General features: G+C 60.8%; 98 protein-coding genes, 4 tRNA genes and 1 pseudogene. 27 read left to right on the top strand and 76 right to left on the bottom strand.

The genetic code is table 11. The annotated features are described in order from the left end of the window. Nucleotides 1-124: 124 nt before the first annotated feature. Together L7A15_RS06165 and L7A15_RS06160 are read right to left on the bottom strand one after the other, a co-directional pair. Complete coding sequence (locus tag L7A15_RS06165; RefSeq protein ID WP_237212367.1) at nt 125-619, bottom strand: dehydrogenase; 495 nt, start codon at nt 617-619, stop codon at nt 125-127. 81 nt (nt 620-700) lie between these two features. After that, a complete protein-coding gene (locus L7A15_RS06160) occupies nt 701-1,693 on the bottom strand; it encodes an NAD(P)H-quinone oxidoreductase (protein WP_237201964.1) in 993 nt (330 codons plus the stop codon). A gap of 189 nt (nt 1,694-1,882) precedes the next feature. Here L7A15_RS06160 and L7A15_RS06155 point away from each other — a divergent pair. Next, nucleotides 1,883-1,973: transfer RNA gene (locus L7A15_RS06155), tRNA-Ser, on the top strand. Nucleotides 1,974-2,085: 112 nt separating this feature from the next. On the opposite strand, the gene L7A15_RS06150 is transcribed toward L7A15_RS06155, so the two are convergent. Then, nucleotides 2,086-2,472 (bottom strand): hypothetical protein, encoded by a 387-nt coding sequence (locus tag L7A15_RS06150; protein WP_237187721.1) that lies wholly within the window; start codon nt 2,470-2,472, stop codon nt 2,086-2,088. Between the two features lie 179 nt (nt 2,473-2,651). Between L7A15_RS06150 and L7A15_RS06145 the strand changes: the two genes are divergently transcribed. Next, nucleotides 2,652-2,743, top strand: a tRNA-Ser gene (locus tag L7A15_RS06145). Nucleotides 2,744-2,904: 161 nt separating this feature from the next. Here the strand turns inward: L7A15_RS06145 and L7A15_RS06140 are convergent. The 10 genes from L7A15_RS06140 to L7A15_RS06095 form a co-directional block, all read right to left on the bottom strand. Beyond that, nucleotides 2,905-3,432 (bottom strand): SixA phosphatase family protein, encoded by a 528-nt coding sequence (locus L7A15_RS06140; protein WP_237201965.1) that lies wholly within the window; start codon nt 3,430-3,432, stop codon nt 2,905-2,907. A gap of 87 nt (nt 3,433-3,519) precedes the next feature. Then, nucleotides 3,520-4,299, bottom strand: coding sequence for an alpha/beta fold hydrolase (locus L7A15_RS06135; protein ID WP_237201966.1), 780 nt, complete (start codon nt 4,297-4,299; stop codon nt 3,520-3,522). 90 nt (nt 4,300-4,389) lie between these two features. Then, nucleotides 4,390-5,166, bottom strand: a complete 777-nt coding sequence (locus L7A15_RS06130) for a winged helix-turn-helix domain-containing protein (protein ID WP_237187724.1) — start codon at nt 5,164-5,166, stop codon at nt 4,390-4,392. A gap of 448 nt (nt 5,167-5,614) precedes the next feature. Next, on the bottom strand, nt 5,615-6,253 hold the full coding sequence (gene upp, locus L7A15_RS06125) for a uracil phosphoribosyltransferase (protein WP_237187725.1): 639 nt from the start codon (nt 6,251-6,253) through the stop codon (nt 5,615-5,617). Between the two features lie 402 nt (nt 6,254-6,655). Further along, nucleotides 6,656-6,746: transfer RNA gene (locus L7A15_RS06120), tRNA-Ser, on the bottom strand. Nucleotides 6,747-6,892: 146 nt separating this feature from the next. Next, nucleotides 6,893-7,549 (bottom strand): TetR/AcrR family transcriptional regulator, encoded by a 657-nt coding sequence (locus L7A15_RS06115; RefSeq protein ID WP_237187726.1) that lies wholly within the window; start codon nt 7,547-7,549, stop codon nt 6,893-6,895. A gap of 107 nt (nt 7,550-7,656) precedes the next feature. Continuing rightward, nucleotides 7,657-8,142, bottom strand: coding sequence for a tRNA adenosine(34) deaminase TadA (gene tadA, locus L7A15_RS06110; protein WP_237201968.1), 486 nt, complete (start codon nt 8,140-8,142; stop codon nt 7,657-7,659). A gap of 27 nt (nt 8,143-8,169) precedes the next feature. Then, on the bottom strand, nt 8,170-10,338 hold the full coding sequence (locus tag L7A15_RS06105; protein ID WP_237208583.1) for a RecQ family ATP-dependent DNA helicase: 2,169 nt from the start codon (nt 10,336-10,338) through the stop codon (nt 8,170-8,172). 14 nt (nt 10,339-10,352) lie between these two features. Further along, a complete protein-coding gene (locus L7A15_RS06100) occupies nt 10,353-11,039 on the bottom strand; it encodes a hypothetical protein (RefSeq protein ID WP_237208584.1) in 687 nt (228 codons plus the stop codon). Between the two features lie 190 nt (nt 11,040-11,229). After that, entirely contained in the window at nt 11,230-11,736 is a 507-nt protein-coding gene (locus L7A15_RS06095; protein WP_237208585.1) for an asparaginase domain-containing protein, read from the bottom strand. A 145-nt stretch (nt 11,737-11,881) separates the two neighbouring features. Here L7A15_RS06095 and L7A15_RS06090 point away from each other — a divergent pair, with 145 nt between their 5' ends. Next, nucleotides 11,882-12,724, top strand: a complete 843-nt coding sequence (locus L7A15_RS06090) for a sulfurtransferase (protein ID WP_237208586.1) — start codon at nt 11,882-11,884, stop codon at nt 12,722-12,724. Between the two features lie 2 nt (nt 12,725-12,726). Here the strand turns inward: L7A15_RS06090 and L7A15_RS06085 are convergent, their stop codons facing one another. Continuing rightward, entirely contained in the window at nt 12,727-13,638 is a 912-nt protein-coding gene (locus L7A15_RS06085; RefSeq protein WP_237208587.1) for a 3-hydroxyacyl-CoA dehydrogenase NAD-binding domain-containing protein, read from the bottom strand. Nucleotides 13,639-14,176: 538 nt separating this feature from the next. Further along, nucleotides 14,177-14,249: transfer RNA gene (locus L7A15_RS06080), tRNA-Lys, on the bottom strand. Between the two features lie 106 nt (nt 14,250-14,355). Between L7A15_RS06080 and L7A15_RS06075 the strand changes: the two genes are divergently transcribed. Continuing rightward, a complete protein-coding gene (locus tag L7A15_RS06075) occupies nt 14,356-15,093 on the top strand; it encodes an ABC transporter permease (protein ID WP_237208588.1) in 738 nt (245 codons plus the stop codon). Between the two features lie 39 nt (nt 15,094-15,132). Then, nucleotides 15,133-15,843, top strand: coding sequence for a hypothetical protein (locus L7A15_RS06070; protein ID WP_237208589.1), 711 nt, complete (start codon nt 15,133-15,135; stop codon nt 15,841-15,843). Between the two features lie 120 nt (nt 15,844-15,963). Here L7A15_RS06070 and L7A15_RS06065 read toward each other — a convergent pair whose 3' ends face one another. Beyond that, nucleotides 15,964-19,860, bottom strand: coding sequence for a S8 family serine peptidase (locus L7A15_RS06065; protein ID WP_237208590.1), 3,897 nt, complete (start codon nt 19,858-19,860; stop codon nt 15,964-15,966). A gap of 541 nt (nt 19,861-20,401) precedes the next feature. Here L7A15_RS06065 and L7A15_RS06060 point away from each other — a divergent pair. The 4 genes from L7A15_RS06060 to L7A15_RS06045 all read left to right on the top strand — a co-directional run bounded on the left by L7A15_RS06060 (nt 20,402) and on the right by L7A15_RS06045 (nt 24,566). Continuing rightward, nucleotides 20,402-21,019, top strand: a complete 618-nt coding sequence (locus L7A15_RS06060) for a DUF47 domain-containing protein (protein ID WP_237201921.1) — start codon at nt 20,402-20,404, stop codon at nt 21,017-21,019. Between the two features lie 2 nt (nt 21,020-21,021). Continuing rightward, nucleotides 21,022-22,032, top strand: coding sequence for an inorganic phosphate transporter (locus L7A15_RS06055; RefSeq protein ID WP_237187740.1), 1,011 nt, complete (start codon nt 21,022-21,024; stop codon nt 22,030-22,032). A 69-nt stretch (nt 22,033-22,101) separates the two neighbouring features. Next, nucleotides 22,102-23,079: a glycosyltransferase family 2 protein gene (locus tag L7A15_RS06050; RefSeq protein WP_237187741.1), complete on the top strand. Its 978-nt coding sequence runs from the start codon at nt 22,102-22,104 to the stop codon at nt 23,077-23,079. Between the two features lie 2 nt (nt 23,080-23,081). Continuing rightward, a complete protein-coding gene (locus L7A15_RS06045) occupies nt 23,082-24,566 on the top strand; it encodes a polysaccharide pyruvyl transferase family protein (RefSeq protein WP_237187742.1) in 1,485 nt (494 codons plus the stop codon). A 224-nt stretch (nt 24,567-24,790) separates the two neighbouring features. On the opposite strand, the gene pstB is transcribed toward L7A15_RS06045, so the two are convergent. From pstB to L7A15_RS06025, 4 genes are all read right to left on the bottom strand, one after another. After that, complete coding sequence (gene pstB, locus L7A15_RS06040) at nt 24,791-25,570, bottom strand: phosphate ABC transporter ATP-binding protein PstB (RefSeq protein WP_237187743.1); 780 nt, start codon at nt 25,568-25,570, stop codon at nt 24,791-24,793. A 74-nt stretch (nt 25,571-25,644) separates the two neighbouring features. Next, complete coding sequence (pstA, locus tag L7A15_RS06035; RefSeq protein WP_237187745.1) at nt 25,645-26,742, bottom strand: phosphate ABC transporter permease PstA; 1,098 nt, start codon at nt 26,740-26,742, stop codon at nt 25,645-25,647. Then, complete coding sequence (pstC, locus tag L7A15_RS06030; RefSeq protein ID WP_237187746.1) at nt 26,742-27,710, bottom strand: phosphate ABC transporter permease subunit PstC; 969 nt, start codon at nt 27,708-27,710, stop codon at nt 26,742-26,744. The genes pstA and pstC overlap by 1 nt, the downstream gene beginning before the upstream one ends. Before the next feature lie 84 nt (nt 27,711-27,794). Then, the gene (locus L7A15_RS06025) at nt 27,795-28,904 is read right to left on the bottom strand and encodes a phosphate ABC transporter substrate-binding protein PstS (protein ID WP_237187747.1); all 1,110 of its coding nucleotides are present in this window, start codon (nt 28,902-28,904) and stop codon (nt 27,795-27,797) included. Between the two features lie 217 nt (nt 28,905-29,121). Between L7A15_RS06025 and L7A15_RS06020 the strand changes: the two genes are divergently transcribed. After that, nucleotides 29,122-30,591 carry an FUSC family protein gene (locus tag L7A15_RS06020; RefSeq protein WP_237208591.1) on the top strand — a complete coding sequence of 490 codons (1,470 nt, stop codon included), beginning with the start codon at nt 29,122-29,124 and terminating at the stop codon, nt 30,589-30,591. Here the strand turns inward: L7A15_RS06020 and radA are convergent. The 3 genes and pseudogenes from radA to L7A15_RS06005 all read right to left on the bottom strand — a co-directional run bounded on the left by radA (nt 30,588) and on the right by L7A15_RS06005 (nt 33,994). Further along, on the bottom strand, nt 30,588-31,994 hold the full coding sequence (gene radA, locus L7A15_RS06015; RefSeq protein WP_237208592.1) for a DNA repair protein RadA: 1,407 nt from the start codon (nt 31,992-31,994) through the stop codon (nt 30,588-30,590). The genes L7A15_RS06020 and radA overlap by 4 nt on opposite strands. Before the next feature lie 41 nt (nt 31,995-32,035). Next, a pseudogene (gene disA / locus L7A15_RS06010) lies at nt 32,036-33,111 on the bottom strand (DNA integrity scanning diadenylate cyclase DisA). A 79-nt stretch (nt 33,112-33,190) separates the two neighbouring features. Then, on the bottom strand, nt 33,191-33,994 hold the full coding sequence (locus L7A15_RS06005) for a hypothetical protein (RefSeq protein WP_237208594.1): 804 nt from the start codon (nt 33,992-33,994) through the stop codon (nt 33,191-33,193). Between the two features lie 88 nt (nt 33,995-34,082). On the opposite strand from L7A15_RS06005, the gene L7A15_RS06000 reads away from it, so the two are divergent. After that, the gene (locus L7A15_RS06000) at nt 34,083-35,048 is read left to right on the top strand and encodes an A/G-specific adenine glycosylase (protein ID WP_237208595.1); all 966 of its coding nucleotides are present in this window, start codon (nt 34,083-34,085) and stop codon (nt 35,046-35,048) included. On the opposite strand, the gene L7A15_RS05995 is transcribed toward L7A15_RS06000, so the two are convergent. From L7A15_RS05995 to ppa, 19 genes are all read right to left on the bottom strand, one after another. After that, nucleotides 35,045-35,551, bottom strand: a complete 507-nt coding sequence (locus L7A15_RS05995; protein ID WP_237208596.1) for an amino-acid N-acetyltransferase — start codon at nt 35,549-35,551, stop codon at nt 35,045-35,047. The two genes, L7A15_RS06000 and L7A15_RS05995, sit on opposite strands and share 4 nt — an antisense overlap. A gap of 554 nt (nt 35,552-36,105) precedes the next feature. Then, nucleotides 36,106-38,703 (bottom strand): ATP-dependent Clp protease ATP-binding subunit, encoded by a 2,598-nt coding sequence (locus L7A15_RS05990; protein WP_237201895.1) that lies wholly within the window; start codon nt 38,701-38,703, stop codon nt 36,106-36,108. 365 nt (nt 38,704-39,068) lie between these two features. After that, nucleotides 39,069-39,422: a histone-like nucleoid-structuring protein Lsr2 gene (locus L7A15_RS05985; RefSeq protein WP_237201894.1), complete on the bottom strand. Its 354-nt coding sequence runs from the start codon at nt 39,420-39,422 to the stop codon at nt 39,069-39,071. Between the two features lie 202 nt (nt 39,423-39,624). Further along, nucleotides 39,625-39,840, bottom strand: a complete 216-nt coding sequence (locus L7A15_RS05980) for a hypothetical protein (protein WP_237201892.1) — start codon at nt 39,838-39,840, stop codon at nt 39,625-39,627. A gap of 108 nt (nt 39,841-39,948) precedes the next feature. Further along, nucleotides 39,949-41,406 (bottom strand): lysine--tRNA ligase, encoded by a 1,458-nt coding sequence (gene lysS / locus L7A15_RS05975; RefSeq protein WP_237208639.1) that lies wholly within the window; start codon nt 41,404-41,406, stop codon nt 39,949-39,951. A gap of 81 nt (nt 41,407-41,487) precedes the next feature. Continuing rightward, the gene (panC, locus tag L7A15_RS05970) at nt 41,488-42,396 is read right to left on the bottom strand and encodes a pantoate--beta-alanine ligase (protein ID WP_237201890.1); all 909 of its coding nucleotides are present in this window, start codon (nt 42,394-42,396) and stop codon (nt 41,488-41,490) included. Between the two features lie 39 nt (nt 42,397-42,435). Next, nucleotides 42,436-43,341, bottom strand: coding sequence for a Rossmann-like and DUF2520 domain-containing protein (locus tag L7A15_RS05965; protein WP_237208597.1), 906 nt, complete (start codon nt 43,339-43,341; stop codon nt 42,436-42,438). Nucleotides 43,342-43,496: 155 nt separating this feature from the next. Next, nucleotides 43,497-45,179 carry a PH domain-containing protein gene (locus tag L7A15_RS05960; RefSeq protein ID WP_237201886.1) on the bottom strand — a complete coding sequence of 561 codons (1,683 nt, stop codon included), beginning with the start codon at nt 45,177-45,179 and terminating at the stop codon, nt 43,497-43,499. Further along, complete coding sequence (locus L7A15_RS05955) at nt 45,179-45,862, bottom strand: PH domain-containing protein (protein ID WP_237208598.1); 684 nt, start codon at nt 45,860-45,862, stop codon at nt 45,179-45,181. The genes L7A15_RS05960 and L7A15_RS05955 overlap by 1 nt, the downstream gene beginning before the upstream one ends. 108 nt (nt 45,863-45,970) lie before the next feature. Beyond that, nucleotides 45,971-46,492: a DUF3180 domain-containing protein gene (locus L7A15_RS05950; protein WP_237208599.1), complete on the bottom strand. Its 522-nt coding sequence runs from the start codon at nt 46,490-46,492 to the stop codon at nt 45,971-45,973. Continuing rightward, complete coding sequence (gene folK / locus L7A15_RS05945) at nt 46,489-46,995, bottom strand: 2-amino-4-hydroxy-6-hydroxymethyldihydropteridine diphosphokinase (RefSeq protein ID WP_237187769.1); 507 nt, start codon at nt 46,993-46,995, stop codon at nt 46,489-46,491. Before folK ends, L7A15_RS05950 begins: the two co-directional genes overlap by 4 nt. Continuing rightward, nucleotides 46,985-47,398 (bottom strand): dihydroneopterin aldolase, encoded by a 414-nt coding sequence (gene folB / locus L7A15_RS05940; protein WP_237187770.1) that lies wholly within the window; start codon nt 47,396-47,398, stop codon nt 46,985-46,987. Before folB ends, folK begins: the two co-directional genes overlap by 11 nt. A 220-nt stretch (nt 47,399-47,618) precedes the next feature. Beyond that, nucleotides 47,619-48,548, bottom strand: coding sequence for a dihydropteroate synthase (gene folP, locus L7A15_RS05935; protein WP_237208600.1), 930 nt, complete (start codon nt 48,546-48,548; stop codon nt 47,619-47,621). Between the two features lie 124 nt (nt 48,549-48,672). Further along, complete coding sequence (gene folE / locus L7A15_RS05930) at nt 48,673-49,239, bottom strand: GTP cyclohydrolase I FolE (RefSeq protein ID WP_237208601.1); 567 nt, start codon at nt 49,237-49,239, stop codon at nt 48,673-48,675. Next, nucleotides 49,239-51,350, bottom strand: coding sequence for an ATP-dependent zinc metalloprotease FtsH (ftsH, locus tag L7A15_RS05925; protein WP_237208602.1), 2,112 nt, complete (start codon nt 51,348-51,350; stop codon nt 49,239-49,241). The genes folE and ftsH overlap by 1 nt, the downstream gene beginning before the upstream one ends. 304 nt (nt 51,351-51,654) lie before the next feature. After that, on the bottom strand, nt 51,655-52,206 hold the full coding sequence (gene hpt, locus L7A15_RS05920) for a hypoxanthine phosphoribosyltransferase (RefSeq protein WP_237187774.1): 552 nt from the start codon (nt 52,204-52,206) through the stop codon (nt 51,655-51,657). An 83-nt stretch (nt 52,207-52,289) separates the two neighbouring features. After that, nucleotides 52,290-53,474, bottom strand: coding sequence for a tRNA lysidine(34) synthetase TilS (gene tilS / locus L7A15_RS05915; protein ID WP_237208603.1), 1,185 nt, complete (start codon nt 53,472-53,474; stop codon nt 52,290-52,292). Beyond that, nucleotides 53,474-54,619 (bottom strand): zinc-dependent metalloprotease, encoded by a 1,146-nt coding sequence (locus tag L7A15_RS05910; protein ID WP_237187776.1) that lies wholly within the window; start codon nt 54,617-54,619, stop codon nt 53,474-53,476. The genes tilS and L7A15_RS05910 overlap by 1 nt, the downstream gene beginning before the upstream one ends. 411 nt (nt 54,620-55,030) lie before the next feature. Continuing rightward, entirely contained in the window at nt 55,031-55,531 is a 501-nt protein-coding gene (gene ppa / locus L7A15_RS05905) for an inorganic diphosphatase (protein ID WP_272878640.1), read from the bottom strand. Between the two features lie 215 nt (nt 55,532-55,746). On the opposite strand from ppa, the gene L7A15_RS05900 reads away from it, so the two are divergent. Then, nucleotides 55,747-57,138, top strand: a complete 1,392-nt coding sequence (locus L7A15_RS05900; RefSeq protein WP_237201853.1) for a D-alanyl-D-alanine carboxypeptidase/D-alanyl-D-alanine-endopeptidase — start codon at nt 55,747-55,749, stop codon at nt 57,136-57,138. A gap of 113 nt (nt 57,139-57,251) precedes the next feature. On the opposite strand, the gene L7A15_RS05895 is transcribed toward L7A15_RS05900, so the two are convergent. Continuing rightward, nucleotides 57,252-58,367 carry a CAP domain-containing protein gene (locus tag L7A15_RS05895; RefSeq protein WP_237208604.1) on the bottom strand — a complete coding sequence of 372 codons (1,116 nt, stop codon included), beginning with the start codon at nt 58,365-58,367 and terminating at the stop codon, nt 57,252-57,254. A gap of 633 nt (nt 58,368-59,000) precedes the next feature. Here L7A15_RS05895 and L7A15_RS05890 point away from each other — a divergent pair. Genes L7A15_RS05890 through L7A15_RS05880 form a run of 3 tightly spaced genes read left to right on the top strand, consistent with a single transcriptional unit; the run spans nt 59,001 to nt 64,246 of the window. After that, nucleotides 59,001-62,858 (top strand): AAA domain-containing protein, encoded by a 3,858-nt coding sequence (locus L7A15_RS05890; protein WP_237208605.1) that lies wholly within the window; start codon nt 59,001-59,003, stop codon nt 62,856-62,858. A 2-nt stretch (nt 62,859-62,860) separates the two neighbouring features. Then, complete coding sequence (locus tag L7A15_RS05885; protein WP_237208606.1) at nt 62,861-63,592, top strand: hypothetical protein; 732 nt, start codon at nt 62,861-62,863, stop codon at nt 63,590-63,592. Nucleotides 63,593-63,631: 39 nt separating this feature from the next. Continuing rightward, nucleotides 63,632-64,246 carry a recombinase RecJ gene (locus L7A15_RS05880; protein ID WP_237208607.1) on the top strand — a complete coding sequence of 205 codons (615 nt, stop codon included), beginning with the start codon at nt 63,632-63,634 and terminating at the stop codon, nt 64,244-64,246. A 24-nt stretch (nt 64,247-64,270) separates the two neighbouring features. Here L7A15_RS05880 and L7A15_RS05875 read toward each other — a convergent pair whose 3' ends face one another. Both L7A15_RS05875 and L7A15_RS05870 read right to left on the bottom strand, forming a co-directional pair. Then, a complete protein-coding gene (locus L7A15_RS05875) occupies nt 64,271-64,639 on the bottom strand; it encodes a thiol-disulfide oxidoreductase DCC family protein (protein WP_237208608.1) in 369 nt (122 codons plus the stop codon). After that, entirely contained in the window at nt 64,640-65,500 is an 861-nt protein-coding gene (locus L7A15_RS05870) for an HAD family hydrolase (protein ID WP_237212366.1), read from the bottom strand. It lies immediately after the preceding gene. Nucleotides 65,501-65,716: 216 nt separating this feature from the next. On the opposite strand from L7A15_RS05870, the gene L7A15_RS05865 reads away from it, so the two are divergent. Continuing rightward, complete coding sequence (locus tag L7A15_RS05865; protein WP_237212365.1) at nt 65,717-66,400, top strand: metal-dependent transcriptional regulator; 684 nt, start codon at nt 65,717-65,719, stop codon at nt 66,398-66,400. Between the two features lie 86 nt (nt 66,401-66,486). Here L7A15_RS05865 and L7A15_RS05860 read toward each other — a convergent pair whose 3' ends face one another. The 4 genes from L7A15_RS05860 to serS form a co-directional block, all read right to left on the bottom strand. After that, nucleotides 66,487-67,302 (bottom strand): metal ABC transporter permease, encoded by an 816-nt coding sequence (locus L7A15_RS05860; protein WP_237187821.1) that lies wholly within the window; start codon nt 67,300-67,302, stop codon nt 66,487-66,489. 31 nt (nt 67,303-67,333) lie between these two features. Then, a complete protein-coding gene (locus tag L7A15_RS05855) occupies nt 67,334-68,077 on the bottom strand; it encodes a metal ABC transporter ATP-binding protein (protein WP_237187793.1) in 744 nt (247 codons plus the stop codon). A gap of 149 nt (nt 68,078-68,226) precedes the next feature. Continuing rightward, nucleotides 68,227-69,174: a metal ABC transporter substrate-binding protein gene (locus L7A15_RS05850; RefSeq protein ID WP_237201828.1), complete on the bottom strand. Its 948-nt coding sequence runs from the start codon at nt 69,172-69,174 to the stop codon at nt 68,227-68,229. Between the two features lie 220 nt (nt 69,175-69,394). Continuing rightward, the gene (serS, locus tag L7A15_RS05845; RefSeq protein WP_237212364.1) at nt 69,395-70,702 is read right to left on the bottom strand and encodes a serine--tRNA ligase; all 1,308 of its coding nucleotides are present in this window, start codon (nt 70,700-70,702) and stop codon (nt 69,395-69,397) included. A 232-nt stretch (nt 70,703-70,934) separates the two neighbouring features. Here serS and L7A15_RS05840 point away from each other — a divergent pair, with 232 nt between their 5' ends. Then, on the top strand, nt 70,935-72,026 hold the full coding sequence (locus L7A15_RS05840) for a diacylglycerol/lipid kinase family protein (RefSeq protein WP_237212363.1): 1,092 nt from the start codon (nt 70,935-70,937) through the stop codon (nt 72,024-72,026). Here the strand turns inward: L7A15_RS05840 and pheA are convergent. The 4 genes from pheA to L7A15_RS05820 form a co-directional block, all read right to left on the bottom strand. Next, nucleotides 72,023-72,976, bottom strand: coding sequence for a prephenate dehydratase (gene pheA, locus L7A15_RS05835; protein WP_237208612.1), 954 nt, complete (start codon nt 72,974-72,976; stop codon nt 72,023-72,025). The genes L7A15_RS05840 and pheA overlap by 4 nt on opposite strands. Before the next feature lie 608 nt (nt 72,977-73,584). Then, nucleotides 73,585-76,797, bottom strand: coding sequence for a DUF3427 domain-containing protein (locus L7A15_RS05830; protein WP_237208613.1), 3,213 nt, complete (start codon nt 76,795-76,797; stop codon nt 73,585-73,587). Between the two features lie 72 nt (nt 76,798-76,869). Beyond that, on the bottom strand, nt 76,870-77,205 hold the full coding sequence (locus L7A15_RS05825; RefSeq protein ID WP_237208614.1) for a hypothetical protein: 336 nt from the start codon (nt 77,203-77,205) through the stop codon (nt 76,870-76,872). A gap of 55 nt (nt 77,206-77,260) precedes the next feature. After that, entirely contained in the window at nt 77,261-78,310 is a 1,050-nt protein-coding gene (locus L7A15_RS05820) for an HNH endonuclease signature motif containing protein (protein WP_237208615.1), read from the bottom strand. Nucleotides 78,311-78,599: 289 nt separating this feature from the next. Between L7A15_RS05820 and L7A15_RS05815 the strand changes: the two genes are divergently transcribed. From L7A15_RS05815 to L7A15_RS05800, 4 genes are all read left to right on the top strand, one after another. Continuing rightward, nucleotides 78,600-79,256 (top strand): DUF6318 family protein, encoded by a 657-nt coding sequence (locus L7A15_RS05815; RefSeq protein ID WP_237208616.1) that lies wholly within the window; start codon nt 78,600-78,602, stop codon nt 79,254-79,256. 421 nt (nt 79,257-79,677) lie between these two features. Then, nucleotides 79,678-80,100 (top strand): hypothetical protein, encoded by a 423-nt coding sequence (locus tag L7A15_RS05810; protein WP_237208617.1) that lies wholly within the window; start codon nt 79,678-79,680, stop codon nt 80,098-80,100. Between the two features lie 66 nt (nt 80,101-80,166). Next, complete coding sequence (locus tag L7A15_RS05805) at nt 80,167-80,586, top strand: hypothetical protein (RefSeq protein WP_237208618.1); 420 nt, start codon at nt 80,167-80,169, stop codon at nt 80,584-80,586. Then, a complete protein-coding gene (locus L7A15_RS05800; protein WP_237208619.1) occupies nt 80,583-80,993 on the top strand; it encodes a hypothetical protein in 411 nt (136 codons plus the stop codon). The genes L7A15_RS05805 and L7A15_RS05800 overlap by 4 nt, the downstream gene beginning before the upstream one ends. A gap of 101 nt (nt 80,994-81,094) precedes the next feature. Here L7A15_RS05800 and ald read toward each other — a convergent pair whose 3' ends face one another. The 3 genes from ald to L7A15_RS05785 all read right to left on the bottom strand — a co-directional run bounded on the left by ald (nt 81,095) and on the right by L7A15_RS05785 (nt 83,927). Beyond that, nucleotides 81,095-82,183, bottom strand: a complete 1,089-nt coding sequence (gene ald / locus L7A15_RS05795; RefSeq protein ID WP_237208620.1) for an alanine dehydrogenase — start codon at nt 82,181-82,183, stop codon at nt 81,095-81,097. Between the two features lie 174 nt (nt 82,184-82,357). After that, entirely contained in the window at nt 82,358-83,329 is a 972-nt protein-coding gene (locus L7A15_RS05790) for an Abi family protein (protein ID WP_237208621.1), read from the bottom strand. A 181-nt stretch (nt 83,330-83,510) separates the two neighbouring features. After that, nucleotides 83,511-83,927 (bottom strand): DUF3151 domain-containing protein, encoded by a 417-nt coding sequence (locus L7A15_RS05785; protein ID WP_237208622.1) that lies wholly within the window; start codon nt 83,925-83,927, stop codon nt 83,511-83,513. 322 nt (nt 83,928-84,249) lie between these two features. Between L7A15_RS05785 and L7A15_RS05780 the strand changes: the two genes are divergently transcribed. Then, nucleotides 84,250-85,473, top strand: a complete 1,224-nt coding sequence (locus L7A15_RS05780; protein WP_237208623.1) for a sodium/glutamate symporter — start codon at nt 84,250-84,252, stop codon at nt 85,471-85,473. Nucleotides 85,474-85,657: 184 nt separating this feature from the next. Here the strand turns inward: L7A15_RS05780 and fbaA are convergent, their stop codons facing one another. The 6 genes from fbaA to L7A15_RS05750 all read right to left on the bottom strand — a co-directional run bounded on the left by fbaA (nt 85,658) and on the right by L7A15_RS05750 (nt 91,964). Next, on the bottom strand, nt 85,658-86,683 hold the full coding sequence (gene fbaA, locus L7A15_RS05775) for a class II fructose-bisphosphate aldolase (protein ID WP_237187810.1): 1,026 nt from the start codon (nt 86,681-86,683) through the stop codon (nt 85,658-85,660). Between the two features lie 298 nt (nt 86,684-86,981). Then, entirely contained in the window at nt 86,982-88,430 is a 1,449-nt protein-coding gene (locus tag L7A15_RS05770; protein ID WP_237208624.1) for an MFS transporter, read from the bottom strand. 242 nt (nt 88,431-88,672) lie between these two features. Next, on the bottom strand, nt 88,673-89,371 hold the full coding sequence (locus tag L7A15_RS05765; protein ID WP_237208625.1) for a TrmH family RNA methyltransferase: 699 nt from the start codon (nt 89,369-89,371) through the stop codon (nt 88,673-88,675). A 69-nt stretch (nt 89,372-89,440) separates the two neighbouring features. Beyond that, nucleotides 89,441-90,022, bottom strand: a complete 582-nt coding sequence (gene pyrE, locus L7A15_RS05760; RefSeq protein ID WP_237202007.1) for an orotate phosphoribosyltransferase — start codon at nt 90,020-90,022, stop codon at nt 89,441-89,443. Nucleotides 90,023-90,105: 83 nt separating this feature from the next. Further along, on the bottom strand, nt 90,106-91,527 hold the full coding sequence (locus tag L7A15_RS05755; RefSeq protein WP_237208626.1) for an anthranilate synthase component I family protein: 1,422 nt from the start codon (nt 91,525-91,527) through the stop codon (nt 90,106-90,108). A 107-nt stretch (nt 91,528-91,634) separates the two neighbouring features. Continuing rightward, complete coding sequence (locus L7A15_RS05750; protein WP_237208627.1) at nt 91,635-91,964, bottom strand: rhodanese-like domain-containing protein; 330 nt, start codon at nt 91,962-91,964, stop codon at nt 91,635-91,637. Between the two features lie 208 nt (nt 91,965-92,172). Here L7A15_RS05750 and pgm point away from each other — a divergent pair, with 208 nt between their 5' ends. Together pgm and L7A15_RS05740 are read left to right on the top strand one after the other, a co-directional pair. Next, a complete protein-coding gene (gene pgm, locus L7A15_RS05745; protein WP_237208628.1) occupies nt 92,173-93,810 on the top strand; it encodes a phosphoglucomutase (alpha-D-glucose-1,6-bisphosphate-dependent) in 1,638 nt (545 codons plus the stop codon). A 266-nt stretch (nt 93,811-94,076) separates the two neighbouring features. Further along, nucleotides 94,077-96,059, top strand: coding sequence for an OPT family oligopeptide transporter (locus L7A15_RS05740; RefSeq protein ID WP_237208629.1), 1,983 nt, complete (start codon nt 94,077-94,079; stop codon nt 96,057-96,059). Between the two features lie 127 nt (nt 96,060-96,186). Here the strand turns inward: L7A15_RS05740 and mnhG are convergent, their stop codons facing one another. The 6 genes from mnhG to L7A15_RS05710 are packed head-to-tail and all read right to left on the bottom strand — an operon-like array spanning nt 96,187 to nt 102,820. After that, nucleotides 96,187-96,543: a monovalent cation/H(+) antiporter subunit G gene (gene mnhG / locus L7A15_RS05735; RefSeq protein ID WP_237200640.1), complete on the bottom strand. Its 357-nt coding sequence runs from the start codon at nt 96,541-96,543 to the stop codon at nt 96,187-96,189. Next, nucleotides 96,544-96,966: a monovalent cation/H+ antiporter complex subunit F gene (locus tag L7A15_RS10725; RefSeq protein ID WP_336603486.1), complete on the bottom strand. Its 423-nt coding sequence runs from the start codon at nt 96,964-96,966 to the stop codon at nt 96,544-96,546. Then, complete coding sequence (locus L7A15_RS05725) at nt 96,963-97,565, bottom strand: Na+/H+ antiporter subunit E (RefSeq protein WP_237208630.1); 603 nt, start codon at nt 97,563-97,565, stop codon at nt 96,963-96,965. Before L7A15_RS05725 ends, L7A15_RS10725 begins: the two co-directional genes overlap by 4 nt. Beyond that, complete coding sequence (locus L7A15_RS05720; protein ID WP_237208631.1) at nt 97,565-99,181, bottom strand: Na+/H+ antiporter subunit D; 1,617 nt, start codon at nt 99,179-99,181, stop codon at nt 97,565-97,567. Before L7A15_RS05720 ends, L7A15_RS05725 begins: the two co-directional genes overlap by 1 nt. Before the next feature lie 3 nt (nt 99,182-99,184). Beyond that, nucleotides 99,185-99,697 carry a Na(+)/H(+) antiporter subunit C gene (locus L7A15_RS05715; RefSeq protein WP_237189529.1) on the bottom strand — a complete coding sequence of 171 codons (513 nt, stop codon included), beginning with the start codon at nt 99,695-99,697 and terminating at the stop codon, nt 99,185-99,187. Nucleotides 99,698-99,700: 3 nt separating this feature from the next. Beyond that, a complete protein-coding gene (locus tag L7A15_RS05710) occupies nt 99,701-102,820 on the bottom strand; it encodes a Na+/H+ antiporter subunit A (RefSeq protein WP_237208632.1) in 3,120 nt (1,039 codons plus the stop codon). 295 nt (nt 102,821-103,115) lie between these two features. Between L7A15_RS05710 and L7A15_RS05705 the strand changes: the two genes are divergently transcribed. After that, entirely contained in the window at nt 103,116-104,462 is a 1,347-nt protein-coding gene (locus L7A15_RS05705) for a uracil-xanthine permease family protein (RefSeq protein ID WP_237208633.1), read from the top strand. A gap of 77 nt (nt 104,463-104,539) precedes the next feature. On the opposite strand, the gene L7A15_RS05700 is transcribed toward L7A15_RS05705, so the two are convergent. The 4 genes from L7A15_RS05700 to L7A15_RS05685 all read right to left on the bottom strand — a co-directional run bounded on the left by L7A15_RS05700 (nt 104,540) and on the right by L7A15_RS05685 (nt 107,800). Further along, nucleotides 104,540-105,328, bottom strand: coding sequence for a glycerophosphodiester phosphodiesterase family protein (locus L7A15_RS05700; protein WP_237208634.1), 789 nt, complete (start codon nt 105,326-105,328; stop codon nt 104,540-104,542). A 35-nt stretch (nt 105,329-105,363) separates the two neighbouring features. Next, a complete protein-coding gene (locus tag L7A15_RS05695) occupies nt 105,364-106,188 on the bottom strand; it encodes an HAD-IIB family hydrolase (RefSeq protein WP_237189533.1) in 825 nt (274 codons plus the stop codon). Between the two features lie 10 nt (nt 106,189-106,198). Next, nucleotides 106,199-106,717, bottom strand: a complete 519-nt coding sequence (locus tag L7A15_RS05690) for a YbhB/YbcL family Raf kinase inhibitor-like protein (protein ID WP_237200647.1) — start codon at nt 106,715-106,717, stop codon at nt 106,199-106,201. A 138-nt stretch (nt 106,718-106,855) separates the two neighbouring features. Continuing rightward, a complete protein-coding gene (locus tag L7A15_RS05685; RefSeq protein WP_237200648.1) occupies nt 106,856-107,800 on the bottom strand; it encodes a carbohydrate kinase family protein in 945 nt (314 codons plus the stop codon). 226 nt (nt 107,801-108,026) lie between these two features. On the opposite strand from L7A15_RS05685, the gene L7A15_RS05680 reads away from it, so the two are divergent. Next, nucleotides 108,027-109,472: a glyceraldehyde-3-phosphate dehydrogenase gene (locus L7A15_RS05680; protein WP_237189536.1), complete on the top strand. Its 1,446-nt coding sequence runs from the start codon at nt 108,027-108,029 to the stop codon at nt 109,470-109,472. Nucleotides 109,473-109,749: 277 nt separating this feature from the next. On the opposite strand, the gene L7A15_RS05675 is transcribed toward L7A15_RS05680, so the two are convergent. The 4 genes from L7A15_RS05675 to L7A15_RS05660 are packed head-to-tail and all read right to left on the bottom strand — an operon-like array spanning nt 109,750 to nt 113,140. Beyond that, nucleotides 109,750-110,676: an ABC transporter substrate-binding protein gene (locus L7A15_RS05675; protein ID WP_237208635.1), complete on the bottom strand. Its 927-nt coding sequence runs from the start codon at nt 110,674-110,676 to the stop codon at nt 109,750-109,752. A 6-nt stretch (nt 110,677-110,682) separates the two neighbouring features. Then, nucleotides 110,683-111,339 (bottom strand): ABC transporter permease, encoded by a 657-nt coding sequence (locus L7A15_RS05670; protein ID WP_237208636.1) that lies wholly within the window; start codon nt 111,337-111,339, stop codon nt 110,683-110,685. Next, nucleotides 111,336-112,013 (bottom strand): ABC transporter permease, encoded by a 678-nt coding sequence (locus tag L7A15_RS05665; RefSeq protein WP_237208637.1) that lies wholly within the window; start codon nt 112,011-112,013, stop codon nt 111,336-111,338. Before L7A15_RS05665 ends, L7A15_RS05670 begins: the two co-directional genes overlap by 4 nt. Continuing rightward, nucleotides 112,010-113,140, bottom strand: coding sequence for an ABC transporter ATP-binding protein (locus tag L7A15_RS05660; protein ID WP_237208638.1), 1,131 nt, complete (start codon nt 113,138-113,140; stop codon nt 112,010-112,012). Before L7A15_RS05660 ends, L7A15_RS05665 begins: the two co-directional genes overlap by 4 nt. 179 nt (nt 113,141-113,319) lie before the next feature. On the opposite strand from L7A15_RS05660, the gene L7A15_RS05655 reads away from it, so the two are divergent. Further along, the gene (locus tag L7A15_RS05655) at nt 113,320-114,123 is read left to right on the top strand and encodes an exodeoxyribonuclease III (RefSeq protein WP_237189539.1); all 804 of its coding nucleotides are present in this window, start codon (nt 113,320-113,322) and stop codon (nt 114,121-114,123) included. Nucleotides 114,124-114,285: the final 162 nt, after the last annotated feature.

Genomic DNA, 114,285 nt, shown 5'->3' with positions numbered 1-114,285 from the left:
TAGGGTGCGAACGGGCACCCCACTACCTTACCTGCGCCCCCGGTCTAGCGGTAGGTACAGTTCTGGGGATAGGTAGGCGATATTGGTGACAGTTTTTCCAGGCAGGCCCCGCCGCCCTGGGAGCTTAGGCAGGGGCCCCAACCGCCCGGCGGTGCTCCTGCCGGGCTGCGTCCAGGCGGGCTTCGGCGTCCTCAATGTGCCCCCGGACGGTCTCAACCCGCCGGGCGATAGCCTCCGTGCGGGCGCAGGCGGTGGCGCAGTCCCCGGCGCAACGGGTCATAGCCAGGGCCTCAGCGCACAGGGCCAGGGCGTTCCCCGCCTTAGACAGGGCCCGGTGCAGGTCAGAGTAGACCCCGGTGGGTGAGGCAGGAATGTCCAGGCTCTCGCTGGGAGCTAGCTTCTGGGCTTCGGACGCCAGGTCCCGCACCCGCGGGAGCAGGTCAGCAAGCTCATTGGCTAGGGGCACAATGCTCTCAAAGGTTTGCCCCGGCGGGACCCGCTCAAGGATCTGGTGGAAGCGGTCCAGGCCCCGCACAAAACGGTCATGGGCCCGGCGCCACAGCCCCTTACCCAGCTCAGAATCATCGCGACGATTCTGCAGGAAGTCCTTGATACCCACGGGTCCTCCTTCTACTGGGCTGTCTGCGGAATATCTTACGGTTATTAGGTTACCCTAACTAAGCCCGCTTGGGGGTCGCTCCTACAGGGTCAGCAGGATTTTCCCGGTATTCTCCCCAGATTCCAGGCGGGCATGGGCCGCCCCGGCTTCTTCCAGGGGGAAGACAGCACTGGTGTGGACGCCCACCTGCCCGGACTCCACCAGGGGCCAGACCAGCCGCCCCACCGCGTCCACAATCTGCGCCTTCTCAGCAGCAGGGCGGGAGCGCAGGGAGGTGGCGTGGACGCTCAGTCGGCGGGGAATCATGTAGCCCAGGTTCAGCTCCCCCTTGGGTCCACCCTGCACCCCGATCACCGCCATAGAACCACCCACGGCCAGGGTCTTGATGTTCTCAGCCAGGTAGGGGCCGCCCACCATATCCAGCAGGTAGTCCACCCCGCGCCCGTCTGTGAGGTGCCGGGTAACCTCCCGGAAGTTCTCGGTGCGGTAGTTGATAGCGTGGGCCCCCAGGGAGCGAATCAGTTCGCACTTTTCATCACTCCCGGCGGTAGCAATCACCTGCAGCCCCAGGGCTCGCCCCAGCTCAATGGCATGGGTGCCGATCCCACCGGCTCCCCCGTGAACCAGGAGGCTCTTTCCCGCATTGGCCTGGGGTGACTCCGCAGCACCCAGGGTCAGCACCAGGTTGGAGTAGACGGTTGCCGCCACCTCAATCAGCCCGGCGGCATCCGTGAGGCCCACCCCGGCGGGAACGGGCAGGGTATGGGCCAGGTCAACTGCCACATACTCGGCATAGCCGCCCCCGGCCAAGAGGGCGACGCGCTCCTGCCCCAGGTAGGATTCGTCCAGGCCAGGCCCCAGGGCTTCCACCACCCCGGCCACCTCCAGCCCGTAAATGGAACTCGCCCCGGGCGGGGGCGGGTAGAAGCCCTGCCGCTGCACGCAGTCAGCCCGGTTCACCCCGGCAGCCACAACTTTCAGCAGCACCTGCCCCCAGGACGGGGTAGGCACCGGCTGGTCACTCACCGCTAGGACCTCCGGCCCTCCGTGCTCTTCTTCAAGGATCGCGCGCATAGAAACTCCTTACCTCACATCGACAGCCCCTCTCTGGGCAGCAGGCAGGCCCCGGGCCCACCTGCTTACCTAGCCTAGCCAGGGCAGCCCCTCCCCGGGGCGCAGACGGGGAGACTAAGGGCACAAAAGTTTCTATTTGGTATTAGTCCCCTTCACGGTGTAGAGTAGTACGAGTGCTATGCACAGTTTGGATGGTTGTCCGAGCGGCCGAAGGAGCTGGTCTTGAAAACCAGTAGGCGGCAACCCCGTCTCGTGGGTTCAAATCCCACACCATCCGCCACAGAAAACCCGCTTCCTCGACGAAGCGGGTTTTTTCATGCGCAGATTCAAAGACGAAAGCGGGGCCAGGCAGCAACCCATCCCCGCTCGTTCTACGCCAAAGACTTCTAGTGCTAGTAGGTAGAAGAAGTACCGGCGGTGCCGATCAAAACAATAACAAAGGCAATGTAGGCGATGATAATGAGCAGGGAGAGGATGCCCAGCACCAGACCAATCCAGCCGGTGACCTTACCGACGGTTGCTTCAGCTCCGTAGGATTCAGCCTTACGAGCCTGAGAAAGGGCAAGGGGACCAAAAACTACGCCGAGGCCCGCAATCACGATGGACAGAATGCCGAAAATCATGGCGTTCTGGGCGTGCTTCTGCCCCTCAGGGTTTACAGCAACCTGGCCGTAGGGCTGGTTGTAGTTCTGGGTGTAGGGCTGCTCGCTGGGCGCACTGTAGGAGCCGTAGTTCTGACCTGAATTCTGGGGATTCTGCTGGTTGTACGATTCTGACACGCCGTTTTCCTTACTATTGGGTACTGAGTGTTACTTGTGCCATTTTATCAAGTGGCCCACAGCAAGCTCCAGGGTTAGCGCCTGCATCTCACAGGGTTTTGACCGCCGCTACTTTTGTCGCTAGTATGGGTAGAGCTGTGTTGCTAGGCCAGGTTGACGGGCCGAACACACCAGCACCTGGAGACGTGCCAGAGCGGCCGAATGGACTTCACTGCTAATGAAGGGTCGGGGTTAAACTCGACCGGGGGTTCAAATCCCCCCGTCTCCGCCACAAAGAAAACCCCGTTTACCTAGTCTGACTAGAGTAAACGGGGTTTTTGCTTCTACTGGCTTCCTCCCTGGCCCGCCCCAAGCCCACCAGCTGCCCACGGCTACCCGCCGGCGCAGGCGTCGTGGCGCAGGCGTCGTGGCGCAGGCGTCGGGATCTCGTGCCTAGAAGGTCGCAAAGTGGGTCAGGCGGGCCTCCCCGTCGACCAGCTCGTCCCAGTCCCCAGGGACCTCAAAAACCGCCAGGGACGAGGGCGCATACCCGTAAGAGGCATCCATCAGGGCCTCGTAGTCAGAATCCGGGCTGGCCAGTTGCAGGGCCGCGTCCTGCACGCCAGGCAGGTGGGCAATCACCATCAGGGAGTGGACGCCCGCCGGGGTGCGGTTAATCGTCGTCATAAGCTGGGAGGCTGGGGCGTTATAGAGCCGCTCATCCAGGCTGGCAGTCGGTGCCTTCTCACCGAGCGCCTCAGACACCCAGGTTGTCGTCTGCCGGGTCCGCAGGGCCGCAGAGCTCACCATCATCTCAGGCACGAACCCGTGCTCTAGCAGCCAGGCCCCAGCCCGGGGGGCCTGCTCATGACCCCGGCGCGTCAGAGGCCGATTAAAGTCATCAAGCCCCCAGTCAGCCTCAGCATGGCGCATGATAATCAGGGTGCGGGTATCGTGGCGGGGCAGGGCAAAATCGGTCATGCCACCATCCTACCCGCCCCGGCACCGTCCAGCCCGGGGCCCACCCGTCCAGCCCACCCGTCCAGACCATCACCGCCCGGCCCGGGCCTAGGCAACCCCTATAAAACGCTTGAGGGCGTACACCGTTTCTTCCGGCTTCTCAGAGTGGACCCAGTGCCCAGCCCCCTTAATAACGACGCGACGCACCAGGGGGAAGAGCTCTTTCATGGGAGCCAGGTCCTCGTCGGTAATGTAGGGCGAGTTTCCCCCGGCAAGCCAGAGGACAGGGCCGTCATAGTGGCCCTCCGCCCCGGGCCAGCCCATAATGGCCGCCAGGTTCTCCCTCAGCATGGTTAGGTTGGGTTCCCAGGTGTTCCCCTGCTTGGTCATGGACAGGTTCTGTAGCAGGAAGGCCCGGGTGCCTGCCGCGGGCACGTTCACCGCAAGGTCGCGGTCGGCCTGGGAGCGGGTGGTGTAGGTGTCAATAGGCAGGTTCAGCATGGAATCCATCAGGATCTCAAAGCTGCCCTTGGAGTTACCGGGTGCTATATCTATCACCACGAGTTTTTCCACCAGGTGGGGGTGGCGCAGGGCCAGGAGCATAGCGATTTTTCCGCCCATAGAGTGGCCCATCAGGATAATTTTCTCCCCTGCAGCGTATTCTTCAACAGCTTCTGCGGCCAGGTCAGCCATGGTGCGGTAGTCGAAGCTGTCGGTCCAGTAGCTGGCCCCGTGGTTGGGTAGGTCAACTAATAGGGTTTGGACGTCACCACCCAGGGCCTTGGCGATTCGGGTGAAGTTCTTACCGCGCCCTAATAGGCCGTGCAGGAAGACGGTTTTGATGGGGCCAGATCCGACGAGGGAAGTCTTGAGGGCAGTAGAAGTCATGACTTCTACTTTACGGTGTCCCCTGCCCTGGGAAAGGCAAAGGCGCCGCCCCGGCGATGAAGCCGGTGGCGGCGCCTGGTGCCAGGAACCTTAGATGGAGTATTCGGGGGCTGCCCAGACGACAACCTCGGGGTGCTCGTAGAAGCGGTAGCCCTGGCCGCGGACGGTCCGCACAGTGTTGGAGAGGCGGCCCAGCTTGGAGCGTAGGCGGCGGATGTGGACGTCGATGGTGCGCTCGTTGGGCACTTCTTCGGCGTCGCGCCAGAGGCTGGTCAGGAGTTCTTCGCGGGCAACAGTGCGCTGGCCGTTCTCTACCAGGTAGTTGAGGAGCTCAAATTCCTTGTAGGTGAGGTTCAGCAGCTCGCCGTCCAGGAAAACTTCACGGCGGGAAAGATCAATCAGGACGCCGACGCTGTGGGTGGGCTTGGTGTCTTCGGCAGACACCTGGTGGGTGGCGGTCGGTACGGCCTCAGGCTGGTAGTGCACGGCGGTGGGATCGCCCAGGGCGTTGCGGACAACTTCAAGGTCGGTTCCCTGCGCGTCAGAGGGTGCGAGGGCGACCGCTGCGTAGGATTCAGCTCCGGGTACCTGGTTCTGGACGTAAGCGCGAGTGTCCTGAACAATTCGCACGAGGGAGGTTCCGTGGCTGGCGGCAGCTTCTTCGCTGAGGCCAACGTAAATCACGAAGCCACGGGCTTCATTTTCAGGAGCAATGGCGCGAGGGGGCTCTGGCTTATAAGTCATCGGGCGAAGATTAGTGGGTTGCTGCTTAGCGAGGCCACGGCCAAGACCTGCGGCGCCATGCTGGCGTTGTGCGGCAGAGCGATTGCGCTGTGAGATGTGTACGTATCCCGGTGCACCTGACATTTGTCTACCTTCTCCCTTATCTCTCAGTTACAAGATGTGTGGTTCCTGATAGGCAGCGTGTGTGATGAGGGTTGCTGTCTACTTTTAATCGTTGTCGCTTGGCGCGTATAAATCAAGTAACATTCGAAAAATTCTCCCAGGAATTTTTCTCTCCCCGGCGGTTCCCCCTCAGCCAGGGTGAAATTTTTTTCTAGATAAAGCATAAGTTTGCAGTTTATGCAGAGAAAATTCGGCAGATTTTAGGGGGAATCGTGCATATTTTTGCCCCCACCTACTCCTGGGCAAGCTAGAACGTGTTCTAGGTCATTTGTCAAGGGAGTGCATTTTCACCCTCGTCTCACCATGTAAAACCCGCGTAGCCCACCCGGCTTTTTCACGCCGTCCGCCCCCATAAAATCAGAGGGGCATCCAACCCGTCAGGCTGGATGCCCCGCTGATCGGAGGTCACTTATTCAGCGACGCCGTAGAGGCGGTCACCCGCGTCGCCCAGGCCGGGCACAATGTAGGACTTCTCATTCAGACGCTCGTCCTGGGCAGCCAGGAAGAGGTCAATGTTCTCTAGCCCCTCAACACCCTTTTCAAGGGCTGCGATGCCCTCGGGGGCACCCAGCACACAGATACAGGTGATGTGTTCAGCGCCGCGGGCACGCAGGAACTTAATAGCTTCGATCAGGGTGCCGCCGGTTGCCAGCATGGGGTCCAGGACGTACACCTGGCGGCCGGTTAGGTCTTCCGGCAGGCGCTCAGCATAGGTGACGATATCCAGGGTTTCTTCGTTGCGGGCCATACCCAAAAAGCCAACTTCAGCGGTGGGAATCAGGCGGGTCATGCCTTCCAGCATGCCTAGGCCAGCACGCAGAATCGGGACGATCAGCGGGCGGGGGTTGGCGATGTGGGAGCCAACCGTGGTTGCGACGGGGGTTTCCACTTCGCGGGGCTCAACGCGGATTTCGCGGGTCGCCTCGTAGGCCAGTAGGGTCACGAGCTCATCTACCAGCTGACGGAAGGTAGGGGACGGGGTGTTCTTGTCGCGAAGAACAGTGATTTTATGATCGACGAGGGGGTGGTCGAGAACTTTAATACGCATACCTTAAAGCTACCACTCCACCCACCCCGCCCCCTGACTGCCCAGCCCGCAACAGGGGTTAGACTGACACCAAGCGACTACCACCATAGAGGGGAACCGTTTGGACACCACACCCACCACCAGCACAGACCCGGAATTTAACGCCGCCTTAGAGGACGTGCTCGAACGTTTGGCTGGGGTAAACGCTATCCTTGCCGACCAGTAGAGCCACCTAGCCCAGTAAGCCCCGCCCGCCGCAGGGGCCCCCACAGCCCGCCGTGATACTGACTTGCTGGGCAGACGAGTATCACCGGAGTATCAGGGCTTAACATTTTTATGTCAGATTTACGTTGCGGGGCCGTTTTTGGGCATGAAAAAACCCGTTCCCCCTAGCTCTGACTAGGCGAAACGGGTTTTTATCGCTGGCGGTGACGGAGGGATTTGAACCCTCGGTACGGGGTTACCGTACACAACATTTCGAGTGTTGCACCTTCGGCCGCTCGGACACGTCACCAAACGTGAAAAGTCTACCCTAGTTACCTACCTGCCTCAACTTGCTGACCGGAGCTTGAGGGGTTTATTCTGCGCTGATTCACCTAGTATTCCAGGGGCAGGACGGGGGTGTCTGCCTGCTTGCCCCGGGTGATGCTGGGCGCGGTTTTAGGCTTCTGCGATGATGTAGCCGTCAATGGTGAGCATCGCTATGTCTGCCGCCTGGCTGTCAGTGCGGTGGGTGCCGTAGCGGGCCTCGTCGATCGAGAGCATGAAGACCGCACCAAAGATTATGATGGCCAGCTCCTCTGGCTTACACTCGTTTCGAACCGTGTAGAAGCGTGAGAGGCGCTCGATATGGCCGGTCAGAAAGGCAATAATCTCGGTTCGGATCTGGGCGGTGGTCGGCGACCACTCTTCACCGCTGTGCCATAGTTCTGACACCCACAGGCGGGCAAAACCGGGGTGGTTCTTGATATAGCGAATCGCCGCGCGGAGGGCCCCATGAATTGCCGCCCGGGGGTCTTCCTCCTGGCTGGCCAGGTTCATCTCTGCCAGAAGGAGCTTGGCCCCGTACTGGAGGAGCTGGTCAATCATGGTCTTTTTCGAACCAAAATTGTAGTAGACGGTACCCTTCGACACCCCAGCACGTTCGGCAATATCTTCGACGGTGGTAGCAAGGGGGCCGCCCTCGTTCATAATCCCCATGGCAGCTTCAAAAAGCTTGAGCTGGGTTTTGTTGGTGCGGCCAGGACGGCGGGTTGCGGCTGCGGCAACAGGTGTTTGGTGGGCGTAGACTACCTGCTCCATCTGCTGTCGGGTCACCCCTCTCCCCTTAGTTATTTGAAGAAATCACAGTGCTTTTTCAAAGATACATGATTCTGGTGAAGTCTGCTGGTACTTTCTGCCCGGTTCACTAGCTTGTTTTTCTGTTACCGCTGTTGCTCGAAGAAATCAGTGAGCAGTTCGGCGCATTCTGCCTGGCGCACACCGGGGTAAACCTCAACCCAGTGATTGACCTTGCGATCTCGTAGTACATCGTACACGCTTCCCACGGCCCCGGTTTTGGGTTCCCAGGCTCCCATGACCAGGGTGGGGATTCGGGCTAGGAGGATAGCCCCGGCGCACATGAGGCAGGGTTCGAGGGTGACGATCAGGGTGCAGCCGTCAAGCCGCCAGGTTCCTAGGTGCTCGGCCGCCTGCCGGATTGCCAGAACTTCTGCGTGGGCGGTGGGGTCGGCGTCGGCTTCGCGGCGGTTGTGGCCGCACCCAATGACTTGCCCGTCCGCGTCGATGATAACCGCCCCGATGGGTACGTCCTCGCTTGCCAGGGCCTTGCGGGCCTCGTCGAGGGCGAGGCCCATGAGTTCTTCGTGGTGGGGGTTGCGGGGGCGGTCGCTCAGGACGGGGCGGGGCATGGTTCCTTCACAGGTTGAGGGCAGGAGCTAGTTGGTGAGGGCCAGGGCGTAGGGTAGGACGGCCGTCGCCCCGTCCTGGCGCAGGGCACGGGCAGTAACCGTGCTTGACCAGCGGGAGTCAATGAGGTCTGTGACCAGTAGGACGGGGCCGGGGTGGTTGGCTAGGTAGTCCCTCGCCTGCGGTGGGAGCTGGTAGGCCCCCAGCACTCCGGCGCAGCGGAAGACGCTGTTTCCCCCAAAATGGGTTGGTTCCTTGATAACCTCCAGGTCGCCCAGGTCGACGAGCCGCCCGGCTGCCGCGATGCCCCGGGCCAGGGAGGAGGCCAGTTGCGGACGGACTGGCGAGGGTAGGCCGATGAGGGCAACCGGGCGTTCGTCCCAGCCCCATTCGGCGAGGACCTGCAGGCTGGCCCGTCCCAGGTCGGCGGGCACGGGGCCGTCAAGAACCTGACCCTGGGGGCCGGGGGCGAAAATCTCGCGCAGGCGGTTGCCCCACCCTAAGTCGGTGAGTCGGGCCAGGGCCCGGCCCTCGTCGGCTCGCTCATCTACCGCAATTTTGCCGCGCAGGGGTTTGCCGGTGCTCTCTTGGATAGCCCCCGGGGCCAGCCGGTCGAGACCGGTGGGCCACATGCCGCGGGGCTCAATAGCTACGCCCACACGCGCTAGGGTCTGGTTGGCCGTCTGTGTGGCTGAGGCGTCAAACCCGGTGGGGTACCAGGGCCCGGCGCAGACGTCACAGCGGCCGCAGGGGCTTGCGCCGGTATCGTCCAGTTCCCGGGCCAGGAAAACCATCCGGCAGGTGTCGGTGCGCTGGTAGGCCAGCATAGCCTCCTGCTCCCTCTCCCGGGCCTGTCGCACCCGGGCATACCGGGCGGCGTCGTACTGCCAGGGGTGCCCGGTAGCTACCCAGCCGCGAGCGCCCTTCTCCACGGCCCCCTCAACAGCCAGCACTTTCAGGAGCAGATCAAGGGAGGAGCGGCGGACGTCCACCCGGGCTTCCAGGGCCGGGACGCTCAGCTCCTGCCCCGACGCGGTTGCCTCTGCCAGCGCAGCCAGCACCGCCGCCGTATTCTCTTCAGTGGGCATAGAGGCGGTTGCGAAATAGTCCCAAATCTCCCGGTCTTCAGTGCCCGGGAGCAGGAGCACATCAGCCTGAATAGCCCCGCGCCCGGCGCGGCCAACCTGCTGGTAGTAGGCTACGGCGCTTGAGGGGGCACCCAGGTGGACCACAAACCCCAGATCCGGCTTATCAAAGCCCATGCCCAGGGCACTGGTAGCGACCAGGGCCTTCACCCGGTTTTCCTTCAGGGCCGCTTCAGCCTCCCGACGCTCGTCGGGGTCGGTCTTCCCGCTATAGGCCAGCACCTCGTAACCAGCGGCCCGCAGGGCCCGCGCCGTATCGTCAGCCGCCGAGACAGTCAGCGTATAGATAATGCCCGAACCCGGTAGGTTCCGCAGGTGGGTGGCCAGCCAGCCCAGCCGGTCGGCGGCAGTCGGTAGTTTCAGGACGCCCAGGCGCAAGGACTCTCGGGACAGGGGCCCGCGTAGCAGGAAAACCTCCCCGCCAGCCCCCTGGCCGCCCGTACCCAGCTGCTCGGCGACGTCCTGCACCACCCGCCCGTTAGCCGTAGCCGTCGTTGCCAGCACCGGAACGTCTGCAGGCAGGGCGGCGATCAGGTCACGGATCCGGCGGTAGTCGGGGCGGAAGTCATGGCCCCAGTCAGAAATACAGTGGGCCTCATCAATCACCAGCAACCCCAGGTTGCGAACGAGGTCGGGCAACCAGTCAGTTCGAAAAGCCGGGTTATTGAGCCGCTCAGGGCCCACCAGGAGCACATCCACCTCACCGGCAGCGAGCTGGGCCCGCACGGCCTCCCACTCGGTCACGTTCGACGAATTGACCATAGCCGCCCGCACCCCGGCGCGGGCAGCGGCCTCCACCTGGTCGCGCATCAGCGCCAGCAGGGGCGAAACAATTAGGGCAGGCCCGCTTCCGCGTCGGCGCAACAGCAAGGCAGACAGAAAGTAAACGGCAGACTTACCCCAGCCCGTCCGCTGAATCACCAGGGCCCGGCGCCGGTGCTCCACCAGGGCCTCAATAGCCTCAAACTGGCCGGGATGAAAATCAGCGGACGCAGCGCCGGTCAGCTGGGTAAGAAGCTGCCGGGCTTCACTTCTCAAGGGACTATCTGCCATCTACTAGGGCTTTCCTAGCGACCCATGTAGGACCGCTGCAGCTGCCACTGACGGTAGGCCACAGTGTTACGCATGTACTCGCTCACGGGGCGCTTCCACGCGAAAACCAAGAAGACAATAGCCAAGATAGCGTTGATGGGGCCAAACAGCATGACCCAGTGGAAGGCCACGAAGTAGCCGATAACATCTAGCAGGCTCAAGATGCTGAAACCCGCGAAGATAGTCAGCACAATACGGGCCCAGTTACGCCCCTTACCCATGAAAATAATGAACAGCAGCTGGATCGCTAACCACACCAGCGAGAAACCGATAGCAAAAGCCATGATGACAGCCATCGTACCCGAGGCATTCAGCAGCTCAGCCTGTGCCTCCTGGGCGTCAGCGCCAGGCATGGACGAGCTGCCGAGCAGCATCTCTGTCACACCGTTTTGCACGGCCAGGAGTTCCTTGACGAAAATAGCGTTCAAGACCGCTGCAAGCAGGCTAACCCCCAGCATGATGTACTGAATCATCATCGCAGTTTTAAGTTCCTGGGGCTTCGCAGGGGCGTCCATGTGGGCTGGCAGGCCCTGACCATAGGCCTGGGCGTAGGACTCGTAGGCCCCGCCCCCATAGGCCGGAGCAGGCTGCCCCCCGTAGGCCGGAGGCTGCGGCTGGTTGGGGTAGGGCTGGGGCTGGTAGTTACCGGTTGGCTCACTCATGGAATCGCTCCTAGTGGTGTGGGGGTGTACTGTTTTTCTCTCACATTAAGCCTAGCTGGCTGTGGCCAAGACCACCAGGGATTTCGCTGACCGCTAGGCCAACCCCGCCCCTCCTCCGGGACAGGCAACCCCGCGCCGGAGCAGGCTGCTCCCGCCCAGCCGGGGCCAGGCCGTCCTGAAAAATGCCGGGCTAGGCAACCTCAAAGATCCCGCGAGCGCGATCCTTCTTCACCGCAGAAGCCGGGAAGATTCGGCCACTCATAGAGATGTAGACACCCGGTTCTAGCAAGTTGAGGGCGGCGACGGCCGCGCCCAGGTTGAAGCTGGCGTCGGACTTACGCATGGAGGCAGGCTGCATGGCCCCGGTCAGCACAACGACCTTGTCGCCCAGGTCGGCGTGGGCCTCCAGGTAGCGGGCGGTTTCAGGCATGGTGTCGGTGCCGTGGGTGATAATCACGCGGTCATGGGTGACGGCGTTGAGGGCCTCGGTCAGCACGGCGCGGTCGGCATCAACCATATCGAGGCTATCGAGCTTGAGGACGCTACGGACCTCAAAGGTGGTGTCGGTCAGCACGAAGCTCAGCAGTTCAGGGACGGAAGGTTCACCGATCTCAAGTTCACCGGCAACGGAGTAGACCTTGTCGAAGGTTCCGCCGGTGGTCAGGATGGTGACATGGTCTGCGTTCTTGATAGGCATGGTTTCCTTGTGAAGACGGGCGTATGTGCGGGGTTTTCTAGGGTCTAAGTCTACTGGAGGGCAGCTGACCGATGCAGGAGCCTGCCAGCTGCTGAGAAGGGTCTGTAGCATGGGGGTGAACGTATTTTGATGAAAGGATCCCCTCATGACTGCCTCTACCAACCGTCTTGACCTACGTTTCCCCATTGTGGGTGCCCAGTGGCTTTCAGCCAATATCGCCGCCCCTAACCTGATTATTCTGGACGCTTCTGTGGGCAAGTTCGCCGGGGCCAGCACGGGTATTCCGGGGGCCCGCCGTTTTGATATTGACGGGGAGTTCAGCGCACCCGAGGGGGTACACACCATGCTGGGGGCTGAGGAGTTTGAGGCGAAGGTGCGGGCCCTGGGCATTGGGCAGGACGCCGCCATCGTGGTCTACGACCGCCAGGGCATGTTCTCAGCCGCCCGCGGCTGGTTCATGTTTGTGGCTATGGGGCACGATAACGTCGCCGTGCTCGACGGTGGCCTGCCCGCCTGGGAGGCAGCAGGTTTCAACCAGCTCCCCCTCAACGAAGGCCCCTTCACCCCCGGTTCCTTCGTGGCAGAAGACCGCGGCCTCTTCGTTGACGCGCTCACCACCAAGGCCTTTGCCGAGCGTCAGGACGCCGCCGTCATTGACGCCCGTAGCGCCGAACGCTTTGCTGGCACCGCCCCTGAGCCCCGTCCTGGCCTGCGGGCTGGCCACATTCCCGGCTCCGTCAACCTGCCCTTCACTTCCCTGCTGGATGAGCAGGGAAAGTTCCGGGCACCGGAGGAGGTCAAGGCCGCCGTGGACGCCGTCGCCGGGGACGCTGAAACCCTCATCTTCTCCTGTGGCTCCGGCGTGACCGCCTGCATTGACGCCCTAGCGGCCTATGTTTCTGGTTATAACGAGATCGCGGTGTACGACGGCTCCTGGGCCGAGTGGGGCGCAGAGGACCCGGCGGGCCTGCGCCCCGTTGAGCAGTAGCGCTACTGGTCGAAGTTTTCGGTCCAGTAGTCGTTGGCTCCGGTGATGTTGCCGTCCTCGTCGTAGAGGTAGAAGCCCTTGCGGTCGGCAACACCACTGAAGCCGTCTTCTAGAGCCTCCTTGAGTTTGGCGCCAAACTCGCGCACGGTGGCGTCCTCGCTGGCCGAGGCGATGTGGGAGGCGACGTTGAAACCCACGGTGTCATAGGCGGCGAAGGGGCCTGCCTTGGTACCGGTAGCGATGGTCCAGGCCTTATCGATTTCTTCAGGGGTGCCTACGCCATTGACGTAGAGCTTCGCGCCGGCATCGAGCCAGGGAATGAGCAGGGAGTTCAGCAGGTAGCCGGGCTGCTCCTTGCGGACGTAGACAGGGACCATGCCGGTTTCTTCGGCGTAGCGGATGGCGTCCTTGATGCTTTCTTCGTCGGTCTTGGCGGTGCCCATAATTTCGGCGGTGTTGCGTACCCAGACGAGGTTGGCGTAGTGGATGGCCAAGAAGCGGTCGGTGTGGCCGCTAGCATCTGCGAAGTTAGAGGGTAGCAGGGACGAGGTGTTGGTAGCGAGCAGGGTGCGTTCATCGACCAGCTCCCCCACCTTGGCCCAGGTTTCGCGCTTGAGGTCGAGGTTCTCAGGCACGGCCTCGATGACAATATCGACGTCGCTGACCGCTTCCTTGAGGTCGCTGGTGGGAACGATGCGGGCGATGGCTTCGTCGAACTTTTCGGGGGTGTAGTCGGGAAGGTCTTGTTCGTAGCCCTGACGGATCCAGGCCCAGCGGTCGGTTAGTTTTTCGAGGGCTTCGGGGAAGGGATCGTATGCAAATACCTTCTTGCCGTGCCAGGCTGCCTGCATGATGATTTGTGAGCCCAGGACGCCGGTACCGAGAACAGCTACGGTTTTGAATTCGCGTGACATGGTGGTCTTCTCCTTCGAAGAGTTCTTGTTCTGATACAGCCAACATTACTCCTCCCACCACCATTAATAAACTTTACATTGAAAGTATTACCAAATATTGCAGAACTGCACCCATGACCTTTTAAGAAGGTGCTCCGGTGAGCGTTACAGGTTTGAGCACTACTGACGCATATGAAGTTTTCTGGCACGCATACCCGAGGGCAGACAAAAATCCCGCCCCAGCCCACAGCTGAAACGGGATTTAGACGGTGCGCCCTGTGGGGCTCGAACCCACGACCCACGGATTAAAAGTTTTCGCCTTGGTTGCCTCCAGAAACCTGAACAAGGATTCACTGCGCATGCTGGTTACTTTGATAAAACAGTAACCCCGGCGATGTGCAAAGAGCAGGGATCGTTCCGGGGTTTTCACTCTTCAGTGTAATACTAGGAACCATGGGAGACGCTTTTCTGCCTATAACCCTGTCAAACGATGGCTTCAGGAAAAATAAAACCCCGCTAGTTCCTTGTAAACAAAGGGAACCAACGGGGCTATAAGATGTGCGCCCTGTGGGGCTCGAACCCACGACCCACGGATTAAAAGTCCGATGCTCTACCAACTGAGCTAAAGGCGCTCCACTGAGTAAACTCAGCGCCTTCCACTATACACCCCCGTGACGCAAAGCTCCAAAAACCCGGCCGCAACAGGCGTCCGCGCCGCTGCCGTGCTCTAATAGCTGTGTGACCGCCCTACACCAGTACCTCCTAGCCCTCGTCTTCTTCGTCGGCTGCACCACCGTCCTACTCGCAGCCGCCCGAATCAAACTCGCCTGGCAGCCCTACCTCACCATTCTCAGGGCCTGCCTGCAGCTCGCCATCATTGCCCTCCTGCTGCACGGTATTCTGGCAGCCCCCTGGGCCCTAGCCCTCTTCATCGCGCTCATGCTCACCACCGCCACCGTCACCTCGAGCAAACACAGCAGGCGCCTCCATCGGGGCGTCCCCGCCACTGCCCTAGCAATCACCGCAGGCTCCCTCGCCGCAGTAACCCTCATCTTCCTCCTCGGCCTCGTCCCCTACTCCACCCAAAACCTGGTAGCCGTTGCGGGCATCATCATCGGCGGCACCATGACCATCACAACCCTCACCGCCCGCAACTTCACCACCCTCGCCACCGCCCGACAGGGTGAAATCGAAGGCTGGCTAGCACTGGGAGCCTCCGCCCCCGTCGCCTATCGCGACATCACCAAAGCCGCTATCACCGAGGCCCTCACACCCGGCCTCGACCAGACCCGCGCCACCGGCCTCGTCACCCTGCCCGGCACCTTCGTCGGCGCCCTCATGGGAGGGGCCTCTCCCCTACTCGCCGCCCAGCTCCAAATCGCCGTCCTGGCAGGCCAAACCCTGGCAGGAACCATCGCAGCCCTGCTCCTCACCAGCATTATCACCCGCACCCGAGTTTTACCTCTCAGCGCATAGCCTTCCGCTGAGCACTCCGGCAGTTCTACACTGGTAGGCATGCCATCTGACGCCCGCTTTCACCGCCCCGTCCGCCTCTCCACCGAAAAATTTGAACGCTACCAGGGGGCAGGAAGCCCTGAAGACCTCGCCGCAGCAGCCCAAGCCTCTGCCCGGGCCATCCTCGCCCGTGGACGAGCCAACGAAGACCCCTCCGTCACCAAACGCCTGGTGCACTACACCGACGAATTCGGTATAGAAGCCGTCGCCGAGCTCTGGTCCCAGGCAGCCCCTGTCACAACCGCCGGTGCCCTCTGGCGTATCTACGCCCTGCGCGGCGTCATTCGCGCCAACGCCCAGCTCATGAGCCACTACTACGAACGCGGCATGCACTCGTCCCTGCTCTCCCAGGCCCTCGCCGGCGTCCCGACCCCACCGACCGCCGATGAAATCTCCGCTACCGTCGACGAAATCCTAGCCGGCGCCTACACCGGCGACTTCGACGTCGCCCTCAACCGTTTTGCCGCCTTCTGCCGGGTACTTGCCCTGGGGCAGGACGACATCGCCCTCGAACTGAGGCACGGCAGCACCCTTGACCCCCGCAATCACCACCAGGACGCCCCGGGCCGCCGCCACCTGCCCTCCCCTGAAGTACGCGACGAAGCAGCCACCCGGGCCGCCCGTCTCCGAGCAGCTGCCCGAAAGCTCACCGGCACAGCCCGCGAACTCGACACAGCAGCTGAACACTGGCGGGCCGGAAGACTCGACTAGTACGGGCCTAAAATCAAAAGCCCGGCCCCCCTTCCAGCTGGAAGAGGGGCCGGGCTTTACTCCGATGGGTCTTGCTAGAAACCTAGCTCCAAGACCCCCATGAAGTTTTCACCACCGGTCTTAGCGGGGAGAAACATTCTGGTCGAAACGGTAGAGGAAGGCAGCCATTGCATCACGAGCAATGGGGGTAACAGGACGGAAAGTGCCGTCAGCCCAACCGGTAGTTACGCCAGACTCAGCCAGCCAGGAGATTTCCTTGTAGAACTGAGAGTCAGGGGCAACGTCAGAGAACTTGCCGTCCTGGGGTGCTACATATTCAGGCTCACCTGCGTAACGGTAGAAGAAGGCAGCCATAGCGTCACGGTTGACAGGATCGTGGGGACGGAAGGTTCCGTCTGCCCAGCCGGTGCTGATACCGGAAGCGTGCATCCAGGCGATTTCCTTGTAGAACTGGTGGTCAGTAGCTACGTCCTTGAAGGGGGATTCGCTCGGGGCAGTGAACTGGGGGCTACCTGCCAGGCGGTAGAAGAAGGCGGCCATAGCGCCACGCTCTACGTTAGCCAGGGGCTTGAAGGTACCATCGGGGTAACCGGTGGTGATACCGCGTTCAGCCAGCCAAGCGATTTCCTTGTAGAACTGATCATCAGGAGTGACATCGTGGAAGCGGGGGTTCTGAATCTTTTCTTCCTGAACCAGTGATACGATTTCAGCCTTGCCGCCGTCTTCACCAGTCTTGGTGCCGCTCAGGTCACCGGTGCCATTGTGCATGTGCAGGAGCAGGGCCTTGGCGTCCCGGACGTTGACGTTGCCACGGTTGATCGTGATATCAGCATCGGGGGCGTCAACGAACAGGCCTGCTGCGTCAGATGCAGTGCCTTCGAACCACAGGTTGGGGTTGTGGGGGTTGAAGGAAACCCAGTCAGTTGAGTCAGTGTGGCCGTTCTCGTACCAGGAGTAGGTATCTACCATGTAGCGCAGGTCGCCTGCGTTATCAGCAGTAATACCCATCTTGGACAGCTGGACAGGTAGGGTGAGGACGTTGCTGTCGAAGGTGTTGGTGTCAACACTGCCGAAAGCTCCGTTGATGGGCTGGTGGTCCAGGGCAGTCAGCTGGCCGTTGACGTAACCAACCAGGGTTGCAACGGGGTAGTCTAGGCCGGCGACACGGTTGGTGTAGACGTAGTAGTCTGCCCGGTTATTACCGTCAACATCGAAGGCAACTTCAATGCTGGTGGGGTTGGTGAGGTTCTCCCAGTTGGACCAGGTAGAAACACCGATGCTCATCATGCCGTCCTTGGCAACGTCACCGCCAGCGGCCTGCAGGGCAGGGACGTTGGTAGAAGCACCGACGTACTGGAGGTCAACCCGCTGGCTGGTAGCAGCCCCCAGGCTGGAGGTCTTGAAACGGTCAGACACTGCACCGAGTTCGAAGGCGCCAACCAGGGACTTGTAGCCGCCCTGGTCAACGGCAGTGCCTTCAAGGTCAATGGTGTTCTTGAGGCTGTACTCACCGAATTCGATGGTGCTTGCGGCAGCCTTCATGTCTGATACCGGCTTGGGGGCAATCTGCAGGGGCAGACGCATCTCGCTGCCGTTTTCAGTCAGCAGCAGACGGCCGGATTCGATGCTCAGGAACTGGCGGTCATAGCCCAGTTGCTGGGCTGAGCTAGCTGCTTCTAGCTTCTTTTCCAGCTTGGAGGGATCAACAGTGACGGTAACGGCGAAGGTGGTCTTGCCACCGGCCTCAACGGTCACGGTCTCGGGGGCTGACACCTCAACACCGGGGATATCTGATGATGCCGCAAAAGATACCTTGTAGGTGTGGGCCTTATTGTCTGAATTATCAACAGTCAGGTTCCGGACATAGGTCTGAACGCCTGCATTAGGCAGGACTTCAACCACGCCAAAGCTTTCTGAAACCTGGTCGGGATGGTCAGCGCTGTAGGTTAGAACCTTCTGGTTGACAGCCTTCAGGGCGTCAACACGGCCGGCGCCAACGCGTTCTACGGAGTGAACTGCGCCGTCCTCAGTAGTCAGGTCATGAACAGCAGAGTTCATGATAGCTGCCTTGACCTGGGGAGCTGAGTAGCTCTGGTTGGCTTCGTAGACCAGGGCTGCAACACCTGCAACGTGGGGAGAAGCCATGGAGGTACCTGACATGACAGCCTTTTCGGAACCGCCAGCAACGGCAGCTGAACCGATACCGGTACCGGGGGCGGCGACGTCCGGCTTGGTGTAGCCGACGGTGCCGTGGACACCACGACCGGTTGATTCATTGACCTGGTCAAAGAGGCCATGCTCAACCAGAACGGAGGAAATCCATTCGTTCTTCAGCTCAATCTTGACTTCTTCACCGGCATCAAGAGCGGCGCGGACCTTTTCAGCGTCCTGAGCAACCAGACGGACGCCGGGGATGGTGCGGTTACCTGCAATACCGACGGTCTCGTAATTCAGGTTGGAGGCGAGGATTACGCCCTTACCGCCTGCCTTTTCAATGTTGTTGAATCGGACGGCTGAGCCACAGGGGAAGGTTTCAAAGTTATCGGTCCAGTCGATGAAGACCCACTTACCACCGAAGTCGGTGCCCTCGGGGTAGGCATCACAACCGAAGGGGTTCTCGGGGGTGCTCTTGACGACCTCGCCAATCAGCTGCTCAGGGGTAGCAGTTGAGTAGTCGAAGTTGACTGAGTAGTCACCGCTGAGGTCACCGGCAAGAGATGAAGGTGAATGAGCCTTAGCCTTGTCGATAGCGGCGGTAGAACCGATGGAGTTGGCAACGGCCAGGGCCGAGCGAGCATTAGCCGGGTTACCGGAGATGGAGTAGGTATCGCCGTTACCGTTAGCGGCGCGGGAGTTACCGGCAGCTGCAACAGAGAGGATACCCTGGCGGGTCAGGGCATCAACAATGACGTTTTCGGGGTCGTCGGTAGCACCGTAGTCAGAACCCAGGGACATGTTTACGACGTCAACTCGGTCGTCGTACTTACCGTCGTTGTTGGGGTCCAAGGAGCGGTCGAGGGCCTGGCCAGTGAGATCGGTGGACCCTTCACAGCCGAAGACACGGAAGTCAACAATCTGGGCGCCAGGAGCTGAACCAGCACCAATCTTCATGCCCTTCATCTCATCTTCGGTGATCTTGGTGTAATCACCCTTGAAGGTGCTGCCGTCAGCGTTGACGGCGTAGCCTGCTGCGGTACCTGCAACGTGGGTACCGTGACCAGCAAAGCGGCAGTCAAGCGGGTTGCCGTCAGGCTGGGGCAGGGCGTCTGCCGCATCGCTAGCTGAGTCGTAGTTATCGCCGGCCAGGTCATAACCGCCGAGGTACTTTTCAGGATCGTACAGACCTGAATCGGCAGCGGGCATCTCGGTCAGCTTAGAAGCCTTTTCGTAGGCTTCAGCGGTACCGGGGCCGCCAAATTGGGTGTGGGTGTAGTCAACGCCGGTGTCGATAATGGCGATTTTGACGCCCTTACCGGTGTAACCGGTCTGCTGCCAGCTGGTGATGGCCTGGGTATCTATGACGGTGCCGGTGTTGGACGGGGTCTTCGAGACGATGGGGGAAATCATGACAACATCGCTGCGAGAAGCCAGTTCACGAATCTTCTCAGCGTCACCGCGAATTGCTACACCGCGAAGGGAGTTGTGGGCTGTGTAAAGCACAGTTGCGCCTGTTTCTGCAGCCACTGCTCGCCCCTGCTTCTCAACAGCTGCAGCAATTGCCTGAACCTCAGCCTGGGCCTCAACGGGGGCCTGTTTACCCTGCAGGACGGCGGCGGGCTGGGTGCTCTCGTAGGCGCCCTTACCCTTGAACTGAACAAATACGCTGACGGTACCCTGAGCTGCCTTCATGGAAGGAGTGAGCACCTGTTCGCTCATGGCCTGAGTAGCACTATGGAACAGGTCAGCATCGGTCAGGGAATGAGCCGCGGGCAGACCCATGGAGAGGACCATACCGAGGCCAAGCAGGGAGGCTGCACCGCTGCGGGCTACCTTCTTGGGTGTGTATTTTTTCGTCATTGAAGGATTTCCTTTATCCAAGTGATCCATTGTGGTGTGTACCAATAAAACTACGAGTCCTACAACCATGGCCCATGTCACACAAGTTGGTCAATACCCAACCCGGGATTTACTCAAATTTTTACAGAAAATGTCACCATGTGAGACGTCACCCCATGTCATACGAGAGTCCACCAGCTAAATCCATCAGGTCAAAAATTTTCCATACCCGGGTTGACAACCACCCCCAACAGGAGAAAGATAGGAGGCAAGATGTCAGGCTGCTAATAGGTAGCCCCGGGCTCCAAATCTTTAGCCGCTTCGAGCGGCCTTCCGCCGAGAGGCGCTCCCAGCCTGGCATCCCTAAACTTCATACCGCAGACGCCGGGCACCTCCCTCCCTGACAAGGGAGAAGGCAAGCCCGGCGTCTTCGTCCTTAACAAACATCTCATTCCCCCTCCCCAAAAGCGCACGAGTTTACCTTGACGCGATACCATGGCCCCTAGCCTCACCAATGCCCGGCAGCTCCCCCATCACACGCAAAACCAAGGAGAAAACGGCCATGCTCCAGCGCATGTTCCCCCAAGAAAACACCTCCCTCGCCGCCCTCGCAGGGCTCTCAGAACAGGTGTCCGGGGCAGCAGCCCTACTCTCCGAAATGGTCGGATCCCCAGAAGACCGCTACGCCACCCTTCTCGAACGCATCCTCACGCACGAAGCTGAAACCCTAGACATGCTTCACACCACCATGACAGCCGTGCGCAGCTCCTTTTCAACCCCCATCCCCCGCGAAGACATCTACACCCTGGCGGTCTCCCTCGGCGGCGTCGTCGAAAAACTCACCTCAGCTGCCAACATTCTGTACCTCAACAACATCGTGCGTTTCTCCCCCCGCGCAGCAACCCTACTCGACCTCATCCAGCGCCAGGCCGTCCTCACCACCCAGACCATCCCCAAGCTCAGCGACCTCCGCGACCTCGACGACTACTGGATCACCATGCTCCGCATCACCAAACAGGCGGTACGTATCGCCGAAGAATACGATGCCGACATCCTCAGCCGCTACAAACAAACCCGCTATCTCCAAACCACCCGCTTCGTCCACAAACTCATAGAAGCCTCCGAAGCCATGCGCAGCCTAGCCACCGAAATCGGCCGAATCATCGTGCAGGAATCCTAAACGTGGCCCTCGTCCTCTTCATCCTCAGCTGCCTCGCCCTCATCGGGTTCACCTTCGTCACCGGATTCCACGACGCTGCCAACGCCACCGCAATCCCCGTCAAAACCCGGGCTCTCACCCCCCGCATAGCCCTCCGCACCAGCGCAATCTTCAACTTCCTCGGCATGGCCATCACCGGCCTCGCCCTAGGCTCCGTCACCACCCACTGGCTCACCGTCCCCCACAACACCATAGGCCTCAGCATGGTCCTCACCTCCCTGCTGGCCTGCTTCATCTGGGGCCTCCTCACCTGGTGGTACCGCATGCCCTCATCCTCAACCCACGCCCTCATCGGCGGCCTAGCCGGGGCAGCCTGGGCCGCACAAACCACAGACCTCGGCAGCTACAACCCCTTCTCCGAACCCCTCACCACCTTCATCATCGCCCCGCTGATTATCGCCCCCTTCCTCCTCTTCCTCTTGGCCTGGCTTGCTGTCACCCCCTTCTACCGGCTCCTCCTACGCTCCTACCCGGCAGTCGTCAACCACGCCTCCCGCAACATCCTCTCCATCGCAAACTCCCTCATCTCCTTCGTCCACGGTATCCAAACCGGCCAACGAGCCATCGTCATCTACGCCGTTCTCCTCCTCGCCGCCGGCGTCCACGTCAGCGCCAGCACCTACGTCATCTCCGCCATCTTCCTAGCCTTCATCCTCGGCCTCGGAACCGCCCGCGGCAGCGCCCGCATCGGCTACACCTTCGCCCACCAAATGGTCAAAGTCGACCCCTTCCGAGGCGCCATCGCCCAGAGCTCAACCGCCATGGCCCTCGTCCTCCTCCAGTTCTTCCTCAACACCCCGGTCTCCTCCTCCCACCTGGCCGCCTCAGCCGTCCTCGGTTCAGGCCTCAACCAGCGCTTCGCCTCCGTCCGCCACAAAATTGTGCTCCGGATCGTCCTCACCTGGCTTATCACCATGCCTGCCTGCTTCGCGCTCTCCGCCATTCTCTTCCTCGCCCTATCCCCCCTGCTCTAGCCCGCTACCCCTGCACATTCGCTATATTGGGTACAGACCCCTTGACCCCGGCCCCACCGAGAGAGCACCATGTCCACAGTCGCCATCATCGTTCGAACCAAAGACCGCCCCCTCTTCCTCGAACGGGCCCTACGCAACATCGCCGCCCAAACCTACACTGACTACACCGTCGTAGTCGTTAACGACGGCGGCCAGGCATCCACCGTCGATGCGACCCTTGCTGCAAGCACCGGCCTCACCCATGTGCAGGTCATCCACAACGAAACCTCCCACGGCATGGAGGCAGCCTCCAACCAGGGCATACGAGCCACCGACTCCACCTACATCGCCATCCACGACGATGACGATCTCTGGGAACCCACCTTCCTCGAAACCACCGTCAGCCACCTCGAAGAAACCCAAGGCCAGATGGTCACCGTCCGCACCGACGAATACTTCGAACGCATCACCGACGACGGAACCTTCGAGTTCATTGACTCCCGCCCCTTCTGGGGGTTCCTCAACGACATCACCCTCCAAGACCTCACCCGCATCAACCGCGCCGTCCCCATCTCAATCCTCCACCGCCGCACCCTCCACGACGAGCTCGGTTACTACAACGAAGACCTCCCTGTCGTCGGCGATTGGGAGTTCAACCTCCGGGTAGCCTCCCGGTACCCCATCGCTTTCATCGACCAAAACCTCGCCCACTGGTCCCAGCGCCCCGAACAAACCGAAGGAAGCAACGCTAACTCCGTTTACGCCGGGAAGATCCTGCACGGAATCTATGACGGCAAGGTCCGCGCACAAGCAATCCGTGACCACCTCGCAAACGGCGGAGCCCTTGGCCCCTACCTCTTCCAAGCCCACCTCACCAACCAGGTGGATGGCAGTGTGGGTCACAATATTGACCTAACCCACCGTGTTCTCGAAGAACTAGCCACGATCAATGCCAAACTAGACTTAATAGAAAAAACCACTCGCACCACCTCAGAGCGGCTCGAACGGATCGAGAAGGCGCTCTCGCTTAAATCGCGCCTCTCCCGCTTTGTGAAAGGAACCCGCTAAACATGCCTCGCATTCTTGTGCTTGCAGACCTTGGGCAGCCGGTCTACCACGTTGGCGACGAAGCCATGGGCATCGCAACCGCAACGGAACTCACCCGCCGCGGCTACGACGTCGTCATTGCTACCCGAAGCATTGCACATTCCCAGCAGTTCATCGGCACCGCCACCGGTTACCTCAAAACCCTAGAATTCCCCTGGCCCCCAGCCGAACGGGAAATCTACCTTGAAGAGGTCCGGGCCCACTTGGCCGGTGAAACCGCCCGCGACGAAATCACCGAGTTCGTCCGCGCTGTCGCTGACATGGACGGCATCGTCATCGCCGGTGGCGGCAACATGAACTCCACCTACGGCTGGCTCCTCTACGAACGTGCCGCCTACGCCTTGATCGCAAAGGCCCACGGCATCCCCCTCGTCATTTCCGGCCAGTCAGTTGGCCCTGTCCTCACCGAAGCTGACGCAGAAACCCTGCAGAATATGCTCTCTGCCGCCCAGCTCGTTGGTATGCGTGAAAAGTCCTCCTACGCCTGGGCTCAGAGCCGGGGTATCGAGGCCAACCACATCGTCGACGACGCCACCTTCTACATCCATCAGAAGCGTTCCCTGCCCGGCCGCCCCACCGTCGACCTGCCCGAGCACTACATCTGCGCCACCTTTGCCGGTCTAAACCCCGGCCAGGCCCGCACGGTAGGCCAGCTCCTGGACGACATGTACCGCGATTACGGTCTGCGTACCGTCTTCCTGCCGCACATGGGCGTCCCTCTGGAGGGCGGTCACGACGTCGACACCCACGCGGAAATCGCCTCCCACATGTTCTCCAACCCGGTGCAGTTACCTGTCGTCCACACTGACGATGCCGTTCAGGTCCACCGGGGAGCTTTCATTACCTTCTCAACCCGCTACCACCCCGGCGTTTTCTCGCTCTCAGCGGGCGTTCCCTTCGTAGCCCTGCTCCCTGATGCTTTCACCGATATGCGGGTGCGTGGCATGATGGAGCAGTACGGCGCAGAGAACTACGCCATTCCGCTGTCCCTGCTGAACTCCGATGCTCCCGCCGAGGCCCTGCATGAGGTGATTCAGCTCCGTAACGAGCTGTCTGCGACCCTGCTGGCCCGGGTGGAAGAGCTGCGGGCTTTCTCTGCTAGCTGGTGGGATACTGTCACCCAGGTCCTGCTGACCGGTAACGCCCAGGCCTCCCCTGCCGCGCTTGATCTTGATAATACCCCCACGATCTTCACCGGCGAATGGAATATCACCAACCTGCTGGTGCGCGATGATATCGCTGAGCTTTCTCTGGCCGCAGCGATGGCAAGCGCTGAAACCGACCGGGCCCTGTCCTGGGACTACCAGCGCCTGCTGCAACGTGACCAGGCCCAGGCCCGAGCCGCTGAGTTGGAGCGTAAGAATGCTGAGCTTGAGGATTCCCTCATTGAGGCAGAAGAAAATGCGACCTTCCGTGGCTGGATGCGCCGTAAGATGCGCGGCGAGTAGCCCCCTGTAGAGAGCTTAAAGACCTGCCCTCCCGGTGTTATAACCGGGAGGGCAGGTTTTTTGTGCCGGGAGCTTCTGCTGCGTCAGCTTCAGCAGGGGGCTCCGCTGGCACACACCTTCCCATGGTGTTCCCCTTGCCGGTCAGCTTATCGGCAAGGGGAGGTAGGTGGGGCCTCGTCGGGCGGTGGGGAAGATGGCTGGGGGCCGGGGCCAGAAGGCTGGGTTTAGCCGAAGCGGCCTGAGACGTAGTCTTCGGTGGCCTTCTGGCTGGGGTTGTTGAAGATTTCCTGGGTGGGGGCGTACTCGATGAGTTTGCCGGGCTTGCCGGTGCCTGCGATGTTGAAGAAGGCGGTTTTGTCTGAGACGCGGGCTGCCTGCTGCATATTGTGGGTCACGATGACGACGGTGAAGTTTTCTTTGAGCTCGTTGATGAGGTCTTCGACGGCCAGGGTTGAGATGGGGTCGAGGGCGGAGCAGGGCTCGTCCATGAGGATGACGTCGGGCTTGACGGCGATGGAGCGGGCGATGCAGAGGCGCTGTTGCTGGCCGCCGGAGAGGCCGGAGCCGGGCTTGTCGAGGCGGTCTTTGACTTCGTTCCAGAGGTTGGCGCCGCGCAGGGAGGATTCGACCAGCTCGTCTGCGTCGGTCTTGGAGATCTTGCGGTTGTTGAGCTTGACGCCCGCCAGCACGTTCTCGCGGATGGACATAGTGGGGAAGGGGTTGGGGCGCTGGAAGACCATACCGACCTGGGAGCGGACGACCACGGGGTCAACGCCCTTGCCGTAGAGGTTATCGCCGTCGAGTAGGACCTTACCTTCGACGCGGGCGCCGGGGATGACCTCGTGCATGCGGTTGAGGGTGCGGAGGAAGGTGGATTTGCCGCAGCCTGAGGGGCCGATGAAGGCGGTGACGGTGCGGGGTTCGATTTCCATGTTGACGTCTTCGACGGCGAGGAAGTCGCCGTAGTAGACGTTGAGGTTTTCTACATCGATGCGCTTTGACATGGGGTTTGTTTCTTTCTTACAAAGTGTGGTGCTCGGTCGGACGGGAGCGTGTAGGGCGGGTGCGGGGGCCGTCCTTAGCGTCCGGTCTTGGGGGCGAAGATCTTGGCGATGGCTCGGGCGATGAGGTTGAGGATCATCACGATGATGATCAGGATCAGGGCAGCGGCCCAGGCGCGGGTCTCTGAGACGGTGGCAGCGGTGGGGCTGGTGGGCGTCATGATCTGGTAGTAGATGTAGGTGGGCAGGGTTGCCATCCAGCCGCTGAAGGCGCTCCAGTTGATGGAGGTAACGAAGCCGGCAGTGACCAGGATGGGGGCGGTTTCGCCGATGACGCGGGCGATAGCCAGGGTCACGCCCGATGCGATGCCTGAGATAGCGGTGGGGATAACGACCTTCATGATGGTACGCCACTTACGGACGCCCAGGGCGTAGGAGGCTTCGCGCAGTTCGTTGGGCACGATACGCAGCATTTCTTCGGCGTTACGCACCACGGTGGGGATCATGAGGACGGACAGGGCGACGGCCGCGACCAGGCCCATGCGGTTCATGGGGTTGCCCGATACCAGGGCGAAGAAGGAGGCTGCGAAGAGACCCGCCACGATGGAGGGGATGCCGGTCATGACGTCCACGAAGAAGGTGATGGCCTTGGAGAGCCACTTGCCTTGGCCGTATTCCACGAGGTAGATGGCGGTGAGGAGGCCGATGGGGACCGAGATGAAGGTGGCGAGCAGGGTGATTTCGAGGGTGCCGATGATGGCGTGGTAGATACCGCCGAGGACGGCTCCTTCACCGGCTGCCGCAGCGTTGTCGTGGACGCCGGTAACGCCCTTCATGGAGGTCATGAGGAAGTTTCCCGAAAGGCCGGGAACACCCTTGACCAGCACTGTGTAGAGTACCGAGACGAGGGGGATGAGGGCTACCAGGAAGGTGCCGTAGACCAGGTAGCGGGCGAAGGCGTCCTGCCCCTTGCGTCGGCCCTCGTAGCTGCCTACGACAAGGGGGCCTGCAATGACGAAGATGAGTCCGCTGAAGAGGACGAAGGTGGCGATAGAGAAGCCGATGAGGGAGCTGGCGGCTGCGCCGAGGATGATGGCTCCTGCACCGATGGCGTAGGGGAGCCAGCGGGGGGCCTGGCGGCTGGCGAAGCGGGATGAGGTGGTAGCTACAGACATTAGTTAGCTCCTGAGAAGTCCTTGTAGCGGGCCACGATCATACGGGCCAGGACGTTGACGATGAGGGTGATGACGAAGAGCACCAGGCCTGCGGCGATAAGCTCTGACATGCGGATTCCGTAGGCTTCGGGGAAGTTGAGGGCGATTTCAGAGGCGAAGGTTTGGTTGCCGGAGGTGATGAGGGAAGCGGTCAGCGGGCCCGAGGCCAGGACGAGAGTCACTGCCATGGTTTCGCCAAGGGCTCGGCCCAGGGCCAGCATGACGGAAGAGATAATGCCGGTGCGGGCGAAGGGGAAGACCGTCATGCGAATCATCTCCCAGCGGGTGGCGCCCAGGCCCAGGGCCGCCTCTTGCTGCAGGACCGGGGTCTGGATGAAGATTTCGCGGCACATGGAGGTGATGATCGGCAAGATCATAATGCCCAGGACGATGCCCGCAGTCAGGATAGTTTTGCCGGTCTGGGAGGCGGGGCCCTCGAAGATGGGGAGGAAGCCTAGGTAGGTGGCCAGCCAGTCGTAGAAGGGCACGATTTTGGGGGCGAGGACGGAGGCGCCCCAGGCTCCGAAGATAACGGAGGGGATGGCTGCCAGCAGGTCAATCACGTAGCCGATTCCCTTGGCTAGTTTGCGGGGGGCGTAGTGGGAGATGAAGAGGGCTACGCCGATTCCGATGGGGGTTGCCAGCAGGAGGGCGATGGCTGCGGCGATGAGGGTGCCGATGGTCAGCGGGATGATGTACTGGACGAAGCTGCCGCTGGTGAGGTCGGCGGGGTCGGCGGTGAAGACCGGCATAGCCTGGGCGACCAAGAAGATGGCGACGGCCGCGAGGACGACCAGGATGATAACGCCAGCGCCGAGGGAGATTCCGGAGAAGATTTTGTCTGCTGCGGGGTTGCCGACGTCAGGGAGGTCTTTGGTTTTCACGCGGTCGCTGCTGGCGGTCGCTTGCGATACTGCTGATGCTGACATGGGAATGTGTTGGTACCTTTGTCGTGGTTGCTCACCACGGTGCAACCGGGGTGGGCCCGGTTGCACCGTGGGTGTGAGCGAGTGTTACTGGGTAACGGTGATGGATTCGATTGCCTTCTGGGCGTCAGCGGTGAGGGCGCTGGTCAGGGGGGCTGAGTGGGCAGCTGCGGCGGCGTCCTTCTGGCCCTGTTCTGAGACAACATAGTTCTCGTAGGCCTTGACCAGGGTGACGTCGTCTTCTGAGGAGTAGCCGGAGCAGACGATGTGGTAGGAGACTAGGACGACGGGGTAGGCGGTGGAGTCTTCAGGGGTGCGGTTGACCTTGATGGCCATGTCGTTTTCGTTCATGCCGCCGACACGCTCTGAGACTTCAACGGTCTTGGCTGCGGCTTCGGGGGAGAGTTCGACGTAGGCGTCGCCGACCTTGACGTTGACCTTGCCCAGGTCGCCGATGGCGGAGGCGTCAGCGTAGGTGATGGCGCCTTCAGTGGATGAGGTGGTGGAGACGACGCCGGAGGTGCCCTTGTTGGACTCAGCGGCGTACTGGGAGGGCCAGTTGCCGTCTGCTTCGACGTCCCAGGCGCCGTTGGAGGCAGCTTCCAGGTATTCGGTGAAGTTCTGGGTGGTGCCGGAGTCGTCGGAGCGGTGGACGACGGTGATCTTGGTGTCGGGCAGGGTGACGCCTTCGTTCTGGGAGGCGATGGCGGCGTCGTTCCAGGTGGTGATGTCACCCTTGAAAATCTTGGCGATGGTTTCGGCGTCCAGGTTCAGTGATGAGACGCCGGGCAGGTTGAAGGCGACCGCTACGGGGGAGATGTAGACGGGGATGTTGATGGCGCCACCGGTGCCGCAGACTTCCTTGGACTGTTCCCATTCCTCTGCCTTGAGGGCGCGGTCTGAACCGGCGAACTTGGCGCCGCCAGCAAGCAGGGCTTCGCGGCCTGCGCCGGAGCCGTCGGGTGAGTACTGGACGGTGCCGCCCAGGTTAGCGAAACCGGTTTCCCAGGCGGTGATAGCGGCCTGCTGGGATGAGGCACCAACGCCGGTGAGGGGTGCGCTGGGCAGGGAAGCTGCGCTGGAGCCGGCATCTGAGGAAGTGGCGGTGCCGGTTGCGTTGTCTGAACCGCAAGCGGTGAATGCGAGTGCGCCTACAGCTGCAAGTGAGCCCCAACGAGCAAGTGACTTAGCCTTCACAGGTGTATTCCTTTGAGTTTGTGTGCCCTACCCTGTCTCGTATGTGAACTGTGTGAGACGGTGAGTAGGAAGGGAACGGTGTCTAACGTGTTCGACTTTAGGGGCGTTAGGTAGCAGGTGGGCTAGCAGGGGGTGAACGGTGGGTGAACAGGGGGCGCACAGTTAGGGTTAAGGACGCCGACGATCGGGGTTTGGCTACAGGTTTAGAATGGGAGGCATGAGTTTTAAGCAGCAGGTAGATCGGCTTAAGGTACAGGCAGCGGAGCGGGGCCAGCAGGGTTGGCAGCGTATGAAGGACGGCTTTTTCCAGTCTCTTCAGATTGTGGTCTCGGGTATCGGGGCCTATCTTTTTGCGGAGAAGGTACTGGGGCATACCGAACCAATTTTTGCGGCAACCGCTGCCATTGTTTCTCTGGGTTACATCACCGGCGCTACCCATGCCCGCCGCATCCTAGAGGTGTCGTTTGGTGTGACCCTGGGTATCTTGATGGGCGACATGATGATGCTGGCCCTGGGTCGGGGCATCTGGCAGGCAGGGCTTGTGATGTTCCTGTCTATTATGCTGGCCCGTTTTTTGGATAACGGTATTATTTTCACGATTCAGATGGGTCTGCAGTCCTGCCTGGTGGTCTTGCTCCCGCCGAATGTTGACGGGCCTTTTGCCCGAAGCCTGGACGGTATCGTCGGCGGGCTCTGCGCTTTCTTGCTGATGTTCCTCTTCCCCAAGGATCCGCGTCTCACCCCCCGTAAGAATGCCCAGAAGATGATGGGGGCTTTTGCCCAGGTCTTCCGTGATGCTTCGATGGCCATGGAGCATTATGACAGCACTGAGGCCTGGCATGCCCTGTCGTCAGCCCGCCGTCTACAGCCCCTCTATGACACCTGCGAGAAAGGCATTATTACCGCGAAAGGCTTGGCCCAGCTTGCCTGGACGGGCCGCTCCTACAAGGGGGAGCTGGAGCGGTACAGCCGCGTCCTGCACAAGATTGATTACGCGATACGTAATACCCGGGTTCTTAACCGACGCTTGGCTTCCACCGTTGCGAACGTGCAGATTTCGCAGGAGGCTATCACCTCAATAGCGGAGGCTCTTCGGGGCATGGGGGACGCCATTGCACTCTTGGGTGAGGGTATGTCGTCGTCTGAGGCTGAGGAGCGGAAGGCGTCAATGGTGCGGGCCCGACGCAATTTGGCCCGCCTGGCTGGGGGCCTGGAGCCCCACCTGATGGGAGTACGGTCCTTGGAGGCCGAAGCCCTGGTCCTGATGATGAGGCCCCTGGTGGTAGACCTGCTGGAGGCCTCCGGCCTGACCCACGATGAGGCTGTGGACATGCTCGTCCCCCTCGGCGATTCGCTGACGGAGCACGCCCCATCAACCAGCATGCTCCCCGTCCAGGACGAGGCGGGGACGCCTGCGTCCGCCCAGGAACAAAAGCTACGGGACGATACCCGTAAGCTCACCACGGTGCTGAGGGCCAAGGACCGGGCCCCGAGCGTCAGTATCCAGGTCATGAAGGATGCCTCGGTGCGCGACCCCCGCAGTTTCCCTGCGGTGCAGGCCCCGCCCGCCCCGCCGACGACCAGCCAGCAGGAGGTGGTGGCCCGCGCCGAGAAGCAGCAGGTCCTCAACACCCAGCAGCTGCAGGTGATTGAGCGCCGAATGAGCGAGGACGAAACCAGTAACTAGGCCCCAGCCCCGGGGAAGAGCAGGGAGAGGGCCTCGCCCAGGGAGGCGACCTCGCGCACGGACACTCCGGCGGGCACCTCGCCCACACCGGCAGGTGAAGCAGGCACAATCACATGGGTAAAGCCCAGCCGCCCGACCTCAGCGATGCGCTGACGGATTCCAGGCACGGCTCGGACCTCACCGGCAAGACCGACCTCGCCAAAGACCGCCAGCTTACGGGGCAGGGGCTTGTCTTGGGCGGCAGAGGCCAGGGCAATGACGCAGGCGAGGTCAGCAGACGGCTCAGAAATCTTAGCCCCGCCCACGGTGGAAATATAGCAGTCCAGTTTGCCGACGTTGAACCCGGCCCGCTTCTGAAGCACAGCCAGGAGCATAGAGATACGGGCGGAGTCGAGGCCGCTAGTGGCCCGGCGCGGCTGCGGGGTGGCGCTAGTATCAAGCAGGGCCTGCACCTCAGCTAGGAGGGGGCGGCGTCCCTCCATGGTCACGGTGACGCAGGTACCTGCCACCGGGTGCGGGGTGCGGGAGACAAAGAGGCCGGAGGGGTCGGTGACGGGGGCGATACCGTCCTCGTGCATATCAAAACAGCCCACCTCGTCCGTGGGGCCAAAACGGTTTTTGACGGCCCGCAACATGCGGATCGGGGTGTGCTTATCACCCTCAAACTGGCAGACGACATCAACCAGGTGCTCTAGCAGGCGCGGCCCAGCAATAGTACCCTCCTTGGTCACATGGCCCACCAGCAGGGTACACATGTTACGGCTCTTAGCTGCCGCAATGATTGAGGCGGCAACCTCCCGCACCTGGGTGACGCCACCTGCGCTCCCCTCAACCTCAGATGAGGCCAGGGTCTGCACCGAGTCCACAATCAGGAGGTCGGGGTTGACCTGCTCAATATGGGCCAGGGCAGTACCGAGATCGGTTTCGCTGGTCAGGTAGAGGGTATCTGCCAGGGCCCCGATACGGTCTGCACGAAGCTTAACCTGGGCGGCAGATTCTTCACCCGTCACATAAAGGACGTTGTGGGGTTTGCCCGTCGACTGACCCCGAGCAAAAGTAGCCGCCACATCAAGGAGCAGGGTGGACTTGCCGACGCCCGGCTCCCCCGCCATCAGGATTACAGCCCCGGGCACAAGCCCCCCACCCAGAACCCGGTCGAACTCAGGGTTACAGGTGGAAAGGTACTGGGCGACGGTAGAATCAACGGCGCTGATAGGCAGGGCCGGGTTCTGGACGCTTGAGGCCACAGTGGTTTTAGCAGCTACGGGGCCGACGGCTTCTTCAACGGTGCCCCAGGACTGGCACTCTCCGCAGCGCCCCACCCATTTGGCGGTCGTCCAGCCGCACTCGGTGCAGCGGTAGGCGTTAGCAGATCGAGACTTAGAGGTTTTTCGGGTAGCCATACACCCAGCTTAGGGCCCCTGGCTGACACTTTAAGGGCTGATTACATAAATCTCTCTAGCAGGGAACTCTCAGCCATGCGGGACAGGGATTCACGGATAACACGGGCTCGTTGCTCACCGATACCGTCCACGGCCCGGAGGTCATCGAGGCTGGCCGCCATGAGGGATTGAAGGCCATCAAAATTATCAACCAGACGGTCAGCGACCGCCCCCGGCATAGATTTGATGCCAGCCAGGAGCCGGTGGCCGTGGGGGTGGAGGTGGGCTTCAAGATCTTCGCCCAGGCCACTGGTACGGGCAATGGTGGTGAGATCGACAATGTCCTTGTCGTCAAGGGCCTCCAGGGCGGTGACATAGTTCTGAAGCTGCTCGGGTGATGTGTCTCGCGGGAGGTAATCCCGGAGCACAACCCAGCTTTGAGGAAGGTTGTGGGTCGTCAATTCTTCAAGCTGGAGGGCCACCAGACGGCCGATGTCACCCAGCTCAACCACATAGTGGCCAGCCTCAACAGTGATACGGCGGACCATCTCCATCCGCTGGAGGGTGGCGGCAACATCACGGAGGGTGGCGCTAGCTTCAATTTCGAGGGACGAAAGCTGCTGCAGTACCTGTTCGAGGCGTTCAGTATAGCTATCAAGCGTGCGAATAGCCTGGTTAGCGCGTCCCATGAGAGATTGGGTGTCCTCGACGGTGTGACGGATACCTTCGGTGTAGACCGAGATGAGGGACATGGACGCACTCACCGCAATCACGGGGAAACCGGTTTGCTTAGCGACGCGCTCAGCGGTGCGGTGGCGGGTGCCGGATTCATTGGTTTCGATGCTGGGGTCAGGCAGGAGCTGAACTCCCGCAGCCAGCAGGGTAGAAGCGTCCTTGTCGCAGACAATGGCGCCGTCCATTTTGCCAGCTCCCGGACGCGGGTAGCTGAGAACTCGGTATTGATAGCGAATCCGCCAGAGGACATTTGGGTAACAACCCTATCGCTACCAAGGACGATGAGGGCACCGGTTCGCCCGCGGAGGATCCTTTCGAGGCCTTCGCGGAGTTCAGTTCCGGGAGCAATCTGGGCGAGGGTTTTCAGCAGGGATTCACTATAGACCTTGTGCACCCTCCTCATTTTAGTGCAGAAAACCCCGGCTTCGGTGAACTGGGGTGGTTCGCCGAAACCGGGGCTTTATGTCATCTGGCTGGGGTGATTAGCCGTTAACGATGAGGCGTACAGGCTGGGAGGAGACACCGTTGACGGTGGCAGTTGCCCAGAAATGGCCTGCGGGAATGGTCTTGGTAGTACCGCAACCAAGAACGTTCATGGTGCGGTCCCAGGTGATGGACGTAGTGTTTGCAACACCAACAGCCAGCTCTGCGTCCTGGCCTGCTACCGCGTGGCACTGGGCGTAGTTGTATACCTGGGCGGGGCCGGAGGTGATGTTGATGTCAACATTGTTGAGGCCGCCGGTGACGGTGCAGGGGTTGTTACCTGCGTTGGTGACGGTCACGGCCAGGGCAGGTAGCTGACCTGCAGCGTAGGAGGCGGCGTCTGCAGTGAGGTTCACCTTGATGTCAGCGGCTGAGCAGGCTGCTACGGTTGCCGGGGTTTCGCTGGGGGTGGGGGTTGCCTCAGGGGTTTCGCTGGGAGTCGCTTCAGGGGTCTGGCTAGGTGATGCCTCAGCTGTTTCGGTGGGGGTCGCTTCAGCTGATTCAGTGGGTTCAGCGGAGGCGGTTTCGCTAGCGTCTGCTGATGCGCTGGGGTCAGCGCTTTCTGAGGGCTTTGCTGATTCGGTGGCTCGTTCGCTGAAATCGCTGAAGGGCTCAGCACTGGTGGTAGTGCTGGTGGCGGTGCTACTTGCCTGGTTTGAATTATTGCCGCCACCGACGATCATACGGATAAGACCGATGATGACGAGCAGGACGATAACCAGGGCGAGCAGGGCGACGATGCGGCGACGACGGTACACCTCAGGGGGTACCTGGCCTTCGTAGGAATCAACAGTTTCAGACATACTTCTAGAGTACAGTTTTCTGCCGTCTTTGCGGAATTCTAAGTTCACTGCGTGGCGGGTTACGCAGGGCATGTTTTAGAGTAGTCGGATGACCTCTGCACTGCCTCTTTCTCAGCTCCATCCGTCTCAGCTTGATACTCTCCATGAGGCGGTGAATGGTTGGTATCTTGAGCACCGTCGTGATCTTCCCTGGCGGACGGGCCAGAATACCCCCTGGGAGGTTCTGGTCAGTGAGTTTATGCTGCAGCAAACCCCGGTGAAGAGGGTCTTGCCGGTGTGGGAGGCCTGGATGGATCGCTGGCCGACCCCTGCCGCTTTGGCGGCTGAGGATTCGTCGGAGGCAGTGAGGGCCTGGGGACGCTTGGGCTACCCGCGTCGGGCCCTGCGGCTTCACGCTGCGGCAGTAGCGATTACCGAACAGTTCAAGGGGGAGGTCCCGTCAACCTACGAGGAATTACTGGCCCTGCCCGGGGTCGGCTCCTATACGGCTGCTGCGGTTACAGTTTTTGCTTTTGGCAGGCGGGCAACTGTTATTGATACCAATATCCGACGGGTTCATGCCCGCCTCATTTCGGGGAAGGGTTTGCCGGGCAAGTCCCTCACGGCGGCTGAGACCAGGCTTGCTGACGAGCTCATGCCGGATGATCTTTCGACGTCCTGCCTATGGAATGTGTCCGTTATGGAACTCGGTGCTCTCATCTGCACCGCCAAATCGCCGGCCTGTGAGAGGTGCCCGGTGTTGTCGTCCTGCGCCTGGGTTCAGGCAGGACGCCCCGCCCCCGACTACGTCCCTCAGGGGCAGTCTTGGGCGGGTACAGACCGCCAGCTGAGGGGAGCCATGATGGGGGTCCTGCGGGCTGCCCAGGTGCCCCTGCCCCGGGGCGTCCTGCTGGGAACGGGCCCTGTGGACTTCGTCGCCCCCGCCGGGCTAGAGCCGTCCTTAGAAAAACTTCGGGGTCTCACGCCCCAGGAAGGGCAGGCTGAACGATGCTACGCAGGGTTGTTAGCCGACGGCCTCGCCCGCGAAACCGCCGACGGCCGGGTGAGCCTTTAAAGCTCCAGAATCATACGGGTGTTGCCCAGAGTATTTGGTTTGACCCGGGCCAAATCCAGGAACTCGGCGACGCCTTCGTCATGGGACCTCAGTAGCTCCATGTAGGTTTCGGGGTCGAGCTGCTCCTGGTTCTCCATAACGCGAAAGCCCTGACGGGTGAAGAAATCCACTTCAAAGGTCAGGCAGAAGATACTGTCGACCTCAAGGCGCCGGGCCTTGGCAATCAGCCCCTGCACCAGGGCATAGCCAACTCCCTTCCCTCGGGCCGCAGGTGCTGCTGCCAGGGTACGGATTTCGGCAATGCTCTCCCACATCACGTGCAGGGCACCGCACCCCACAAGCTGGCCGTCACCGTCTTCAACCACCAGGAACTCCTGGATAGCCTCGTAGTAGGCGACGCTTTCCTTATCCAACAGAATGCCCTCAAGGGCAAGCGGACGCACCAGGGCCTGAATGGCGGGTACGTCATGGACGGTTGCGGAGCGCACGGTCAGTTCGGTCATTCCTTTAGATTACTGGTCAGCAGGCCTAGAAACCTTCAACCCAGCCGATCTCCCCGGTGCGAGAACCGCCACCCCGCCCCAGCTTCACGGAAGCAGACCCGCCAGATAAAAAAGTCAGCCCCCAGCGTCTGGCTTGGGGGCTGACTTCCATCATTACACACACATACACACAAGAGTCATCTTGTCCTGAACAACTCAACACACAAGAGCTGTTAGCTTCAGGGGCTCTCTCGAACCGTATGACTCAAGTATTGCGCATTAGTCTTAGCTCTTAGCCTTAAGGAGCTGGGTGCTACCTGGGAGCTTGGTCAAGTTTTGATTACGTTGGATCCAAGGAGCTGGGTGAGGTCACGAATCTATGAAGACATAGAACAGGGCCTCTTCACCGATGTGGTCGCATCCGCCATCGGGATAAAGTTCTCTGTTCTGGCCTCCAGCCCCTCAACACAGGAATTATTCATGATCTGTGGACACAAAATTTTCGTGAACAAAAAGTCGCCTGGGAGATCCTAATGATCAGGACCTCCCAGGCGACTTTCTTTCAAAGAAGCGGTCTAGCCTTCGTCGGTTTCAGTACCCTGCTCGACGTTTTCAGGGGCTACCTCGGCTTCAGGAGCAAGGGGAAGTTCCTTTTCTTCCTCCCCAAACGCCTTGTCAAAGGCTTCAGCGTCGAGCTCCCCCATGGGGGCAGAGCTGAAGGTGAACTTGGCCAGGTCACCCTCGCCCTCAGCGTCCACAGTGATCTTCTCACCGGGCTTGATCTCGCCGAAGAGGATCTTCTCAGACAGCGGATCCTCCAGGTTGCGCTGCATTTCACGACGCAACGGGCGGGCACCCATGGAGGGATCGTAACCCTTAGTTGCCATGAGGATCTTAGCCTTGTCGGTCAGCTCGATGGACATGTCCTGCTCGGCCAGGCGCTTAGCCAGGCGGGCCACGAAGAGGTCAACAATCTGCAGAATCTCAGACTCAGAGAGCTGGGGGAAGACGATGATGTCGTCCACGCGGTTGAGGAACTCGGGACGGAAGTGCTCCTTGAGGGACTCCATCACGCGGCCCTGCATACGCTCGTAGGAGCCCTGGTCGTCGCCGACCTGCTGGAAGCCAACGGGAACACGGCGGGCCATTTCACGGGAGCCCAGGTTAGTGGTCATGATAATGACGGTGTTCTTGAAGTCCACTACGCGGCCCTGGGAGTCGGTCAGGCGGCCGTCCTCCAGAATCTGCAGCAGGGAGTTGAAGAGATCGGCGTGAGCCTTTTCAACCTCGTCAAAGAGCACAACGGAGAAGGGCTTGCGGCGGACCTTTTCGGTCAGCTGGCCGCCCTCCTCGTAGCCAACGTAGCCGGGAGGGGCACCGAAGAGACGGGAGACGGTGTGCTTCTCCTGGTACTCCGACATATCCAGGGTGATGAGGGCGTCCTCGTCGCCGAAGAGGAACTCAGCCAGGGCCTTAGCCAGCTCAGTCTTACCGACGCCGGTGGGGCCGGCGAAGATGAAGGAGCCGCCAGGACGCTTGGGGTCCTTAAGACCTGCACGGGTACGGCGGATTGAACGGGAGAGGGCCTTGATAGCGTTCTCCTGGCCAATGACGCGCTTGTGTAGCTCTTCTTCCATCTTGAGCAGGCGGCCGGACTCTTCCTCGGTGATCTTGTAGACCGGAACGCCGGTAGAGGCAGCCAGAACGTCAGCAATGATCTCGGGGGTGACCTCGCCAAAGGCGTCCCCGGCATTGCGCCATTCCTTTTCAGCCTCTTCCTTCTCGGCGGTCAGCTTCTGCTCCTTATCGCGCAGGTCAGCTGCCTTCTCGAACTCGTTGGCTGCAATAGCTTCTTCCTTCTCGCCCTTGAGCTTGGCGATACGCTCCTCCAGGAGCTTGATTTCCGGCGGGGCGGTCATGCGCTTGATACGCAGGCGGGCGCCGGCCTCGTCAATCAGGTCGACGGCCTTATCAGGCAGGAAGCGGTCAGAGATATAGCGGTGGGCCAGGTTGACGGCAGTTTCCAGGGCCTCGTCTGAGATGGTCACACGGTGGTGGGCCTCGTACTTATCGCGCAGGCCCTTGAGGATTTCGACAGCCAGTTCGGGGCTGGGCTCGTCCACCTGGATAGGCTGGAAGCGGCGCTCCAAAGCAGGGTCCTTCTCGATGTGCTTGCGGTACTCATCAAGGGTAGTTGCACCGATGGTCTGCAGCTCGCCGCGGGCCAGCATGGGCTTAAGAATAGAAGCGGCGTCGATAGCACCCTCAGCGGCACCGGCACCCACCAGGGTGTGGATTTCGTCGATGAAGAGGATGATGTCGCCACGGTTGCGGATTTCCTTCAGCACCTTCTTCATGCGCTCTTCGAAGTCACCACGGTAGCGGGAACCTGCCACCATGGACCCAAGGTCCAGGGTGTAAAGGTGCTTGTCCTTGAGGGTTTCAGGGACGTCCCCGTGGACTATAGCCTGGGCCAGGCCCTCGGCAACGGCAGTCTTACCGACGCCGGGCTCACCAATGAGGACGGGATTGTTCTTAGTACGGCGGGAGAGGACCTGCATGACGCGCTCCATCTCCTTGTAGCGGCCAATCACCGGGTCAAGCTTGCCCTCACGGGCCGCAGCAGTCAGGTTACGTCCGAACTGGTCAAGAATGGCAGAACCAGCCGGGGTGCCCTCACGGGAGTTACCCGCGCCCACACCGGCGGTTTCCTTGCCCTCCCCGTTATTGTTGCCAGGGTAGCCAGAAATTAGGTCCATGACGGTCTGACGGACCTTAGCAGGCTCAGCACCCAGCTTGGTCAGAATCTGGTTTCCTACACCCTCGTTAGCGCGAACCATACCCAGCAGGATGTGTTCGGTGCCAATGTAGCCGTGGTTCAGCTGGATTGCCTCCCGCATGGACAGCTCCAGCACCTTCTTAGCGCGAGGGGTAAAGGGAATATGACCGCTTGAGGCCTGGGGGCCAGAACCGATGATGTCCTGCACCTGATCACGCACAGCAGTGAGGTTAATACCGAGCGATTCCAGCGCACGGGCGGCAATGCCTTCACCCTCATGAATCAGACCGAGCAGAATGTGTTCGGTGCCGATGTAGTTGTGGTTCAGCATGCGTGCTTCTTCTTGGGCAAGCACGATAACGCGACGGGCGCGGTCGGTAAACCGTTCAAACATTGAACACTCCTTGGAAACTTACTATTACCCAAAAGATTACGCGCGTTTTTCACCGCGCGGGCCCCTGTTCGCCACGGAATGAATGGTGTTCGCCCACAAGAGAACAGGCCCTCTCCCCCACCCCTCATGCCCGGACGTCCGCCCCCTGCTGGTCAGGAACAGGCCCCCACAAAAACTATAAAAAGTACAGTGGATACCTTTATGTTGTTTCGCCCACTCTTGAGGCATAAGCCCGGCCCCCCTTTAAACAGCAAAGCCACCCTATTTACCCCGTCATGAGAACGTCCCCGATACAAAAGAAGGGTGGCAGGATTCCCAAAGAATCCTGCCACCCTTTCGCTATTAGCTGGAGCTAAAGAAAAACCTTATTTTCCTTCAGACTTAGCCTTGTAGTAGGCGTCCTGAATTTCCTGGTGGATACGGCCACGGCTGGAAACATTGTGGCCGTTTTCCTGGGCCCACTTTCGAATTTCAGCAATTTCAGGGTTGCGCTTAGGGGTGGTGGTTCGAGAACCAGCAGGACGACCTGCTGAACGCTGAGCACCCTGAACGCGGCGGGCCTTAGCAGCGAAAGGGCGCAGGGCGTCGCGCAGGCGAGCAGCGTTAGCGCTGGACAGGTCAATCTCGTACTGACCGCCATCGAGACCGAAACGTACAGTCTCTTCTGCGGGACCGCCGTCGAGATCGTCTTCAAGAATAATCTTGACCTTCTGAGCCATTATTCATCTCCAATACATCGTTATGAAACACAAGGGAATGTTCCAAACTCACAGCTTTTGGGCACATCAAAAGTTAAGGATTACCCTTAAGACCCATGGGGAAATCTGTAAGCTTGGGCCATTACGGCCTAAACATTATCTATATAATATTTTGATTAACCCCGGTATTGCAAATTGAATGACACTTATACGCCAGAAAACTTTATTTAGTATCGTCACTGCCAAATGGATTCCGGCTACCGCTAGAATTCTTTACCTCGCGATACCAAGCCTCAGCGTCCTTTTCAATATTGTGCTTTGCTGCTCGCTCAGTGCGATCTGCCCGGTTCATCCAGCGCAAAATAAAGTAAAGCACCAGGCCCGCGCCAATTGAGGGGACTAGGCCAATCAGGAATTCCATCTCTTCCTTACCTTTCATGGGGTTATGCTTTCTCCAATCTACCCCAGCAGATGGCAAACGGAGAAGGCAAAGAAAAACCCGCCTGGCAGACAGCCAGGCGGGCTAGATGAGCTTCCTTAGAAGGCTTTACTCTGCCTCGGGCTTCATCAGCGGGAAGAGAATAGTCTCGCGGATACCCACGCCGGTGAAAAGCATGATGAGACGGTCAATGCCCAGACCGATACCACCCATGGGGGGCGCACCGTGTTCCAGGGCGCGGAGGAAGTCCTCGTCCAGCTGCATGGCCTCGTCGTCGCCACCGGCAGCCAGCTTGGACTGCTCGGTGAGGCGTTCTCGCTGAATCACGGGGTCAATCAGCTCGGAGAAGGCGGTGCCGCGCTCCATGCCTCCAATAATCAGGTCCCAGGCCTCAATCAGGCCAGGCTCGGAGCGGTGCGGACGGGCCAGGGGCTGGGCTGAGGGCGGGTAGTCGTAGACGAAGGTGGGGTTAAGCAGGGTGGGCTCGACGATCTCACCGAAGAGCTCAACAACCAGCTTCTCAGCGTCCCACTTGGGATCAACGGGGACCTCGTGCTTCTCGGCGATAGCACGCAGTTCTTCTGCGGTGGTGGCGGGGGTAATCTCAACGCCCACGGCCTCAGACAGGCCGGGGTAGACGCCCAGCCACTTCCATTCGCCGGTCAGGTCAATGGTGCCTGCCTCGGTTTCAATCTGGTGGATGCCCACGGCGTCGGCGCAGGACATAATGATTTCCTGCATGCGCTTGGCCATGACGAACTGGTCGGCGTAGGCCTCGTAGCATTCGAGGGTGGTGAACTCGGGGCTGTGAGTGGAGTCTACGCCCTCGTTACGGAAGACACGGCCGATTTCGTAGACCCGCTCCAGGCCGCCGACCGCTGCCCGCTTGAGGAAGAGCTCGGTGGCGATACGCAGGGTCATGGGCTGGTCAAAGGCGTTCAGGTGGGTGTTGAAGGGGCGGGCTGAGGCGCCACCGTGAATCAGCTGCAGAACAGGGGTTTCCAGCTCGATGTAGCCGTGACGGTTCAGGACGTCGCGCACAGTCTGGGTGATCTTGGCCCGCTTAATAACCAGGTCACGGGCTTCATCGCGCACCATCAGATCCAGGTAACGCTGACGGACGCGGGTCTCTTCATTCAGGTCAGAGTGGAGGTTGGGCATAGGACGCAGGGCCTTAGAAGCCATCTGCCATTCCTCAGCCATAATGGACAGCTCACCGCGGCGGGAAGAGATAACCTCACCCTTAACAAAGACGTAATCGCCCAGGTCAACCAGGGCCTTCCAGTCAGCCAGGGCCTCCTCACCGACGCTGGCCAGGGAAATCATGGCCTGGATCCGGGTGCCGTTACCCTGCTGCAGGGAGGCGAAGCAGAGCTTACCGGTGTTGCGGACGAACACTACACGCCCGGCAACGCCCACGATATCGCCGGTGGTCTGGTCAGCTTCGAGCGTGCCGTCGTACTTTTCACGGATTTCGGTGATGGTGTGGGTGACGGGGACGCCCACGGGGTAGGCTTCACGGCCAGATTCGAGCAGCTTGGCACGCTTGTCCAGGCGGATCTGCATCTGCTCTGACACGTTGAGGGTTTCGGGGGTCTTGCCCTGTTCAGTCAATGGTTTACCTGTTCCTCGGTAGTTTGTAGGTCTTTAGTTGATTTCCATGTTATCGATGAGGCGGGTGCTTCCCACATAGGCTGCGACGAGCGCTAGCACACGCGCCTGCTCGCTCTGGGGGGCTTCAAAGGTGTCGGTGTCGACCACTTCGAGGTAGTCCAGGCGGACGCCGTCGGTTCCGTCGATTGCTTCGCGGGCGGCTTGGACGTCGTCGGGGGTGAAGCTGCCGGTGATGTATTTTTCGCGCAGGGTTGCCAGGGTGCGGGAGAGCACCAGGGCGGCTTCACGTTCGTCAGCGCTGAGGTACTGGTTGCGGGAGGACAGGGCCAGGCCGTCGTCTGCGCGGACGACGGGCACGGGCTTGATGGTTACCTCGTGGTTGAAGTCCTTGACCATGCGCTGGATCAGGGCGAGCTGCTGGGCGTCCTTTTGGCCGAAGTAGGCGTTGAGGGTCGCGCCGCCGACCAGGGGCTTGAGGATGTTGAAGAACTTATTGACGACGGTCAGTACCCCGTCGAAGTGGCCGGGGCGGGTCTTGCCCTCAAAGAGGGTGCCCAGTTCGCCGGAAACAGCGGTGATTTTGGGGTCGCCTCCGGGGTACATTTCTTCAACGGAGGGGGCGAAAATGACGTCTACCCCGGCCTCGGTTGCGAGCGCGGCGTCGGCTTCGAGGGTGCGGGGGTAGCGGTCGTAGTCTTCGTTGGGCCCGAATTGTAGGGGGTTGACGAAGATGGAGAGTACGACGATGTCGTTCTGCTCGCGGGCGCGGCGGATGAGGGTGGCGTGCCCTTCGTGGAGGGCTCCCATGGTGGGGACGAAGCCTACGGTCAGGCTTTTCTTGGAGTCAGCGGCTTCTGGGCGACGGCTGGCGGCTGTGGTGGCCAGGAGCATTTCGTTGCCGAGGTCGGTGATGGTGTGTGCGATGGGGGTTTGACTCGTCACGGTGGTGAGAGGTCCTTTCGTCTTTTGCGCTTTACCAGTTTACCCGGCGAGGGCGGTGAGCACAGCATGGTATTGCTCATCGGTGAGGGCGCCTCGGTGGTGGGCACGTTCGGCGGTGGCGCGGGCTAGGGCTAGGTAGGCGGTGGGGACGTCGTCGGCGTTTTCTTCGAGGGCGTAGTTGGCGAGGGTTTGGGCGTGGGCGGCTACGGTGTGGGCGTCTCCGCGGGCGACGGGGCCGGTGAGGGCGTTTTCACCGTTGGCGAGGGCGTTGTCGAGGGAGGCTCTGAGGAGGGGTTCGAGGTAGCGGGCGGGGTTTTCTATGCCGATGGAGGCGAGGATTTGGAGGGCTTGGCCGGTGATGGTGACGAGGTGGTTGGAGCCGTGGGCGAGGGCGGCGTGGTAGAGGGGGCGGTCGCCTTCGGCGATGAGGACGGGTTCTCCGCCCATTTCGACGACGAGGGCTTGGGCGATGGGGGTGAAGGGGGCTGGGCCGGTGACGCCGAAGCTGGTGGAGGTGAGGCGGGGTAGGTCGAGGGAGAGGCCGGTGAAGGTCATGGCTGGGTGGATGGCGAGGCCGATGGCGCCTTGGGCGGTGGCGGGGGCGAGGACGGAGGTGCCGTGGCGTCCGGAGGTGTGGATGAGGATTTGGCCGGGGCGCCAGCCGTCGGTTTGGGCGATTCCTGTGACGAGGTCGGGGAGGGCGTCGTCGGGTACGGCTAGGAGTACGACTTCGCTGGTGGTGACGATGTCGGGGATGGTGGAGATGGGGACGCCGGGGAGTAGGGCTTCGGCTCGGGTGCGGGAGGCTTCTGAGACGGCGTGGACGCCGGTGATCAGGTGCCCGGCGGCGCGGAGGGCTGCCCCGAGTACGGCCCCGACTTTCCCTGCGGAGATCACACCTATGCCCAGGCGGGCGGGCTTGAGGGGGTTGAGGGTGCTGGTCATGCTGGTCCCTTTCTATCTGCGTCCTGCCTGACTAGTGTACCGGGGCAGGACGGCAGCCGCCCGCGCCCCGTCCGTCCACCTCCTGGGCACGCCCGCCCCGGCCTAGGGCAGGCGTCGTCAGAGAGGAGCCAACGGGGCCTGGGCGGGTGCCCCTATCAGTCTGTCCAGTCAGCGCCGGGCAGGGGCAGGAGCTCAAAGGGCGGGATGGTGCCGCCCCGGCCAGCGGAGGCACCCAGCCAACCGCCTGAACCTACCCCCATCTGGGCCTGCCGTACCAGCAGGGCGCGGGCAACCTCGGCGTCCGTATTCTGCACGGTCACCCCCAGGGCGCTCCCGGCAATCTTAAACTGCACATTCGCCAGGCCCAGCCGACGTTGCCAGGGCCCCTGACTCAGGGCCAGGGCCTGCACCTTACCGTGCGGAACCAGGGCCAGGGAATGAACCCAGCGGCCAGAACGCACCACCAGCAGGGCCGGGGTCAGGGCAAAACCATTACGGCGGTAGGTAAACCAGTCAAAGACCCGGGCACTAGCCGGGGAAACAGTGAACCCCTGCTCCGTCCCGGCCCCGCTCAAACCAGCCTGTAGCTGGGGCAGGGACACCCCGCCGTCCTGCTCAGAAGGCAGAACCAGGGGTAGCACCCGCATAACCTCATCAAAGGTGCCCACCGGCAAGAGCTCACCGGCGAACTCCCCCTGCCCCTCACTCTTACCGAGCAGGGTCACCTTGACCCGGTACCAGCCGGTCAGCCGCCAGAGCAGGGGCTGGATCACTTCAATTTTCTGGACACGGCCAGCAGGGAGGGACTGGGTCGTCGTATCAGCAAAACCAAACCTGGTCTTCAGGCCGTCTGCACTGGTTGAAAGGGAGAAATTGAACCCGGTGTTAAAGCGTTTCCAGGCGCTTGAAACAATACCCATGACCAGGGCGATGTTAGTCGTTGCAATAGTAGCCAGGGAGGCTTCAGCCCACAGCAGCACACCCACGATTAGGGCCACGGCAAGCACACCCACGATCCAGCCGACGGTCAGAAGCATGGACCCCAGCAGCCGCCCTACCGGCACCTGCACCACCAGGCGCTCGTCCGCGTCCTTAATGCCGAGGAAGTTCTCGGCGACGTGGTCGGCCAAGCGGTCAACTAGATCCGGGGACGGCCCAGCCCCACCGGCGACGACAGGCCCACCGGCTCCTGCGGGGGCGGGGGACGGCGACGGGGGAACCGCCCCAGCCTTGAGGGCCCGCACCTGGGCCAGGAGCTGTTCCCGCAGGTCACGGGCCTCCCGGTAGCGGAGGAACTCCACCTTCAGGGCAGAGGAGGCCCCGTCTGCCACGTCGAACTTCACCTCAGCTAACCCCAGCAGGCGGGCAACGAAGGGCCGGTTCACGTCAATGGACTGCACCCTGTCAAGCCGGGCCTTGCGCTCGGTTTTGAAGAGCATGCCGCTTTTGACGTAGACGTTCTGCTCGTCCACGGCAAAGCGGTAAAAGAACCAGGTGGAGATAAAGGGCAGCAGAAGCAGCACGAAGATAGCCGCCAGGACCGCCAGGTACCAGTAGCCGCCAAAGACACTTGACCAGGTGAAGAAGATAGTGTCAGGCGGGCCAGCCTCACCTAGTTCTTTGAGGTTGAAGTCCCTCGCCCCGGCCAGGAATTCTTCAAGGCCGTTGGAGAGAATCGAGTAGCCCAGCACCACCACAATCAGCCAGGCCCGCACCAGGGGGGACAGGGGGTGGGCCCGGCGCCATTCCAGGGTGGCGGGGTCGCCTTGCCCGGGGGCGGATGCGGCTGCGGCAGCTTGTTCGTGCAGGGAATCCTGGCTGGGGGTTGGGTTCTGCATTAGAGGCCTGCCATCTTCGCGTCGGACAGGTCGGTGAGAGTTTCACGCAGGGTGGCGGCCTCCTCCTTGGGCAGGCCGGGGATAGTGACGCTTGAGGCGGCTGTTTTCACCTCAAGCTCGGCCAGGTTGAGGGCGTTGGCGATAGGGCCTGAGGACACATCAACGTACTGGATCCGGCCGTAGGGCACAGCCGTGACCGTGCGGAACATAAGGCCCTTACGCACCAGCAGGTGATCAGCCCGCTCGCTGTACCCCAGGGCGCGAACCTGGCGGGCGGTCAGGGACGTGAGCCAGATATTCCAGAGGATAGCCAGGGCCGGGAGCAGGTTAACCAGCCAGGTCGGCCAATCCCACCAGCCCAGAACGGTCGTGAAAATCAGGGGCAGGGCAGCTACCCCCACCTGCAGGGCAGACCAGATCAGGCGGCTGATCAGCCGAACTTTCAGGTAGGCGGGGGCTACCTGCTTCCAATCGACCTCTGCTAGGTCAATGGTGTCTTTAGTGAGGCCGTCCAGATAGAGCGGGGGCAGGGTCGGGGTAAAGACCGGGGCTGCAGGGAGCACCTTCGCCCCCTCGTCCCCAGCCTGGACGGGGGCAGGCTGGGTAGCTTGGGCAGGCTGGCTATGGTCCGGACGGGCGGGTGAGTCGGTCAGCAGGTTCTCTTGGGGGCTGGGGTCGGTCACAGTAACTCCTTGCTGGCTAGCTCATATATGGGAAAAACCTACTTCCATTGTGACATAGAAAACTCCGGCCTCGCAGGAAGACCGGAGCTCTATCACCTTAGATATGCCCTATGAAGCATCCGTTTTACGGGCAAGAGGCCCGGGCTGCGGGGCGGCCTGGCCTACGCCCCCACCGCCGTCCTCGTCCCCGGGAGGAATCTTGCACCAGTTCTCAGCCAGAATCCCAGCAACCAGCATGACCACCCCGCCGGTGAGGGCCAGCAGGCTCTCAATCAGGGGGGCCATGGTCGAGCGGGAGGCCAGGAGCCCCACCTGGTAGACCACCAGGGCAAGCTGCCAGCCAGCAATCAGGGCCCCGGTCAGGGCCAGGGCCTGAGCGAAAACAGCAACCCGGGCAGCCAGCAGGGGGTTCATGGAACCTGCGTCAGCCCGAGTCTCAACCCGGCTAAATCGGGCGACCTGCCTAGCAAAGTAGAGGGCCAGAGCGGAAAGCACCAAGGCGCCGAGCAGGGTCAGACTGGGAAGGGAAAGCTCTGGGCCACCTGCCTGAACGCTCACCAGGTTGAGCAGGGCTCCGGTGGCGACACCCACCCCAAATATTAGGGCCAGGGCCCGGTTTCTGAGACTCATACGCACACCACCGGGGCGGGGTGGAACTCCCGGATCCCACCGGCGTCAGCCGCGTCGTCGGCCAGCTGGCGAACAGAATGCCCCAGCAGGAGGGCCGAGGGGTCCATACGGGCCCAGGGCTCTAGGACGAAAGCCCGCTCGGCGGCGCGGGGGTGGGGCAGGGTGAGGTCGGGGTCATCCATTTCAAGATTGGCGATATCGATGATGTCGATGTCCAGGGTTCGGGGGCCCCAACGGACCTCCCGGGTGCGGTGATGCTTGGTTTCAATGGCCTGGGTGTAGGCCAGCAGGGTGAAGGGGCTGAGAGAGGTTTCGATTTCAACGACCATATTGGTGTAGTCCGGCTGCCCAGCAGGCCCACCCACCGGGGCGGTGATAGCAATAGGGGAGATATTTGTGACCGCAATTTTTTCGTGGGCGCAGATATCAGCGATAGCCCGGATCAGGGTGTCCTCGCTACTCCCCAGGTTGGAGCCGAGGGCCAGGATTGCTTTAACGGGCATGCTTCTCCCTAAAGATAGTGACGGAGACGTCTGCGAACGTCACCTCGATGGGGGCCTTGGGTTTATGGACGGTCAGTTCCACCGCCAGGAGGGGGAAACGGCTCAGGATTGCCGCCGCTATACGCTCGGCCAGGGTTTCGATCAGGTCAAGGGATTCACCGGTGATGATTTCCCTGATAACTTCAGCAACTTCTGCATAGTTGACGGTATGGGCCACATTGTCGGTTTCGGCGGCCCGGGTGAAGTCGGTGAACATGGTGACGTCCACAAAGAAGGGCTGGCCGGTTTGTTTTTCAGATTCGAGGACGCCGTGGTAGCCCACGCTACCGACGCCGGTGAGGGTGATGCGGTCAGCGCGTGCGTAGTCGCCGGGTATGACGTGGGCGGGGTTTGTCGCGGGCATAGTTACCTTTCACCGTTGAGAGAGGACCGCAGGGCCTGTGGTTTGTTGCCATTATCCTCGGGTTTTGGGCATTCCCCACCCTTAGCTGGCTGTGGTCTTAGGCATGTCTAACAGGTTACTTACCGTGTTCTTGCGGTAATTTTTCGCCCCCAGGCCCCTCCCCGCCGTCCTTTCAGGAGCTTAAAGTCACAGCAACTTTTTCTTTTATGACGGGTCTGTTTCAGCTCCTGACCGGCCGGTCAGTGACCTTCGGTGAACGCCCCTGCTCATGCGCCAGCCAGGCGCCCTGCACCGCCAGGGCGTCAGCAGTAGCCCTTACATCATGGACGCGCACAGCCCAAGCCCCAGCCTGGGCCGCCATCAGCGACAGGGCCGCGCTAGCCACGTCCCGTCCCCTAGCCGGACGCTCCTCTACCTGCTCCCAGGCAACCCCCCGGGCTGCAGCGTCCTGCTCCCGCAAAAGCTGGGCAATAAACCGCTTCCGTGACCCAGCAACCAGCACCCGGTGCCCCTCGGCGGCCAAGGACCTTACCCCGGCCAAAATCTGCCAGTTCTGCTCCCCCTGCTTGGCAAAGCCCGGGCCGGGATCCAGAATAATCTGCTCAGGCGCCACGCCCCCAGCCAGCAACCGCTCCCGCAGGGCAAACAACTCCCGGAAGACCTCACCGGCAACATCGGCATACACAGCCTGGGAATCCATAGTCAGGGAGGTACCCCGAGAATGCATAAGAATATAGGGAACACCCAGCTCAGCGACGGTCTCAACCATGTCATCCCGCAGACTCATACCGGCCACATCGTTGATAATCTGGGCACCGGCGGCCACAGCCGCGCGGGCAGTTTCAGGGTTGAGGGTATCGACCGACATGACGATATTCTCGGCGGCTAAGGCTTCGATAACGGGCAGGACGCGGCGCTGCTCCTCAGCCAGCGACACACGGGTAGCGCCGGAGCGGGTGGATTCCCCACCCACATCAATAATGTCAGCCCCCTGGGCCACCAGCTCCCTGGCGTGGGCAACTGCCGCCGCAGCGTCCTGATACAAGCCCCCATCTGAGAAAGAATCAGGGGTGACATTGAGAATACCCATAATCAGGGTGCGGTCTGCCGGTAGCTGGGAAAAAGAACCGTGAGCGTGAGGAAGAGTCATGCTCCCAGGCTAACAGCTTTAGGCCACTCCCCCACCTCTCCCGCCTTAGCCAAGGGGAGCGCAAAACCTAAAAAGGACCGCATACTATGCGGTCCTTTTTGAAAATCAGGTCCCCTTGGGGGGATCAGGAGGCGTTGATCAGGCTCATGGCCTCAGCCCGGGTGGCAGGGTCGCGCAGGGCCCCGCGGACGGCACTCGTCACCGTCTTGGCCCCGGGCTTCCGCACCCCGCGCATCGACATGCACATGTGCTCAGCCTGAATCACCACAATCGCGCCGGTAGGCTGCAGGTGCTCTTCAAGAGCTTCAATCACCTGGGTGGTCAGACGCTCCTGCACCTGGGGACGCTTAGCGTAGACATCCACCAGCCGGGCCAGCTTGGACAGGCCGGTAACTTTGCCGTCGCCACCGGGAATGTAGCCGATATGGGCGTGCCCGTAGAAGGGCACCAGGTGGTGCTCACAGGTGGAATAGAAGGGGATGTCCTTGACCAGCACCAGCTCAGAGTGGTCGATATCAAAGGTGGTCCCCAAGATATCGGCAGCATCCATGCTAAGGCCAGCAAACATTTCGTCATAGGCCCGGGCTACGCGGGCCGGAGTCTCTAGCAGGCCATCGCGGTCAGGGTCCTCACCGATAGCCAGCAGGATTTCCCGGACGGCAGCCTCAATACGGGCTTGGTCAACAGCCATTAGCGGGGCCCTCCCAAGGGGTCAATATCGGGGTTACCTGCGGGGCCTGCGGCACCCGGGTGGGGGTTACCGGAATCCATGGGATCAACAGTGGGCTGCTGGACGAGGGGCTCAGCAGGAGCAACCGGCTCAGCTGCCTCAGCCTGCTTCTCGCTGGGGGCAAGCACCGGGGGAAGGTCAGAAACCAGGCGGTTCTCCTTAGAGAGCCACTGGGCCCGCTCCGGGCGCTTACGCACGTTAGCGAAAATCTCTGCAATCTCGTTTTCGAGCAGGGTTTCCCGCTCTAGCAGGGCGTAGGCCAGGGCGTCCAGAATATCGCGGTTCTCGGTGAGAATCTCGTGGGCCTCGTCATGGGCCATAGCCAGCAGGTCGTGGATCTCCTGGTCCACAATGTAGGCCAGGGAATCTGAATGCTGGTTGCCGCCACCGGCACCACCACCCAGGAAGGGGTCTGATTCCTTAGCTACCAGGCGCACGGAGCCAACCTTGGCGCTCATACCATACTCGGTCACCATCTTGCGGGCGGTATCGGTTGCCTTCTGAATATCGTTAGAGGCACCGGTTGAGGGATCGTGGAAGACGATTTCCTCAGCGGCCCGGCCACCCATGGCGTAAGCCATCTGGTCAAGGAGCTCATTGCGGGTGGTGGAGTACTTATCGTCCTGGGGCATGACCATGGTGTAGCCCAGGGCCCGGCCACGCGGCAGAATCGTAATTTTAGTAACCGGGGCAGAGTTACGCAGGGCAGCAGCCACCAGGGCGTGGCCGCCCTCATGGTAGGCGGTGACCTTACGCTCGTGCTCACTCATAATGCGGGAAGAGCGCTGGGGGCCAGCCATGACGCGGTCAATAGCCTCATCGATGGCGCGTTCATCAATGACGTTACCGCCGTCGCGGGCGGTCAGCAGGGCAGCTTCGTTCATGACGTTGGCCAGGTCAGCACCGGTAAAACCGGGGGTACGCTTGGCAACGGAGGCCAAATCAACGCGGCGGTCAATGGGCTTACCGGTAGCATGAACCTCAAGAATCCGCTGGCGGCCCTTGAGGTCGGGGGCGTCCACACCCACCTGGCGGTCGAAACGGCCAGGACGCAGCAGGGCCGGGTCGAGGACGTCGGGGCGGTTGGTTGCCGCAATGACAATGATGTTGGAGGTGCCGTCGAAGCCGTCCATCTCAACCAGCAACTGGTTGAGGGTCTGCTCGCGTTCATCGTTACCGCCGCCCATGCCGACGCCGCGCTGGCGGCCAACGGCGTCAATTTCGTCCACGAAAATAATGGCGGCCTTGTTGGACTTGGCCTCCTTGAAGAGGTCACGCACGCGGGAAGCACCCACGCCCACGAACATTTCAACGAAGTCAGAACCTGAAATCGAGTAGAAGGGGACGCCCGCCTCACCGGCTACCGCCTTGGCCAACAGGGTCTTACCGGTACCGGGAGGGCCGTAGAGCAGCACACCCTTGGGGATTTTAGCGCCCAGGCGGGTGAACTTCTCAGGCTCAGCCAGGAACTCGCGTACTTCTTCGAGCTCAGCCAGGGCCTCATCAACACCGGCCACATCAGCAAAACGGACGGTGGGGTTGTCCTTGTTGAACTTCTTAGCCCGAGACTTAGAGAAGTTCATAATCTGGGAGCTGCCGCCGCCCATCCGGCTCATCATGAACCAGAAAATCGCCACCAGAATAATCAAAGGCAGCATAAAGGACAGCATGGAGGTGAACCAGTTGGTGCGTACCGGCTGGTCAGTGAAAGACTCCAGCTCAGCAGCATCCATGGCGTCCACGACATCAACGGCGCGCGGGGCAACGTAGAAGAAGCTCACATTCTTGCCCTTGTTTTCACCGGCCGAAGTGACGTAATCGTCCTTCAGCTCCAGCTCAACCCGCTGCTCGCCGTCGTAAATCTTGGCGCTGACAACCTTCTGGTCATTCAACAGGCCGATACCGACGTTGGTATCAACCCGGGTGGAAGCAGCCAAGGAGTTAGCAAACAGCATGGGCACAGCAATCAGCACAGCCAACAGGACCCAGAACCAGGGCCCCGAAATGAGCTTGCCGAAGAACCCCTTTTTCTGCTGAGGTTCGGGTGTCTTATCCGTTTTCTGCACAGGCATGCCTTCCACACAATGACGGGGCGGGGAGCCTCCCCGCCATAATTCTCTAGACCCCAACCCCAAAAAGGGTGCACGAAGCCTAGACCTATCTAATGTACCCAAAGAAACTGGGTGAATGCTCCATGAGGGATAGGTTTCACCTCTGGGCTAAAGGGCTAGACCCTCCGGGATACCTGCGCTGAGTAAGGGAGCTACCCGCCGCCCGTCCTGCCCACCCCGCTACCGCCTGCCCCCGGGGCGTCCTTAAAGCACAAGAGACGAGGCCAAAAACCTCGTCTCTTGGATAAGCCCTCAGGCAAAACCTTTAGGAGTAGACGTGCGGTGCCAGGGTGACGATGCAGTCCAGGTTACGGTAGCGCTCGGCGAAGTCCAGGCCGTAGCCAACCACAAACTCAGGCTCGATGTCCCAGCCAACGTACTTGACCTCAACGTCGGTCTTGACGCTCTTGGGCTTACGTAGCAGGGTGCAGATTTCTACCGAGTTAGCACCACGGGAAACCAGGTTCTGCTGGAGCCACTTGAGGGTCAGGCCAGAGTCAATGATGTCTTCAACGATGAGTACGTCGCGGCCGGTCAAATCGGTGTCGAGGTCCTTGAGAATACGGACAACACCGGAAGACTTAGTGCCAGAACCGTAGGAAGAAACCGCCATCCAGTCCATGGTGTAGTGGGCCTTGAGGGCACGGGAGAGGTCAGCGACCACCATGATAGCGCCCTTGAGGACGCCGACCAGCAGGACGTCGCGGCCCTCGTAGTCCTTGTCGATCTGGGCTGCGAGTTCCTTAATCTTGGCGTCGATCTCTTCCTTGGTGAAGAGGACGTGCTTAATGTCGTTCTGTACGTCGAGTGCGTCCACGTTTGCTTGCTTTCTGCTGGAGGAAAGGTTGGGCGCCAGGCCCTGTAGACGGGCGCGAGCGCTTGTTCTCTCTTAAGTATGGTTTATGGGGTGGGCCTGAGTAAAACGATGAGGCCGGTTTTTTTGAGGTTTATCGCTTGAGCCCCCCGCATGAGGGTGGCTCCGGGACGGCGGCGGTAGGCAGAAACATGGCCGGGTAGCTGGAGGGGACCTGCCGTTCCGTGGTCACAGATGAAGGTATCGAGGGCAGCCAGTCGTTCGAAGCCGGAGGCGGTTCCACCGGCCTGTTCCAGGGCTAGGGCCAGGACGCGGGTGCGTAGGGCCGGGTGCATGCCTGCGAGGGTTGCCCTGTCCAGGAGGATAGCTCCGGTGAGGTCCTGAACCCCCACACTGGCTGCGAGGGCAGGGGCAGCCGGGGCCAGCTCGTCCGCGCTGATCAGGACGGAGGCCAGGGCAGCCTGGGCCTGCCCGGCAAGGTAGTCGGCGTCGGCCCCGGCTATGGTGGCGGTGCGGGCCAGGGAGGTGGCGACGTCCCCGCCCAGCTTCTCTTCAAGATAGGGCAGGATGGAGTGCCGTACCCGGGCCCGCATGAGGGACTGGTCGGTGTTGGTGGGATCCTGCCAGGGGGTCAGGCCGGCGTCGGCGCAGATTTCTTCGATCTCGGTGCGGCGCAGGGCGAGCATAGGGCGGATCACCCGAACCGGCCCGGCCGGGTGGTTTTCGATCCGCTCCACCGGCATACCGGCCAAGGAACGGGTACCTGAACCGCGAGCCAGGCCCAGCAGGACGGTCTCAGCCTGGTCATCGAGGGTATGGCCCAGGGCCACGGCGTCGGCCCCCGTCTCTGCCAGGGCCTTGGCAAAAGCCCCGTAGCGGGCAGTGCGGGCAGCCATCTCAGGGCCCTCTTTCCCCTCGTCAACAGTTACTTTCTGCACCAGAACCGGGGCGAGCCCCAGCCCCTGCAGGACCTGGGCGGTCTCATCCGCCACCTGCGCCGAGCCGTCCTGGAGCTGGTGGTCCACCACCACCGCGCCCACGCGGACGTCCTGACGCCGATTAAAGTGGGCCAACAAAACCGCCAAGGCCAGGGAATCAGGCCCACCCGATACAGCCGCCAGAATCAGGGGCCGCTCCCCCTCCCCCCGCTGGGCCTGACCGCTGGTCGGGGCAACCGTCCCCGCCCCAAAAACCTGGTCGAGGACGTCCGCAACAGAGCGGCGGGCTGCCCCCACCACCGGGTTCAGGCGGGTCTTACGTTGGTTCTGCATTAGCTCTCTTTCTGGTCAGCCAGGGCGGCGGGGGTGCCGATAACCCGCTCAACCCAGCGGGCAGGGTCATGGATCTCAGCGACAGTCGGCAGGTGCTCGGGGGCCTCCCAGATACGGTTGAAACGCTCCATGCCCACCTCGTCAATCACAGCCTGAACGAACTTCTGGCCGTTCTTGTACTGGGCCATCTTGGCGTCCATGCCCAGCAGCTTACTCATAAAGCGGGGGAAGAAACCCTGGTTCCTGCCGCGCTGTTCAAAACGGCGACGAATAGTTTTAACGGAAGGCACGATATCTGCATCCACGGCGTCCATAACCACGTTGGCGTGGCCCTCCAGCAGGCTCATGACGCCAGTGACCCGGTCCATGAGCTCCCGGCCCTTCTCACTCAGCAGCAGGGCAGCACCAGGGTTGCTCCCAGCCCCCGCTGCACCCTCGCCCGGGGCCTCCTTCTTTTTCATGGCGGCAACAGCGCCGGTCGCGGCAGAAGCAATCCTTTCGGGCAGGTTTTCGCTGGTATCCCCCAGTTCCTTGCCCAACTCCTGGATAAGATCCAGCAGGTAATCCCGCAGCCAGGGAGCCGCAGCGAACTGCACCCGGTGGGTCTGCTCATGCAGGGCCACCCAGAGACGGAAGTCCGCCGGGTCAAGGTTAAGTTCTTTCTCCAGGGCCAGAAGATTGGGGGCGACGATCATCAGGCGGCCGCCGGACGCCCCGTGGCCAGCCAGGGCCGCAAAGGGGTCATACTGGCCCAGGACGCGGGTAGACAGGAAAGCCAGCACACCCCCAATTTCTGCCGCCCCGCCAAGCTCCGTGACCGCCAGTTCGGTGGAGGACAGTTTCTTCATCCGGGGCCCCAGCACAGCCTCAGCAATCGGGCCCAACATCACCTCAAAGGACTGGGTATTAGCCTTCACCCAGGTCGCCCGATCAACAATCAAGAGTTCAGAATCATGCAGGTTCTCAGCTGCAGCCAGCTGCGTAATGGCATGCACATGGTCGACGGCAGCTAGGGCGGCATACCGCATATCCTCCACAGCCCGGCGCTTAGCGGCAGCCGCAGCGCGGGGCCCAGCCGGGGCCAACACACCGGCAATCTTATGGGCTAAGGAAAAATTCAGGGGCACAGACGATGAGGGGCTCATACAAGCCCACTTTACCGCCTCAGCCAGGACGACGCCGTCCACCCCACCCAGCAAAAAAGGCCAGGCCCCAGGCCCAGCCTCCCACTCTAAAGAACCTACAGTTAAGCGTCAGTATTTTCTCCGCCCCATCCATGTACAAAATCTATCGCCAGTGCATACACTGAAAAACAAACTCTGTGAGGCCAAGCCCCTTAGACAAAAAGAAGCTCCAGTTCCCACAAGAACCGGAGCTTCTCAAAGTATTTCACACGACCCTCACATCAGAAACAATGCCGTTCGTGCCTCACCTGAAAGGCTACCATGGGCCATACATCTGGATAGGCCCGGCCGCCCACCTACAAAGGAGGGGCAGGCCAGCTACTGCCGCCTGCCCCGCCCTCAAAGCCATACCGGCCCTACCAGGACGTCATCCTAGTGAGCCTGGGCGAAACGCTCCTGCGCCTCAACGACCAGCTTCTCAGCGAAAGCCTTATCTTCCCAGCCCTCGCCCTTAACCCACTTGCCGGGCTCCAGGTCCTTGTAACGCTCGAAGAAGTGCTTGATCTCTTCCTTGAGCTGATCAGCAACATCAGCAATATCCTGGATGTGATCGTAACGCTTATCAGCGGGAACACACAGGACCTTATCGTCGCCGCCAGCCTCATCAGTCATGCGGAAGACACCAATGGGGCGGGCCTCAACCAGGACGCCGGGAACAACGTCAACGTCCAGGATCACCATGGCGTCGAGCGGGTCACCGTCTTCGCCCAGGGTGTCCTCAAAGTAGCCGTAAGCGGTGGGGTACTGCATAGAAGTGAACAGTACGCGATCCAGGCGCAGGCGGCCGGTTTCGTGATCGATCTCGTACTTAACGCGTGAGCCACGGTTAATTTCAATAGTGACGTCGAGTTCCAAAGGAACCTCCTGGTTGATGGTAAAACCCGTCGGTTGAACGGGCTGTTCGGCAACTTAGTTTACTTGAGAACAGGCAGTCTCACAGCTTTTTCTGGGCAGGCGGGCTTGTGTCCCCCGTATTACGCCTCACCCCGACCCCCTTCCGCCGAAGCGCACCCGCACCCGATACCCTGGTGTGAAGACCAAAAATAATTCCTTGACGCCGCCTGCCGGCTCACCCACCTGGAGGTTTCATGGCTGCCACCCGCCCCGTCCTTGCCTGGTTAAGCACCGGCGCCCTTGCCATAGGTTGCCTTGCGGCAGGAGCGTGGGCCCTTCCCCAGTGGCAACAGGCAGAGAAGCTAGAAGCAGAAGCAGTAGCCCCCGGCGTCACAGCAACACCGATAGAGCCGGCCACAGGCCAAAACACCCCCACCCCCCTTGACACTGCCGGTCTAGCTGAACGCCTAAGCGGGGTGCTCAATGACCTCAACCAGGGCACCGTATCAGCCCAGGTCATTGATGCTGACAGCGGGCACCTAATCTTCGAACAAGACGCCAACGCCCAACGCACCCCGGCCTCCAACATGAAAATGCTGGTTCACTACGCCGGCGTCGTCACCGCCCCCGAAACCCGCTTCACAACCCAGGTCACGTTAGCAGAGGACGGCACCCTCGCCCTAGTCGCTGGCGGCGACACCCTGCTGGTGCCAGGACCGTCCGACCCCACGCGCGTCATGGGCCGGGCAGGAATTGAAACCCTCGCCGAACGCACCATCACCGCACTCAAAGAACAGGGCAAAACCGCCCAAAACTTTACCCTGAACCTTGACACCACCATCTACTCCGGCCCAGCCCTCAACCCCGAATGGCACGAAGACGACATCGCCTCCGGCTTCATGAGCGCCGTCACCCCCCTGGCCTTCTACTCCCACTACACTCCCGGCAGCAACGGAGCCAGCGGAACACGCCCCGACGACGCCCCCGCCCAGGTACACAGCACCCTCATCGACGCCCTCAACCGCCTCGGAGCAGAAGCCGGCCTGACCTTCACCCCCGGCAAGGCCCTCGACACCCCCGCCCACGGCACCGAACTTGCCGCCGTCGAATCAGCCACCTGGGCCGAACAAAGCGCCCTCATGATGCAAGAATCCGACAACTCCCTTGCCGAAGTACTCGGCCGCAACCTCTCCGTAGCCCGCGGCGGCGACGGCTCCACCGCCGACGCTATCAACCAGATCCGCACCGTCCTCACCGAGCAAGGACTCCCCACCGACTACACCCAAGTCGACCTCAGCGGCCTCTCCATGAACAACAAGGTACCCAGCACCCTACTCACCGCCCTCACCCAACGGGCCACACACGGCACCGCCATAGAACGCCTCACCCTCCCCGGCCTGCCCATCGCAGGCTACAACGGGACCCTCGGCCTCCCCAACCGCTTCAACGACGCCAACGAAACCGCCGGCCGCGGCTACGTCCGCGCCAAAACCGGCACCCTCAACTCCGTCCTCTCCCTCACCGGCTACACAGTAACCAGCGGCAACCAGACCCTCATCTTCTCCGTCACCATGAACGACCTCAACAACACAGACGCCGCCAAAAACACCATCGACCGCTTCGCAGCCGAACTCACCGCAGGCTAAACCAGCCCCCGGGCCAGTAGCCACCTACCTGCCCTCACGGGCACAGCAAAGGCCCCGCATCCGAGCAGTTCGGATACGGGGCCTTTGCTTGCGTTCAAGAGCTTCAGGGGAGCCTAGCTCTCCCAGGTGCCGCGGGCCTCAGTCCAGTTGATAGTGATGCCGCTTGCGAAAGTTACACGGGTAACACCGTCTTCGCCGCGAACCTCATCAGTCACAGGGAAGCCCAGAACAGTGGGGCCGCCCAGGTCATGCCAGCGGTAGTAGATCGCACCATGGCCTACCAGGCTACGGGCACCGGTAGCTTCAGTCCAGAAAACGGAAATCTTAAAACCATCCTTAGAGAAATCCTGACGCATACCCCCCAGGTAGGGATGTTCAGAATTCATGGGGTAGCCCCAACCGAATTCAAAACGATTGGCCGCGTACTTACCGCCAATAGCCCCCGGCCAGTAAACATTATGGGCGCCAAAAGTCGGTGACCAGTAGATAGTGCGTCCCTTGGTGAAGTTCTGGATACGTCCCCCGTTGATGGAGCCGAACTCGGCTGTTGCGGGAAGGCCGAAGGTGGCTTCGCCGCCATTGGCATGGTAGTGGCTGGCGATATTTCCGCTCATAGGAATCGCAGAAACCTGCTGCACCGGGGCAGAAGACTGGGGGGCGACGATGCTTGAGGTGTAGTCGTTGGGGCCGCGGCCGTTATCGTAACGGTAAATGCCGACGTTACCGAGGATGCGCCAGGGCAGGTTGGTGCCGTGGCCGTAGCAGAGGCCGATACCCATGACGTTAGCCTGGGGGGCCAGGACGGCGGCGCGGTGGGCAGGTGAGCTCTTCCAGAAGGCCAGGAGCTGGCTGATGTCGTCGTTGTAGGTAAGGGCGATAACCTCACGCACGAAGCTGTAGCCCTGGACCTTGGAATTGTAGAGGAACTGGGTGCCGTGGGAGAAGTATCCGGCGTTGAACTGGCGGATAGCCTCGATCTCCATGACGGAGGCGACGGTGGCTGAGTGGCGGACGGGGTTCAGACCGTTCTGGGCGCGGAAGGCGTTGATGAGGTCCAGCAGGCGCTGCTGGTCTGCGGCACGCTGGGCGGCAGAGACGGTGCGGATATCTGAGGACGCAGCGTTCGCTGAAGTTGCGACGCCTGCAGCGGCAACACCGGCGAGGGTCAGGGCAGCTGCCTGGCGACGATTAGGCTTAACTGCTCGTGTAGTTTCAAGAAGGTTCTTCATTCTTGGTCTCCGAATCTAAGTCTAGAGTTCTCATGCGAGATTTTTTCTGAACATAACTTTATAGAATCGTGACCTGATGTCCACACTTTCTGAAAGTTTTTTTGAGGAAGTCACAAGGTTTGGACCCACTAAGATGAGGCCAATCATTACCCCTGCTCAACTGTTCCACCTTGCCAAAGCTATATTTATTTTTATTTTCAATATTTTTCATGAGCCGGAAATGATAAAAAATTAATTTTGGGAGACCCACCACTTTCTGAGCCTAGAATCAAGCCTTCCCAGCCCTTAAGCCAGGTTTTGACATGGGATAACGGCAGTTAACATCAGGCCAGCCCTCTACCTGACCCACATCATGGGAGACCCCCACCCAACCTGCCTTTAATTAATTTACCCATCAGGAAATTCAGAGGGCATTGCTTGATGTGCATCACAGGTTTTTTATTAATTGCGGGTTAACCACAAGAAAAACAACCAAGAAACTCTAGGGTTATATTCTAATATACTAGAATATTATTAGAACACTTGTTCCCAACTTCAAAGATTGGTACGGAGCAGTCCTCCGGGGGTGAGAGGGGTTCTTAAAATGTCAGACCCCCTTGCTAGCCTAGGAAACGACGCACGCAAAGGAGCCCCATGTTCTTCATCGACGCCGATCCAGCCCACAGCAGTTCCGGTCTTGAGCCCGCTCACCGCAGCCTGGTCTATTCTGCAACAGACCTCGTTATCAGCGCCCAATGCCAGTTTGCCGCCCTCTATGCCCTCGACCACTTGCTGGGGCGCGTCCCTGCCCTCGACGTCGCACCGGATCTCGGCCTGGCCCGGGCAGCCTCTCTCGGTATTGCCCATGAAGAGCGGGTGCTCAAGACCTATCAGGAAACCTATGGAGAGTGGAACCCAGCTACCGGGCGCGGGGTCTATGAGGTAGAACCGCTTGCCCGCTACAGCAGGGAAGGGCTTGAAGAAAAACGGCTTGAGACCCTTGAAGCTCTGAAGGCTGGTGCCGACGTCGTCTTCCAGGCCTCCTTCTTTGACGGCTCCTTCCATGGCCGGGCTGACTTCCTGGTCAAACAAGAGAACGGCTCCTACCGGGTGGTTGATACCAAACTGGCCCGTTCAGCGCGTGTCCCTGCCCTCCTGCAGTTAGCGGCCTACGCCCACCAGCTTCACCTTGAGGGTATTGAGGTTGACCCCCAGGTTTCCCTCATTCTGGGGCACGGGGTTGAGTCCCTGCACGATTTAGCGACGATTACCCCTGTTTTTGATGAAAAGCGGGAGCGGCTTGAGGCGCTCTTCCGCGAGCGCCGCCGTCCTGATGCCAGCCCTCTGACCTGGCTGGTGCAAGTAGAGGGCGGCCGAGTCCTTGAGCCTGCGCAGGCTGTGCAACGATGCGGCCGGTGCGATACCTGTAAGGCCCTCGCTACTCAGCACCGGGATATGCTGCTGACCGCTGGTATGTCTGCCCGTACTCGTTCTTTTATTGTTGACCGCTGCGGGGTGCAAACAATTGATGAGTTGGCGTCTTTAGCTGGCCAGTCCCACCTGCCCGGGCTGGTCAGGCGGTATGCTGAGCAGGCTGCCTTGCAGACGGGGAGATCCCAGCCTGATGGCTCGGTGACAGTAACTGATGCTGAGGGGAATGAGAGCCTCCTGTCGTTTGCCCTGCTGCCCCGCCATACCCTGCGGGCCCTGCCGAGGGCGTCGTCCGGTGATCTATTCCTGGCGATGCGCACCGACCCCCTGTGGCGCGATGAAGCAGCAGCCGCCCCGGCGCTGATGTGGGGTTTAACCTACGCTCTAGCGGTAACCCACCTTCCCGAAAAGCAGGGCCTAGATCCCCTTCTTGTTCAGTTCTGGGCCCATTCTCGGGCAGCTGAAGGCCGGCTGCTCGGCGACTTTTTGAACCTGGTTCACCAGCAGCGCATGGAGAACCCGGGGATGCGTATCTACTATTTTGGGGCCGGGGTGTTGACGTCCCTGCAGGAGCTAGCTAGTAAACACGGGGTGGGTGAGGCCTATCTAACTGATCTGCAGCGGGACCAGGTTCTTGTGGATCTGTCTGAGGTGATGCGTCGGTCGGTTCGTACGAGTGTCGGCACCACCCAGCTTGCTGAGGTTGAGCCCCTGTACCTTGAAGGTATTGAACGGCAGCAGGAGATCCCGCCGACGGCCTACACCGATTGGGTTGAGGCGCAAGCAGCTGGCCAGGCTGAGCTCGCCCAGCAGATAGAGGCGACCTTGGCCCGGGACCTCTACCGCACGGGGGTTTCCCTAGTGCAGTTGCGGGCCTGGTTGCTAGGTTTGGCGGGCCGGTCGGTAGAGCAAGAACGTGATGAGCCTGTTCCGTTGGCTGATCTCAATGAGTTGCTGGTGCAGGCTGGCCGTGCTGAAGATGAAACTGAAGAGGAACGCGCCCTACAAGGCTTCATTGCGGCCTTGGACGCCGGCGGTGACCTGGATGAGCAGAAGCAGGCAGTTGCTATGGTGGCAACAGCTACCGGCTACCATCGTCGTGAGCGTCGTCAGTTTTGGTGGGATCATTTCAACCGGCTGACTGCACCGCTTGAGGACTGGGAGGACGCCCGCGACGTCGTCTTGCTGGGCCGGATGCAGGTGGTTGCTGATTGGCACCAGCCAGAGCGGGCCCGTTCCCTGTCGCGGGTACTCAGCGGGGTTGCCCGGCTTGCGCCGGGGTCGTCGGTGAAGGTGGGAGACAGTAACCTTTTTGCAATGTACGGCCGCCCTCTACCTCCTTTCCTAGAGTTTGAGGCCCGTCAGCAGGCACTCACCTACGCTGCCCTGCACGAGGGGGTCCTGCCGGTGGAGCCTGAGCGGGCCGGAGCTTTTAACACTGAGATTCTTGAGCTTGAAGAAATCCCGGTGGATGAAGCTGGCCAGCCCTACCTGGTGCGTATCACGGTGAAGGAGAGCTTGAAAACTGTTGAAGGGCAGCCTGCTGAACCCTACCCCCATCTTCCTTTGGCTTTGACGCCTGGCCAGCCGATTCCTACCAGGGCCCAGGAGCAGGCCCTGATGGAGCTGGCTGCCCGAACGGCGCAGACCCTGCCAGAGCTTCCCCAGTCGGCGGGCACAGAGTTGTTGCTCCGCCGTCCGCCCCGGTTGCGGGGGGCTGTTCAGGGGGCGGACGGCCGCGTCCTGGCCCTGCCTCGCCCAGTTGAGTTTGCAGAAACCCACGGGTCTATGGCGACGGTGCAGGCAATTTATGAGGCAGTGAGCCAGCTGGACCGTTCATATGTTGCGGTGCAGGGGCCTCCCGGGTCAGGTAAGACCTTTGTGGGGTCGCACGTGATCGGACGCCTGGTGGCGGCCGGGTGGAAGATAGGCATTGTGGCCCAGTCCCATGCCGTTGTTGAGAACATGCTCCTGGGGTGCATCAACAATGGGAGGGTGGATCCTGACGCCATTGCTAAGGGGGTGGGCAAGAGCCAAACACCTGATTTCCCCTGGCGCGAGGTGCGTAACTCCGAGGTTACCCGTTTTATGGATGAGACCGGGGGACGTATTTTTGGCGGTACGGCCTGGGACTTTGCCTCCGATAAGAAATTCCGGTTTGAGGGTCTTGACCTGCTGGTGATTGATGAGGCTGGCCAATATTCCCTGGCTAATACCCTGGCAGTGGCCCGCTCTGCCAAGAACCTCCTGCTCTTGGGGGACCCGGCCCAGCTGCCCCAGGTAACCCAGGGGGCCCACCCCTACCCGGTGGACGAGTCAGCCCTGGGCTGGCTCTCAGATGGCCGCACGGTACTGCCCGAGGAGTACGGCTACTTCCTGGACGCCACCTGGCGGATGCACCCGCAGCTTTGCGCCCCGGTTTCTGCCCTGTCCTATGAGGGACGTTTAGCGTCAGCTCCGTCCGGCAGCGAGCGCCACTTGCAGGGGTGGGAGCCGGGAGTGTACCTGCGTACCTTAGAACATACCGGTAACTCCACCTTCTCCCTGGAAGAGGCTGAGGAGGTGGTGAGGGTAGCCCGGAGCTTCATAGGGTGCCAGTGGACGCCCGCCCTCTCGGCCCCCGAGCAGGCGGCCCCCTTAGAGCCCGGTGACATCATCGTGGTGGCGGCCTATAACGCCCAGGTCGAGGCGATCCGTGCGGCTCTGGTGGAGGCAGGTTTAGCCGCACCAGATGGTAGTGGCGTGCGGGTAGGAACAGTTGATAAGTTCCAGGGCCAGGAGGCCCCGGTCGTTATTGTGTCTATGGCTGCTTCAAGTGCTGGTGATACTCCGCGCGGCACCGACTTCCTGCTGTCCCCCAACCGCCTCAATGTGGCCCTGTCCCGCGGTATGTGGGCGGCGGTTGTTATCTGTTCAACCGGGTTCACTGATTTTCTGCCGACCAGCCCTGAAGCCCTCGCCCTACTCGGGGCCTTTATCCGGCTTGAACGGAGTGCGATTCCCTTCCCACCAGCAGCCACTGGTATAAATCCTCTGGTGAACGATGATTTTGATGACGAACCCGCCCTTGAAAGGAGCTAAGTATGGCGCTCTCCCCTACGCATCGTAGGCGGACCCCCTACGTCCTCTTCTTTGATGGGCAAGCGGTAGCCTTGGGCGACCCTGACTACTTGCGCCGCATTAACGACCGGCTCACGGAGCAGGGCTACCACACCCGCCCTACCTACTGGGATCAAACCTACGTGGCGGATCTTTCCCTGGAAGATCCGGAATCCTTGGCCCAGCTTGCTGAACGATCAGCCTCTGTGGGGGATCCTGACCAGCTCAACAGCATTGGTGTGACCTGTGGTGAGGCCGAGTTTTGGGCGGCCATGTATGCCCGGAGTTTTGAGAAGGCCCCGGCCTGGGGGAAAAACGACACCCTCTATATGCCGGCTTTGCCTGACTGGCTAGAGAATACCCGTACCTGGCGGCTTGATCCCTTAGCCCCGGGCGATGGCCCGGATGCCTTCGACCTTGGCGGAGGTTGGGTGCGGGTCAAGGACTCCCCCGGCGGTGGCCAGCCAATTGGCCTCTTCCAGCTCACCAGTGCAGACTATTTTTGGGCTTTTGGCTCAGCTGAAGACCTCCGCGAGCTGGTTCATCTGTGCCGTTCCCTGGCCCGCGATTTCACGGGCTTTGACCGTATCACCGCCTACTTGGGCACCGACCTTGGGTGTAGCAGTATCCGCTTCCCCATTGAGTGCCGCCGCCACCTTGAAGAGCAGCTCTTCCTAGCCGGGGTCGATGCTGAAACCCTTTTCTGGGAACCCTAAGTGCTCCTTTGACTCATCCTGTAAGGCATACTGAAACCTATGTTTGTTCTCACCTTCATCGCCCGCTCTGCCGCCGCCGATTTTGCCGCCCTGGAGGCCCGGCTGGAGCAGCTGGCTCCGCTTGTCCCTTTCAGCCGCACCTACCCTGATGAGTTGCAGGGGGCTTTTGAGCGGGCTGAGGAGGCCCTCGCGGCGGCCTTGCTCGGTGCCCGCTATGCCGGGTTCTGGGTGGGTATTGGTGCCGGTTCCCTGACCCTGCCGCGTTTTGCGGCAGCCCTGGGGGCGGTGGCTACCCCTGAGTGTACGGGTCCAGCGCTGAGTCTGTCCCGGTCTGCTGTGGAGCAGGCTCAGACGGGGGCTCCTCCGCGCGGTATCTGTGTGCATGCAGAGGGGCGGGGGGCTCGGGCGGATCAGGTGACTGGCCTCTTGCGTCTGCTCTACCGGGTGGCGTCCGCCCGGACGGAGGCCGAGTGGCGGGTACTCGACCTGCTAGTACCCGGGGTGCGCGGGCAGCAAAAGGCAGTGGCTGCGGCTTTGGGTATTACGTCTCAGGCGGTGAGCAAAGCCCTGGTGCGTGCTTACTGGCATGAGGAGCTGGCTTCTCGCGCCCTCGTCGTTGAGTTGCTAGAAGATTTAGGAGCCCAGGAGCAGTAGGCCACGCCCTGGTTAGTCGGCAGGCTACTTGGGCTTGAGCTGGCAGGCGGTGGAGCGGTTGGTGGAAATACGCAGGTAGATTCGCTCAGCCAGGGGGCGCAGCAGGGGGTTCTTCAGGGCGGACGCCACCACCCGCACGGGCGCATACCGACTAGTGGCCAGGGCTAGGGCGATGGCGAGCGCCCCGTAGGCCACCTGCCCGGTGGCGGTGATGAAGGGGATTTGGTGCATGAAGCGCTCAAAATCGACACCGTGCTCTTCTAGGCGGTCGTAGTGCCCGGCCTGCACCTGGGCCTCTAGGCCCAGGTGGGTGAGGAACCGGGCGGCTTTTTGGCAGATGCCGCAGTCAGGGTCATAGAGTAGGAAGCCCTGGGGGCTATTGGTTGTGGGCATTTAGAGTAGCTCCCGCAGGATCGGCACCGTGCCGTCCTCGTAGACCGAACCGGTGACGTCAGTAGCCAGCTCCGCCACCTCAGATAGGGCCTGGCCCATGGCAACACCGCGGGCGGCCCAGTGGATCATTTCCTTGTCGTTGAGGCCGTCGCCGATGGCGATGGTGTGGCGGGGGTCCACGCGCAGCTTACGGCGGATCTGCTCCAGGGCCGTCGCCTTGGAGACCCCGTGGGCTGCTACGTCCAGCCAGGCGCTCCAGCCCACCGCGTAGTTCACCCCGTGCAGGCCCGAATCGTAGATAGCGCGTTTGAAGTCGTCAGGGGTGTCTGTGGGTGAGCAGACCACCACACGCACAGCCGACTTCATCGCGGCCATCTCGGTGCGGGTGGTCTTCACGGTGTTGACGCCGAAAGACCAATCCTCAAAGTTATCGGTGGCGTACACCGTACCGTCGGGTGCTTCCAGGGCCAGGGAGGCCTGCGGCAGCTTAGCCTTGAGAACCTTGATGGCCTGGGAGGGGTCAAAGCTGACCTTATCAATGATGCGGTAGCCCGCCTCTAGGGAGGGGTCGATGCTGAGGGTAACCGCCCCGTTGGAGCTGACCGCGTAGCCGCGCGTCAGCCCGATCATCTCAACGATGGGCAGGGTGGCACCCAGGGACCGTCCAGTCGAAATGACGACGTGGTGGCCCGCGTCCACAACCTCTTGGGCTGCCTTTTTGACGGCCTCGCTCATGACCCCGTCGTGGGTAACCAGGGTTCCATCGACATCGATAGCCACCAGGTACTTGGCGCCCTCTTCTTTCTGCCAGGCTGAGCGGCGCAGGGGCAAGGTCTTCATATCCTTGATCTCTGAAATCATCGGTGTCTCTTTTCTCTCGTCTAGACCAGACTATACAAAAGCCGGGTTAAGGCAAGGTGAGCGCCGGGTGAAGGGCCGCCCAGCGGGGCGTCCATACTGTGAGATACGGGGTTTCTTTCGAGATGCGGTAAGAATATCCGCAGTTCGAAAGAAACCCCGCAGTTCGCGAATCTACCGGGTCGGGCCAGTACAGAAGTGGGGGTTAAACTTGTAGGTATGTCTCTTGCCAAGCTGTCTAACAGTACCCAGAACTACCTCAAAATTATTTGGGGCATTACCGAGCACGGTACCGAGCCGGCATCTACCTCTGTCATTGCGGCGAGGGCAGGGTTGCGTCCGTCGTCGGTATCGGACGCTGTGAAGCGGCTTGCTGCCGCCGGGCTGGTGGAGCACCAGCGGTACGGGACAATTGAGCTGACAGAGCAGGGACGGGAATATGCGGTGTCGATGGTGCGCCGCCACCGCCTGGTTGAGACTTTTCTGGTGAAGACGCTGGGCTACACCTGGGATCAGGTACATGATGAGGCGGAGGTGTTGGAACACGCCGTCTCAGATTTAATGATTGAACGGATTGACGCCCTGTTGGGGCACCCGACCCGCGATCCACACGGCGACCCGATTCCCTCCCCCACGGGTGAGGTAGAGTCCATTGCCCCGCATACCCTGCTTGATTGTTCGCCGAAGGACAGGGTGCTGGTAGAGCGTATTTCGGACGACGACCCCCAGCTTTTGCGGTTCTTTGCAGGGCATGGCATTGCCCCGGGTACGCGCTTGGAAGTTACCGCTGTTAACAGTGCAGAGGCGGGGCAGGGTTCCGCCGTGGATCTGGTTCTGCCTAATGGTTCTGGGCTCCCCCTCGATGCGGGTGCAGCTGCCGCCGTGTATGTCTCTTACCTGTAGAAGGTAGGGGGGTGCTGGGCGGTCTCGTTGTGGCTTGCCCGTCTTGTGAGAAGGTGCCGACTAGCTCTTCCCTCGTCCCTGGACGACTAGCCCTTGGACGCCTGTGCGGTTGCCTGGCGTCGAGCCAGTAGGCCATGGCGAGGAGCACATAGGTAGGCTACGCCGAAGAAAGTGCCTAAGGCGATTACTACCGCGCCACCGGCGGAGACGTCTAGATGGTAGCTGGCGTAGAGCCCCACCAGGGCACCGGCTAGGGACACACCGGCAGAAATCGCCAGCATGGTGCTGAACCTATCGGTGAGCAGACGCGCTGTAGAGCCGGGAATTACCAGCATGGCGACGACCAGCACCACGCCCACAATCTGCAAGGCGAGTACCGAGGTCAGGGCGAGCGCCACCAGCAGGATCCCTGCCAGCAGACGCGGGCTCAGACCAATGGCGTGGGTGTAGCCGGGGTCAAAGGCGTAGAGCACCAGGTCGCGGCGTTTGATCATGAGTACGGTGACTACCAGTACCGCCAACACCGCGATTTGGGCGACTTCAGCCCAGGACACCCCTAGCACGTTGCCAAAGAGTATGTTGTGCAGGTCCGTCTGGGAGGGCGTCACGGAAATCAGTACCAGCCCCAGCGCGAACATCACCGTAAAAACGATGCCAATGGCGGCGTCCTCCCTGATGCGCCCGCTACCACGCACCGCCCCAATGAGGGCAACTGCAAGCAAACCGGCGATCACCGCCCCCACGGCGAAGGGCGCACCCACCATGTAGGCGAGCACCACCCCGGGCAGGACGGCGTGAGAGATAGCGTCACCCATGAGCGACCAGCCCATGAGCACCAGCCAGCAGGACAGCAGGGCGCAGACGAGGGCGGCAATCACTGTCACCAGGAATCCGCGTTGCATAAAGCCATAGGTCAGCGGTTCTAGGAGTACGTCAAGCACGGTTGCCCTCCTGGGTTGGGGTCAGTGGGTTCATGCCGAAGGCACGCACCAAGTTATCGGGGGCGAGTACAGTGGCGGGGTCCCCTGCCATCAGCACTTGGTTGCGGAGTAGGACGGCGGTGTCTGCTAGGTCTGCTAGGTTGGCTAGGTCGTGGGTTGAGATCAGGATCCCTGCCCCGGCGTCCCGTAGTTCCCGCAGGAGGGTTACCAGCATGGTTTCGCTCCGTTTGTCGACCCCTGCGAAGGGCTCATCGAGTAGTAGGAGTTTAGCTCCTTGTGCCAGTCCGCGTGCCACAAAAGCCCGTTTGCGCTGGCCACCTGAGAGGTTGCCAATTTGCCGGTGGGCCAGGTCGGTGAGTTCTACCCTTTCCAGGGCTTCATCCACAGCGGCGTGGTCTTCGGCCCGGAGCCGTCGGGCGAAGCCTAGCCGCCCGTACCGTCCTTGTGCTACCACGTCACGGACAGATACGGGGAAGGAGAAGTCGATTTCCTCCCGTTGGGGAACATAGCTCACCACGCCAGCTTTCCGCGCTGCTTTCGGGTTCATACCGTCAATCATGACCGACCCGCTGGCGGGAGCAACGCCCATGATCGCCTTAAAAAGTGTGGACTTACCCGACCCGTTCATGCCTACCAAGCCGCACACGCTCCCGGCGTCTACTGCCAGGTGCGCCCCCCGAAGAGCATGCACGTCGCCGTAGGTAACCGTTACATCTCGGATATCTAAAAGGCTCATTCTTGTACTCTAACGCTGCTCAGTTTCTTTTGAAGTTATGGACGCGGCGCCGGAAGGCAGGTTGCGGGCCTCCTGGGTGGGGCCGCGTCCTGCACCGGCAGCCGCAGGTCAGTGGGCGGGAATCTACCAGGTTTTGTTATGTGCCGGGGCTACTTGCTGAGCGCCTCTGCAATGGTTTCTGCGTCATAGCGAATCAGGTCCAGGTAGGTGGGCACGTCTCCGCCTTCTTCAGAGAGCGAATCGACGTAGAGCGCACCTGCGTAGGTTGAGCCTGATTCTTGAGCTACCTGTTCCATGGTCTTAGACGACACTGTGGACTCGCAGAACACTGCGGGCACCTTGTTGTCCTCTACAAAAACAGCCACCTCAGCTACCCGGGAGGCGCTCGGCTCGCCGTCTGAGTTCACCGCCCACAGGTACTTTTCGGTGAGCCCGGCGTCTGCTGCTAGGTAGGAGAAGGCTCCTTCGCAGGTCACCAGGGCCCGTTTGCCTTCGGGTACGGTGGAAAGATCTGCCACTAGCTCGTCGTGGACGGCTTGTAGCTGCTTCTTGTAGGTCTCGGCGTTGGCTCGGAAGGCGTCCGCGTTGTCGGGGTCTAGCTCCGCGAAGGCGTCTGCGATGTTATCGACGTAAGTCTGCGCTGCTAGCGGACTCATCCAGGCATGCGGGTTGGGCTTACCGGCGGATTCTGCTTCAGCGATGTTGATGGTCTGTACGCCCTCGGATACGGTCACGCTCTGGGCGTCGGTGTCCTGTAAGAACTGTTCAAACCATGCTTCCAGGCCTAGTCCGTTAGCGAGGATAAGGTCTGCGTCCGCTCCCTTTTTCACGTCGGACGGGGTGGGGTCGTAGCCGTGTATTTCGGCGCCGGGTTTGGTGAGGGATTCTACGGTGATGTGTTCGCCGCCCACGTTCTGCGCCATATCTGCCAGCACGGTGAAGGTGGCGATGACGGTGGGGGTATCGTTTTGCGCTGTAGTGTCGCTGCCGTCGCCTGGGGTGCAGGCGGTGAGGACGCCCAGGGCGAGTGCCCCGCTGGCAGCGAGCAGGCGGTGGCTGAGGCGGCGGGTGTGGGGGGTGCGGGTTGCCTTGTTCATGGGTGCGTTGTTCCTTCGTTGGAGGTGCGCGTTCTTCTGACTTACGCCGTTGTAGTCGGTGAAGCCCTGTTCATGGTCTGGTGTGTACAACCATCATAAGTTCGCCTAGACGAACTTTTCAAGGGGTGCGGCCTAAGCCTCCCGTGTGTTAACACAAAAATTCCCCACGAAACCCTGCTTGACAAGTACAAACAGAATCTCGTGGGGAACCAAAAATAAGCTACTGAGCGACGGTGGGAATAACCTCAAGGCCGCCCATGTAGGGGCGCAGGGCCTCGGGGATACGGACGGAGCCATCGGCCTGCTGGTGGGTTTCGAGGATTGCAACCAGCCAGCGGGTAGTGGCCAGGGTGCCGTTGAGGGTGGCGACGGTGCGGGTGCCGCCCTTCTTGGTCTTGCCCTCTGCGGTGACGGTGTCGGGCATGCGCTCACGGACGTTGAGGCGGCGGGCCTGGTAGGTGGTGCAGTTGGAGGTTGAGGTCAGTTCGCGGTAGGCCCCCTGGGTGGGCACCCAGGCTTCGCAGTCGAACTTGCGGGCGGCGGAGGAGCCCAGGTCGCCTGCGGCGGTGTCAATCACGCGGTAGGAGAGCTCGCACTTGGCCAGCATTTCTTCTTCCCAGGCCAGCATCTTGGCATGCATCTCTTCTGCCTGCTCAACGGGGCAGTAGACGAACATTTCTGCCTTGTTGAACTGGTGGACGCGAATGATACCGCGGGTGTCCTTACCTGCGGAGCCAGCCTCGCGGCGGTAGCAGGAGGACCAGCCCAGGTACTTCTTCGGGCCCTTCTCGAAGTCGATGATTTCGTCGGCGTGGTAGCCAGCGATAGCGACCTCGGAGGTACCAACCAGGTAGAGGTCGTCGCGCTCCAGGCGGTAGATTTCGTCGTCGTGTTCGACGTTGAAGCCGGTACCGTTCATGGTTTCAGGACGCACCAGGGTGGGGGTGGTGAGCATGGTAAAGCCGTTGGCGGTGGCCTGGTCGAGGGCCATCCACATGAGGGCCTGCTCTAGGCGGGCGACGTGGCCCTTGAGGAAGTAGAAGCGGGCACCTGAAACCTTAGCGCCGCGCACCATGTCGATACCGTCAACCAGCTCGCCGATTTCGAGGTGGTCGCGGGGTTCGAAGCCCTCGGCCTCGAAGTTGCGGGGTTCACCCACATGCTTGACGACGACGTAGTCGTCCTCGCCACCTGCGGGAATACCGTCAATAATCAGGTTGCCGACGCCAGAGACGAGCTCTTCCTGGCGGGCGGCTGCTGCGTCGGCGGCAGCCTTAGCTTCTGATACCTTCTGGGAGAGTTCCTTAACCTCAGCGAGTAGGGCCTGCTTCTCTTCCTTGGCGGCCTTGCCGATCTTCTTGGAGAAGACGTTCTGCTCGGCGCGGAGCTTCTCGAACTCGTTGATGGAGGTGCGGCGGGTGGCGTCGGCTTCGAGGATCTGGTCGATTACGGCTTCGTCGGCGCCGCGGGCCCGCTGGGAGGCACGGAAAAGATCAGGGTTTTCACGCAGGAGGTTAATGTCAATCATGCCTCTAAATTTACCGTATATTGCCCCGGGATTCCCGGCCTCGGGGCTTGAAAGCGGGGCGGGGACGTCCTGGCCGGTACGGGTGAGGGGCACTTCTGCTGCCGTGTCGGGTCGGCCCGGTAGAACCGAGTGTGTCTTACCCTACCTATTCAGTATGCTTGGATTTATGGTTTCTCGCAGGGTTTTGTATTTATCTGTAGCTACGTCTGCCCTTGCAGCGTGCAGCGTGTGGGTGGCAGTGAAGCAGGGGCAGCGGCAGCGTCCTGATCTTTTCCCGGCCTACCGGCCCCTGCACCGCATGCTTGAGGCGGGTGAACCCCAGCAGGTGGCGGTGATTTTTAATCCAACCAAGGACAGGGCTGAGGCTGCTTTGCGCATTATTACCGCCGAACTGGGCCTGGCGCAGTGGCCGCGTCCGCTGGTGTTCGAGACAACCCGCCACGACCCAGGTACAGGCATGGCCGCCCAGGCTGTTGCGGCTGGCGCTGAGATCGTATTAGCGGTGGGCGGCGACGGCACGGTGCGGGCGGTTGCGGACGGGCTGGCAGACACCGGGGTTCCGCTAGGCGTTATCCCCCTAGGCACCGGCAACCTGCTGGCGAGGAATCTTGAGATGAGCGTGGGGGATCTGCAGGCCTGCGTGAATGTGGCCCTGCACGGTCAGACTCAGGCGATTGACACCATCAGCATGGAGCTCCAGGGCACAGCAAACCCGGGGCCGGTGAATTTTGTGGTCATGGGTGGCGCTGGTTTTGATGCTCAAATCATGACTGACACGAGCGAGGACCTGAAGGCGAAGTTTGGGTGGCTGGCCTATGTGGGCGTAAGTGCCCGGTACATGTTCACCCGCCGACGTGCGGCTGTGATGCGGGTTGATGGGGGCCGCCCGGTGCGTCGCAAGATTCGCACGGTTCTGGTAGCTAATACGGGCAAGATTCAGGGCGGGGTGAATTTGGCGTCGCAGACCCAGCTCTCTGATGGGCAGCTTGAGGTGATTGTGTTGACTCCGCGTACCCTGCTGAGCTGGGTTCGCATGTCAGCGCAGTTTATTCTGCGGAAACCGAATGTGCGCCGGCCTGTGGTGGAGCATTTTGTGGGTTCTGAGGTGCAGGTGCATTTCCCGAACTCGCGGCTTCCTGTTGAGGTGGACGGGGACGTCCTCGGTGAGGTGACGGGCCTGCGGGCGCGGGTGCGTCCGGCGTCCTTGCTGGTGAAGGTATACCCGCCTGAGATGCAGATTAGTTCTCTGTCGGATTTGATTGATGCGAAGGATGAGCTGGTGGAGCAGCAGCGCCGCTGGTGGCAGAGGCTCTTGCGGCTCTAGATATTGTGCTTGAGCGCCTCGGGTCGCCCGCCCGGGAAGAGGGTTTCTACCCAGTCGCGGGCAGCGTTGAAGGACTCTTCATCGTGCATGGGGTCTACCGCTGCCAGGCGCTTGTCGGCTCGCGGGTAGGAGCCCAGGTAGAGCACGCCGGGTGAGACCCGGTGGATGCCGCGCAGGGCATCACGCACGCGGGCGTCGTAGAGATGGCCGTCGATGTCGATAGAGAAGAAGTAGGCCCCGAGGAATTCGCCGGTGGGTCGGGACTCAATGCGGGAGAGGTTGATTCCCCGGGTTGAGAACTGTTCGAGCAGGTCGAGCAGGGCGCCGGGGCGGTCCTGGGGCAGCGGGATGACCAGGGTAGTTTTGTCCGCGCCGGTGGGGGCGGGGATTGTCGCGTCGCGGGCAACAAGGACGAAGCGAGTGACGGCATTTTTGTTATCGCCGATGTTGTGGGCCAGCACTTCTAGCTCGGGGTGGGCTTGGGCGACAGCCGGTGAGCAGATAGCGGCTTCGTAGCCGGGGTTATCGTGGAGTAGGCCGAGGGCGGCACCTGCGGTGGATGAGCCGGGCAGGTAGTTGACGCCCGGCTTGTTCTCTGCTACCCAGGATCGCACCTGCGCCCAGGCGTGGGTGTGGGTGGAGATGGTGTTGATGTCGGCCAGGGTGGTGCCGGGGCGGGCGACGAGGACGAAGGTGATGGGTACTAAGACTTCGCGGACGATGCGGAGGGACCCGTCGAGGGCTGCGATGGCGTCGAGGGTTGCGGTCACACCACCTTCGACGGAGTTTTCGATGGGGACCATGGCGGCGTCGGCGGTGCCGTCGCGCAGGGCGTCGAGGGCTGCGGGGACGGATGTTGCGGGGATGCGTTCGGCGTCGGGGGCACCGGGGACGGTGAGGAGGGCTGCTTCGGTGAAGGTTCCGGACGGGCCGAGGTAGGTGTAACGCATGGGTTCTAGTTTAGCGGGTGCGGCAGGACAGCCGCAGGGCGGGGCGGATGGGCGGGCGGGGACAGGCGGCGGCGTGGGTGGGTGGCACCAGTGGAACATGTTCCGGAAACCTTCAAGTGTTCCGTTAATGCCGGCACATTTGAAGTTTTCCAGAACATTTGCGATGCGCGTAAGGACGGCGTTGGGCGGGTGGACGGGGCCGGGGCGCGGTCGACGGCAACGGGCGGAAGGTGCGGGCGGGGGCTGGCTGGCCCCCGGGGGCTGGGGGCGGGCGTCGGCGTCAGGCGGAGGCGAGTGGCACCAGCGGAACATGTTCCGGAAACCTTCAAGTGTTCCGTTAATGCCGGCACATTTGAAGGTTTGAGGAACATTTGCGAGGCATGTAAGGACGGCGTCGGGCGGGTGGACGGGGCCGGGGCGCGGGTGCCGGTGCGGTGCGCTGGGGTGCGGACGACGGCGTCGGGGCGGGGCGTCGAGGAGGGGCGTCGAGGACGGGCGTTGGGGCGGACGGGTGGGCGTCGGCACCAGCGGAACATGTTCCGGAAACCTTCAAATGTTTCGTTAATGCCGACACATTTGAAGGTTTCCGGAACATTTGCGAGGCAGACCTAGGCCGTAGACCGGGCTAAGGCAAAGAGCTCAGCAGGGAGCGGACGCTCAAGCTCCCACTTAATGTGCATAGGCTTAGACCCGTGGTGGGAGCGGTAACTTACCGGGCCTACAAACATATAGGGGGTTGTTCCTATTTCGTCTGTCTTGGTATGCCTTACAAACAGTAGAGGAGTCCTCCCCTGGCGGGCGTGGTGCTGATAGAACTGCCCTAACGGATCGTTCTCGTCTGTAGTTCGCTGAGAGTCCCAGGCGAACTCAGTCTCGGTAACAGCGTAGTCCTGGTGCATTGTCTCTGGGGTGAAGTACTTTTCCGACTTCTGTCGGGTCACCATGAGAGCAACGGTGTTGGTCTGTTTTACTTGGAGAACACCTCGTACAGTTCCACCCGGAACGAGTTGTTTCTCTGACTCATGGTGCCCTAGGGCAGCAAAAATTTCCTCGCGCGTATAGTAGGCGTGGGTTTTTAGCGGAACATCTGCTCCAAGTGTCGGAGTGGCTGCAGGGAAATGCCGGTCTTGTGACACCCTGTACTTCCAAAGCGCTATGAGCTCTTGAACAAGGTGAGGGCGGCGGCGTAACTCTGTAAGGCCTTGATCAAGAGTGAACTTTTCATCTGATGTGCTGAATTTTCCCTTATTCCAGAAAGAAAATAGCAACATCCAGGCATACCGTTTTTCTCGCAGAGTCAGGTCAGATTCAGAAAGGTCCTCTGTCAATAAGCGGCTATATTCTTTAGCTCGTTCTTCATCGTTCACATGGGATAACGCCTTAATTCGGTGGGCTATATGAGCTGTCATGTTCCCCTTAGCGTGTAGCTCTGGCTGGCTGGGTATCACCCCGGCTTTTTCGAGTAGAGCTGTAAATGTAAGGGGCTTACCGTTTATGTATTTCCGCCCATAGATGTGCTCTGGAGTCAGGCCGAGATGATCTAGAAAATCGCCAAAGGCCTCATGAGGGTAGCTCAAGGTTTCCTGATGTTCTAGGTTGGCAAAAAAGACTTTCACATGCCCCACTAGCACCTCAATGTGTGGTCTGAGCGCTGATTCGATGCTGGCTATGACCTGTTCTTGAGTCTTCTTGCCAAGCTGAATACTGCACCCAGGCGGTAGGCTGAGATTCTCTATATCAGAGGGCTTAACAATAGAACGGGCGAGAGCACGAATCTTCAGGTCAAATCTAAATCCCTTGGCCTGATTCCCAACGAAATCAAGAACGACAGCAACCGCCTTATCTGGTGACCTACGCAAACCACGTCCTAGCTGTTGCTGGAAAAGCGTAGGGGACTGAGTAGGCCGGAGCATGAGTAGCGTATCGACTTCTGGGATATCTACACCCTCGTTGAAAAGGTTTACGGTAAATACAGTGGTGAGGTCGTTACGAGAGTCTTTGAGTTGGGCAATGACCTCTCGACGGCGTTCGGCGGTATCGGTGCCCAAGAGATAGGTGGCTGGCAATCCAGCACGGGTAAACTCCTCAGCCATATATTGAGCATGAGCTGTATCAACGCAAAAACCAATAGCTCGCATACCCGCCGGGTGAGCAATCTTCTGCTGAATCTGCTCAAGCACAAGTGCTACACGGCTTTTGTGAGCGAGATAGTAGCGGGAAAGCTCAGAGTCTCGGTACTTACCCCGTTCGAAGGTGAGGCCGGTGAGGTCTGTACCGTCATCAATGCCGTAATAGTGGAAAGGCACGAGGAGGTCTGCTTCAAGAGCATCCCAGAGGCGAAGTTCAGTGGCGATGCGTCCATCAAAATACTCAGCGGCAACGTCCTTACCGTCAGTACGTTCCGGAGTAGCAGTCAGGCCAAGTAGCTCTTTCGGCCTGAAATAGTCAAGAACTTTACGGTAGGTAGGAGCAGAGGCATGGTGGAACTCATCAATAATCACGACATCGAAATGATCAGGTGAGAAGCGCTCCAAGCCACTTCCTGCCAGAGTTTGAACAGTGGCAAAAACCTGTTCATTTTTCTCAGGGGCTACTCCACCGAAGTACTGCTCACCGAAGCTAGGATCCCGCATGACAGTGGCAAATGTGCTCTGTGATTGGCTCAAAATTTCTGCTTGATGAGCGACAAAAAGTAGCCGCAACCGTTTGCCGGCTTCATCGCACAGTCGCTTGTAGTCAAGTGCCGAAAAGATGGTCTTACCTGTGCCTGTAGCAGCCACTGCAAGGTTTCGGTGGTGCCCTTTCTGACGTTCAGTATGAAGCTCGTCAAGCATTTTTGTCTGATGAGGGTAGGGGCGAACATCTACATAGGAGAAATTAATAGCTGTATTTGGGCGAGCTCGGGCCCCCGTCCCTATAGTGGCTTGAGATAAGGAGACATCCAATTTAGCTTGGTCAGTATCAGAGGCAGTGTAGGCCTCAAATTGAGGCGACTCCCAATAACTCTCAAAAGCGGCGGTGAATTGCCCCAATATACCGGGAGTAACGCTGTTAGATACGCGGACGTTCCATTCAAGGCCATCGGTTAGGGCAGCATGAGACAGGTTTGAACTTCCGACGTACCCGGTGGAGAAGCCAGTATTTCGGTGGAAGAGCCAGGCCTTAGCGTGTAGGCGGGTGGAGTTCTTTTCATAACTGATTTTGACCTCAGCCCCGTATTCCTTGACGAGCTTATCGACGGCTTTGCGGTCCGTCGCTCCCATATACGTGGTAGTAATGACTCGGAAAGGAACTCCCCGCTGCTTAAGAATTTCAAGTTGTGGCGCCAGCACATTGACACCGGTCAATTTCAGAAATGAGCACAAAAGATCAACCCGGTCTGCACTTTCAATTTCTTTCTTAATCTCTGCACCAAGCTGGGGTTCTTTGGGGTTGTTAGTAAGCAGAGCGACCCCAGACAGGGGCGTTGAGGGGCGGGAGGTCGCCTTTTTCTGGTCTTTAGGTTTAACCTCAATAAGCTGGACAAGATTTCCCTGACTTTTCTCCCCATCTGGTGACGCAACAGCGTCCTGCCCTAAATCGTCCTGAAGTTTGTCCAGCAACTTATTGACCAGGGCAATACGCTCTTTGGGCTTAACCTCTTCTAGACGGGCCGCTACCTGCTGGGCAAGATAACGGGTGAGCGAGGGGATATGTTCCGCGTCATCGGGCGCAAGCTCAATTTCTTCCCATACAGCACCATCGGGGATAGGAGTGGCCTGAGTCTTACGAGTTTTGAGGGTTTCATATAGCCCAAGGGGCAAGCGCTGAACATTGCTCATAAATTGAAAGCATATGCCCATTTACCTCAAAATCTGCACTACCCTTCGCAGAAATTTAGCAAGAGCGCTTTTCTACTCCCACTCCGTGTAATACACATCGTCACAAGAATCATCGTATTTTTCTTCAAGCCCCATCCCCCAGAGTTGGTGACAAAGAACTTCCGCCCGGTCCTGGCTGGCAATGTAGTAGTAGCTATCAAGAAATATCCAACCGGCGTTCATGCATTGACCGGTCTGGGTATCTATCCTGTAATCTTCAGCAAACCGGTCGCCACAGAGGGTGAGGTCTGTATGCACTTTGCAGGTATTAGATGGCTGAAGTGCATACAGGACCCGAGACATATTAAGCGGATAGAGGGGGCCTGGTTCAGTCCCTTGAAAGCTACCTAATTTTTCACCCATCTCCATAGCCTCTTCTGATATTGGGGGTCTATGTGTATGAGACTATCGATCTTTTCTAGTTCTAACCAACCACTAAATGAGCTGAATGCTTCTCGTAATGCTTTGCGAGGAGCATTTTCTCTTCCCGCCCCACAGGAACCTGCAAAACCTGATCCTGAAGTTTGGCATACTGGCTCTTCAACAAATCCTCATGCAGGGCCACCCGGTTCTTCGGCGTCACAGCCATCAGCCCCTTGTCATACAAACGGTGCACGTCACTCCGCATCAGCAAACCACCGCCGTCCTTGTGCTCCCCCACGTCAGCATACGAATACAAATGCGCCGCGTCCAAAGCCGCCAAATAGCAGGGGCCAGTAAAAGCACACCGAGCACCAAACTTCTGGACGAGCTGGGCACGGAACTGAGTTTGACCCCGCCGAGCCCTCACCGTCCGCTCAACAAAACCACCCTGCACAGCTTGCGACGCAGCCCCCTCCACAACACTGACCTGACTCCGCAAGGAAAACCGCAAAGAATCAAAAAACCGCAACACTTTCACCGGGTTCAACTCAACAATACTGTTCTGCCTATTCCACTTATCAGAAAGCATAGGCATTTCAGACGCAACCAAAGCCCCAGCCAAATCTGACCAGGTATCACCAAACTCAGCGGTATACGACATCCCTTCTTCATGCTGAACAACCGGATTAGCCGAAGACCTCACATCAGGATCAAGCCCATCCCGCTTCAAGCACGGGCCATCACAACGCCAATCCTGCTGTCTCTTGCGGAGAGTCAGCTTACTGCTACCGCACCGGGGACAACACAATTTCTCATGAACATAAGGCCTGATATTCAGACTCTCCACAACAGCCGCCCCCAACAAGACCTGGTTATCACGCAGCAGAACCAGGTCACCGGGCTTCACCCGCTTATGGTTAATCACCCGATTAGTAAACGAATAGTGCGACTCCAGCTCGTCGTCATACACCAAACCAGAAGAGGCCCTCCGATTATCTTCATCTGGTAGGGCACGGAAGAGCCAGACCTTGCGTTTCTCATAGTCAACAGGGATAGTCAGGCTGGGATAAACAATATCTGGCTTAAAGCTAAACGTCGATGTAGTCGCCATACATGCAGCATAGCTAAAAGCTAGGACGTCTGCAGCACATCTCACAGATTTCAACCAAGGCAGTCTTTCAGAAAGTACGCACTTCACCCCGCCTACCGACCTGTAGACGCCCCAGCCCGCCTGCCCGTAACGCCCAGATATAAAACGCCGCTTGCTTGCATGCCCTGCTCCCGCCCGATAAAACTAAAGACTAAAGGCCCAAGCCACAGGCGCACCCCACACGCTGCAGCTACCAGCGGGCCTAACAAACCCCTGAACAAAGACGTCACAGGAAAGGGCACCCAACCCTATGAACACCCCCAAACCCCACACCGCCCTCGTCGCCACCCTAGCGATTGTTCCCCTCCTCATCACTGGCTGCAGCTCCGCACAACCAGCCACAAGCAACATCGCAACAACCAGCCCCACAGCCCCGGCTCAAGCCAGCACCTCACCCAGCCAGGCCCACTCAGACGACGCCGAAGCCCCCGAAGGCGAATACCGGGCAGCAGACGAACACGGCCCAGCCCAAAACGTCCCCAAACCAGTCGCGCCAGAAGACATGAATATCGAAAGCACCGAAGCTATGCTCCTATTCATCACCTACTGGAACGACATGCGAAACTACGCCAACCAAACCGGTGACGTATCAAGCATTCGCAACCTGGTCGATGACTCCTTTGAACAAGAGCAAAAATACTATGACTCCCTGCACACAATTTATGAATCAGGCGGATGGGTCATCGGAGGAAACCGAACCATCCACTACAACAAGGACCTACTCATCTCACACGGCAACAGCGAGTACTCGATAGGGTCGAACTTCGAAGTCGAAAACACTGTACTCTGGGTCAATAATGAAGCAAGAGCATACGACAATTCCGATTCCATCTATAAAGGAATTGATCTGCGCCTGAAATATACTGACGGCTCCTGGAAAGTCCTGGCTGCCAAGGTAGTGAACTAAAAAATCGCAGGACATATTGCGCGTTCGCTCTAGCCGTTGTTCTACCATCAAAAATTCGCCCACATCTTCGACGGACAATAGCCCCAGCAAGAACCAACCCAAAAACTTCACCCTGAAACTATTTTCTTAGGTTTCGCACGGCTTTCCCGAACTCTTCTCAAAGGTTCACCTGCCATAGTTATAGACATGAGGACGGGGAGAGAAAACCCCGCCACCTCAAGAGAGTGAGAATCTCGCAGCGATGAGCAATCATCCTTTCAGAGAATGTGTGTACCTCTGAGCCCCTCCCGCAAGGGATAGGTGCGAAATAATGTGTGTGTAATGAGAAAAGGTCGCAGCCAGCAGGTTGCGACCTTTTCTCCACCCCACAAAATAGTAAGCAATGATACAATTGGGGTGAGCAACAAGGAGGTTACAGCACGTGACAACACCCTTACAGCCCATCGAAAAAGTTGGCTACCAGGCCAACGGAGCGCCCTGGGGGCCGTCCCTTCTCCTCGCAGCCATATACACAGGCATGCTTGCCGTCATACTTGCTGGACACGGCTACTTAGCTGGGCTCTTCCCGCTCATATTCATCCCCATCTGGCACACGCAAGATCAGTCCAAACTCAAATACGACCGCATCGAACCATACACCCGCACCAGCTACACCGCTATCTTCCTCGCAACTCTTGTCATCTGGTTCTTGACCCTAATCTGGCTTATTTTCACCGCGCCAGAAACAGACGCCTGGTCAAGCCTTGCAAGCCTCATCAGCAGCTTCGGCACCCTCACCATGGCAGCCCGGTTCACCATGCCCTGGATTCATAAGAGTAAACCCGTCGTACCCACCAACAACTAACAGGCACCCTAGCCTGACAAGCCCACCCGGCCCTATACTGGTAGAAATCTCAAGGAGGAGATTCCCATGACCGAACAGACCATCCAGTCCCGCCCGGCCGTGCAGCAGGCGTCCGCGCCCTACACCTACGAGGAACGTATCGGCAGCAGCTGGCCACAAGCCCTCACCATCACCGCCCTCATGACGGCTCTCGCAGCCAGCCTCACGTTCGAAGCCAACCTGCTCACCATGGTTCTTGCCTTCTGCTGTGTAGGTTTCGGTATCTACACCAACCGCCGCATGTCCTCAGCGAAACGGACCCTTCCCGCCAGCTACGCTTACGCCTCCCAGACGGTCTTTGTCGTGGCCATCCTCGCCCTGCTCTACCCCGGCCTGGACGACCCCGCCAGCGCCACCTGGCGCCTCCCCCTCCTGGCAGCCACCACCTTCATCTTCCACCGCTTCGTCACCCCCGGCTACCACCCCATTGAAGAGAACCGCTCATGACTGATTCCACCACCCAGAACCTAGTCTTCGGGGCGCCGGTTTGGCCGTCTTTGATCACAGCCTTCGGGTTCAGCTTCATCGCCTGGGCAGACCACATTGACAGTGTCTGGTTCAGAATGACTAGCATCCTCATTATCTATATCGGGATTACCTTCATGCCGCTACCCAAGACCTTCAAGCCAGTGAAACCTGCACTGATTTCCCTCGGAGCGGCACTCCTCATCATTGCCCTGCTAGTCGGCACCACCATTCTGGTGCACGAGGTTCTCCTCCCCGCGCCCTTCACACAGAGCATCGCAGGCACAGTCGCCAACCAGGCCATCACCGGGCTGGTCGCTTTCGCGCTCTTCCGCTGGGCTATGCCTGTACTTCCCAGCTACGAGGGTAAGCACGCATCCAACCGCTAAACCAGTACCGGAAATACACAAAGGACGCCCACGCCCCACTCCCCTGCCGCTGGGCAGAAAAGCAGGGGCGGGCGTCCGCACCCTTAAGCTACCTCTAAGACCTAGGCGGCAGGCAGCTCGGGGAAAGCCTCAGCAACGCCGGCAAAAGTAATCTTGCCAGCGTCCGTATTCAGGCCCAGGGCCAGGTCAGGGTTGTTGGCCAGGGCCTCGTCCACACCAGCAGCCAGCTTCAACACGTAGGGCAGGGTAGCGTCGGTCAGGGCGATAGTCGAGGTGCGGGGCACAGCACCGGGCATGTTGGCAACGCAGTAGTGACGGATGCCGTCCACCTCAAAAATAGGATCCTGGTAGGTAGTGGGGCGGGAGGTCTCAAAACAACCGCCCTGGTCAATCGCCACATCAATCAGTAGCGCCCCAGGCTTCATCATCTTCAGGTGCTCCCGGCGCACAATCTTAGGAGTCTTCGCACCCGGCACCAGAATCGACCCAATAATCACATCAGCCCCAGCAATCTCACGCTCAATATTCGCCGGGGTAGAATTCAGCACGCGGGCAGTAGACCCAAAACGCTCGGCCAATTCACGCACACGGGGGCCATACCCCTCAAGGATAGTGACCTCAGCACCAAGCCCCACCGAAAGCTGGGCCGCATGGGTACCCACGTTACCGCCACCCAGCACCACAACCCGCGCCGGAGCAACCCCGGGCACACCACCCAGCAAGAGCCCCTGGCCGCCCTCAGTGCCCATGGTGTACTGGGCAGCAGCCTGAGCCGCCAGACGGCCCGCAACCTCACTCATGGGCAGCAGCAGGGGCAGGGCCCGGCCGTTACGCACCGTCTCATAGGCAATACCGCGGGTCTTCGTAGCCAGCAGGGCCTCGGTCAGGGGCTTATCTGCAGCCAGATGCAGGTAGGTAAAAAGGGTCAGGTCCTCACGCAGGTACTTGTACTCAGGCTCAATCGGCTCCTTAACCTTCACCAGCAGCTCAGCCCGGCCCCAGGCGTCGTCCTGAGACACCAGGGTAGCCCCGGCCTTCTCGTATTCCTCATTGGAAAAGCCTGCGCCGAGCCCGGCGTCCTTCTCAACCAGGACGTCGTGGCCCGCCTGCACAAGAGCCAGCACGCCGTCCGGGGTGAGGCCGACGCGCTGCTCCTGGGGCTTAATTTCGCGGGGTACGCCAATACGCATGTGGGGTTCTCCCATTCATTTTCGTCGTTGAAAACTATTGCGTTAGTCAGCCTACTCCCTTTTATTGAACAAAAACAAACCGCCCCGGGTTTTCTTCATATTCATAGAAAACCCGGGGCGGACGGCGGCTAGACGAGCTCTGCAGCGGCAGCCGGGTCGGAGATTTGAAGGCATCTATAGGGACGGGAAAAGCATTCCTCCTTCATACGTTGCATCGCTACTGATAAGCCGCCATAGCTCAGTTGAATACGTCTGGTTTCCCTGAATATGGTCCACCCAATCAGACAGCAGACGCAGAATATGAACGGGGGCTTCCACCGGTAATCCTGAATACTCTAAACCTGTTGCACCTTTCCACGGTGACTTTGCAACAGGGCGGGTAAGACGCCTCCCCCACAGCCGGTTGTGGTGAGCGGCTAGATTCCGAAAGAAATTTACGTTACCAATAGCTCGACGTAGTTCCTCAGCTCGTGTAAACCCTAGATCATCCATCAGACGCTGTATCTGATTGGTATCTTTCCAGGTGCTCACCATCTTGGAGAGATCCCCGAGAGACATCGCCTCAACCATTGCCCACAAAGGAACCTGCTGCCCCTGATTCACAAAGTGCTGAAGATACAGTTCCTCGCGATTCAAGGTGTCTTCAATGCTTCTCATCAAAGATTCACGGCTGCGAGTAAGACCCGCGTGTTTAGCCTGCCAAGCATCTAAGGGCATTCCACGAGGTGGCAGGTTACTAGGGCGGGAGGGCTCGTAGGCGCTCCTCAAAAGATAGCGGGTAGGACCATTTTCTGACCCTTCAGCCAGGCGAAAAGCTACCCGTGTTCTAATAATTGGTTCAATCACCTGCACACCACGAAAAACAAGTAGCCGCACCTGATCATCAAGCGAGTAGACCGTCAGAAGCTGTTCGAGAGTCGTTCCCGGCTTGAACTCATCAGCCGGAGCAGGTTCCATAAACTGCTTAAAGTAACCGCTGAAACGGTAGTAGTTCTGGTGCGCAAGAAAGTTGGCCAAAAGAACCCGCTGTGAATCGTCCAAAGGCAACCCACGCATCTCTAGTTTGGCTACCTGTTGGTCTATATCAAGCCATGGTTTGGTACGCTGCGGAGGGTGTTGTGACGCCAGATCTGAAGGCAGAATCATGTCTAAATTTTATAGAAAAATCCCCGTAGCGTACACGGCTAACGGATCAGCCAGTCACAAAGGACCGTACGCAACGGGGATGAATGTTGCTCTATAGTCTACCCGATTTCTGCTCGAGTGTTGAGCCTGCTTAAGGTAATCTGCTCAACATCTAGAGCCACTGGAAAACCTAGATACAAACCTAAGCGAGCTCTGCAGCGGCAGCCGGGTCAGAGTCGTTCAGGAACTTCTCGATACGCTCAGCCTCGTCCACCTCACCAATGGCGGCGGCGGTCTGGCCCAGAATCAGCAGGGCCTTAAGGAAGCCCCGGTTGGGCTCGTGGCTAACCGGAATCGGGCCGTGCCCGCGCCAACCGTTGCCGCGCAGGGCGTCCAGGCCACGGTGGTAGCCCACACGAGCGTAGGCGTAGGCTTCAAGGGTCTTACCAGTCTTCAGGGTTTCTTCGGCTAGCAGGGCCCAGGCCAGGGAGGACTTGGGGAAGGCCTGCGCAAGGTCAGCGGGGGCCTCACCGGCGCGGACGCGGGCCGTCAGCTCGGGCTCTTCGGGCAGGAAAGTGGGGGCGGGGCCGTCCAGCAGGTTCTTACCAGCAAGTGACATGGTTACTCCATTCAACTCAAATTCTTGTAACTACAAAAAGTCTACGCGTGCTCAGGGAAAGTAGAGCCCTATCTCCCAAAAACACCCCATTGTGGGAGATAGCACCATCACCCGACGCCCCTAACTCCCAAAAACCGCCTTTTTGTATTTAGGCCTAGCTCCGCCCGCCAGCTACTCCCGCGCCTGCCGACGGGAGGCGTCCGCGCACCTCACTATGATGAAAACCCAGCCGCACCACACCAAGGCGTCCCGTATAGTGTGAAAGGTCAAAATTCCCCGACGAAGCGGAAACACGCAATCACACAATTACAGAAAGACCCCTATGACGCTTGAACTGACCATGGTTCAGTCCGCCGGCTGGGCAGTAATGCTACTCCTACTCGGTATGTGGATTAAGAACCGCTTCTACTTCTTCCAGCGCTTCGCTATCCCCTCACCCGTGATCGGCGGCTTCCTCTTCTCCCTGGTCAACCTGGTGCTCAACCAGACCGGGGTTTTGACAATCAAGTTCGACACCACCCTGCAGAGCTTCTTCATGGTCATCTTCTTCACCTCGGTGGGCTACGGAGCCTCCCTCAAGGTGCTGAAGTCAGCTGGTTCTAAGGTCGGTCTCTTCCTGCTGGTTGCAACAGGTCTCTGTATCGCCCAGAACATTGTGGCCGTCCTGCTGGCCCCCGTCGTGAACGTCGACCCCGCCCTGGCCCTGATGACCGGCTCCACCCCCATGACCGGCGGCCACGGCGTCTCCGGCGGTATCGCCCCGCTCGTTGAGGCCTCCGGCGTCACCGGCGCAGAAACCGTCGCCTACACCGCAGCAACCTTCGGCCTCATCGCCGGTTCACTCATGGGCGGCCCCCTTGCCAACCGTCTGATCATCAAGCACAACCTGCTTGAAAAAGAATCCTCCCACCAGGTCAACATCAACACCGCCCTGTTGGAAGTACGCCCCCGCAAGCTCGACGCCGACAGCATCCTGCACGGCTTCATCATGATCCTGGTCGCCATGTTCATCGGCAGCTACCTGACCGAAGCCCTCAACTACCTGGTCGGCCAGCTCACCGACCGCGCCGCCTTCCCCAGCTACATGGGCCCCATGATCATCGCCATCGCCCTGCGCTACATCAGCGACCGCCGCAACTCCAAGGAATACCACGAGCTCGTGCCCGAGCAAGAAGTCGAAGTTTTGGGCAACATCGGCCTCAACGTCTTTTTGGCAATGGCGCTTATGAACGTGCAGCTCTGGCAGCTGGCTGAGCTGGCTATCCCCCTCATCGTGCTGCTCCTGGCCCAGATTGCGCTCATGTGGGTTTGGGCTAACTTCGTTACCTTCCGCGCCATGGGTGCAGACTACGACGCCGCTATCCTCACCGCTGGCCACTGCGGCTTCGGCATGGGCGCAACCCCCAACGGCATCGCCAACATGGCCTCCCTGGTCACCAAGTACAAGGCCTCTAAGCTGGCCTTCTTTATCCTGCCCATTGTCGGTGGCATGTTCATTGACTTCACCAACCTGGTGAACATCATGACCTTCCTGTCCATCGTCTAGCCGGGCGCGAACGTCCGCCCCTCCCCGTATCTCGAATGTGCCACTTATTCCCGAATGTGCCACTCTAACTGCCCCGCTCGGGAGTAAGTGGCACATTCGGCGGCAGGCGCACTCAAAAGGCCGGCCCCCGCACACAAGCGGGAGCCGGCCTTTGAGAATGCCAGGAGGTTCCTAGCTACAGGGCTTACTTGCCGGAGGTACCAGCGGAGCCGAGCTGCTGGGCAGCCTCAACAACGCGGGCAGCCATACCAGCTTCAGCAGCTGCACCCCATACGCGGGGGTCGTAGGTCTTCTTGTTGCCGACCTCGCCGTCAACCTTGAGCACACCGTCGTAGTTGCGGAACATGTGGTCCGCAACGGGGCGGGTGTAGGCGTACTGGGTGTCGGTGTCGATGTTCATCTTGATAACACCGTAGGACACTGCGTCTGCAATTTCCTGCTCGGTGGAGCCTGAACCGCCGTGGAAGACCAGGAAGAAGGGCTTTTCGCCCTTGCCGTACTTGGCGCCAACCTCGGTCTGGATTTCCTTGAGCAGTTCGGGGCGCAGGTGAACGTTACCGGGCTTGTAAACGCCGTGGACGTTACCGAAGGTCAGGGCTGCCATGTAGGTGCCCTTTTCGCCCAGGCCGATAGCTTCAACGGTCTTGATGGCGTCCTCAACGGTGGTGTAGAGGGAGTCGTCGATAGCGCCTTCAACGCCGTCTTCTTCGCCACCAACGGCACCGATCTCAACTTCCAGAACCTGCTTGGCCTTGGAGGTGCGCTCGATCAGCTGCTGGGCGATTTCGAGGTTCTCTTCGAGGGAGATGGCGGAGCCGTCCCACATGTGGGAGTTGAAGATGGGGTCTTCGCCGCGGGCTACAGCCTTTTCGGATTCTGCCAGCAGGGGCAGGACGAAGTCTTCGAGCTTGTCCTTGGGGCAGTGGTCGGTGTGCAGGGCGATGTTGACGTCGTACTGCTTGGCAACTTCGCGGGCGTAGGCGGCGAAGGCGAGGGAGCCAACAACCATGTTCTTCTTGTTGGGGCCTGACCAGTAGGCTGCACCACCGGTTGAAGCCTGGATGATACCGTCTGAGCCTGCTTCTGCGAAGCCGCGGATGGCTGCGTTCAGGGTCTGGGATGAGGTGACGTTGACGGCGGGGTATGCGAAGCCCTTGGCGCGGGCGTTTTCGAGCATTTCTGCGTAGACTTCAGGGGTTGCGATAGGCATGCCTGACTCCTTGGTGGTCTGTGGGGCCGCCCGGTTGGCGGCCGCGGTGAGTTGGGGCCGCGCCGGGGGCGTCGCTCTGGGGTGAGGACGCGGGGTGGGCGGGCTCCTGCCTGCTTTTCAGTTTACCAAGGGCTCGGCCTGAAAGGGTAGGTTTCCCACATTAATTTCGGGCATAAACCCACAGAAAACAATGGGGTTCTGGGGGTGTTTTGCACCTTAAGGTGGGGTCTTGGGGGCTATCTGTGGCTGATTGGTTGGGTTTTTATGGGTTTCTGTGCCCAGTTGCGCCCCGGGGCTCTTAGGCGCTTTCGCGGAGTTCCCGGCGGCGGTCGGCGATGGTGAAGGAGAGGCCGAGGGAAAGGGTGAGAACGATAGCGCCAAAGGAGGCTATGAGCCCGACATTCCAGTGGGCGCCTGCCTCTACCAGGCCGTAGAGAATCGAGGGAATGATGGCGGTGCCGATAGCGGTACCCATGCGCTGGCCCAGGGAGAGCACCCCGCCTGCCACGCCGCTAATGGCGGGTGGCACGGAGGCCAGGGTGAGGGTCTGATTGGGAGAAATGACGAGGCCCCCACCAGCACCAATCAGGATCAGGGGCACCGCCAGGGCCCAGACCGGCAGGAGGCCCTGCTCCACAGGGGTGATCGTGAGCATGGTGGCCAGAATGGAGGTGAGGGAGAGGCCGAAGCCCAGCATGACCATGCGGCGGCCCATGCCGAGCACTCGGCGTCCTGCCCAGGGGGCGGCGAAGGCAGAGAGCAGGGAGGAGGGGATGGTAATGAGGGCGGCGGTCAGGGCGCTATGACCCAGGTGGTTTTGGATGTAGATGGGTAGGACCAGCCAGACGCTCGTGTTGCCGAGGAAGTAGAGGGTCACGATCATGATTCCGTTGCGGAAGGCAGGCTGGGTGACGAGGTCGATGTCGAGCATGGGTGGGCGGCCGGCCCTCTTGTAGCGTTTCTCCCAGGTGATGAAGAAGATGAGCAGGGCCAGCCCTACCGGCAGGGTTGCCCAGACGAGCAGGTTGCCACTGCGTTCGACGAAGGGGAAGAGGACGGCCAGGATCGCGAGGGCCAGGGTCGTCATGCCGACGGGGTCGAGATCGAGGTGGGCGGGCTTGTCAGAGGGGGCGGCGGTGTCGTTGGGCACCCAGATGCGGGCTAGGAGCAGCCCAGCTAGGCCGATGGGTACGTTGACCAGGAACATCATGCGCCAGCCGAGGGCGTCACCGAAGATTTGCATGAGGAAGCCGCCGAGGACGGGGCCGACAATGACGGCGAGCGCTACGACGGTTCCAAACATGCCGTAGGCACGGGCGCGAGCCTGGCCGGTGAAGTTAGCTTGGATAATGCCGGTGGTTTGGGGGTTGAAGAAGCCTGCGCCGAGGCCTTGGAGGACGCGGGCGGCGATGAGGATTTCGATGGTGGGGGCGGTGGCGCTGAGGAGGGAGCCGAGGGTGAAGAGGGCGACGCCGATCATGAACATGCGGCGGCGGCCGGTGGCGTCGCCGATTCGTCCGGCGGCAACCAGGGGGGCTCCGAAGGCGAGGGCGTAGCCGGAGACGACCCATTGGGTGGCGCTGGAGCCTGCGTTGAGGGAGTGGCCGATGGGGGTGAGGGCGACGTTGACGACGGAGATGGCCATGAGGGCCATGAAGAGGGGGGTGAGGAGGGCTGTGAGGAGTTTGCGGGGGTTGGACGCACCTGCCCCTGTTGCTTGGCGGGGTGGGGGTGGTGGGGTGGTCATGGCGCGTCCTTCCGTGTCTATTGTGGGCTGACAGTGCCATTGTAGACCCGAGGTGCCCCCAAGGTTAATACTTTATGAAGAAAATTTTGCAGTAATGCAAGCGCTTACGAGAATCGCGGAGTGCCCACGAAACGTGTGGGCACTCCGCGATTTTCATGGACACTCACCACCAGCGGACGCCGGCAGGTAGCGCAGCTGGCAAGTTCGACGGACGCCGGCGGGGCGAGCGTCCGCTCTCAGGTCTAGCTGACGCGCTGGCCAAACTCGTGGCGGCGGATCCAGGCGTGCATGGCGATTCCGGCGGCGGTTGCGGCGTTCATGGAGCGGGTGGAGCCGTACTGCTCAATTGAGAGGGTTGCCTCGGCGGCTGCGTGGATTTCATCTGACAGACCCGGCCCCTCCTGGCCAAAGACCAGCACGCAGTCCTTGGGCAGGTCGTAGGTTTCCAGCTGCTTGGAGTCGGGGAAGATATCGATGCCGATGATGGCAAGCCCCTCACCCCGCGCCCAGGCTACGAAGTCGTCGACGGTGGGGTGGTGGCGCACGTGCTGGTAGCGGTCGGTGACCATGGCCCCGCGTCGGTTCCAGCGGCGCTTGCCAATGATGTGTACTTCCTTAGCCAAAAAGGCGTTGGCGGTGCGCACCACAGTGCCGATGTTGAGGTCGTGCTGCCAGTTTTCAATGGCGACGTGGAAGGAGTGGCGGCGGGTATCCAAATCAGCAATGATCGCGTCCATGGTCCAGTAGCGGTAGTGGTCCAGGACGTTGCGGCGGTCGCCCTCGCGCAGTAGCTCAGGATCCCAGTGGTCGCCCTCTGGCCATTCGCCTTCCCAGGGGCCGACGCCTACTTCTCGCTCCGCTTCTGCTAGGTTCTCGGTTCCGCTCTCAGCCGCCGCGTTACTGTTACCGGCGGTGTGGGCGTCCTTGTGTTCTTCGTTCATCCCATCCCCCTCATCAAGGCAAAGAAGCCCCACGCGGGGGCTCCTTCGCAATCGTTGTTTTCTAGAAGTTTAGTCCAGGCCTAGGTCGGTCTTGGAGTAGGCGTAGAGGCAGGGCACGCCCGCGACCTCTTCGATGTGTTCCTTGGCGCCGGTTGCGCGGTCAACGATGACGGCAACGGCTACAACCTCTGCGCCTGCCTTGCGGAGGGCTTCGACGGCGGTGAGGGCGGAGCCACCGGTGGTGGAGGTGTCCTCAACGGCGACGACGCGGCGTCCTTCTACGGAGGGTCCCTCAACCTGGCGGCCCATGCCGTAGGACTTCTGGGCCTTGCGCACGACGAAGGTGTCGATGGCGCGGCCTTGGTCGCCTGCGGTGCGCATGATGGCGTGGCCGACGGGGTCGGCGCCCATGGTCAGGCCGCCGGCGGCGTCAAATTCGATTCCGGCGGAGTCGAGCAGGTCGAGCATGACCTGGCCAACCAGGCGGGAGGCTTCGTGGTGCAGGGTGATGCGGCGTAGGTCGACGTAGTAGTCGGCTTCCTTACCGGAGGCCAGCACGACCTTGCCGCGCACGACGGCCAGTTCGCTAATGAGTTCGCGCAGGCGTTCGCGGGCTTCTTCAATGGGCAGGGGGGTGGAGAAGTTAGTCATGCTTTTTAGTCTAGTAGACCGGCAGATATTTACCCCGCGAAAAGTGCAAGTGCCCCGGGAAAAGTGGGAGGCACTTGCACTTTTTAAGGGGTAGCTGCCTTGAGCTTGGTGACCATCTCCTCGTATTCGGCGGCCGGGTCAGAATCAGCGACGATAGCGCCACCGGCGGCCAGGGTGATAAGGCCGTCGGAGTGGGCTACCAGCGTCCTGATGACGATGGAGAGGGCAACTGAGCCGTCCGCGCCCAGGTAGCCCAGGGCACCGGAGTAGACCCCGCGGGCCCGGCCTTCCAGCCGGTCGATAATGGCCATGGTGGCAGCCTTGGGGGCCCCGGTCATAGAGCCGCCGGGGAAGCAGGCGGCAACAGCGTCCAGGGCAGTGATGCCCGGACGCAGCTGGGAGACGATGGTCGAGACCAGCTGGTGCACGGTCGAGTAGGACTCCACCCCCATCAGCACCGGCACCCGTACGCTCTCGGGGTGGGAGACCAGGGAGAGGTCGTTGCGGAGCAAATCCACAATCATGAGGTTTTCGGCCCGGGTCTTGGGGTCGGACGCCAGCCAGGCGGCTGCCTGCTGATCTTCGGCGACGGACGCCCCCCGCGGCACGGTGCCCTTAATGGGCTTAGCTTCAGCACGGCCCCCGGCGGTGACGGTCAAGAATTTTTCGGGCGAGGACGAGAGCACCGTGAAGTCATCGCACCGCAGGAAGGCGGCGTAGGGGGCGGCATTGGCCTGCCGCTGGGCCAGGTAGAGGCTCAAAAGGTCATCGGCGCCCAGCGGGTCGGACAGCTGCAGGGAGGTCTCAGCCGTCAGACAGACCTCGTAGCTGTTGCCCTCAGCGATCTCGGCCTGGGCGGTGGCAATAGCGGCTATATAGTCCGTGCGGTCGGGCAGGGGGAAGTCGGGTAAAACAACCCGCGAAGCATATTCTTGACCAGCTATAGACGCAGGTGAAGAACTGGTTTTCTGCAACTTCTGCGCGGTCTCTTCCACCCAGCCAGCAGGCCCCACCAGCCAGGCCTTCCCACTCGCGTGCTCGTAGATCAGGTAGTGGGTTGCGGGCATCCAGAGGGCATCGGGGGTGCGGGCCACCCGCTGGGGGTGCTCACTGTGGAAGGCGGTGACCTCTAGGTCTGCGTGGGCCTCATAGCCCATATACCCCACATAGCCGCCCAGCAGGACGTCGGCGGGCGGGACGTCCTGACCCTCGCCTAGCTCGGGGTGGGCGGCAACCTCCACCAAACCGGGGAGCACCTGCCAAATACTATCGTCGTACACCCGCTGGGGGCGTCCGTCCGGGCCCAGCACCTGCACCCGCCCCGGCTGCGCATAGCGCACCACTCCCCCACCCAGGGGTGCCCCCAGGTAGGAGTAGCGGGACATAGGCGACTCGTCGCGGGCTGAATCCAGCCAAAAAGCATAGGAAGAACTACCAGCCAGCACGGGGAAGGCGGCGGCTGGTTCTACCGGAAAGTTCAGGGCACGACAGGTTAGAGAGGTCACCGACTTATTGTAACGAGACAGGCGAAGGTTTTACCTGCGCAAGCCTGGCTCGGGGCTGGCGTTACGGGTGGCTTGCGCAGGTAAAACCGTAGCTACCCACCATCAAGCTAGCGAACCTGCGGGGTTTCGCCGTTTTCTGAGACCATGGGTTTCTCGGCGTCCTGCCAGGCGCCCATACCGCCGATAACGTTGATGGCGTCGAAGCCGTACTGGGTGAGATAGGCTGCGGCGCGCAGGGAGCGGCCACCAGCGCGGCAGATGACGTAGACGTCCTCATCGAGGGGAACTTCGCCGTAGCGCTCGGGCACCTCGCCCAGGGGAATGTGCTGGGCGCCTTCGATGTGCCCCTCTATCCACTCGTAGTCTTCGCGGACGTCAAGAATCTTAGCGCCTGCGGGGATTTCGTCAACAGTGACCTGGCGGATATCTTCGTTCATCACTGAACCTCTCTTTCGTAGTAACACCTTCAGCCTATGCGTGGCCTTCTCAGGCTTCAAGGCTAAGCCCCTGGTTTAGCCCTTAGCGTTCCCCTGCCCGCAGGGCGTAGGCAGGGCGTCCTGTCATAAAAGGTCCTCGCGTCCCCTATTTTCCGTCAGGACGGCGAGGTGCGGCGTCCAACTGGTTCTTCAGTGTTTAATTAGGGCTATGTCAAACCGTGCAGGCACCCTTGCCACCCCAGAAGACCTTGTCAACATTGATGAGCTGCTCGCCGCCTACCGCGAGCGCACCCCAGACCTCACCAACCCCGCCCAGCGGGTAGCTTTTGGCACCTCGGGGCACCGGGGTAGTTCACTGAAGAGTTCTTTTAATGATGCACATATCGCCGCGATTTCGCAGGCGATTGCTGAGTACCGGGCAGCACAGGGTATTACCGGGCCGCTGTTTATGGGTAAGGACACCCACGCCCTTTCTGGACCCGCGCAGGATACCGCCCTGGAAGTTCTTGCGGCTAACGGCGTCACTGTGCTCTTGGATGAGGCGGACGGTTTTGTGCCTACCCCGGCGCTCTCCCGCGCGATTATTGTGCATAACGCCAACCCTGACGCTACAGGGCAGGCTGACGGTATTGTTATTACCCCCAGCCACAATCCGCCCGCAGATGGTGGTTTCAAGTACAACCCCCCTCACGGCGGCCCAGCCGATTCCGACGCTACTGGCTGGATTGCCCGACGTGCCAATGAGCTGCTGGAAGGCAAGAACGCTGACGTTAGGCGTCTGCCCCTGGAAGAGGCGAAGGCCGCTACCACCACCGGCACCTACGACTACCTGGGTGCCTACGTTGCTGAGCTGGGCGAAGTTATCGACATGGACGCTATCCGATCTGCCGGTGTGTGCATCGGCGCAGACCCCATGGGTTCGGCGTCCGTTGAGTACTGGAAGCGTATCGCCACCGACTACGACCTGAACCTGACCGTCGTGAACCCCGATGTGGACCCCCGGTGGGCCTTTATGACCCTGGACTGGGACGAGAAGATCCGCATGGACTGCTCTTCCCCTAACGCCATGGCCTCCCTCATTGCCAACCGCGACAAGTACGATATCGCCACCGGCAACGATGCAGATTCCGACCGCCACGGCATAGTGACGCCCGATGCTGGTCTCATGAACCCCAACCATTACCTCGCGGTAGCCATCGACTATCTCTACACCCACCGTGACGGCTGGGTCGCGGATGCAGGTATTGGTAAAACCCTGGTTTCTTCGTCCATGATTGACCGTGTGGCAGCTGCACTGGGGCGCACGCTGGTTGAGGTTCCCGTTGGCTTCAAGTACTTCGTGGACGGCCTCAGCACCGGCACCATCGGTTTCGGTGGCGAAGAGTCCGCAGGTGCCTCCTTCCTGATGCGGGACGGCAGCGTCTGGACGACCGACAAGGACGGCATCATCCTGGCCCTTCTTGCTGCCGAAATTATTGCCGTCACCGGCAAGACCCCCTCCCAACGCTACGCCGAACTCGCCGCAGAACACGGCGCACCGGCCTACGCCCGCGTGGACGCCGCCGCAAGCCGCGAGCAGAAGGCTAAGCTTGCCAAGCTCTCCCCAGCGGACGTCACCGCCTCCGAGCTAGCGGGTGAAACTATCACCGCTAAACTCACGGAGGCTCCCGGCAACGGGGCAGCTATCGGCGGGCTAAAGGTAACCACCGACAACGCCTGGTTTGCGGCCCGCCCCTCCGGCACCGAAGATGTCTATAAGATCTACGCCGAGTCCTTCCTGGGTGCCGACCACCTGGCGCAAGTGCAGGCTGAGGCGAAGAAGCTGGTAGATAGCGTCATCGCCTAACGCCAAACTCCATTTCCGGCGGCCCCACCCGCTCTAGTGAGCGCACCGGTGGGGCCCTTCTTTTAAATTAAAGCGACCGGGCTTTACCCCTGCCCTTTACGTTTTCACAAAAGGGATACCACCTTGCGCAGGCTCAGCAGATTCTTGCATATATGCACACTGAAGTTTAAATGTGCCAAGCGACAGGAGTATCGTTGAGGCTGGTTTCAGAAGCAGCTCCACCTGAAACGCACCGCATTTGCATATTTTTTGGAAACGAGTTGATCTTGTCCTCACGTAAAGTAGAGGCCCCAGCCCCCACTGGTTCCTCCAGTCCCGTCCGCGAGTTTACGCTCCGCGCTGTTATCCTCGGTGGTCTTATCACCCTGGTATTCACCGCTGCGAATGTCTACCTGGGTCTCAAAGTTGGCCTCACCTTCGCCACTTCTATTCCCGCTGCCGTTATCTCCATGGCAATTCTGCGCAATTTTAAGAACCACTCCATCATGGAGAACAACATTGTGCAGACCATCGCTTCGGCAGCCGGTACCCTTTCAGCAATTATCTTCGTTCTGCCCGGCCTGGTCATGATCGGCTGGTGGGCAGGCTTCCCCTACTGGACCACCGCCTTCGTCTGCGCCATCGGCGGTGTCCTGGGCGTCACCTACTCCATCCCCCTGCGCCGGGCCCTCGTCACCGGCTCAGACCTGCCCTTCCCCGAGGGCGTAGCAGCAGCTGAAGTCCTCAAGGTTGGCAACGCCCAGGGCTCTGCCGAAGAAAACCAGAAGGGCCTGCGCATGATTCTCTGGGGCTCCCTTGCCTCAGCAGGCTTCGCGATCCTGACCTCCCTGAAAGCAGTAGCAGGCGGCTTCACCCAATTCTTCCGCCTCGGCGCAGGTGGCACCATGGTCAGCACCTCCTTCTCCCTGGCCCTCATCGGTGTCGGCCACCTGGTTGGCCTGGCCGTCGGTATCGCCATGATCGTTGGCCTGCTCATCTCCTACGGGGTGCTCCTGCCCATGCGCACCTCAGGTCTGCTGCCGGCGTCCGGCGATATCTCTGATGTTGTCTCCTCAACCTTCTCCCAGGACGTCCGCTTCATCGGCGCAGGCACCATGGCAGTTGCAGCGGTATGGACCCTGGTCAAGATCATCGGCCCCATCGTCAAGGGAATCAAGGACTCCCTGGTTGCCTCCCGCGCCCGTCAAGCTGGCCAGACCGTCGACATCACCGAACGTGACATCCCCTTCTCCACCGTTGCCGGTGTCACCGTCGGCGCCATGATCCCGGTTGGCCTGCTGCTCTGGCTCTTCGTCAAAGACACCGCCATCGCCCACCACACCGGCGCCCTCATTGGCCTCTCCATCATCTACGTCCTGCTCGTTGGCCTGATTGTGGCCTCCATCTGCGGCTACATGGCGGGCCTGATCGGTGCCTCAAACTCCCCCATTTCAGGTGTGGGTATCATCGTCGTCCTCTCAGCCGCCCTGCTCATCAAGACCGTGATCGGCAACGAGGCAGACACCACCTCCCTGGTCGCCTACACCCTCTTCACCGCCGCCGTGGTCTTCGGTATCGCCACAATTTCTAACGACAACCTGCAGGACCTCAAGACCGGCCAGCTCGTGGGTGCCACCCCCTGGAAGCAGCAGGTCGCCCTGATGGTCGGTGTACTCTTCGGCTCTGCCATCATCCCGCCCGTCCTGCAGCTGCTCCTGACCGGCTTCGGCTTCGCAGGCTCCCCCGGCGCGGGCGAGGAAGCCCTCTCCGCTCCCCAGGCTGCCCTGCTCTCCAGCGTTGCTGAGGGTATCTTCGGCAACTCCCTCAACTGGGAACTGCTGGGCCTGGGTGCCGTCATCGGCGTGGTCATTATTGCCATCAACGAGGTTCTGACCTCCACCACCAAGGGCAAGTATTCCCTGCCTGCCCTGGCCGTCGGCATGGGCATGTACCTGCCGGTCGCCCTGACCCTCATCATTCCCGTCGGCGCCCTGCTGGGCTTCCTCTACAACCGCTGGGCAGCCAAGCAGCGCAATGCTGAGGGTGCCGAGCGCATGGGCGTGCTGGTAGCAACCGGCATGATCGTGGGCGAATCCCTGTGGGGCGTGCTCAACGCCGGTATTATCGCCGCTGCAGGCAACCCCGAGGTCCTGGGTATCTTCAGCGATAACTGGGTCGAGGGCGGCGGCTACTACCTAGCCCCGGTCGTCTTCATCCTGGTGATCTGGGCCCTCTACCGCAAGGCAAAGAAGGACGCCACCATCTCCTAGCCCCCTGCCCTCCCCCTCTTCTTGAAGGGGGACCGGAGAACCAAAAAAGGACCGCATATTTCGCGGTCCTTTTTTGGTTTTCTGCTCCCCTTGCGGGGTAGGGACGGACGGAGGCGGCTTAGGTTCCCTAGCTCCCCTCCACCTCGTCCACCAGGGCCCGCAGGTCGTCGTGGCGCAGGTCGTCCTTGCGGAAGTGCTTGTTGCGGTAGCCGGAGCGGCCCATCATGTGCCCGGAGATGGGGATGGTGAGCATCTGCAGGAGCATAATCACCAGCAGCAGGGGCAGCAGGGCCCAGGAGCGGAAGTGAAAAGCAACCGCCAGGAGCATGAGCATGAGGCCAAAAACCTGGGGTTTGGTGCCTGAGTGGAGGCGGGTTAAGAGGTCGGGGAAGCGTACCAGGCCGATTGCAGCGCCCAGGGACATGAGGGCCCCCAGGATCATGCACAGGGCGGTCAGAACATCAAAGACGGTATCGAGGTTCATTTATTCCCCCTGGTCATGGCTAGCGCGGACGGGGTGGCCCCCTGGGGCGTCCTGCTTGTCGGTATCCTCAGCCAGCACCACCGGCCCAAAGGCGGACCCCCGGACGCGACGGCGTCGCCCCCTGGTGCGGAGCTCTGCGATACGGGCAACGGGGGCAGACTCGTCGGCCTTGGAGTTATCGGCAAAGCGGGCCACCGTCACCGACCCCACGAAACCAATCATGGCCAGGGCAACCATCAGGATCATGAAGAACTGGCTGTCGGTCACGATCATGAGGACGCAGAGGGCGGCGGTCAGAATAGACAGCAAAACGTCTGATGCCAGCACCCGGTCGAGCAGGGCCGGGCCCTTCCAGATGCGGTAGACGGTACCCCAGGTAGCCAGGGTCAGAATGAGGCCGGTAGCCCAGATAGCCCAGGTCATGCGTTCTCCTTTCGGGGGTCCGAGGCGGTCTTGGAGATTTCCTGTTCGAGGGCTTCGTCAAAGACGAGGGCCTCGTATTCCTCCCGGCTCCCTGCGGCCTTGATAATGAGGGCCTCAAAGTATTCGACCTGGCGGGTGAACTTTTTGATTTCTTCCGGGGTAGACATGTTGAGCACGTGGAAGTAAAGCACCGAGTGCGGGCGGTCTACCTCAACCACCACCGACCCGGGGATCAGGGACATGGTGTGGGAGACAGCTGTCAGCAGCAGGTCGGATCGGGTCCGCAGGGGCACGGCCACAATGGAGTTCCGCAGGGGCGGGCGGAAGGTCGCGGCAAGCCACATCACCTCAAAGCTGGCCTTGGCAATGTTCCAGACCAGCTCAACCACGAACCTGGCGGCGTAAAGCAGGTTGAACCGGTTTGAAAGGTAGAGGGTGGGCAGCTTGAAGACGGCCATGGTGATACCGGCCAAAACGGCCCCGAAGGCGATGAAACGCAGGGAGAAGTCCTGCCAGAGGGCGCACCAGACGAAGACCAGCCAGAGGAAGGGCGGCAGGGAGTGCAGGATTTTTCCGGCGGTGAGGGGGGTTTTCTTCATTACTGGTTCACCTCCTGGGAGTTGTTGCCAACGATCTGCTGTTCGAGGTAGTCGGCCCGGGTGGGGGCGTCGTCCCCGAAGACCGAGCTGATGTAAACGTCGGGGTTGAAGAGGTTGTCTGAGGCGTTGTCAGCCAGCTGGAAGAGGGGGCCGGAGAAGACGGTGATGGCAACACCCACCACAACCAGGGCCACGGTGGAGGCCATCATGGACGCCGGAATCGGCTTGGTCTCGTAGTGGGCAGGGTCGTCGGAGTGCTCAGCCATGACCAGGTCGGGGTGGGCTTCTTCTGCCTCCTTGGCGGGCCGCCAGAAGGCCTTGTTCCAGACGCGGGCCAGGGCCAGCAGGGTCAGCAGGGAGACGAGGACGCCGATACCTGCGTTGATGTAGGCGAGCGCCCCGCCGTTTTCAACGGAGGCTTCGATGAAGCCGACCTTGCCGATAAAGCCGGAGAAGGGCGGGATACCGCCCAGGTTGATGGCGGGAATGAAGTAGAGCAGGGCCAGGACGGGGGCACTCTTGATGAGGCCGCCGAGACGGCGGATATTGGTGGAGCCGCCCCGTCGTTCAACGAGGCCAACCACCATGAAGAGGCCGGTCTGGATCACGATGTGGTGGGCAATATAGAAGACCACGGTGGTCAGTCCCAGCTCGTTGCCCAGCGAGATACCCCAAATCATGTAACCGATGTGGCTAATGAGAATAAAGGAGAGCAGACGCTTAATATCGCCCTGGGCCAGGGCACCTAAGATGCCCACCAGCAGGGTCAAACCTGCCACGACCCCCAGGAGCGTGTCCAGGCGTCCTTCGGGGAAGAGGAGGGTTTCGGTGCGGATAATCGCGTAGACGCCGACCTTGGTGAGCAGGCCCGCGAAGACGGCGGTCACGGGGGCCGGGGCCGTCGGGTAGGAGTCAGGCAGCCAGAGGGAGAGGGGGAAGACCGCCGCCTTGATCCCGAAAGCAATCAGCAGCATGAGGTGCAGCTGCATCTGGGTGCCCTCGGGTAGGGTGCCCAGTTTGAGGGAGAGATCGGCCATGTTGATGGTGCCGACCGAAGCATAGACAAAGCCAATGGCGGTGAGGAAGAGCATGGACGACACGACCGATACCACCACATAGGTCACGCCCGCGCGGATACGCGGGGTGTTGGCGTTCATGGTAATCAGCACGTAGGAGGCCATGAGCAGGATCTCGAAGCCCACGTAGAGGTTGAAGAGATCCCCGGCCAAGAAGGCGTTCGACACGCCCGCCAGGAGCAGCAGATAGGTGGGGTAGAAGACCGAGATGGGCACCTCGTCGTCCTCGTCCTGCAGGTTCTGGCCGGTGGCAAAAACCAGCACCGCCAGCGAGATAGTGGATGAGACTACCAGCATGAGGGCCGAGAGCTGGTCTACCACCATGGTGATACCGAAGGGGGCCTCCCAGCCTGCCAGGTGGACGGTCTGGGGTTCGGCGTCCCACACCGAGGCCAGCAGGAGGGCCTCAAAGGCGAGAGTGAAAGCTACCGCGGCAAAGGCAATGACGCGCTGCACCCGGTCTTTTTTGGAGATAAAGGTGATAGCAGCGGCCAGGAAGAGAATGATGATGCAGAGGGGGGCGAGCTGGGCAAGAACCATGGACTAGTCCCCCTTTCGGGCCACGAGGGGCTGGGCTTGAGTCTGGCTGATTTTCTTCTTCTCTTCGGCTTGGGCGAACTCTTTTTCGCGGGTTTCTTCGTCGGCGTCGAACTCTGAGGAATCGAACTCGGCAGCGGCGTCCTCTTCCTTATCGAAGGCGTCCTGCTCGGCAACGCGGATATCTTCGGCGTCGTCGGTGATTTCATCGGCCTTAGAGAGCAGCCAGGAGCGGTAGATAATACCCAGCACCAGGGCGGTCACGGCACAGGAAATCACGATAGCGGTCAGAATCAGGGCCTGCGGGAGGGGGTCGGAGTAGTCTTCAGCGGCCACGTTCTTGTCGTAGAAGGGGGCCAGGCCAGCCGGGCCGCCCGCGTGCAGGATCAGAATATTGGTTGCGTTGGTCATGAGCATGAGGCCCAAGAGGACGCGGGTCATGGAGCGGTCAAGGATCAGGTAGACCCCGACGGCGTAGAGCACGCCCATCACGAGAATCAGGCTGAGGTCAATAATCATGGTTTATGCCTTTCGTGCCTTGTCTCGGGCCTGCTTTTCTTTCTTACGCCGTTCGGCGATCAGTTTCTGGTCGATTCGTTCGCCCAGGCTACGCAGGATGTCGAGGACCAGGCCGATGACCAGCAGGTAGACGCCGATATCGAAGATGGTGGCGGTAACGAAGTGGACATCACCAAAGACCGGCAGCCAGAAGTCAATAACGTAGCTGGAGAAGATGGGGTCGCCCCACAGGGCCGGGGCCAGGGCGTAGAGGGTGGCAATGCCCAGGCCTGCACCCAGGAAGGTACCTGCTGACACCGGGGAGGCAGCGCGGAGCTCAGCCCCACCACCGGCCAGATAGCGCACGGCAAAGGCTAGACCGACCATGAGGCCACCGGCGAAGCCACCGCCGGGCAGGTTGTGCCCGGCAATCAGCATGTAGAAGCTGACCATAATCAGGGTGTGGAAGAGCAGGCGGGTCATAACCTCCAGCAGGATCGAGCGGGACTCGGGGGGCAGGGTGCGTCCGGCCACGATAAAGGGGTCACGCTCAACCGACGAGAACCGGCCCGCCACGCGCTGGGCCACGGTGATCTGGGTGCGCTTGGCGAAAGACAGTTCTATCTTCTTCATGGCCTGGGTGTCGAGCCTGCGGGCGGAACCTGAGTCCGCGCGTCCTTCAATAAAGAGCAGGGAGGCGACGCCGGTCGCGGCCAGGGCCAGCACCGAGATTTCACCGAAGGTATCCCAGCCGCGCATATCGACCAGGGTCACGTTCACGACGTTGTAGCCGTGGCCAATCTCGTAGGCCAGTCGCGGCATATCCAGGGAGATAGGCGCCAGGGAGCGGGATGAGAAGGTGAACATGGCCAGGGCCATCATGAGGGCGGCAAAGCCCAGGGCGATGATGATTCGCAGGGTCTTGTGAGCCCCGTCCTTACCGTCCTTAGAGCGGATGCGGGGAATCTGGCGGGGCAGAACACGCATAGCAAGGACGAAGGCCACCAGCACGATGGTTTCCACCAGCAGCTGGGTGGTGGCCAGGTCGGGGGCGCTCCGCAGGGCGAAGAGAATGGCCATGCCGTAGCCGGTCACTGACACCATCATGATGGCCAGGAATCGCTTCCGCACAAAGACCACAACCAGGGCAGCCACAATCATCACCACGGCAATAGACCACTGGGCCGGTGACTCTGAAACACGCACATTCGCCAGCGGCGGGGTTTCATTGATGAAGAGGGCCGCGAAGGGCACAACCACGGCGGTAATAAGAATAACGCCCAGGTAGAAGCCCAAGGAGCCTCGCTGGGTCATACCGGTGACCCACACAGCCAGGCGGTCAAGGCCGTCAATGAGGTCGCGGTAAACCACAGAAGCCGAGCGGAAACTGGGCAGGGCCAGCTGAAGCTCTTCAATGTGCTTACGGAAGACAAACAACAACACCCCAACCGCCATGATCGCCAGGGAAGTCAGCAGGGCCGGAGTGACCCCGTGCCAGAGGGCCAGGTGGAGGTGCAGGTCAGGCGCAGTAGCTGGGAAGACCTCCAGGGCAGGCTCCACGAAGAGGTGGACGGGCTCGGGGTAGAGTCCGTAGACCAGGGTGAGAGCGGTGAGCAGGGCCGGGGCGAAAAGGAAGTTCCAGGACACCGGGTGGAAGGCGGTATCCGGGCTGAGCTTAACGCCGCGTCGGCTCCGGGTCAGCACCTGGTTGAGGACGCCGGTGTCAAGTTTCTCGCCGCTGGTCAGCACAGCCGGGGTGCGGGCGTCCTGGCAGTATTTGACGCCTTCCTTGTGCATGTAAGCGTAGGGCTTGACGGCAAAAGCCCCCCAGACGAAGCGGGCGGAGTAGGCGAAGGTCAGCACCGAGCCGAGGACGATAGCGGCTAGGGCGATACCGCCCTGCCAGCCGCCATTGGGGGTGAGGTAGGTTTCGAGGACAGCCTCTTTAGCTACGAAGCCAGCCAGGGGCGGGATACCGGCCATGGAGGCCGCTGAGATGGTTGCGACCGTAGCCAGCTTAGGGGCCCGGCGGTAGATGCCTGAGAGTTTGTGGATGTCACGGGTGCCGGACTGGTGGTCGATGATACCGACCGAGAGGAAGAGGGTTGCCTTGAAGAGGGAGTGGGCTACCATGAGGGCCATAGCCGCGTAGAGGGCGTCCGGTGTTCCCCCAGAAATCACCAGGGCCAAGAAACCCAGCTGGGAGACAGTACCGTAGGCCAGGATCAGTTTGAGGTCAGTCTGCTTGAGGGCGCTCCAGCCGCCGAACACCATGGTAAAGGCACCGAAAATAACCAGGACGTTCTGCCAGATAGCCACCTCACCGTAGCCAGGGGCCAGGCGCAACAGAATATAAATACCGGCCTTGACCATGGCTGCAGCATGCAGGTAGGCAGAGACGGGGGTCGGGGCGGCCATGGCACCGGGCAGCCAGAAGTGCAGGGGGAAAATCGCTGACTTGGACAGGGCCCCGCAGAGAATCAGGACGAGGGCAGCTGAGAGCATGCCGTAGCTCAGCTCCCCGGTTCCTGCCTGGGCGGCGGCCAGGACGTCCGGGCCCCGCTCAACCAGCTCGGTCAGGGAGTAAGTGCCCAGGCTGTAGCCCAGCATGACGATACCAACCAGCATAGCCAGGCCACCTGCCGTCGTGAGGGTCAGGGCCTGAAGGGCTGAACGGCGGGCGGTAAGACGGTGGCGGGAGTAGCCAATGAGCAGGTAGGAGAGAATGGTGGTGATTTCCCAGAAGATGAACATCAGGATGAAATCATCTGCCGTGACCAGGCCAAACATAGCCCCGGCGAAGCCGAACAGGTAGGCGGCAAACTGGCCGTTATCACCGGTGGAATGTTTGAAGTAGCTTGCACAGTAGAAGAGCACCAGGGAGCCTACCCCGAGCACCAGCAAGCTCATGACCCAGGCCAGGGTGTCCATGCGGAAGGTGAGGGCCATGTCGAGCTCGGGGATCCACTGGTAGCTCTCACTCCAGGGGGTTCCGCCAAGAATCTGGCGGGTTTTGCTCAGCACCAGGGCCAGGACGCCTGCGGGAACAGCGGCGAGGAGGTAGAAGGTTGAGGTGCTCAGGCGGCGGTAAAGCCAGGGGGTCGCTATTGACAGCAGTGTGAAAAGCGCAAGAACTATGGTCACGTATCGGCCCTTGGGGTCGGTGGCGGTGGGAGCCGTCGCACACAGGGCGAGGACGGCCAGGGAAACACTCCTCTTAAAAGAGTAGGCATACTTAGTTTACCTGTCGATGATCCACATCTCATCAGGCTCCTGGTGGTAGGTAGGCGCTTTACGAACTGCGGGGTTTCTTTCGAAATGCGGATATTCTTACCGCATTTCGAAAGAAACCCCGCATCTCACAAGCACACTGCCCTCTGTCACCTCCCCAACGGGCGTAGAATAAGGACGATTTACCCACATACTGCGAAAGCATCTCATGTCTAACGGTTCCCAGCCCGGAAAGGGCTCTCAGCTTGGCCTCGCCTGGTCCCTGCATGGCGACGGCAAGAACATCACTCCCGGCGGCGTCGTCCGTCCCCTCGAACGCCTCACCTGGGGCCGCACCATCGGTATCGGCGCCCAGCACGTCGTGGCCATGTTTGGTGCGACCTTCCTGGTGCCCCTGCTCACCGGATTCCCGCCGGCCACTACCCTCTTCTTCTCGGGTATAGGCACCATGCTCTTCCTGCTGATCACCGCAGGACGTGTGCCCTCCTACCTGGGTTCGTCCTTCGCCTTCATCGCGCCCCTAGCCGCGGCTACCAACCAGTACGGCCCCGGCGGTGCCCTGGGCGGTATCGTCATGGCCGGTGTCTCCCTGTTCATTGTTGGCCTGATTGTTCAGGTCGCCGGAACCGGCTGGCTGACCAGGCTCATGCCCCCGGTCGTCACCGGCTCCATCGTGGCCCTGATTGGCTTCAACCTGGCACCGTCCGCCAAGAACAACTTCATGGAAGCCCCCGTGACCGCCCTGGTGACGCTGAGCTCCATCATCCTGATTTCCGTGCTCTTCAAGGGCATGATTGGCCGCCTGTCAATTCTGCTGGGCGTCGTCATTGGCTACATCACCGCTGTGCTGCGTGGCGAGGTTGACTTCACCACCATCGAAAAGACCTGGGCCGAGCAGGGCCTGATTGGCCTGCCCCACTTCCAGCACCCCGAATTCCACTGGAACCTGGCTGGCCTCTTCATCCCCGTCATTCTGGTGCTGGTTGCCGAGAATATCGGCCATGTGAAGTCCGTTGCGCTGATGACCGGGGATAATCTCGATAAGTACTCCGGCCGCGCCCTCATGGCGGACGGCCTGGCTACCACCCTAGCCGGTGCCGGTGGCGGTTCGGGCACCACCACCTACGCCGAAAACATCGGTGTTATGGCGGCAACCAAGGTCTACTCCACTGCTGCCTACTGGGTTGCTGCGATTTTCGCCGTCCTGCTCTCGATCTTCCCGGTCTTTGGTGCGGCTGTGGCGTCTGTGCCTGCCGGTGTGCTGGGCGGCGCTGCTACCGTGCTGTACGGCATGATTGGCATGCTGGGTGTGCGTATCTGGGTTGAGAACCGCGTGGACTTCTCCAACCAGGTCAACCTGACCGCCGCGTCCGTGGCCCTGATTGTGGGTATTGCCGACTACACCTGGGATATTGGCGACCTGCAGTTCGCCGGTATTGCCCTGGGTACCGCCGCGACCCTGGTGGTTTACCACCTGATGGCGGCGCTCAATAAGGCGTCGAAGGCCCACCCGGAGCCGCTGACCCCGACCGAGGCTAAGGGCGACGTCCACTAGCCCCTCACCTGGCAGTAGGTACCATCTAAATCGGAAAAACCCACCAGTCAGGTGGGTTTTTCTGTTTTAAATGGTACCTACCGGGAGGAGGCGAGGACGGCCGTGAGCAGGTCGGTGCGGTTGGTGACGATTCCGTCCACCCCCAGGGCTAGCAGCCTCCGCATGGTGGGCTCATCGTCGATCGTCCACACATGCACCTGCACCCCGGAGCGGCGGGCCGCCTCCAGCAGCCGCCGGTCAATCAGGTTGATTCGACGCCCAGCTATCACATGGTGGTCAGGGATCTGCAAGGAATCAAAGGGGGTCAGGACGCGCCCGCCCACCTTCTGCAGGGCAGGCCAGATACGCGGGGACAGGCGGGACAGCAGGAAAAAGAGGGTAAAGATCTTCTTTGACGCACTCATCTGCACCGGCAGGCCAGCCTCTCGCAGGCGGCGGTGGGCACCCCGCAGGCGGGCTTCGCTAAAGGAGGCCAGACGCACCCTGTGTTCAGCCCCGGCCTCACGCAGCACCTGGGCGATGTTTTCAGCAGAGGCGGCGTCTTTGAGGTCAATGTTGAAGGGAATCTCGGGGAAGGCTGCAAGCGCCTCGCTCAGGAGGGGAATCCGGCCACCACCGATCAGTTCACAGTCCTTGAGCTCACTCCAGGTCATCTGCCCAATAACCCCGGAGCGGCCTGCCATGCGGTTGAGGGTGGGGTCATGGAAAACCACAATCTGCCCGTCGGCAGTGGTGTTAACGTCAGTTTCTATCCACTGGGCACCAGCGGCGACAGCGGCGCGGAAGGCTTCGAGGGTGTTCTCAGCGCTGGTGGTGGCCAAGCCCCGGTGGGCGAAGGTGAGACAGGTGCGGGCTTTCTCAGACATAGCAACCAGTATAGGGTTTATCCCCGGCCCAGCCGCTAGCCCTGCGGGCTCATCATGCTTTCGATAATTTGGGCAACGCCGTCCTCGTCAAAGGCCGGGCAAATACGCCCCACCTTCTGCTGGACCTCAGGCAGGCCCGACGCCATAGCGTAGCCGTGCCCAGCCCAGGTCAGCATTTCCAGGTCGTTGGGCATGTCGCCAAAAGCCGCAATGTCGGCAGCTTCAATGCCGTGCTCAGCTGCGAAGTCAGCCAGCACCCGGCCCTTGTGCAGGCCGCGCTGGGCAATCTCAACCAGGGGCTGGTAGGGCACTGAGCGGGTTGCCGTGGCCCGCTCCCCCACCACAGACCGGATCTGCTCCAGCAGGTCAGCCGGGGTGGCCCCGTCCTGAAAAATCAGGTATTTCACGATTTCAGCGTCCTCAGCCACCAGGTCAAGGATCTGCCCCTGGACCGCCTTGCTATCGCGCTCATCAACGTGGGGCTCGTAGGCACCCCCCTGGATAAAGACTTCATTCAGGGTCTCTGCGATGAAGAGGGCCCCGGGGAAGGTGGCCTCTAGCTCCGCGTGGAGTTCCCGCACCTGGGCGCCAGTCATGACGCGGGTTGCCACCACTTCACCGCGGGCCAAATCGTAGGTGACCGCCCCGTTGGAGCAAAAAGCGTAGGAGTTCTCGCCGTTCCATTCGGCCCCCAGCTGCTCAAAGACGGGGCCCATCCAGCGCAGGGGACGGCCGGTGATAAAGATGATTCTGATACCAGCGTCCGCAGCCGCGTGGAGGGCCTGTAGGGTACGCGGCCGGAACCTCATGTCTTCGCCGATGAGGGTTCCGTCCAGGTCGCTGGCAATCAGTTTAATCATGCTCTAGATTCTAGTTCTCTTCGTGGGTGACGGTCAGAAAAGCGCGGGCAATCCCGTGGAAGAAAAGGTTGAAGTTCACGACGGCCGGGGAGGCGTCCTCGTCAACCTCCAGCTTCTCAACATCCACAGCGGTGACGCAGAAAATGTAGCGGTGGGGGCCGTGGCCAGCCGGTGGAGCAGCCCCCAGGAAGTCGCGGGTTCCCCCGTCATTGCGGTGCTTGGTGGCCGCCAGGGTGGTAGCGCCGCCGCGTTCCAGGGAGGTCACACTGACAGGGACGTTGGAAGCTACCCAGTGCCAGAAGCCGCTGGGGGTGGGGGCGTCCGGGTCAAAGCAGGTAATGACGAAGGACTTGGTTTCTTCGGGGAATCCGCTCCAGGTCAGCTGCGGGCTGGTGTCTTCGCCACCCTCAATACCGAAGATGGCTGAGCGCATCCAGGCGGGAGCCGGGGCGCCGTCCTGCACATCGTCGGACGTCAGGGTGAAGGTGGGCAGGTCGGGCAGGTCTGCGTAGGGTTCGCGGTTGAGCACGGGGGCCTCCTCGTCGTTGATTGGCGTGCGGTGGTGCTTTAGAACTACCTTACGACAGAAAAGGACCAGGAAAGTCTGAAATGACCACCTGGCTGGTGGTCATTTCAGACTTTCCTGGTCCCTACCCGCTGGGTGGGGTTAGTTCTCGGGGAAGAGGACGGCGTTGAGTTCCTCGCGGGTGGGCGGGTTGGCGCCCTCTCGGGAAACAGTGATACCGGCGGCAATCACGGCAAAGGCCAGGATTTCCTTCAGCTCCTCCTTGTTCAGCAGCTCGATGGCAGCCCGGGAGCCCTTTCCTTCGATGCCGCGATCCAGCAGGGCGGCAATGAGGGCGGCCATCAGGGAGTCACCGGCACCGACGGTATCGGCCACCTCAACCCTGTAGGCCGGTAGGGCCAGGCCCTCCGGGGAGGTCTTGCGGGTCACGGCCCAGGGGCCCATTTCGCCGCGGGTGACAACAACCAGAGAGGCCCCTAGGTCGAGCCAGGCCTGCGCTGATTCTTCAAGAGTGCGGTGGGGGTAGAGCCACAGGAGGTCCTCGTCGGAGGCCTTAACGACGTCCGAGTGCTTGACGATGCTCTCAGCCCAGGCGCGGGCCTCGGCGGCGTCCGGGACGATGGAGGGGCGGCAGTTGGGGTCGTAAGAGATGAGGGCGCGGCTTGAGGCTTCTTTAATGGTGGCAAGGACGGCCGACGCCCCCGGCTCCAGCATGGCCCCGATAGAACCGACGTGGACGGCAGTTGCAGTCTGGGCAACCTCCCGCAGGGCCTCTTCGGCAGCGTCCAGGGACCAGTCGATATCGAATTCGTACTCAGCTGCCCCGGTTTCACCGATATTTGCCTGAGCCACCGAGGTCTTCTTGGCGTCAGCACCCACCGGCAGGATCACACCGGAGGCCTTCAAATGCGCCTCAATCAGTTCGCCATAGGCGTCGCTCCCGTAGCGGCCAATAAACTGCGCTTCATGGCCCAGACGGGACACGCCAACAGCGACGTTCATGGGGGAACCGCCGGGGTGGGCGTGGGACTCTGCGCCGGGGCGCTGGACAACATCTACGAGGGCTTCGCCAATGACTGTTAGCATGAACAAAATTTTACCGGGTGTATCCCGGACCTCACTGAACTTTCGCGTCACAAACTCCACATGTGAGTGAACAAACTACTAGACTAAACCCTAGAGCGCCCACCTCAACCGAACCACCTGCGTCCGGCTTGGGAAGGCGTGCCCGTCACTAGCTAGCTACCAGCGCACCGACGCGCTGCTAACCGATGAGTTCAACGACGCTACTCATCGAGGAAGAGGTCACCCTATGACTATTTCTGCCGAAAACGCTCACGACCAGTGGCTCGCCTCTGAGGCTGAAGCTGAGGCCGCGATCCCCCTGATTGGCAAGCTGAACCGCGAGAACAACGTCGTTGTGTCCATCCACGGCCACAGCCTCATCAACAAGTCCGTTATCCAGATTCTGAAGGCCCACCGTTTCGCCCGCCAGATTGACAATGTCGAGCTTGACCCGGCTGATTCCCTGGCCATTCTTGAGCTGGTTTCTACCCTTGATTTGGGCGCTTGCTCCCTGGATTTGGCCAGCCTGCAGCACAAGTTCGAGGCTTCTGGCGCCGATGACCTTGAAACCTTCCTGCGTGATGAGCTCGCCCCCGTCGTGGGCAAGAAGGGCCAGATTGAGGCTAAGGCCCAGGACGTCGTCCTCTACGGTTTCGGCCGCATTGGCCGTCTGCTGGCCCGTATTCTGCTGGAGCGCTCCACCGGCCCCGGCCCCAAGCTCCGCGCCGTGGTGGTTCGTAAGAACACCGACAACGACCTGCACAAGCGGGCCTCCCTGCTGCGTCGCGACTCGGTCCACGGCGCCTTCAAGGGCACTATCCGCGTGGACGAAGAGAACTCCACCATCATTGCCAACGGCACCCCTATCAAGTTCATTTACGCTTCTGATCCGGCTGAGGTTGATTACACCGCCCACGGCATCGAGGACGCAATCGTGGTTGATAACACCGGCCGCTGGCGCGACAAGGAGGGCCTCTCTCGCCACCTTGAATCTAAGGGAGTGGCGCGGGTTCTGCTGACTGCCCCCGGCAAGGGCGTGAAGAATATCGTCTGCGGCGTCAACGACGACATCATCGAAGATAGCGACACCGTCCTGTCTGCTGCCTCCTGCACCACCAACGCCATTACCCCCGTACTGGCCGTCATGGACGAGGTCTTCGGGGTCAAGCGCGGCCACGTTGAGACCGTCCACTCCTTCACCAATGACCAGAACCTGATTGATAACTTCCACAAGGGCGATCGCCGGGGCCGCTCCGCTGCCCTGAACATGGTCATTACCGAAACCGGTGCCGCTAAGGCAGTGTCTAAGGCCCTGCCCCAGCTGGAGGGCAAGCTGACCGGTAACGCTATCCGCGTTCCCACCCCCGATGTGTCTATGGCTATCTTGAGCCTGCAGCTTGAGAAGCCCGTCGGCTCTAAGGAAGAACTGAATAACCTGCTGCGTGAACGCTCCCTGCGCTCTAACCTGCGCCGTCAGATTGACTACACCGACTCCCACGAGGTCGTCTCAACCGACTTCGTTGGCTCCCGCGCCGCCGGTGTCGTGGACGGCCTGGCCACCATCACCTCCGGTGACGATAACGCTATTCTGTACGTCTGGTACGACAACGAGTTTGGCTACTCCTGCCAGGTGATTCGTGTGCTTGAGACCATGATCGGCGGCAAGCTACAGAGCTTCCCCGCAGCGGCCTAGCAGGCCCAAGGGCGCGGACGCCCGCGCAAAAGCAGGTGCCCCCGGCTAGTGAGGCCGGGGGCACCTGCTTTATAGGGGTTGGGGCGGAAGTTGCCGCCAGCGACCCTCTCACTCCTCGCCTGGGGGCTCGTCGCGATTCACGCCCCGCCTTGCGGCGGATTCCGTTCGCTCTTGCGTGCTGACGCACTCGCTCACTTCATCGAGCCAGCTGGCTTGCAACTTCCGCCCCGCCCCTGAAGAGGCAGCAAACGTAAGCCCGTCCGCCAAGGATTCCAGGTTACGCGAAGTTCTCGCTCACCCAGTCCCCTGCCGCGGTGGCGGGGGCTGCTTTTTCGGCGCCGGAGACACGCGTGTTTAGTTCAATCAGGGCCTCGGTGGTGAGTAGGGCTGAGATCTCATCGAGCACACGGGCCGCTGCTACCGACACCTGGCGGGTGTTGATGACGGGCAGTACCTGCTGGGCCAGGATCATGTTTTTGGGGTCCTCAAGCACCACGAAGTTGTTGGCGGTGATGGCGGGGTCGGTGGAGAAAAGATCCACGATATCAACGGTGCCGTCGGCCAGGGCTGAGACGGTGAGCGGCCCGCCGCCATCGTTGATAGGTTCGAAGGAGGCCGGTGTGAAGCTATAGAGGCGCTCCAGGCCGGGTAGCCCGTAGGCTCGCTCAGCGAATTCCGGGGGTGCGCCCAAGCTGAGCTGGCCGCTGAGGGCGGTGAGGTCGTCCAGGCTGGTCAGACCGTGTTCTTCGGCGGTAGCGGCGGTGACGACCAGGGAGTCCTTGTTCTCTGCCTGCGAGGCTGCCAGAACGCCCAGCTCCTCGGGCAGGGCGGCGGGGAGAGCCCGCACAATTTCTTCGGCGGTGACGGCTGCGGTCTGGGCGTCGAAGTAGAGCAAGAGGTTGCCGGAGTAGTCGGGTACTACCGACACAGTGCCTTCGCGCAGGGCCCCGAGGTAGGCTTCGCGGGCGCCAATGGCGGGGCTGGTCGTGGCGTCCAGGCCGCTGGCACGCAGAGCTGCGGCATAGATTTCGGCGATAATTTGCGATTCGGTGAAGTCGGCTGAACCCACGGTAATGGTGCCGGTGGTGCTTCCACTGCCGAAGGCGGTGGAGCCGTCAAGACCGCAGGCGGAAAGGCCGAGAGCCCCGGCGGCGAGTCCTGCCCCGGCGAAAAGGGAGCGTCGGGTGAGGCGGGGTGAAGTCATAGGTGTTTACCTTAGTCCGGGGTAGGTGAGAGCCCGCTGAATGAGGGCAAGGAGGGCATCGACGAGAAGGGCCAGGGCAGCAACCAGCACGACGGCTGCGACCATGCGGGGGTAGTCGCGCACAGCCAGACCGTCGATAAGGTAGCGGCCTAGACCCCCGAGGTTGATGTAGGCAACCACGGTGACCGTGGCAATGACCTGGAGGGCAGCATTACGGATACCACCAAAAATCAGGGGCAGGGCTACGGGGATTTCCACCCGGGTGAGCACCTGCCAGCCGGTCATGCCCTGGGCGCGGGCGGCGTCCTTAGTCACCGGGTCAACAGCTGCGATACCGGCGTAGGTTCCCGCCAGAAGCGGGGCAAGGGCAAGAATCACCAGAGCTAGAGCGGGTGCGGTCAGCCCCAGTCCCAGCCAGAGGGCAAAGAGGGTGAGCAGGCCCAGGGTGGGGAGGGCTCGCAGGGCACCGGTCAGGGCAACCACCAGGTTTTCCCCCTTACCGGTATGACCGACCCAGGCACCCAGCGGCAGGGCAATAGCCGCTGCTATCAGCAGCACCAGGCCGGAGTAGGCCAGGTGCTCACCGAGACGCTGCCAGATACCGCCAGCGCCCGCCCAGGCGCCGGGGGCGGTGAACCAGGCCCAGACGTCCTGAAAAATCATGAGGGGTTCCTCCAGCGGGTGAGCCCGGCGCCGGTCAGGGCCAGGAGGCGGTCAAGAGCGAGAGCCAGGACGAGGGTAAGCACGATTCCGGTGATAATTTCAGCCGGCAGGTCGCGGCGCAGCCCATCGGTGAAGAGGGTACCGAGGGACTGAATGCCGATCACTGCACCCACCGAGACCATGGAGATATTGGAGACCAGGGCAACGCGCAGGCCCGCAATCATCACCGGTAGCGAGAGCGGTAGTTCCACCTGCCAGAAGCGGCGCAGCGGGGTGTAGCCTACGGCGGTGGCCGCCTCCAGGGTGATGGGTGAGACCGATTCGAAGGCGTCTACAGCGCTGCGCACCATCATGGCCAGCACATAGACGGTCAGGGCCACGTAGACGTTGATCGGGGAAGTAATAGAAGTTCCCAGCACCAGGGGCATGAGCACGAAAAGCGCTAGTGAGGGCACGGTGTAGAGCAGGGACGCCCCGTTCACCACCGCTCCTTTACGCAGACGTCCTGTGCGGGTATAGGCCTCGGTGGAGCGCCCGTCTGCCCGCCGTCCCAGCGCCAGGCGGGCCAGTGGCAGGGCAAGGACGAAGCCCACCAGCACAGGTATGACCGATTGCGCCAGGTGCAGGGCGGTGAGCTGCCCGATATAGGGCAGGTTGGCTAGAAACCAGTTCATGCGGACGCCCCGCCGTCGGACGGCGCGTCCGCAGGGTTCTCGCCGGAGTCGGCACTCTCGGCACGGGCCCACGGAGCTTCTAGGCCGTAGCGCAGGTAGCGCTCCTGCCGGGTTGCTTCAAGCACACTGTCGGCCTCCAGCAGGCCTATAGCCTTGCCCTGCTCATCTACAGCCACGCCCCAGCCCGAGGGAGAAGAAAGAACAGAATCCAGGGCATCACGCAGGGTTCCTCCCCGCACGAAAAGGGAGCCACCGGGCAGGTGCCTACCGCCGGTAAGCCAACCGTCGGGGCGTCCGTCCGCTAGCCTCAGCTGCCAGCCCTCGCCCTCAGCGGCCTGCAGGGGGCTAACTGCCACATTCTCAGCTCCGGCAAAGGTCAGGCGGCGCATACCGCGGTCGCGCCCCACAAATGAAGCAACGTAGTCACAGGCAGGGGCGCGCAAAATCTCTTCGGGGGTACCGAACTGGGCGATGGTGCCGCCGGGTGCAAAAACAGCGATGTAGTCACCCAGAAGCACAGCCTCGTCGATATCGTGGGTGACGAAGACGATGGTGCGGTGGAGCTTCTGCTGCAGGTCGAGAAGGCTCTGCTGTAAATCCGCACGCACAACAGGGTCAATAGCGCTAAAGGGTTCGTCCATCAGGAGTATGTCTGATTGGCCTGCCAGGGCGCGGGCCACACCCACACGCTGGGCCTGACCACCCGAGAGCTGGGCCGGGTACTTGCTAGCAGAGGCACGATTTAGGCCCACGGTATCGAGAAGTTCCAGGGCTTCAGCACGAGCCTGTTTCTTGGCTACCCCCTTGAGGCGGGGAACGGTGGTGATGTTATCGAGCACGCTCTGATGAGGCATGAGCCCAGCCTGCTGCAGCACGTAGCCAATGGAGCGGCGCAGTTCGTGAACAGGGCGGGCGGTATTGGCTTCGCCGCGCACCAGAATCTCACCGTCGGTGTGCTCGACCATGCGGTTGATCATGCGCAGGGATGTGGTTTTACCGCAGCCCGAGGGCCCCACAAAGACCGTGATTTTTCCCTGAGGAATGCTGAGGGTGAGGTTATCTACCACCGCCGTGTCACCGTATTTCTTGGTGACCGACCGGAATTCAATAGCGGGGGCCGCTGCCATACTTGCTCTTTCGTTTGAGGCGGGGAAGGTTTTGCTCCAGCAACCTAACACCCGTGGGTTCCACCCTATTCCAGCAGGTTCTAAAACAGCAAGTACCCTGTCATAAATGCGCATGCCCTGCTAAAAGTGATAGGGCAGTTGCACTTTTAAGGCGGCAGGTCGGTTGCTAGGCTGGTGACATGAAAATTGCTACCTGGAACGTGAATTCTATCCGTGCCCGCGCCGACCGCGTGGAAGATTGGCTAGAGCGCAGCGACGTGGACGTGCTCGCCATCCAAGAAACCAAGGCCACCGACGAGACCTTCCCCTACGAAATTTTTGAGTACTCCGGCTACGAGGTGGCCCATTTCGGTCTGTCACAGTGGAACGGGGTGGCTCTCGCCTCCCGCGTGGGGCTTGAGGATATTCAGCGCACCTTCACCAACCAGCCCGCTTTTGGCAAGCCCGGTGAGGACGCCGTCGTTGAGGCCCGCGCTATCGGGGCAACCTGCGGCGGGGTTCGGGTGTGGAGCCTCTACGTGCCTAACGGTCGCGGTATCGACGACCCGCATATGCCCTACAAGCTGGCCTGGCTGGAAGAGCTTCGCAAGGACGCCGCCAGCTGGCTAGAGCAGGACCCCGCGGCGCAGTTTGCCCTGGTAGGAGACTTCAATATCGCTCCCCGCGACGAGGATGTGTGGGATATCGACTTCTTTAGGGAAAACCAGATGACCCACGTGACCGAGCCTGAGCGGGCAGCCTTTAGGGCTTTTCTTGAAGAGCCTCTGGGGCTGGTTGATGTGGCCCGTGAACACACCACGGTGCCCTACACCTACTGGGATTACACCAAGCTACGCTTCCCCAAGAATGAGGGCATGCGCATTGATTTTCAGCTCTACTCCCCCGCGCTGGCCCAGCGAGTTGTGGGCGCTGAGATTGATAGAGAAGAGCGAAAGGGCAAGGGCGCTTCGGACCATGCCCCGGTGATTGTTGAGATTAGCTAGCTGAGCGGACGCCCCCGCCCGACAGTCCGGGGATTGCGGGTTAAGGGTCAAAAAGTGTGTCCGGAATCGCGGATTTTCACGGATTGACCTGTAGGTTTCCGGAAAGTATATGCTCCGGAAGCATATATCTAGCCCCCGACGGGAAATCCTCGGTGTGGCAGC

The organism is Rothia nasimurium, from assembly GCF_928391935.1.
In the GTDB taxonomy this organism is placed as follows: domain Bacteria; phylum Actinomycetota; class Actinomycetes; order Actinomycetales; family Micrococcaceae; genus Rothia; species Rothia nasimurium_D.
Note: the sequence above shows the minus strand (reverse complement) of the source record. Positions and strands in the feature narration are given on the sequence as shown.

What these genes read in the sequence shown, in the direction of transcription:
- L7A15_RS06160 (WP_237201964.1), bottom strand. Translation starts at nt 1,693, where the DNA reads ATGCGCGCGATCCTTGAAGAAGAGCACGGAGGGCCGGAGGTCCTAGCG.
- L7A15_RS06140 (WP_237201965.1), bottom strand. Translation starts at nt 3,432, where the DNA reads ATGACCGATTTTGCCCTGCCCCGCCACGATACCCGCACCCTGATTATC.
- L7A15_RS06135 (WP_237201966.1), bottom strand. Translation starts at nt 4,299, where the DNA reads ATGACTTCTACTGCCCTCAAGACTTCCCTCGTCGGATCTGGCCCCATC.
- L7A15_RS06130 (WP_237187724.1), bottom strand. Translation starts at nt 5,166, where the DNA reads ATGTCAGGTGCACCGGGATACGTACACATCTCACAGCGCAATCGCTCT.
- upp (WP_237187725.1), bottom strand. Translation starts at nt 6,253, where the DNA reads ATGCGTATTAAAGTTCTCGACCACCCCCTCGTCGATCATAAAATCACT.
- tadA (WP_237201968.1), bottom strand. Translation starts at nt 8,142, where the DNA reads ATGCCCCGCCCCGTCCTGAGCGACCGCCCCCGCAACCCCCACCACGAA.
- L7A15_RS06105 (WP_237208583.1), bottom strand. Translation starts at nt 10,338, where the DNA reads ATGGCAGATAGTCCCTTGAGAAGTGAAGCCCGGCAGCTTCTTACCCAG.
- L7A15_RS06100 (WP_237208584.1), bottom strand. Translation starts at nt 11,039, where the DNA reads ATGAGTGAGCCAACCGGTAACTACCAGCCCCAGCCCTACCCCAACCAG.
- L7A15_RS06095 (WP_237208585.1), bottom strand. Translation starts at nt 11,736, where the DNA reads ATGCCTATCAAGAACGCAGACCATGTCACCATCCTGACCACCGGCGGA.
- L7A15_RS06090 (WP_237208586.1), top strand. Translation starts at nt 11,882, where the DNA reads ATGACTGCCTCTACCAACCGTCTTGACCTACGTTTCCCCATTGTGGGT.
- L7A15_RS06085 (WP_237208587.1), bottom strand. Translation starts at nt 13,638, where the DNA reads ATGTCACGCGAATTCAAAACCGTAGCTGTTCTCGGTACCGGCGTCCTG.
- L7A15_RS06070 (WP_237208589.1), top strand. Translation starts at nt 15,133, where the DNA reads ATGCCATCTGACGCCCGCTTTCACCGCCCCGTCCGCCTCTCCACCGAA.
- L7A15_RS06065 (WP_237208590.1), bottom strand. Translation starts at nt 19,860, where the DNA reads ATGACGAAAAAATACACACCCAAGAAGGTAGCCCGCAGCGGTGCAGCC.
- L7A15_RS06060 (WP_237201921.1), top strand. Translation starts at nt 20,402, where the DNA reads ATGCTCCAGCGCATGTTCCCCCAAGAAAACACCTCCCTCGCCGCCCTC.
- L7A15_RS06050 (WP_237187741.1), top strand. Translation starts at nt 22,102, where the DNA reads ATGTCCACAGTCGCCATCATCGTTCGAACCAAAGACCGCCCCCTCTTC.
- L7A15_RS06045 (WP_237187742.1), top strand. Translation starts at nt 23,082, where the DNA reads ATGCCTCGCATTCTTGTGCTTGCAGACCTTGGGCAGCCGGTCTACCAC.
- pstB (WP_237187743.1), bottom strand. Translation starts at nt 25,570, where the DNA reads ATGTCAAAGCGCATCGATGTAGAAAACCTCAACGTCTACTACGGCGAC.
- pstA (WP_237187745.1), bottom strand. Translation starts at nt 26,742, where the DNA reads ATGTCTGTAGCTACCACCTCATCCCGCTTCGCCAGCCGCCAGGCCCCC.
- pstC (WP_237187746.1), bottom strand. Translation starts at nt 27,710, where the DNA reads ATGTCAGCATCAGCAGTATCGCAAGCGACCGCCAGCAGCGACCGCGTG.
- L7A15_RS06020 (WP_237208591.1), top strand. Translation starts at nt 29,122, where the DNA reads ATGAGTTTTAAGCAGCAGGTAGATCGGCTTAAGGTACAGGCAGCGGAG.
- radA (WP_237208592.1), bottom strand. Translation starts at nt 31,994, where the DNA reads ATGGCTACCCGAAAAACCTCTAAGTCTCGATCTGCTAACGCCTACCGC.
- L7A15_RS06005 (WP_237208594.1), bottom strand. Translation starts at nt 33,994, where the DNA reads ATGTCTGAAACTGTTGATTCCTACGAAGGCCAGGTACCCCCTGAGGTG.
- L7A15_RS06000 (WP_237208595.1), top strand. Translation starts at nt 34,083, where the DNA reads ATGACCTCTGCACTGCCTCTTTCTCAGCTCCATCCGTCTCAGCTTGAT.
- L7A15_RS05995 (WP_237208596.1), bottom strand. Translation starts at nt 35,551, where the DNA reads ATGACCGAACTGACCGTGCGCTCCGCAACCGTCCATGACGTACCCGCC.
- L7A15_RS05990 (WP_237201895.1), bottom strand. Translation starts at nt 38,703, where the DNA reads ATGTTTGAACGGTTTACCGACCGCGCCCGTCGCGTTATCGTGCTTGCC.
- L7A15_RS05985 (WP_237201894.1), bottom strand. Translation starts at nt 39,422, where the DNA reads ATGGCTCAGAAGGTCAAGATTATTCTTGAAGACGATCTCGACGGCGGT.
- L7A15_RS05980 (WP_237201892.1), bottom strand. Translation starts at nt 39,840, where the DNA reads ATGAAAGGTAAGGAAGAGATGGAATTCCTGATTGGCCTAGTCCCCTCA.
- lysS (WP_237208639.1), bottom strand. Translation starts at nt 41,406, where the DNA reads ATGCAGATCCGCCTGGACAAGCGTGCCAAGCTGCTCGAATCTGGCCGT.
- L7A15_RS05965 (WP_237208597.1), bottom strand. Translation starts at nt 43,341, where the DNA reads ATGACCAGCACCCTCAACCCCCTCAAGCCCGCCCGCCTGGGCATAGGT.
- L7A15_RS05960 (WP_237201886.1), bottom strand. Translation starts at nt 45,179, where the DNA reads ATGCAGAACCCAACCCCCAGCCAGGATTCCCTGCACGAACAAGCTGCC.
- L7A15_RS05950 (WP_237208599.1), bottom strand. Translation starts at nt 46,492, where the DNA reads ATGAGTCTCAGAAACCGGGCCCTGGCCCTAATATTTGGGGTGGGTGTC.
- folK (WP_237187769.1), bottom strand. Translation starts at nt 46,995, where the DNA reads ATGCCCGTTAAAGCAATCCTGGCCCTCGGCTCCAACCTGGGGAGTAGC.
- folB (WP_237187770.1), bottom strand. Translation starts at nt 47,398, where the DNA reads ATGCCCGCGACAAACCCCGCCCACGTCATACCCGGCGACTACGCACGC.
- folP (WP_237208600.1), bottom strand. Translation starts at nt 48,548, where the DNA reads ATGACTCTTCCTCACGCTCACGGTTCTTTTTCCCAGCTACCGGCAGAC.
- folE (WP_237208601.1), bottom strand. Translation starts at nt 49,239, where the DNA reads ATGGCTGTTGACCAAGCCCGTATTGAGGCTGCCGTCCGGGAAATCCTG.
- ftsH (WP_237208602.1), bottom strand. Translation starts at nt 51,350, where the DNA reads ATGCCTGTGCAGAAAACGGATAAGACACCCGAACCTCAGCAGAAAAAG.
- tilS (WP_237208603.1), bottom strand. Translation starts at nt 53,474, where the DNA reads ATGCAGAACCAACGTAAGACCCGCCTGAACCCGGTGGTGGGGGCAGCC.
- L7A15_RS05910 (WP_237187776.1), bottom strand. Translation starts at nt 54,619, where the DNA reads ATGAGCCCCTCATCGTCTGTGCCCCTGAATTTTTCCTTAGCCCATAAG.
- L7A15_RS05900 (WP_237201853.1), top strand. Translation starts at nt 55,747, where the DNA reads ATGGCTGCCACCCGCCCCGTCCTTGCCTGGTTAAGCACCGGCGCCCTT.
- L7A15_RS05895 (WP_237208604.1), bottom strand. Translation starts at nt 58,367, where the DNA reads ATGAAGAACCTTCTTGAAACTACACGAGCAGTTAAGCCTAATCGTCGC.
- L7A15_RS05890 (WP_237208605.1), top strand. Translation starts at nt 59,001, where the DNA reads ATGTTCTTCATCGACGCCGATCCAGCCCACAGCAGTTCCGGTCTTGAG.
- L7A15_RS05885 (WP_237208606.1), top strand. Translation starts at nt 62,861, where the DNA reads ATGGCGCTCTCCCCTACGCATCGTAGGCGGACCCCCTACGTCCTCTTC.
- L7A15_RS05880 (WP_237208607.1), top strand. Translation starts at nt 63,632, where the DNA reads ATGTTTGTTCTCACCTTCATCGCCCGCTCTGCCGCCGCCGATTTTGCC.
- L7A15_RS05875 (WP_237208608.1), bottom strand. Translation starts at nt 64,639, where the DNA reads ATGCCCACAACCAATAGCCCCCAGGGCTTCCTACTCTATGACCCTGAC.
- L7A15_RS05870 (WP_237212366.1), bottom strand. Translation starts at nt 65,500, where the DNA reads ATGATTTCAGAGATCAAGGATATGAAGACCTTGCCCCTGCGCCGCTCA.
- L7A15_RS05865 (WP_237212365.1), top strand. Translation starts at nt 65,717, where the DNA reads ATGTCTCTTGCCAAGCTGTCTAACAGTACCCAGAACTACCTCAAAATT.
- L7A15_RS05860 (WP_237187821.1), bottom strand. Translation starts at nt 67,302, where the DNA reads ATGCAACGCGGATTCCTGGTGACAGTGATTGCCGCCCTCGTCTGCGCC.
- L7A15_RS05855 (WP_237187793.1), bottom strand. Translation starts at nt 68,077, where the DNA reads ATGAGCCTTTTAGATATCCGAGATGTAACGGTTACCTACGGCGACGTG.
- L7A15_RS05850 (WP_237201828.1), bottom strand. Translation starts at nt 69,174, where the DNA reads ATGAACAAGGCAACCCGCACCCCCCACACCCGCCGCCTCAGCCACCGC.
- serS (WP_237212364.1), bottom strand. Translation starts at nt 70,702, where the DNA reads ATGATTGACATTAACCTCCTGCGTGAAAACCCTGATCTTTTCCGTGCC.
- pheA (WP_237208612.1), bottom strand. Translation starts at nt 72,976, where the DNA reads ATGCGTTACACCTACCTCGGCCCGTCCGGAACCTTCACCGAAGCAGCC.
- L7A15_RS05830 (WP_237208613.1), bottom strand. Translation starts at nt 76,797, where the DNA reads ATGAGCAATGTTCAGCGCTTGCCCCTTGGGCTATATGAAACCCTCAAA.
- L7A15_RS05825 (WP_237208614.1), bottom strand. Translation starts at nt 77,205, where the DNA reads ATGGAGATGGGTGAAAAATTAGGTAGCTTTCAAGGGACTGAACCAGGC.
- L7A15_RS05820 (WP_237208615.1), bottom strand. Translation starts at nt 78,310, where the DNA reads ATGGCGACTACATCGACGTTTAGCTTTAAGCCAGATATTGTTTATCCC.
- L7A15_RS05815 (WP_237208616.1), top strand. Translation starts at nt 78,600, where the DNA reads ATGAACACCCCCAAACCCCACACCGCCCTCGTCGCCACCCTAGCGATT.
- L7A15_RS05805 (WP_237208618.1), top strand. Translation starts at nt 80,167, where the DNA reads ATGACCGAACAGACCATCCAGTCCCGCCCGGCCGTGCAGCAGGCGTCC.
- L7A15_RS05800 (WP_237208619.1), top strand. Translation starts at nt 80,583, where the DNA reads ATGACTGATTCCACCACCCAGAACCTAGTCTTCGGGGCGCCGGTTTGG.
- ald (WP_237208620.1), bottom strand. Translation starts at nt 82,183, where the DNA reads ATGCGTATTGGCGTACCCCGCGAAATTAAGCCCCAGGAGCAGCGCGTC.
- L7A15_RS05790 (WP_237208621.1), bottom strand. Translation starts at nt 83,329, where the DNA reads ATGATTCTGCCTTCAGATCTGGCGTCACAACACCCTCCGCAGCGTACC.
- L7A15_RS05785 (WP_237208622.1), bottom strand. Translation starts at nt 83,927, where the DNA reads ATGTCACTTGCTGGTAAGAACCTGCTGGACGGCCCCGCCCCCACTTTC.
- L7A15_RS05780 (WP_237208623.1), top strand. Translation starts at nt 84,250, where the DNA reads ATGACGCTTGAACTGACCATGGTTCAGTCCGCCGGCTGGGCAGTAATG.
- fbaA (WP_237187810.1), bottom strand. Translation starts at nt 86,683, where the DNA reads ATGCCTATCGCAACCCCTGAAGTCTACGCAGAAATGCTCGAAAACGCC.
- L7A15_RS05770 (WP_237208624.1), bottom strand. Translation starts at nt 88,430, where the DNA reads ATGACCACCCCACCACCCCCACCCCGCCAAGCAACAGGGGCAGGTGCG.
- L7A15_RS05765 (WP_237208625.1), bottom strand. Translation starts at nt 89,371, where the DNA reads ATGAACGAAGAACACAAGGACGCCCACACCGCCGGTAACAGTAACGCG.
- pyrE (WP_237202007.1), bottom strand. Translation starts at nt 90,022, where the DNA reads ATGACTAACTTCTCCACCCCCCTGCCCATTGAAGAAGCCCGCGAACGC.
- L7A15_RS05750 (WP_237208627.1), bottom strand. Translation starts at nt 91,964, where the DNA reads ATGAACGAAGATATCCGCCAGGTCACTGTTGACGAAATCCCCGCAGGC.
- pgm (WP_237208628.1), top strand. Translation starts at nt 92,173, where the DNA reads ATGTCAAACCGTGCAGGCACCCTTGCCACCCCAGAAGACCTTGTCAAC.
- mnhG (WP_237200640.1), bottom strand. Translation starts at nt 96,543, where the DNA reads ATGAACCTCGATACCGTCTTTGATGTTCTGACCGCCCTGTGCATGATC.
- L7A15_RS10725 (WP_336603486.1), bottom strand. Translation starts at nt 96,966, where the DNA reads ATGACCTGGGCTATCTGGGCTACCGGCCTCATTCTGACCCTGGCTACC.
- L7A15_RS05725 (WP_237208630.1), bottom strand. Translation starts at nt 97,565, where the DNA reads ATGAAGAAAACCCCCCTCACCGCCGGAAAAATCCTGCACTCCCTGCCG.
- L7A15_RS05720 (WP_237208631.1), bottom strand. Translation starts at nt 99,181, where the DNA reads ATGGTTCTTGCCCAGCTCGCCCCCCTCTGCATCATCATTCTCTTCCTG.
- L7A15_RS05715 (WP_237189529.1), bottom strand. Translation starts at nt 99,697, where the DNA reads ATGATTATTGACCTCAGCCTGATTCTCGTGATGGGCGTGCTCTACGCC.
- L7A15_RS05705 (WP_237208633.1), top strand. Translation starts at nt 103,116, where the DNA reads ATGTCTAACGGTTCCCAGCCCGGAAAGGGCTCTCAGCTTGGCCTCGCC.
- L7A15_RS05700 (WP_237208634.1), bottom strand. Translation starts at nt 105,328, where the DNA reads ATGTCTGAGAAAGCCCGCACCTGTCTCACCTTCGCCCACCGGGGCTTG.
- L7A15_RS05695 (WP_237189533.1), bottom strand. Translation starts at nt 106,188, where the DNA reads ATGATTAAACTGATTGCCAGCGACCTGGACGGAACCCTCATCGGCGAA.
- L7A15_RS05685 (WP_237200648.1), bottom strand. Translation starts at nt 107,800, where the DNA reads ATGCTAACAGTCATTGGCGAAGCCCTCGTAGATGTTGTCCAGCGCCCC.
- L7A15_RS05680 (WP_237189536.1), top strand. Translation starts at nt 108,027, where the DNA reads ATGACTATTTCTGCCGAAAACGCTCACGACCAGTGGCTCGCCTCTGAG.
- L7A15_RS05675 (WP_237208635.1), bottom strand. Translation starts at nt 110,676, where the DNA reads ATGACTTCACCCCGCCTCACCCGACGCTCCCTTTTCGCCGGGGCAGGA.
- L7A15_RS05670 (WP_237208636.1), bottom strand. Translation starts at nt 111,339, where the DNA reads ATGATTTTTCAGGACGTCTGGGCCTGGTTCACCGCCCCCGGCGCCTGG.
- L7A15_RS05665 (WP_237208637.1), bottom strand. Translation starts at nt 112,013, where the DNA reads ATGAACTGGTTTCTAGCCAACCTGCCCTATATCGGGCAGCTCACCGCC.
- L7A15_RS05660 (WP_237208638.1), bottom strand. Translation starts at nt 113,140, where the DNA reads ATGGCAGCGGCCCCCGCTATTGAATTCCGGTCGGTCACCAAGAAATAC.
- L7A15_RS05655 (WP_237189539.1), top strand. Translation starts at nt 113,320, where the DNA reads ATGAAAATTGCTACCTGGAACGTGAATTCTATCCGTGCCCGCGCCGAC.